98 protein-coding genes and 1 tRNA gene (2 of these 99 cut by a window edge) are annotated in these 88,176 nt (G+C 68.5%); 64 read left to right on the top strand and 35 right to left on the bottom strand.

Going from position 1 to position 88,176, the window contains the following annotated elements:
* Positions 1-60, top strand: partial view of a M23 family metallopeptidase gene (locus ABNQ38_RS23895; RefSeq protein WP_377808349.1) — the 3' end only. 1,323 nt of this gene lie to the left of the window's left edge; 60 of the gene's 1,383 nt are visible here — the last part of the coding sequence; its start codon lies beyond the left edge, outside the window; its stop codon occupies positions 58-60.
* 44 nt (positions 61-104) lie between these two features.
* Here the strand turns inward: ABNQ38_RS23895 and ABNQ38_RS23890 are convergent, their stop codons facing one another.
* The 4 genes from ABNQ38_RS23890 to ABNQ38_RS23875 form a co-directional block, all read right to left on the bottom strand.
* Entirely contained in the window at positions 105-278 is a 174-nt protein-coding gene (locus ABNQ38_RS23890) for a hypothetical protein (RefSeq protein ID WP_377808348.1), read from the bottom strand.
* Positions 279-400: 122 nt separating this feature from the next.
* On the bottom strand, positions 401-1,360 hold the full coding sequence (locus ABNQ38_RS23885) for a lipid II:glycine glycyltransferase FemX (RefSeq protein WP_377808347.1): 960 nt from the start codon (positions 1,358-1,360) through the stop codon (positions 401-403).
* Between the two features lie 17 nt (positions 1,361-1,377).
* On the bottom strand, positions 1,378-2,238 hold the full coding sequence (motA, locus tag ABNQ38_RS23880) for a flagellar motor stator protein MotA (protein WP_098740974.1): 861 nt from the start codon (positions 2,236-2,238) through the stop codon (positions 1,378-1,380).
* Positions 2,239-2,602: 364 nt separating this feature from the next.
* The gene (locus ABNQ38_RS23875) at positions 2,603-2,974 is read right to left on the bottom strand and encodes a hypothetical protein (RefSeq protein ID WP_377808346.1); all 372 of its coding nucleotides are present in this window, start codon (positions 2,972-2,974) and stop codon (positions 2,603-2,605) included.
* 372 nt (positions 2,975-3,346) lie between these two features.
* Between ABNQ38_RS23875 and ABNQ38_RS23870 the strand changes: the two genes are divergently transcribed.
* Positions 3,347-3,922 carry a glutathione peroxidase gene (locus tag ABNQ38_RS23870; RefSeq protein WP_377808345.1) on the top strand — a complete coding sequence of 192 codons (576 nt, stop codon included), beginning with the start codon at positions 3,347-3,349 and terminating at the stop codon, positions 3,920-3,922.
* A 19-nt stretch (positions 3,923-3,941) separates the two neighbouring features.
* Here the strand turns inward: ABNQ38_RS23870 and ccmB are convergent, their stop codons facing one another.
* Together ccmB and ccmA are read right to left on the bottom strand one after the other, a co-directional pair.
* On the bottom strand, positions 3,942-4,607 hold the full coding sequence (ccmB, locus tag ABNQ38_RS23865) for a heme exporter protein CcmB (RefSeq protein ID WP_098740972.1): 666 nt from the start codon (positions 4,605-4,607) through the stop codon (positions 3,942-3,944).
* Positions 4,604-5,296, bottom strand: a complete 693-nt coding sequence (gene ccmA, locus ABNQ38_RS23860) for a heme ABC exporter ATP-binding protein CcmA (RefSeq protein ID WP_377808344.1) — start codon at positions 5,294-5,296, stop codon at positions 4,604-4,606. The genes ccmB and ccmA overlap by 4 nt, the downstream gene beginning before the upstream one ends.
* A gap of 585 nt (positions 5,297-5,881) precedes the next feature.
* Between ccmA and ABNQ38_RS23855 the strand changes: the two genes are divergently transcribed.
* The 5 genes from ABNQ38_RS23855 (at position 5,882) to ABNQ38_RS23835 (ending at position 11,006) form a co-directional block, all read left to right on the top strand.
* Complete coding sequence (locus tag ABNQ38_RS23855) at positions 5,882-7,561, top strand: putative transporter (protein WP_377808343.1); 1,680 nt, start codon at positions 5,882-5,884, stop codon at positions 7,559-7,561.
* Between the two features lie 137 nt (positions 7,562-7,698).
* Entirely contained in the window at positions 7,699-8,505 is an 807-nt protein-coding gene (locus ABNQ38_RS23850; RefSeq protein ID WP_377808342.1) for an ABC transporter ATP-binding protein, read from the top strand.
* Positions 8,506-8,591: 86 nt separating this feature from the next.
* Complete coding sequence (locus tag ABNQ38_RS23845) at positions 8,592-9,446, top strand: lysine/arginine/ornithine ABC transporter substrate-binding protein (protein WP_255636334.1); 855 nt, start codon at positions 8,592-8,594, stop codon at positions 9,444-9,446.
* 161 nt (positions 9,447-9,607) lie between these two features.
* Positions 9,608-10,312, top strand: a complete 705-nt coding sequence (locus ABNQ38_RS23840) for an ABC transporter permease (protein WP_109051188.1) — start codon at positions 9,608-9,610, stop codon at positions 10,310-10,312.
* 4 nt (positions 10,313-10,316) lie between these two features.
* Positions 10,317-11,006: an ABC transporter permease gene (locus ABNQ38_RS23835; RefSeq protein WP_098740967.1), complete on the top strand. Its 690-nt coding sequence runs from the start codon at positions 10,317-10,319 to the stop codon at positions 11,004-11,006.
* Between the two features lie 212 nt (positions 11,007-11,218).
* Here ABNQ38_RS23835 and ABNQ38_RS23830 read toward each other — a convergent pair whose 3' ends face one another.
* Positions 11,219-12,376, bottom strand: a complete 1,158-nt coding sequence (locus tag ABNQ38_RS23830) for a penicillin-binding protein activator (RefSeq protein ID WP_377808341.1) — start codon at positions 12,374-12,376, stop codon at positions 11,219-11,221.
* Between the two features lie 104 nt (positions 12,377-12,480).
* On the opposite strand from ABNQ38_RS23830, the gene rsmI reads away from it, so the two are divergent.
* The 4 genes from rsmI to gshB are packed head-to-tail and all read left to right on the top strand — an operon-like array spanning position 12,481 to position 15,609.
* Positions 12,481-13,401: a 16S rRNA (cytidine(1402)-2'-O)-methyltransferase gene (gene rsmI, locus ABNQ38_RS23825; protein WP_377808340.1), complete on the top strand. Its 921-nt coding sequence runs from the start codon at positions 12,481-12,483 to the stop codon at positions 13,399-13,401.
* The gene (locus tag ABNQ38_RS23820; RefSeq protein ID WP_098740964.1) at positions 13,398-13,766 is read left to right on the top strand and encodes a YraN family protein; all 369 of its coding nucleotides are present in this window, start codon (positions 13,398-13,400) and stop codon (positions 13,764-13,766) included. The genes rsmI and ABNQ38_RS23820 overlap by 4 nt, the downstream gene beginning before the upstream one ends.
* A 27-nt stretch (positions 13,767-13,793) precedes the next feature.
* The gene (locus ABNQ38_RS23815; protein ID WP_377808339.1) at positions 13,794-14,639 is read left to right on the top strand and encodes a SirB1 family protein; all 846 of its coding nucleotides are present in this window, start codon (positions 13,794-13,796) and stop codon (positions 14,637-14,639) included.
* A gap of 22 nt (positions 14,640-14,661) precedes the next feature.
* Positions 14,662-15,609, top strand: coding sequence for a glutathione synthase (gshB, locus tag ABNQ38_RS23810; RefSeq protein ID WP_377808338.1), 948 nt, complete (start codon positions 14,662-14,664; stop codon positions 15,607-15,609).
* Between the two features lie 72 nt (positions 15,610-15,681).
* Here the strand turns inward: gshB and ABNQ38_RS23805 are convergent, their stop codons facing one another.
* Positions 15,682-16,551, bottom strand: coding sequence for a LysR family transcriptional regulator (locus ABNQ38_RS23805; RefSeq protein WP_377808337.1), 870 nt, complete (start codon positions 16,549-16,551; stop codon positions 15,682-15,684).
* A 107-nt stretch (positions 16,552-16,658) separates the two neighbouring features.
* On the opposite strand from ABNQ38_RS23805, the gene ABNQ38_RS23800 reads away from it, so the two are divergent.
* The 3 genes from ABNQ38_RS23800 (at position 16,659) to ABNQ38_RS23790 (ending at position 18,811) form a co-directional block, all read left to right on the top strand.
* Positions 16,659-17,027 (top strand): cupin domain-containing protein, encoded by a 369-nt coding sequence (locus tag ABNQ38_RS23800; RefSeq protein WP_377808336.1) that lies wholly within the window; start codon positions 16,659-16,661, stop codon positions 17,025-17,027.
* A 94-nt stretch (positions 17,028-17,121) separates the two neighbouring features.
* Positions 17,122-18,120, top strand: coding sequence for a tryptophan--tRNA ligase (gene trpS, locus ABNQ38_RS23795; RefSeq protein WP_098740959.1), 999 nt, complete (start codon positions 17,122-17,124; stop codon positions 18,118-18,120).
* 13 nt (positions 18,121-18,133) lie between these two features.
* A complete protein-coding gene (locus ABNQ38_RS23790; RefSeq protein ID WP_377808335.1) occupies positions 18,134-18,811 on the top strand; it encodes a pyrrolidone-carboxylate peptidase in 678 nt (225 codons plus the stop codon).
* A 3-nt stretch (positions 18,812-18,814) separates the two neighbouring features.
* Here the strand turns inward: ABNQ38_RS23790 and ABNQ38_RS23785 are convergent, their stop codons facing one another.
* Positions 18,815-19,189, bottom strand: a complete 375-nt coding sequence (locus ABNQ38_RS23785) for a MarR family winged helix-turn-helix transcriptional regulator (protein ID WP_014249257.1) — start codon at positions 19,187-19,189, stop codon at positions 18,815-18,817.
* A 986-nt stretch (positions 19,190-20,175) separates the two neighbouring features.
* Between ABNQ38_RS23785 and ABNQ38_RS23780 the strand changes: the two genes are divergently transcribed.
* Both ABNQ38_RS23780 and ABNQ38_RS23775 read left to right on the top strand, forming a co-directional pair.
* A complete protein-coding gene (locus tag ABNQ38_RS23780) occupies positions 20,176-21,669 on the top strand; it encodes an alpha/beta fold hydrolase (protein ID WP_377808334.1) in 1,494 nt (497 codons plus the stop codon).
* A 22-nt stretch (positions 21,670-21,691) separates the two neighbouring features.
* Positions 21,692-21,946 (top strand): helix-hairpin-helix domain-containing protein, encoded by a 255-nt coding sequence (locus ABNQ38_RS23775; protein ID WP_377808333.1) that lies wholly within the window; start codon positions 21,692-21,694, stop codon positions 21,944-21,946.
* A 27-nt stretch (positions 21,947-21,973) separates the two neighbouring features.
* Here the strand turns inward: ABNQ38_RS23775 and ABNQ38_RS23770 are convergent, their stop codons facing one another.
* The gene (locus ABNQ38_RS23770; RefSeq protein ID WP_098741200.1) at positions 21,974-23,506 is read right to left on the bottom strand and encodes a YifB family Mg chelatase-like AAA ATPase; all 1,533 of its coding nucleotides are present in this window, start codon (positions 23,504-23,506) and stop codon (positions 21,974-21,976) included.
* 221 nt (positions 23,507-23,727) lie between these two features.
* Between ABNQ38_RS23770 and ABNQ38_RS23765 the strand changes: the two genes are divergently transcribed.
* The 4 genes from ABNQ38_RS23765 to ABNQ38_RS23750 all read left to right on the top strand — a co-directional run bounded on the left by ABNQ38_RS23765 (position 23,728) and on the right by ABNQ38_RS23750 (position 26,858).
* Positions 23,728-24,474: a creatininase family protein gene (locus tag ABNQ38_RS23765; protein WP_377808332.1), complete on the top strand. Its 747-nt coding sequence runs from the start codon at positions 23,728-23,730 to the stop codon at positions 24,472-24,474.
* A gap of 168 nt (positions 24,475-24,642) precedes the next feature.
* Positions 24,643-25,683 (top strand): heat-inducible transcriptional repressor HrcA, encoded by a 1,041-nt coding sequence (gene hrcA, locus ABNQ38_RS23760; protein ID WP_085090505.1) that lies wholly within the window; start codon positions 24,643-24,645, stop codon positions 25,681-25,683.
* 51 nt (positions 25,684-25,734) lie between these two features.
* The gene (gene grpE / locus ABNQ38_RS23755) at positions 25,735-26,334 is read left to right on the top strand and encodes a nucleotide exchange factor GrpE (protein ID WP_098740954.1); all 600 of its coding nucleotides are present in this window, start codon (positions 25,735-25,737) and stop codon (positions 26,332-26,334) included.
* Positions 26,335-26,492: 158 nt separating this feature from the next.
* Positions 26,493-26,858 (top strand): response regulator, encoded by a 366-nt coding sequence (locus ABNQ38_RS23750; protein ID WP_109048338.1) that lies wholly within the window; start codon positions 26,493-26,495, stop codon positions 26,856-26,858.
* 15 nt (positions 26,859-26,873) lie between these two features.
* Here ABNQ38_RS23750 and ABNQ38_RS23745 read toward each other — a convergent pair whose 3' ends face one another.
* The 7 genes from ABNQ38_RS23745 to ABNQ38_RS23715 all read right to left on the bottom strand — a co-directional run bounded on the left by ABNQ38_RS23745 (position 26,874) and on the right by ABNQ38_RS23715 (position 32,311).
* Positions 26,874-27,743 carry a DUF1848 domain-containing protein gene (locus ABNQ38_RS23745; RefSeq protein ID WP_377808331.1) on the bottom strand — a complete coding sequence of 290 codons (870 nt, stop codon included), beginning with the start codon at positions 27,741-27,743 and terminating at the stop codon, positions 26,874-26,876.
* Between the two features lie 66 nt (positions 27,744-27,809).
* Positions 27,810-28,367, bottom strand: a complete 558-nt coding sequence (locus ABNQ38_RS23740; protein WP_174471445.1) for a NifU family protein — start codon at positions 28,365-28,367, stop codon at positions 27,810-27,812.
* Positions 28,368-28,536: 169 nt separating this feature from the next.
* Positions 28,537-29,058, bottom strand: coding sequence for a universal stress protein (locus ABNQ38_RS23735; RefSeq protein WP_377808330.1), 522 nt, complete (start codon positions 29,056-29,058; stop codon positions 28,537-28,539).
* Between the two features lie 18 nt (positions 29,059-29,076).
* Positions 29,077-29,859, bottom strand: a complete 783-nt coding sequence (locus ABNQ38_RS23730; RefSeq protein ID WP_377808328.1) for a TIGR02186 family protein — start codon at positions 29,857-29,859, stop codon at positions 29,077-29,079.
* A complete protein-coding gene (locus ABNQ38_RS23725; RefSeq protein WP_109048334.1) occupies positions 29,859-30,776 on the bottom strand; it encodes a sulfite exporter TauE/SafE family protein in 918 nt (305 codons plus the stop codon). The genes ABNQ38_RS23730 and ABNQ38_RS23725 overlap by 1 nt, the downstream gene beginning before the upstream one ends.
* Before the next feature lie 180 nt (positions 30,777-30,956).
* Complete coding sequence (locus ABNQ38_RS23720) at positions 30,957-31,691, bottom strand: hypothetical protein (protein WP_377808327.1); 735 nt, start codon at positions 31,689-31,691, stop codon at positions 30,957-30,959.
* A gap of 89 nt (positions 31,692-31,780) precedes the next feature.
* Complete coding sequence (locus ABNQ38_RS23715; RefSeq protein WP_377808326.1) at positions 31,781-32,311, bottom strand: hypothetical protein; 531 nt, start codon at positions 32,309-32,311, stop codon at positions 31,781-31,783.
* A gap of 123 nt (positions 32,312-32,434) precedes the next feature.
* Here ABNQ38_RS23715 and ABNQ38_RS23710 point away from each other — a divergent pair, with 123 nt between their 5' ends.
* A complete protein-coding gene (locus ABNQ38_RS23710; protein WP_377808325.1) occupies positions 32,435-32,908 on the top strand; it encodes a hypothetical protein in 474 nt (157 codons plus the stop codon).
* A 117-nt stretch (positions 32,909-33,025) separates the two neighbouring features.
* On the opposite strand, the gene ABNQ38_RS23705 is transcribed toward ABNQ38_RS23710, so the two are convergent.
* A complete protein-coding gene (locus ABNQ38_RS23705; protein ID WP_377808324.1) occupies positions 33,026-34,033 on the bottom strand; it encodes an adenosine kinase in 1,008 nt (335 codons plus the stop codon).
* A gap of 166 nt (positions 34,034-34,199) precedes the next feature.
* Between ABNQ38_RS23705 and ABNQ38_RS23700 the strand changes: the two genes are divergently transcribed.
* The 4 genes from ABNQ38_RS23700 to ABNQ38_RS23685 all read left to right on the top strand — a co-directional run bounded on the left by ABNQ38_RS23700 (position 34,200) and on the right by ABNQ38_RS23685 (position 37,756).
* Positions 34,200-34,673 carry a helix-turn-helix domain-containing protein gene (locus ABNQ38_RS23700; RefSeq protein ID WP_109052205.1) on the top strand — a complete coding sequence of 158 codons (474 nt, stop codon included), beginning with the start codon at positions 34,200-34,202 and terminating at the stop codon, positions 34,671-34,673.
* Entirely contained in the window at positions 34,670-35,941 is a 1,272-nt protein-coding gene (gene fabF, locus ABNQ38_RS23695; RefSeq protein WP_377808323.1) for a beta-ketoacyl-ACP synthase II, read from the top strand. The genes ABNQ38_RS23700 and fabF overlap by 4 nt, the downstream gene beginning before the upstream one ends.
* Positions 35,942-36,060: 119 nt before the next feature.
* The gene (locus tag ABNQ38_RS23690) at positions 36,061-36,756 is read left to right on the top strand and encodes an EI24 domain-containing protein (protein ID WP_377808322.1); all 696 of its coding nucleotides are present in this window, start codon (positions 36,061-36,063) and stop codon (positions 36,754-36,756) included.
* A 151-nt stretch (positions 36,757-36,907) separates the two neighbouring features.
* Positions 36,908-37,756: a polymer-forming cytoskeletal protein gene (locus ABNQ38_RS23685; protein WP_377808321.1), complete on the top strand. Its 849-nt coding sequence runs from the start codon at positions 36,908-36,910 to the stop codon at positions 37,754-37,756.
* A 118-nt stretch (positions 37,757-37,874) separates the two neighbouring features.
* Here the strand turns inward: ABNQ38_RS23685 and nth are convergent, their stop codons facing one another.
* Positions 37,875-38,510, bottom strand: coding sequence for an endonuclease III (gene nth / locus ABNQ38_RS23680; protein ID WP_109491206.1), 636 nt, complete (start codon positions 38,508-38,510; stop codon positions 37,875-37,877).
* 333 nt (positions 38,511-38,843) lie between these two features.
* Here nth and ABNQ38_RS23675 point away from each other — a divergent pair, with 333 nt between their 5' ends.
* Both ABNQ38_RS23675 and ABNQ38_RS23670 read left to right on the top strand, forming a co-directional pair.
* A complete protein-coding gene (locus ABNQ38_RS23675; protein WP_377808320.1) occupies positions 38,844-39,320 on the top strand; it encodes a hypothetical protein in 477 nt (158 codons plus the stop codon).
* Positions 39,321-39,387: 67 nt separating this feature from the next.
* Positions 39,388-39,978 (top strand): DUF2244 domain-containing protein, encoded by a 591-nt coding sequence (locus ABNQ38_RS23670; RefSeq protein ID WP_377808319.1) that lies wholly within the window; start codon positions 39,388-39,390, stop codon positions 39,976-39,978.
* 7 nt (positions 39,979-39,985) lie between these two features.
* On the opposite strand, the gene ABNQ38_RS23665 is transcribed toward ABNQ38_RS23670, so the two are convergent.
* Positions 39,986-40,462 carry a low affinity iron permease family protein gene (locus ABNQ38_RS23665; RefSeq protein WP_377808318.1) on the bottom strand — a complete coding sequence of 159 codons (477 nt, stop codon included), beginning with the start codon at positions 40,460-40,462 and terminating at the stop codon, positions 39,986-39,988.
* A 121-nt stretch (positions 40,463-40,583) separates the two neighbouring features.
* Positions 40,584-42,902 (bottom strand): mechanosensitive ion channel domain-containing protein, encoded by a 2,319-nt coding sequence (locus tag ABNQ38_RS23660; protein ID WP_377808317.1) that lies wholly within the window; start codon positions 42,900-42,902, stop codon positions 40,584-40,586.
* A gap of 271 nt (positions 42,903-43,173) precedes the next feature.
* On the opposite strand from ABNQ38_RS23660, the gene ABNQ38_RS23655 reads away from it, so the two are divergent.
* Together ABNQ38_RS23655 and ABNQ38_RS23650 are read left to right on the top strand one after the other, a co-directional pair.
* The gene (locus tag ABNQ38_RS23655; RefSeq protein WP_377808316.1) at positions 43,174-43,899 is read left to right on the top strand and encodes a sulfite oxidase-like oxidoreductase; all 726 of its coding nucleotides are present in this window, start codon (positions 43,174-43,176) and stop codon (positions 43,897-43,899) included.
* Positions 43,900-43,971: 72 nt separating this feature from the next.
* A tRNA-Arg gene (locus tag ABNQ38_RS23650) sits at positions 43,972-44,048 on the top strand.
* Between the two features lie 18 nt (positions 44,049-44,066).
* On the opposite strand, the gene ybaK is transcribed toward ABNQ38_RS23650, so the two are convergent.
* From ybaK to apaG, 3 genes are all read right to left on the bottom strand, one after another.
* On the bottom strand, positions 44,067-44,549 hold the full coding sequence (ybaK, locus tag ABNQ38_RS23645) for a Cys-tRNA(Pro) deacylase (RefSeq protein WP_377808315.1): 483 nt from the start codon (positions 44,547-44,549) through the stop codon (positions 44,067-44,069).
* Between the two features lie 75 nt (positions 44,550-44,624).
* Positions 44,625-45,299 carry a GTP cyclohydrolase I FolE gene (folE, locus tag ABNQ38_RS23640; RefSeq protein WP_377808314.1) on the bottom strand — a complete coding sequence of 225 codons (675 nt, stop codon included), beginning with the start codon at positions 45,297-45,299 and terminating at the stop codon, positions 44,625-44,627.
* Between the two features lie 435 nt (positions 45,300-45,734).
* A complete protein-coding gene (gene apaG, locus ABNQ38_RS23635) occupies positions 45,735-46,127 on the bottom strand; it encodes a Co2+/Mg2+ efflux protein ApaG (protein ID WP_098740939.1) in 393 nt (130 codons plus the stop codon).
* A 413-nt stretch (positions 46,128-46,540) separates the two neighbouring features.
* On the opposite strand from apaG, the gene ABNQ38_RS23630 reads away from it, so the two are divergent.
* From ABNQ38_RS23630 to pnp, 19 genes are all read left to right on the top strand, one after another.
* Positions 46,541-47,245 carry a GNAT family N-acetyltransferase gene (locus ABNQ38_RS23630; RefSeq protein WP_377808313.1) on the top strand — a complete coding sequence of 235 codons (705 nt, stop codon included), beginning with the start codon at positions 46,541-46,543 and terminating at the stop codon, positions 47,243-47,245.
* A 180-nt stretch (positions 47,246-47,425) separates the two neighbouring features.
* The gene (miaB, locus tag ABNQ38_RS23625) at positions 47,426-48,835 is read left to right on the top strand and encodes a tRNA (N6-isopentenyl adenosine(37)-C2)-methylthiotransferase MiaB (protein ID WP_377808312.1); all 1,410 of its coding nucleotides are present in this window, start codon (positions 47,426-47,428) and stop codon (positions 48,833-48,835) included.
* Positions 48,832-49,941, top strand: coding sequence for a PhoH family protein (locus ABNQ38_RS23620; protein WP_377808310.1), 1,110 nt, complete (start codon positions 48,832-48,834; stop codon positions 49,939-49,941). The genes miaB and ABNQ38_RS23620 overlap by 4 nt, the downstream gene beginning before the upstream one ends.
* Positions 49,938-50,444: an rRNA maturation RNase YbeY gene (gene ybeY, locus ABNQ38_RS23615; protein WP_377808309.1), complete on the top strand. Its 507-nt coding sequence runs from the start codon at positions 49,938-49,940 to the stop codon at positions 50,442-50,444. The genes ABNQ38_RS23620 and ybeY overlap by 4 nt, the downstream gene beginning before the upstream one ends.
* Entirely contained in the window at positions 50,441-51,397 is a 957-nt protein-coding gene (locus tag ABNQ38_RS23610; protein ID WP_376957847.1) for a hemolysin family protein, read from the top strand. Before ybeY ends, ABNQ38_RS23610 begins: the two co-directional genes overlap by 4 nt.
* Positions 51,398-51,519: 122 nt before the next feature.
* Positions 51,520-53,133 carry an apolipoprotein N-acyltransferase gene (gene lnt / locus ABNQ38_RS23605; protein WP_377808308.1) on the top strand — a complete coding sequence of 538 codons (1,614 nt, stop codon included), beginning with the start codon at positions 51,520-51,522 and terminating at the stop codon, positions 53,131-53,133.
* 130 nt (positions 53,134-53,263) lie between these two features.
* The gene (locus ABNQ38_RS23600) at positions 53,264-53,758 is read left to right on the top strand and encodes a helix-turn-helix domain-containing protein (protein WP_377808307.1); all 495 of its coding nucleotides are present in this window, start codon (positions 53,264-53,266) and stop codon (positions 53,756-53,758) included.
* Positions 53,759-54,034: 276 nt separating this feature from the next.
* Positions 54,035-55,216: a methionine adenosyltransferase gene (gene metK, locus ABNQ38_RS23595; protein WP_377808306.1), complete on the top strand. Its 1,182-nt coding sequence runs from the start codon at positions 54,035-54,037 to the stop codon at positions 55,214-55,216.
* 135 nt (positions 55,217-55,351) lie between these two features.
* Complete coding sequence (locus tag ABNQ38_RS23590) at positions 55,352-56,089, top strand: tRNA (guanine(46)-N(7))-methyltransferase TrmB (protein ID WP_377808305.1); 738 nt, start codon at positions 55,352-55,354, stop codon at positions 56,087-56,089.
* Between the two features lie 264 nt (positions 56,090-56,353).
* Positions 56,354-56,854 carry a ribosome maturation factor RimP gene (rimP, locus tag ABNQ38_RS23585; protein WP_109052223.1) on the top strand — a complete coding sequence of 167 codons (501 nt, stop codon included), beginning with the start codon at positions 56,354-56,356 and terminating at the stop codon, positions 56,852-56,854.
* Between the two features lie 118 nt (positions 56,855-56,972).
* The gene (nusA, locus tag ABNQ38_RS23580) at positions 56,973-58,544 is read left to right on the top strand and encodes a transcription termination factor NusA (RefSeq protein ID WP_377808304.1); all 1,572 of its coding nucleotides are present in this window, start codon (positions 56,973-56,975) and stop codon (positions 58,542-58,544) included.
* Positions 58,545-58,618: 74 nt separating this feature from the next.
* Complete coding sequence (locus ABNQ38_RS23575; RefSeq protein WP_377808303.1) at positions 58,619-59,419, top strand: RNA-binding protein; 801 nt, start codon at positions 58,619-58,621, stop codon at positions 59,417-59,419.
* Positions 59,420-59,440: 21 nt separating this feature from the next.
* Positions 59,441-62,323 (top strand): translation initiation factor IF-2, encoded by a 2,883-nt coding sequence (gene infB / locus ABNQ38_RS23570; protein WP_377808302.1) that lies wholly within the window; start codon positions 59,441-59,443, stop codon positions 62,321-62,323.
* Positions 62,324-62,433: 110 nt separating this feature from the next.
* A complete protein-coding gene (locus ABNQ38_RS23565; RefSeq protein WP_377808301.1) occupies positions 62,434-62,763 on the top strand; it encodes a type II toxin-antitoxin system Phd/YefM family antitoxin in 330 nt (109 codons plus the stop codon).
* Complete coding sequence (locus tag ABNQ38_RS23560; protein WP_377808300.1) at positions 62,760-63,137, top strand: type II toxin-antitoxin system VapC family toxin; 378 nt, start codon at positions 62,760-62,762, stop codon at positions 63,135-63,137. Before ABNQ38_RS23565 ends, ABNQ38_RS23560 begins: the two co-directional genes overlap by 4 nt.
* A 49-nt stretch (positions 63,138-63,186) precedes the next feature.
* Positions 63,187-63,789, top strand: coding sequence for a 30S ribosome-binding factor RbfA (gene rbfA, locus ABNQ38_RS23555; protein WP_377808298.1), 603 nt, complete (start codon positions 63,187-63,189; stop codon positions 63,787-63,789).
* Positions 63,779-64,720, top strand: coding sequence for a tRNA pseudouridine(55) synthase TruB (truB, locus tag ABNQ38_RS23550; protein WP_377808297.1), 942 nt, complete (start codon positions 63,779-63,781; stop codon positions 64,718-64,720). Before rbfA ends, truB begins: the two co-directional genes overlap by 11 nt.
* Positions 64,721-64,734: 14 nt before the next feature.
* The gene (gene rpsO / locus ABNQ38_RS23545) at positions 64,735-65,004 is read left to right on the top strand and encodes a 30S ribosomal protein S15 (RefSeq protein ID WP_063635662.1); all 270 of its coding nucleotides are present in this window, start codon (positions 64,735-64,737) and stop codon (positions 65,002-65,004) included.
* A 347-nt stretch (positions 65,005-65,351) separates the two neighbouring features.
* Entirely contained in the window at positions 65,352-67,463 is a 2,112-nt protein-coding gene (pnp, locus tag ABNQ38_RS23540) for a polyribonucleotide nucleotidyltransferase (protein WP_098740921.1), read from the top strand.
* Positions 67,464-67,570: 107 nt separating this feature from the next.
* Here pnp and ABNQ38_RS23535 read toward each other — a convergent pair whose 3' ends face one another.
* Together ABNQ38_RS23535 and ABNQ38_RS23530 are read right to left on the bottom strand one after the other, a co-directional pair.
* Positions 67,571-68,104 (bottom strand): PIN domain-containing protein, encoded by a 534-nt coding sequence (locus ABNQ38_RS23535; RefSeq protein ID WP_377808296.1) that lies wholly within the window; start codon positions 68,102-68,104, stop codon positions 67,571-67,573.
* A gap of 13 nt (positions 68,105-68,117) precedes the next feature.
* Positions 68,118-68,468, bottom strand: coding sequence for a hypothetical protein (locus ABNQ38_RS23530; protein ID WP_377808295.1), 351 nt, complete (start codon positions 68,466-68,468; stop codon positions 68,118-68,120).
* A 123-nt stretch (positions 68,469-68,591) separates the two neighbouring features.
* On the opposite strand from ABNQ38_RS23530, the gene ABNQ38_RS23525 reads away from it, so the two are divergent.
* From ABNQ38_RS23525 to ABNQ38_RS23465, 13 genes are all read left to right on the top strand, one after another.
* On the top strand, positions 68,592-69,284 hold the full coding sequence (locus tag ABNQ38_RS23525; protein WP_377808294.1) for a helix-turn-helix transcriptional regulator: 693 nt from the start codon (positions 68,592-68,594) through the stop codon (positions 69,282-69,284).
* Positions 69,285-69,400: 116 nt separating this feature from the next.
* Positions 69,401-69,835, top strand: a complete 435-nt coding sequence (locus tag ABNQ38_RS23520) for a VOC family protein (RefSeq protein ID WP_377808293.1) — start codon at positions 69,401-69,403, stop codon at positions 69,833-69,835.
* Complete coding sequence (locus ABNQ38_RS23515) at positions 69,832-70,302, top strand: EVE domain-containing protein (protein WP_377808292.1); 471 nt, start codon at positions 69,832-69,834, stop codon at positions 70,300-70,302. The genes ABNQ38_RS23520 and ABNQ38_RS23515 overlap by 4 nt, the downstream gene beginning before the upstream one ends.
* 235 nt (positions 70,303-70,537) lie before the next feature.
* Positions 70,538-71,296, top strand: a complete 759-nt coding sequence (locus tag ABNQ38_RS23510; protein ID WP_098740918.1) for a heme ABC transporter permease — start codon at positions 70,538-70,540, stop codon at positions 71,294-71,296.
* Positions 71,297-71,301: 5 nt separating this feature from the next.
* Entirely contained in the window at positions 71,302-71,547 is a 246-nt protein-coding gene (gene ccmD, locus ABNQ38_RS23505; RefSeq protein WP_377808290.1) for a heme exporter protein CcmD, read from the top strand.
* Positions 71,544-72,008, top strand: a complete 465-nt coding sequence (gene ccmE, locus ABNQ38_RS23500) for a cytochrome c maturation protein CcmE (protein WP_098740916.1) — start codon at positions 71,544-71,546, stop codon at positions 72,006-72,008. Before ccmD ends, ccmE begins: the two co-directional genes overlap by 4 nt.
* Before the next feature lie 7 nt (positions 72,009-72,015).
* A complete protein-coding gene (locus ABNQ38_RS23495; RefSeq protein WP_377808289.1) occupies positions 72,016-74,022 on the top strand; it encodes a heme lyase CcmF/NrfE family subunit in 2,007 nt (668 codons plus the stop codon).
* Between the two features lie 13 nt (positions 74,023-74,035).
* Complete coding sequence (locus tag ABNQ38_RS23490) at positions 74,036-74,605, top strand: DsbE family thiol:disulfide interchange protein (RefSeq protein ID WP_377808288.1); 570 nt, start codon at positions 74,036-74,038, stop codon at positions 74,603-74,605.
* The gene (locus ABNQ38_RS23485) at positions 74,605-75,087 is read left to right on the top strand and encodes a cytochrome c-type biogenesis protein (protein WP_377808287.1); all 483 of its coding nucleotides are present in this window, start codon (positions 74,605-74,607) and stop codon (positions 75,085-75,087) included. The genes ABNQ38_RS23490 and ABNQ38_RS23485 overlap by 1 nt, the downstream gene beginning before the upstream one ends.
* On the top strand, positions 75,087-76,523 hold the full coding sequence (ccmI, locus tag ABNQ38_RS23480) for a c-type cytochrome biogenesis protein CcmI (RefSeq protein ID WP_377808286.1): 1,437 nt from the start codon (positions 75,087-75,089) through the stop codon (positions 76,521-76,523). Before ABNQ38_RS23485 ends, ccmI begins: the two co-directional genes overlap by 1 nt.
* A 51-nt stretch (positions 76,524-76,574) precedes the next feature.
* Positions 76,575-77,411 (top strand): shikimate 5-dehydrogenase, encoded by an 837-nt coding sequence (locus ABNQ38_RS23475; RefSeq protein WP_377808285.1) that lies wholly within the window; start codon positions 76,575-76,577, stop codon positions 77,409-77,411.
* Between the two features lie 151 nt (positions 77,412-77,562).
* Positions 77,563-78,138, top strand: coding sequence for a Smr/MutS family protein (locus tag ABNQ38_RS23470; RefSeq protein WP_377808283.1), 576 nt, complete (start codon positions 77,563-77,565; stop codon positions 78,136-78,138).
* A gap of 24 nt (positions 78,139-78,162) precedes the next feature.
* Positions 78,163-78,561 (top strand): helix-turn-helix transcriptional regulator, encoded by a 399-nt coding sequence (locus tag ABNQ38_RS23465; protein ID WP_109052241.1) that lies wholly within the window; start codon positions 78,163-78,165, stop codon positions 78,559-78,561.
* Between the two features lie 21 nt (positions 78,562-78,582).
* Here ABNQ38_RS23465 and ABNQ38_RS23460 read toward each other — a convergent pair whose 3' ends face one another.
* From ABNQ38_RS23460 to hisB, 7 genes are all read right to left on the bottom strand, one after another.
* Entirely contained in the window at positions 78,583-78,951 is a 369-nt protein-coding gene (locus ABNQ38_RS23460) for a histidine triad nucleotide-binding protein (RefSeq protein WP_377808282.1), read from the bottom strand.
* A gap of 30 nt (positions 78,952-78,981) precedes the next feature.
* Complete coding sequence (locus ABNQ38_RS23455) at positions 78,982-79,389, bottom strand: phosphoribosyl-ATP diphosphatase (protein WP_377808281.1); 408 nt, start codon at positions 79,387-79,389, stop codon at positions 78,982-78,984.
* On the bottom strand, positions 79,382-80,167 hold the full coding sequence (gene hisF, locus ABNQ38_RS23450; protein ID WP_109096043.1) for an imidazole glycerol phosphate synthase subunit HisF: 786 nt from the start codon (positions 80,165-80,167) through the stop codon (positions 79,382-79,384). The genes ABNQ38_RS23455 and hisF overlap by 8 nt, the downstream gene beginning before the upstream one ends.
* Entirely contained in the window at positions 80,167-80,913 is a 747-nt protein-coding gene (gene hisA / locus ABNQ38_RS23445) for a 1-(5-phosphoribosyl)-5-[(5-phosphoribosylamino)methylideneamino]imidazole-4-carboxamide isomerase (RefSeq protein WP_109052244.1), read from the bottom strand. Before hisA ends, hisF begins: the two co-directional genes overlap by 1 nt.
* Before the next feature lie 63 nt (positions 80,914-80,976).
* Entirely contained in the window at positions 80,977-81,516 is a 540-nt protein-coding gene (locus ABNQ38_RS23440; RefSeq protein WP_377808280.1) for a GNAT family N-acetyltransferase, read from the bottom strand.
* 4 nt (positions 81,517-81,520) lie between these two features.
* Complete coding sequence (hisH, locus tag ABNQ38_RS23435; RefSeq protein WP_377808279.1) at positions 81,521-82,165, bottom strand: imidazole glycerol phosphate synthase subunit HisH; 645 nt, start codon at positions 82,163-82,165, stop codon at positions 81,521-81,523.
* Between the two features lie 61 nt (positions 82,166-82,226).
* Complete coding sequence (gene hisB, locus ABNQ38_RS23430) at positions 82,227-82,850, bottom strand: imidazoleglycerol-phosphate dehydratase HisB (protein WP_044550958.1); 624 nt, start codon at positions 82,848-82,850, stop codon at positions 82,227-82,229.
* A gap of 135 nt (positions 82,851-82,985) precedes the next feature.
* Between hisB and ABNQ38_RS23425 the strand changes: the two genes are divergently transcribed.
* The 3 genes from ABNQ38_RS23425 (at position 82,986) to hslU (ending at position 86,525) form a co-directional block, all read left to right on the top strand.
* The gene (locus ABNQ38_RS23425; protein WP_377808278.1) at positions 82,986-84,509 is read left to right on the top strand and encodes a serine protease; all 1,524 of its coding nucleotides are present in this window, start codon (positions 82,986-82,988) and stop codon (positions 84,507-84,509) included.
* Positions 84,510-84,612: 103 nt separating this feature from the next.
* Positions 84,613-85,176, top strand: a complete 564-nt coding sequence (gene hslV / locus ABNQ38_RS23420; protein ID WP_098740902.1) for an ATP-dependent protease subunit HslV — start codon at positions 84,613-84,615, stop codon at positions 85,174-85,176.
* A gap of 5 nt (positions 85,177-85,181) precedes the next feature.
* Positions 85,182-86,525: an ATP-dependent protease ATPase subunit HslU gene (gene hslU / locus ABNQ38_RS23415; RefSeq protein WP_377808277.1), complete on the top strand. Its 1,344-nt coding sequence runs from the start codon at positions 85,182-85,184 to the stop codon at positions 86,523-86,525.
* 78 nt (positions 86,526-86,603) lie between these two features.
* On the opposite strand, the gene ABNQ38_RS23410 is transcribed toward hslU, so the two are convergent.
* On the bottom strand, positions 86,604-87,806 hold the full coding sequence (locus tag ABNQ38_RS23410; RefSeq protein WP_377808276.1) for a murein transglycosylase A: 1,203 nt from the start codon (positions 87,804-87,806) through the stop codon (positions 86,604-86,606).
* A 16-nt stretch (positions 87,807-87,822) separates the two neighbouring features.
* On the bottom strand, positions 87,823-88,176 hold the 3' portion of the coding sequence (locus ABNQ38_RS23405; RefSeq protein WP_377810114.1) for a Tim44/TimA family putative adaptor protein. 342 nt of this gene lie beyond the right edge of the window; only the last 354 of its 696 coding nucleotides appear in the window; its start codon lies beyond the right edge, outside the window; its stop codon occupies positions 87,823-87,825.

Raw genomic sequence — 88,176 nt, 5'->3', positions numbered from 1 at the left:
CGGACCCCGGCCCCGGCATCGGCCGAAGAGAAGGGCTGCAACAAGGCCAGCAGCTGCTGACCTGCCGATGAACCGCGCACCGGCGGCGAGGATCGCCGGTGCGCCTATTCCTTGTTCATCATGTTGCGGATGGCGCCGACGAACTGGCGGGCGGTGTCCTCGTTCTCCAGCATCCTCTGCAACCTGTCGCGGATGATCATCGCCTTCGGCCGCTGCTGCATGGCGCGTTCGATGGCGACGTCGGCCTCGCCGGGCTTCAGGGGTTCAAGGTCTGACATGGCGGATATCCCGTGCGGAAGAAATGGCCCGTGCGGAAGAGCTGTTGTGTCGGCACGCAGGTAAGGATAGCCGGAACCGCTGCGGTCATCATCAGGCAAAGCACATCAGCGATAAACCAATATCAGCGATACTGGCCGACGGTCTCCGCCGCCTCGCCGCCGGTGCCGAGCTTGAACTCCGTGACGCCGGGGGCGATGTCCGGGTTGATGCCGCCGAGGTCGAGAGCGCGGACGCCGCGCTGCTTGAGTTCCTGCATCGCCTTCCACAACACCAGCCGCGTGGCGCCGTTCTTGCGCCCCGCCTCGCTGGCCCAGCTGATCTGACTGGTGGCGCAGACGCCATGACGGAAGAACAGCCAACAGGCGACCGGTGTGCTGCCGTCCAGCGCCGTGATCATCAACGCCCCGTCGTTGCGGCCGCCGCCTTTGACCATGGCGTTGCGCAGACGGACCGCCAGCGGCCCGGTCATGGCGCGGAACCCCTTCTCGCGCGCCTGGTCATGCTCCCGCTTCATCAGCCAGGGCAGATTGTCGGCCTTCCAGTCGATGTCGAGGACGAGGCCGGCCTTCTCGGCCCCGCGCAGACGCTTGCGCCAGTCACGGGCAAGGCCGGCATGCATCGCCTCCTCGCTCCGCGTCAGGTCCAGCCAGACGGTCCGATAGCCGGGGCCGACCTTGCGGAAGCCACAGCGGGCGAGCAGCGCCTCGTTCTCCGGTCCGGCCGGGAGTTCGGGCAGCAGGTTGGCGCGGCTGAGCGGATTGCCTGGGCAGGCGCGGCGCAACAGGCGGAACACCGCCTCCAGCGTGTCGGCATCGGGAAGCGTGCCGTCCAGCCACAACGGTCCGCGGTAGCATTGCCGGTCGTGGAACAGCTTCAGCATGCGGCGGTCGAGCGTCTGGACGAGGCCGATCGGCTCGCCATCACGGCCGATCACGCCCAGGCGTGGCACATGGCCATAGCTGCGACCCATGGCACGGCCATAGGCGAAGCTCTGCAGCAGGGTGGAACGGGGAACGCGGGCGAACAGCGCATCCCAATCGCCGACGGTGCCCTCGTTCCAGGCGATGTCGATGTGCGGCATCGGCGTATTCCAAAGGATCAGGCCGGCGGCAGGGCAGAGGTCGCCTCTTCCACCTGGGCGAAGGTCGGGCGGTATTCCGGTTCCAGCACGTTACGGGCGTATTCCACAGAAATGGCGGGCGCGTAGCCGGACAAATGCGCGATCAGGCCGGTCTTCATCGCCTGATAGTACTTGCCCTCGGCGTGATAGACGTTCTTGAGACCGCTGGCGATGGGCGCGAGGAAGCCGTAGGCGACCAGAATGCCGGTGAAGGTGCCGACCAGCGCGCCGCCGATCAGCTTGCCCAGCACTTCCGGCGGCTCGGTGATCGAGCCCATGGTGTGAATCACGCCCAGCACCGCCGCCACGATGCCCAGTGCCGGGACGGCATCGGCCACCGCCTGGATGGCATCGGCGATGCGCTGGTGTTCGTGGTGCATCGTCTCGATGTCCTCGTCCATCAGGTCGACCAGCTCATGCGGATTGTCCGCGCCCAGCGACATCAGACGGAGATAGGTACAGAGGAAGGCGATGGCGTGATGGTCGCCGTAGAATTTCGGGAACTGCTGGAAGAGCGGCGAGTCCTCTGGCTTTTCGATGTGCTGTTCAAGCGCCAGCAGGCCCTTGGTCTTCGCGATCTTGAAGACCTGATACATCATGGTGAGGACCTCCAGGAAGTCCTCCTTCTTGTATTTCGGGCCTTTGAACAGGTGGCCCAGCTCCTTGCCGGTGTGGGTGACGACCGATTTCGGATTGGCGATGAAGAAGGCGCCGGCACCGGAACCAAGGATGATCATGAACTCGAACGGCATCCACAGCACGCCCATGTGGCCACCGCCTAGGATGTAGCCACCGAACACACTGAAGATCACGATGCCGAAGCCGATCATCACGAACATTCGGTCTCTCCCCTCCCCATACCGACCACGGGCCGCAAGATGCTCCCGGCGGACAGATGGCCGGACATCGGTTGAGTTTCCGTGAATCACCCGAACGGCCTACCGCCTTCGCGACAGGCCGCGCGATCCTACCGATGCAGGAGTGCCCTGTCACGAAAGGACTGAGGAGTAAGGGTTTTCAACGGGTGCAGGGAGGAGGGACGGTGAACGGGTCGCTGGGCTCCGCACCCAGGAGGGCAAATGCACAGCCGGAGCGCGACGGAAAAGCACAGGATGGTCACAGCCCAAGCGGGGCGGACCGACAGCGCAACGCCCTAGCGACCGGGTGGACCGGTCAGCAAGGGCGCTCGAAAAGCATAGAACGTTATCGAAGCGGAATGTTCATCTGTACGCTGACACCCGGCTGTGGAGGCGGCGGGGCGTAGATAACCGGGGGCGGTGCGTAGGACGGCGCGTAAATGACGCGCGGTGGAGGCGGCGGGGCCGGCACCACGACCACCGGCGGCGGCGCGCCATAGATGACGACCGGGCGGTCGTCATGGTGATGCTTCTTGTGGTGGCCCCAGCCATGGCCGCGACCATGCTCGCCCGGGTCGGCAAGCGACGGCGCAGACAGCGCGGCACCGAGCAGCAACATCGTTCCGGCAACACCGGCGGCCTTCGCCGCGGCACGGGCAGCCCGGCGCATCGCCGTCCGCGGCATCTGGAGATCCTGCATGGCGGCTCCGGCGTTCATCGACCTGTTCTCCTGGAATGGGTTTGCATCGGCAACGGGAAGCGCAGACGCCGGGCGGACGGCCAAATACCCATTTCGATGGGATAAACGCTTATGCTCAGGCTGAGGCTCGACCGGGTGGGACATTTTTGGGCGCTGCGCGGTGGACGGGCTTAGGTGAAGGGACGGCGGCGGGAGGTTGCCGTGCATCCTTACTCATGAAGCTGTTGATCGACGGCGGCCGCCGCTACCCGTCCGAAGGGGCTAGACCGGATGAAGCGCGCAGTCGGATGGTGCCGTCATGATCCGATGAGCACCGGGGCTCGTATCGGGCATCGTATTGAGTAAGGATGATCTCATCCCAACCGCCATCCCACCCACCGAGCCGCACCGATGACCGTCCGAGCCAGACTTCGCACCGTCGCCATGGCGGCAGCCCTTTCCATAATGGGAGGCGCCAGCGCCATGGCCGCAAGCAGCGCTTACGACTTCACCTTCCAGAGCATCGACGGCAAGCCGCTGCCGCTGTCGCAGTTCAAGGGCAAGACGATCCTGGTGGTCAACACCGCCTCGCAATGCGGCTTCACCCCGCAATACAAGGGGCTGGAGGCGCTGTGGCAGCGTTACCGCGACCGCGGTCTGGTGGTGGTCGGCGTGCCGTCCGATGACTTCGGCGGACAGGAACCGGGGAATGCCAACCAGATCAAGGATTTCTGCGAGGTCAACTACAGCATCGACTTCCCGATGGCGGACAAGACGGTGGTGTCGGGCGACAGCGCCCACCCCTTCTACCGCTGGGCGGCGGACGAGTTGGGCTTCCTCGCCAAGCCGCGCTGGAATTTCCACAAATATCTGGTGGGGCCGGACGGCAAGCTGGTGTCCTGGTTCTCCACCATGACCGACCCCGAGTCGGACAAGGTGCGTGAGGCAATCGAGACGCTGCTGCCGGAAAAGGCGCCGAAGTCGTAGCGGCGCCGTTGCCCCTGCCCTACTCCACCGCCTGCCGCAGCGCCGCAGCTCCCGCCCAGGGGGCGAGCGGCAGGGCGGCGGCGAGGATGCCGGCAAGCAGCAGCAGGTGCGGACGCGGGGTCAGCCCGTTGATCGCCGCGTCGATGGCGCCGGCGCCGAAGATCAGCACGGGAATGTAGAGCGGCAGGATCAGCAGCGACAGCAGCACGCCGCCCCGTCGCGCCCCCAGCGTCAGCGCCGCCCCGATGGCGCCGATCAGGCTGAGGATCGGCGTGCCCAGCGTCAGGGTCAGCACCAGCACGCCGAACCCCTGCGCATCCATGTTCAGCAGGACGGCCAGCAGCGGAGCGGCGACGATCAGCGGCACGCCGGTGACCAGCCAATGGGCCAGGGTCTTCGCCAGCACCGCAGCCTCCAGCGGCAGGGGGGACAGCGACAGAAGTTCCAGCGAGCCGTCCTCGTAATCGGTCTGGAACAGACGCTCCAGCGACAGCAGCGAGGCGAGCAGCGCCGCCACCCAGATCACGCCGGCGGCGATGCGGGCTAGGATGTTCGGCTCCGGACCGACGCCGAAGGGGAACAGCACCACGCACAGCACAAAGAACATGACGGCGATGGTGGCGTCCGAGCCCTGGCGCAACGCCAGCCGCAGGTCACGCGCGACAAGGCGCAGGAAACGGCTCATGGCCCGGCCCCTTCTTCCTCATACTCGTCGCCCACATCCTCATCGCCGGCCTCTTCGTCGGCGTAGGGGGCAAACTCGTCCAGATGCAGGTCCTCGCCGCCGGGGGTGGCGATGTCGGTGTGGGTGGACAGCACCACCATGCCGCCCTGCGCCCGATGTTCGGCGATCAGCCCCTCGAACAGGGCGATGGCGGCGCGGTCGAGCGCCACGGTCGGTTCGTCCAGCAGCCACAGGGTCGCCGGTGCGGCCAGAAGCCGCGCCAGGTTCAGCCGGCGCTTCTGACCGGCCGACAGGTAGCGGCCCGGCACTCCGGCGATGTGCGGCACCCCAAGCCGGTCGAGTGCGGCCCGCGCGTTGGCGGCAGGATCGGCGGCTCCGGCCAGCGCCGCCCAGAAGGCGAGGTTCTCCGCCGCCGTCAGCACCGGCTTCACCGCGTCGAGATGGCCGACATACTGCACCTGCGCCCGGTGGGCGTCGGGGTCGTCGGCGACCGAAACCCCGTCCCAACCCAGCGTGCCGCGCAGCGGCTTCAGCAGTCCGGCCATCACCCGCAGCAGGCTGGACTTGCCGCTGCCGTTGGGACCGAGCAGAACCAGCGCGCCGCCGGGGGCGATGCGGAACTCCAACCCGGTGAAGACCAGCCGGTCGCCACGCAGGCAGGTCAGTTCTGATCCGGCAAAGACGGGCATGGTGATGGGTCGCGCTTCCGGTTGAGGGAGGCGCTGCTATAGCACAAGGCGGCGGGAAAGCCGGAGCGAGAATGCGGTCGCCCCAGCGGTCAACCGACGCAGCGGTTAATGGGCACAGCGGTTCAGTGGACGCGGGACAAAAGAAAAGGCCACCGCGAGGGGGTTCTCGCGATGGCCTTGCGTCCGGCCGGGTCCGGCCGGTCGATACCTTGTGGAACGGCTTCGTTCGTCGCAGCGATGGCGCTAGGGGGAACGCCGATGCGCGCGACCTTTGGGGCCGGTTGCTTGGGTTATCGTGTAAGGGAAGAAAATGGCAAAATTTGGATGGAGTTCGAGGAAACGGATGCTACCCGATGACGCACCACGGCCTCCGCAGCGCTGCGCTCCCATGCATGTGCCGCAGCGCCGGGTGCCGGGATTGTCACGGCTAAAGGCCGGACGCTTGTTCTGAATCAACGCCTTGACCGCTGTCCTGACGCATCGTGGTGCCGTCATGCCCCCGCTCGAACGGGGACCGCCGCGCCCCTCCGGGTTTCCCCATGATTGCGGCGTTTGCCCAAATGTGTTCAGGAAGCGAGTTGTCCCATGTCGGCCTTCGCAGACATTCTCCAGGCCATGCCGCCGATCGCGCGGGTGGTGTTCATGCTCGGTCTAGTGTCGGCGGCGGGCGTGGCGCTCGGCCATATCAAGATTCGCGGGGTCGGGCTCGGCATCGGCGGCGTGCTGTTCTCCGGGATCGCCGGCGGCCACATCGCCAAGCAGGCGGGCATCGCCTTCAATCCGGAGATGATGGACTTCATCCGCGACTTCGGGCTGATACTGTTCGTCTACACCATCGGCATCCAGGTCGGTCCCGGCTTCTTCGCCGCGCTGCGCCGGACCGGGCTGGCGCTGAACGGGCTGGCCCTGCTGATGGTGGGATCGAGCATCCTGCTGACCGCGGTGCTGGTGTCGTCGGGGGCGCTGTCGCTGGGCTCCTCGCTGGGCGTGTTCGCCGGTGCCGTGACCAACGCCCCGGCGCTCGCCGCCACCCAGCAGGTGCTGACTGAAGTCGGGGCCGGGGCGGGGGTGATGGCCCTGCCCGGCCTTGCCTTCGCCGTCACCTACCCGTTCGGCATCGCCGGCAACCTGCTGTCGATGGCCGCCGTCCGCATTCTGTTCCGCATCGACCCGGAGGCGGAGGCCGCCCGCTTCGAGGAGTGCCGCCGGGCCGAGGTGTCGACGCTGGAGACCATGGATCTGGCGGTCCGCAATCCGGAGCTTGCCGGCCGGCCGCTCGGCTCCATCGATCTGCTGTGCGGCCAGGGGGTGGTCGCGTCGCGCCTGCTGTGCGACGGCAAGCTCTGCGTCCCGCATGACGGAACCTGCCTGAAGCTGGGCGACGTGCTGCATGTGGTCGGGCCGCGGCCGAAGCTGGAGCAGGTGCGCGCCCTGCTGGGGCAGGAATTCGACCGGCCGCTGACCACCAAGGGCACCGACCTGAAATGGGAGCGCATCGTCGTCACCAACAACGCGGTTCTGGGCAAGTCGATCGCCACGCTGAACCTCCAGGACGCCCATGACGTGGTGGTCAGCCGGGTCAACCGGTCGGGCGTAGAACTGGTGCCGACCCCGGCGCTGAAGCTCCAGTTCGGCGACATCCTGACGGTGATCGGCCGGCCGGACAGCCTCGCCGCCGTCGGGCAGATCTTCGGCAACTCCACCCGCAAGCTGCAGCAGGTGGAGATGATCCCGATGTTCCTGGGCATCGCGCTGGGTGCGGCGCTGGGTGCCATCCCGATCTTCCTGCCGGGGATGCCGGCGCCGCTGCGCCTGGGCCTTGCCGGCGGACCGCTGATCGTCGCCTTGATCCTGGGCCGCATCGGCCATGTCGGGCCGCTGGTCTGGTTCATGCCGCCGGCCGCCAACCTGGCGCTGCGCGAGATCGGCATCATCCTGTTCCTGGCCGTGCTGGGCATCGCGTCCGGCGACCGCTTCGTCGCCACGCTGGCCAGCGGCGCCGGCTGGCCCTGGATGATGTGGGGCGTGCTGGTGACGCTGGTCCCGCTTCTGCTGACCGGGCTGGTCGCGCGCGGGCTGATGAAGCTGAACTTCCTGACCATCTGCGGCGTCCTGGCCGGCGCCCAGACCAACCCGCCGGGGCTGGCTTATGCCAACGCTCTGGTGGCGTCGGAAGCTCCGGCGCTGGCCTATGCCACCGTCTACCCGCTGGCGATGTGCCTGCGTATCCTGGGGCCGCAAATTCTGGTACTATTGTTGTGGTAACGCACCATTTTCCGACACAAGCGGCACAACGCGCGCGACGTGTGAAATCCGCGTTGCGGAACCCCTGCGCCCCGGTCTAGCCTGTGCCGTAATGGTCAGACCATAACCAGCCTCCACAACACAGCCGGTTCTCCCGCATGCATCGCCATCCGCCCGTCAGCGATTCCGCTCCCGCCGCCGTCGCCGTGGAGGATTTGCACAAGCGGTTCGGCGAGCTGGAGGTGCTGAAGGGCGTGTCGCTGACCGCGCGCGAAGGCGACGTGATCACGCTGATCGGCTCGTCCGGCTCGGGCAAGAGCACGCTGCTGCGCTGCATCAACATGCTGGAGATCCCGGACGACGGCCGCGTGGTGATCGGCGGCGAGTCCATCGCGCTGAAGAAGACGCGCCGCGGCGCCAGCGTCCCCGCCGACTCCCGGCAGGTGGAGCGCATCCGCACCCGGCTCGGCATGGTGTTCCAGAGCTTCAATCTCTGGACCCACATGACCATCCTGCAGAACGTGATCGAGGCGCCGGTCCATGTGCTGGGCGTGCCGAAGGCCGAAGCCGTCGACCGCGCCCGCATGCTGCTGGACAAGGTCGGCATCCTGGCGAAGGCCGACAGCTATCCGGTCCAGCTTTCGGGCGGGCAGCAGCAGCGCGCGGCCATCGCGCGCGCGCTCGCCATGCAGCCCAAGGTGATGCTGTTCGACGAGCCGACCTCGGCGCTCGACCCCGAACTGGTCGGCGAGGTTCTGCGGGTCATCCGCCAGCTGGCGGACGAAGGCAACACGATGATCCTGGTGACGCACGAGATGGGCTTCGCCCGCGAAGTGGCGTCCAAGGTGGTTTTCCTGCACCAGGGGCGGATCGAGGAGGAGGGGTCACCCGACAAGGTGCTGACCAACCCCGACTCGGACCGGGTGCGGCAGTTCCTCTCGCGCCATCTGTCCGGCGCGGCGTGAGGGGACGAGGCAGAGGGCAGGACCGGACCGTCAGAAACAGCCCGGCTCCCAACAGGGGCCAAAGAACGGGCGAACCGAACAGAGGAGTGTGTTCCTTGAAGAAGATCGTTTCGGCCCTGGCGCTCGGCGCCATGATGGCCGTCGCCGCTGCCGGCGCCGCCGGTGCGAAGGAATGGAAGACGGTCCGCATCGCCAGCGAGGGTGCCTATCCTCCGTGGAACGCCACCGACACCTCGGGCAAGCTGACCGGCTTCGAGGTCGACCTCGGCAACGACCTGTGCAAGCGCATGAAGGTCACCTGCGAGTTCGTCGCCCAGGATTGGGACGGCATCATCCCGGCCCTGCAGCAGGGCAAGTATGACGCCATCATGTCGGCGATGACCATCACCGACGAGCGCAAGAAGGTCATCGACTTCTCGGTCCCCTACGGCACCGAGCCGTCGGTCTTCGCCGTCGTGACCGGTTCGCCGCTGGCCAAGGCGCTGAACCTCGGCGCCGACCGCGTCGACCTGAACGACCAGGGCAAGGCCAAGCCGGTCCTGGACAAGCTGGCCGAAGCGCTGAAGGGCAAGTCCGTCGGCGTCCAGGTGTCGACCATCCAGGCCGACTTCATGGACAAGCATCTGCCGAAGGTGACCATGCGCACCTACGACAAGATCGACAATGCCGGCATCGACCTGGGCTCGGGCCGCGTCGACGCCATGCTGGGCGACCGCTCGGTCGTCGAGGCGGTGGTGAAGGCCACGCCGGACAAGATGGTCATCGTCGGCCCGAACTTCATCGGCGGCGTGATCGGCGAAGGCATGGGCGTCGGCCTGCGCAAGGACACCGCCGACCTGAAGGCGATGTTCGACAAGGCCATCGGCGAAGCGCTGAAGGACGGCACCGTCAAGAAGCTGAGCACCCAGCATTTCGGCTACGACATCTCGCCCACCAAGTAAGGGGGCGAAGCAAGGCGGACCCCAGGTCCGTCCGTCTGATCGGTACGGCGCCCGGCGGCCTTCATGGCGACCGGGCGCCAGTCGTTCAGTAACCTCCGTTCGCTGACCCCCGTCCGGCCGGCGCTCCGCGCCGCGCCCGGCGGGCCTTACCGGGCGTGCCAATGCTGGAACTCCTTTCCTTCGGTCCCAACGGCTGGGGCGGACAGCTGCTGATGGGCACCGCGATGACGGTCGCGGTCGCCGTGTCGGCCTTCGCCTTCGGCATCCTCGTCGGGTCGCTCGGTGCCTCGGCCAAGCTCAGCCACTCCCTGGCGCTGAACGTCGTGGCCGATGTCTACACCACCATCGTGCGCGGCATCCCTGAACTGCTGGTGATCTACCTGCTGTTCTTCGGCGGCAGCGGCGTTGCCACCTCAATCGCCTCCGCCTTCGGCTATGACGGGCGGGTCGATCTGAACGCCTTCACCATCGGCGTGCTGGCGGTCGGGCTGATTTCCGGCGCCTACTCGACCGAGGTGATCCGCGGCGCCGTGCAGTCGGTCCCCTTCGGCCAGATCGAGGCGGCGCGCGCCTGCGGGATGAGCCGCTGGCTGATCCTGCGCCGGGTGCTGGTGCCGCAGACGCTGCGCTTCGCCCTGCCCGGCCTCGGCAATGTCTGGCAGCTGACGCTGAAGGACACCGCGCTGGTGTCGGTGACGGCGCTGGCCGAACTGATGCGCATCACCCATCTGGCGGCCGGCGCCACGCGCCAGCCCTTCCTGTTCTACAGCACCGCCGCCGTGCTGTACCTGATGCTGACCACCATTTCGACGGCGCTGTTCAACCGCGCCGAAATCTCCGCCAATCGCGGCGTCCGGAGGGCCTGAGGCCATGAACTGGCAATTGATGTGGGACAGCCTGCCCCGCATGCTCGGTGGGCTGACGCTGACTCTGCAGCTGATCGTCGGATCGCTGGCGTTGGGCGCGCTGGTCGCCTTCGGTGTGGCGTTGCTGCGTCTGTCGGGCAACCGCGTGGTGGAGACGCTGGCGGCGGCCTATGTCTTCGTCTTCCGCGGCACGCCGCTGCTGGTGCAGATCTTCCTGGTCTATTACGGGCTCGGCCAGTTCGAGTTCATCCGCGACAGCATCCTCTGGCCTTTCCTGCGCGAGCCCTACTGGTGCGCCATCCTGGCGCTGACGCTGAACACCGGCGCCTACACCAGCGAGGTCCTGCGCGGCGCCATCCTGTCGGTGCCGCAGGGACAGGTGGAGGCGGCGCGGGCCTGCGGCATGTCGCGGGCGCTCGCCTTCCGCCGCATCGTGCTGCCAGTGGCGATCCGCCAGATGCTGCCGGCTTACGGCAACGAAGTGATCCTGATGGTGAAGGCGACCTCGCTCGCCAGCACCATCACGCTGATGGAGGTCACCGGCATCGCCCGCCGGATGATCGCCCAGACCTTCGCGGTCTTCGAGCTGTTCATCGTCGCCGGCGTGATCTATCTGGTGCTGAACTTCATCGCCACCCGCCTGATCAAGTTCGCTGAATGGCGCCTGACCCCCTACCTGCGGGCACGGGCGTAAGCCGCGTAAGTAAGGATAGCGTCGAACAGGCCCTCTCCCACCCGGAGGTTTTCCCCTCTCTCTCTTGGAAAGCAAGCTCAGGGTGAGAGAGACGCACGGCGACGATCCCCGAGTATCCTTACCTGGGAAACAAAAACGCCGCGGCCCGTCCCGATGACGGCCGCGGCGTTTTCATTTTCAACCTCTCTTCCCTGAGGAGAGAGCGTGTGTCCTTACTGCCCGAGCATCTCGAAGGACGGCGGGGCCGGGTCGACCACACGCGATCCGGTCGGGGTGATCTCCATCACTGCCAGCCCGCGTTCGACCAAGCCGTCGGCGCGCAGGCGGAACAGGCCGTCCAGCCCCTCGAAGCCGTTCGGGTTGGTCATCGCCATGCGGTCGAAGGGCACCGGACCGCCGGTGCGAGTGAGCACCGCGGCGATGGAGGTGGCGTCGTAGGCCAGCGTGGCGATGCGCGGCGGCTTGCGGCCATAGACCTGCTCGAACTGCGACTCGAAGCGGGCGCGGGTCTGCGGCGCCGGTGCGGCATAGAGCGCACCGACCAGCGCCGGTTCCTGCCCCAGCGCGCCTTGCGAGGTGTCGTCCCACAGGCCGGTTCCCAGCAGCTTGACCTGCTGCGGCTGCACGCCGTTGGCGGCCAGCACCTGGGCGATGCCCTGGGCGCGCTGCCCGCCTTCGGCCAGCATCACCGCCTGCGGCTGCGGGGTTTCCTGGGCCACCTGCTTGGCCGGGATCGACAGGTCGGTGACCGCCGGATCGTAGCGCTCGACCTGCGTGGTCATGGTGCCCAGCCTCGGTGCGATCTGCTGCATGGCGTTCACCACAGCGTCGCCATAGGGCGAGCGCGGCGCCAGCACGGTGAAGCGCGTCGCCCCGCGCGAGCGGGCATAGCCGGCGACGCGGTTGACCTGATCGGCCGGGACGAAGCCAAGCACATAGGTGCCGTTGCCGGCCTGGGTGGCGTCGTTGGTGAAGGCCAGCACGTCGACGCCGGCATTCTGGGCGATCGGCCGCACTGCGGCAACGTCGGCGGCGAACAGCGGGCCGATGATCAGGCGGGCGCCCTCGGCCAGCGCCTGGCGCGCGGCGTCGGCCGCCCCACCCGGCGTGCCCTTGGTGTCGCGCGGCAGAAGCTGCAGCTGGTCGCCGGCCATGTCGAACAGCGCCATCTGGGCGGAGTCCAGCATGGCTTGGCCGATGGCGGCGCTCTGCCCGCTGAGCGGCACCAGGACGGCCACCTTGATCGGGCCCTGCGCTTCCGGCAGGGGAGCCACCGGAGCCGGGACCGGTTGCGGCGCTTGTGCCACCCGCGGCGGCGCGCTTACAGTCGAACAGGCCGACAACAGGCCGGCGACCAGCAAGGCTGCCACGCCGTGACGTTTCAGACCCTGTGAGAAAGCTGTTGCCAAGCGTGCCACCAATCGTCTCCACATCTGCTGAAATGGCCGCCGATACCGAAGGCGAAACCCAAGGCATGGACCCCAACGGCCCGGACCCCAACGGCCCAGACCAAAGTGGCGCTCAAGGTAGCCCCCTCGCCGCCCCAAGTAAACTCGCGGGCGGACTGTATGTCGTCGCTACCCCCATCGGAAACGCCGCGGACATCACGCTACGCGCGCTCGACACGCTGAAGCGGGCCGACGCCATCGCCTGCGAGGACACGCGCGTCACCGCCAAGCTGATGGGCATCCACGGCATCCACACACCATTCGTCTCCTACCACGAGCACAACGCCGCAAAGATGCGTCCGATCCTGATCGGCCGCATGAAAAAGGGCGAGGCCATCGCGCTGGTCACCGACGCCGGCACGCCGCTGGTCTCCGACCCCGGCTACAAGCTGGTGCGAGAGTGCGTGGCGGAGGGGGTGGCGGTGACCACCCTGCCCGGCGCCTCGGCCCCGCTGGTGGCGCTGGTGCTGTCCGGCCTGCCGACCGACCGCTTCCTGTTCGCCGGCTTCCTGCCCAACAAGAGCAGCGCCCGGCGCGCCACCGCCGGCGAGCTGAAGGGGGTGCCGGCCACCCTGGTCTTCTTCGAATCGCCGCAGCGCCTGCCGGAGTCGCTGGCCGACCTCGCCGACATCCTCGGCCCGCGCGAGGCCGCCGTCGCCCGCGAGCTGACCAAGCTGTACGAGGAGGTGCGGCGCGGCACCCTGCCCGAGCTGGCCGCGCATTATGCCGAGGCCGGGTCGCCGCGCGGCGAGGTCGTGCTGGTGATCGGTCCGCCGGGAGAGGAGGCGACGCCGGGCGGAGCCGACGTCGACGCCCTGCTGCGCGAGGCGCTGACCCGCCTTTCGGTGCGAGACGCCGCCGCCGATGTCGCCGCCCGCACCGGCCAGCACAAGCGCACCGTCTATGCCCGCGCGCTGGAACTGCAGCGGGAGGAACGGACGAAATGACCGACCTGGATGCGCGTCGCCTGCGGGCCGAAAGTCTTGGCCGCCGGGCGGAGGCGCTGTGCCGCCTGTCGCTGCGCCTGCGCGGCTACCGCATCCTGGCCAGCCGCCTGCGCACGCCGATGGGCGAAATCGACATCGTCGCCAGACGCGGCCAAACCATCGCCATCGTCGAAGTGAAGGCACGTGGCGACTGGGACACCGCCAACGAGGCGCTGAACGCCCGGCAGCGCGGCCGGCTCGCCCGCGCCGCCCATGCCTTCCTCGGCGCCAACCCGCGCTATGCCGGCTATGTCTTGCGCTTCGACGTGATGCTGGTTACCCCTTGGGCCTGGCCCCGTCATCTGGTCGATGCCTGGAGACTGTGAGGGGATGAATTTGAGGGGGCGACAGTCTTGAGCAACCGCGCGGAAGCCCGCGAAATCCTGCGCCGCATCGGCGACCAGCCGGACGACGAGATCGATCTGGCCGAAGCCGCCCTGGCTCTGGGCGCGCTGGAGTTGCCGAGCGCCGACCTCGCCCCCTACCGCGCCCATATCCGCGCCATCGTCGAGGATCTGGCCGCCCGCGTCGCGGCGCAGGATCAGGCCGCGGGCGACAGCCTGGAAGCACGCATCGCGCACCTGCACGCCGTGATCGGCGAGCGCCACGGCTATTCCGGCGACCACGACACCTACGATGACCTGCAGAACGCCAACCTGCTGCGGGTGGTCGATCGCCGCCGCGGCCTGCCGGTGACGCTCGGCATTCTCTACATGCATGCCGCCCGCTCGCAGGGCTGGCCGATGGTAGGCCTCAATTTCCCTGGTCATTTCCTGGTCCGCATCGAGAAGGACGGCGCCCGCGCCATTATCGACCCCTTCAACGAGGGGCAGACCCGCAGCGTCGTCGACCTGCGTGACCTGCTGAAGGCTACGGCCGGAAGCGCCGCCGAGCTGGAGCCCGGCCATTACCAGCCGGTGTCGAACCGCGACGTGCTGCTGCGCCTGCAGAACAACATCAAGTTGCGCCACCTGTCGGCGCACGATGTGCCGAAGGCGCTGGAGGTGCTGGAGGCGATGCGCCTGTTCGCCCCACACGAGCCGGCGCTGTGGCGCGAGACCGGCCTTCTGGAAGCCCATGCCGGCAATCTGAAGGACGCCATCACCGCGTTGGAAACCTTCATGGCGCTGACCGGCGACGACCATCACCGGCACCAGACCGCCTCGTTGATCCAGCAATTGAAGAACCGCCTGAACTGACCCCGTTCCAGAGGGACCCGTCATGAGCCTCGCCGTCGCCTTCCAGATGGACCCCATCGAGTCGATTAACATCGACACCGATTCCAGCTTCATGATGGCGCTGGAGGCGCAGAAGCGCGGCCATCGCCTGTATCACTACCACCCGCGCGACCTGATCCTGACCGGCAACCGCCTGACCGCCCGTGTGCGCGAGATGACAGTGGTGCGCCAGCGTGGCGCCCACTACACGCTGGGCGAGCCGGTTATGACCGACCTGTCGACGATGGACGTCATCCTGCTGCGGCAGGACCCGCCCTTCGATATGGCTTACATCACCTCCACCCACCTGCTGGAGCATGTGCAGCCCAAGGTTCTGGTCGTCAACGACCCGGCCGAGGTGCGCAATGCGCCGGAAAAGCTGTTCATCACCAAGTTCCCCGACCTGATGCCGCCGACGCTGATCACCAGCGACAAGCAGGCCATCCTGGACTTCCGGGCCGAGCACAAGGACATCATCGTCAAGCCGCTGTTCGGCAACGGCGGCGCCGGCGTCTTCCACCTGAAGCCCGACGACGAGAATTTGGGCTCCCTGCTGGAGATGTTCACCCAGCTCTACCGCGAGCCGGTGATCGTGCAGAAGTACCTGCCGGAGATCCGCCAGGGCGACAAGCGCATCATCCTGGTCGACGGCGAGCCGGTGGGCGCGGTCAGCCGCATGCCGCTGGAGGGCGAGGCCCGCGCCAACTTCCACGCAGGCGGCAGCGCCAGGAAGACCGAGCTGACCGCGCGCGAGCGCGCGATGTGCGCCGCCATCGGCCCGGTGCTGCGGGAGAAGGGTCTGGTCTTCGTCGGCATCGACGTGATCGGCGACTACATGACCGAGATCAACGTCACCTCCCCCACCGGCATCCAGGAGATCAACCGCCTGAACGGCGTTCAGCTGGAAGCCCTGCTGTGGGATGCCATCGAGCGCCGCCGCGCGGCGAAATAAGAACTGCGGCGCGTGCGGAAGTAAGGATAGGGCGCCACCGGGTCAAACGGGCGGGCTGGACCGTGGGACCGGTCAGCCCATCCGCTTGAACCGGGCGAAGGCGTCGCGGATTTGCCGGGCCAGTTCCGCTGCTGCCAGCGAGGGCGTGCGGACCGGCCGATGCAGCGTGACGGCGAAGGACGGCAGGTCGGGAAGACCGCTGTCCGCCGGCAGGATTTCCAGATCGGGCGGCACGGTGAAGGCCAGCCAAGCCGAGACCGCGAGATCCATCCGCACGGTGGCGAAGGTGGCGTCAAGGCCGCCATTCTCGAACATACTGCGCCAGTCCCGCCCCTGCCGGCGCAGCGCCGCCATCACCGCCGGCCGGAAGACGCAGGTTTCCACCACCAGCGACAATGGCAGCGGGGTCGCGGCATAAGCAGTGCCACCGCGCGCACCGACCCAGACCAGACGGTCGATCAGCAGATGTTCGCCCTGCGCCGCCTCCACCGGTTCCTCGACCAGCGCAAGGTCGAGATCCCCATCGCCAATGCGGCCCGCCAGTTCGGGAGACGATCCGCAGATCAGCGTCAGTTCGACCTTCGGGAAGGCGGTGGTGAAACTCCGCAGCATCGGGGCGATGCAGGGAGCGACAAGGTCGTAGGGAACGCCGATCCGCACCGGCCCGTCGATGGCGCCGCCGGTGATGTCTGCCCAAATCTCGTCGTTCAGCGCCAGCAACCGCCGGGATTTCCCCAGCAACCGCTCCCCCAACGCGGTCGGGCGCAATCCGCTGCGGTCACGAATGAACAGGGGGCCGCCGGCCAACGCTTCCAGCCGGGCAATCTGCTGGCTGACGGCTCCCTGCGTCAGGTTCAGGTTCTGGGCCGCCGCCGTCATGCTGGCGTGGTCGGCGACCACGGCGAAGCTGCGCAGCAGGGTCGTGTCGAGATTTCTGGGCATGGCGGCATTATGGATATTAATGACCTCTATCTCCATTATTAGTTATCCAAGAGTCCGGTTGAGCTGTATCCGGTTCCATCCGCACCATGACCGGAGAAGCCGTTCCGATGATCCCTGCCCTCAACATCGACGCCGCACTCGACACCCTGACCGATCACTGGTCGCCCAAGGTGATCGCGCGGGTGAACGACCAGTATGTGAAGGTTGCCAAGCTGAAGGGCGAGTTCGTCTGGCATCGCCACGATGATGAGGACGAACTCTTCCAGGTCATCCGCGGCCGGCTGCGCATCCAGTTCGAGGATGGCCGCGAGACGCTGCTGTCACCGGGCGAACTGTGCGTGATCCCACGTGGAGTGATGCACAATCCGGTCGCCGACGAGGAATGCTGTATTCTGCTGATCGAAACGGTGACGACGAAGCACACCGGCGATGTCGAGACGCCGAGAACGCGCTCCATCGCCCAACAACTGGCCTAGGAAAGCGGGCCCGGCTGCGGCGCGCCGCGCCTTGACCGACGGACTTCGGGGGGCGATAACTGCCGCCTCCCAGAGTTTTCGAGCGAGACCACCCGTGAACCGCATTTTCTCCGGCATGCAGCCGACCCGGCAGCTTCACCTCGGCAACTATCTGGGGGCGCTGCGCAACTGGGTGGATCTGCAGAACAGCTACGAGTGCATCTTCTGCGTCGTCGACCTGCACGCGCTGACCATCGACCAGGACCCGGAGGTTCTGCGCAACAACATCCGCGAGGTCACCGCGGCCTACATCGCCGCCGGCATCGACCCGGACAAGAACATCCTGTTCAATCAGTCGGTGGTTTCCGGCCATGCCGAACTGGGCTGGATCCTATCCTGCCACACGCCGCTGGGCTGGCTGAACCGCATGACGCAGTTCAAGGAAAAGGCCGGCAAGCAGAAGGACATGGCCAACCTCGGCCTCTATGCCTACCCGACGCTGATGGCCGCCGACATCCTGCTGTACAAGGCCACCCATGTGCCGGTCGGCGAGGACCAGAAGCAGCATCTGGAGTTGGCGCGCGATATCGCCGGCGCCTTCAACCGCCGCTATGAGACCGAATACTTCCCGCTGCCCGAGCCGCAGATCCTGGGCGAGGCGACGCGGGTGATGAGCCTGCGCGACGGCAAGAAGAAAATGTCGAAGTCGGACGAGTCCGAATATTCGCGCATCAACATGACCGACGATGCCGACACCATCGCGCAGAAGATCCGCAAGGCGAAGACCGATCCGGAACCGCTGCCGGAAACCGTGACCGAGCTGGAGGCCCGTCCGGAGGCCGACAACCTCGTCACCATCTATGGTGCGCTGGCCGGCCAGTCGCGCGAGCAGGTGCTGGCGCAGTTCGCCGGGTCCCAGTTCTCCGACTTCAAGAAGTCGCTGGTCGACCTGTCGGTGGACAAGCTGGCGCCGATCACCACCCGCATGAAGGAACTGCTGGCCGACAAGGCTGAAATCGACCGGCTGCTGAAGAAGGGCGGCGAGCGCGCCGCCGCCATCGCGGAAAAGAACCTGAACGACGTGAAGGACATCATCGGCCTGCTGCGGCCGTAAGGATAGCTTGCCCGTGACGGCCCCCATCCTGATCACCGGCTTCGCGCCGTTCGGGACACCCCCGGACGGCGAAGCGGATCCGTCCGCCGCCGACCATCCCCCCACCGATCATCCCTGGACGGCCGATCCGACCGCCCTGCTGATGGAGCGGCTGGCGGGAGAGCCGGGGGTCGTCACCGCCACCCTGCCCCCCCTGTATGACACCTGCGGCGAGGCCTTCGCCGCGCTGCTGGCGGAACACCGGCCGCTGGCTGCGCTCGGCTTCGCCTATCTGGACTCCAGCGATTACATCCGGCTGGAACGGCTGGCCTGGAACCGCGACGAAAGCCCATTGCCGGATGCGGCCGGCACGGTGCGGGACCATGCCGATATCGTGCCCGACGGACCGACCGCCTATGGCAGCACCCTGCCGGTGCCGCGGGTGATGCGCGAATTGTCGATGGCCGGACTGCCGGTGACCTTCGGCGATTTCTCCGGCGGCTTCCTCGGCAATCATCTGTTCTACCGGGCGCGCCATATCATCGAGAGCGCCGGCCTGGACGTGCCCTACGGCTTCTTCCACATGCCGCCGCTGCCCGAACGGGCGGCAACGCTGCGCCGCTTCGGCGGTCTGGGTCTGGAGCGGCAGGAACTGGCGGTGCGCACGCTGGTGGGCATGCTGCGCCGGGCGCTGGACGGGATCGCTAGATAAGGTTCAGGCCGTCCTGGCGGGACGGCGCTGGTCGGGCGGGTTCACGATGGCGCGCAACGCGTCCAGGAACTCACGGCCCTTGTCGGTCAGGGTGACGATCTTGCGGCGGCGTTCGCGCGGATCTTCCTGCGCCTGCACCAGATCGAGGCCGGCCTTGCCGAAGCTGTGCCAGCGGCTGAGCGCCGCGACGTTGCGTGACGCGGAGGATTGGGCGATGCCCAGGCGTTCCGCCAGTTCGCCGATGGAGATGCCTTCGCTCTGCGCGATGGTCATGAAACTCAGCGCATACTGGATGGGCAGATCGGGGTCGAGCTTGCGGAACGCCTCAAGCACCTGGACGACGGTAAGGACCTCGTCATGACGAACGCGGGCCGGCATTCAGCAGGTCTCCGCGGCGCCGCGCGCTATGCAGCGCGGGAGGGTGGTCCCCAGCGGGCCGGTGTGTAGATGATGTTCAGGCGTCCAAGCCATAGGATGACTTCCCCGTTTTCACGCCTCAGGTCGAAGGACCCGGCCGGCGATGCCCAGCGGGCGTGTTCAACGAAGAGACGGTGACCGCAAAAACCCAGAAAGACACACATGGGATCCTCTCGATATCCGGAATTCACGTTCGAAGGCTGCGGGAAGAAGGCGGGCCGGCTGGGCTTGATTGGCGGCCATATGGGCGGCCCAATTGGCGGCGGTGATGGCCGGATCGCCCGATCGGCGAGTCCAGGCAGTGGCTACGATGGCTTTCATCGAAACTCTCCACGGGTTGAGTGAGGCCGGCGTGAGAGGCCGGCGGATCCGGTATCGCCGGTCAGCGATACGGTTGCAAGGTCAAAAATGTCCGCGCGTCCGATAGGTTCCGATCGCGGATGTGAAAAGGCGGAAGGCGGCAGGCGAGTGGAGGCTCTTCGCCGTCCCCGACGTCTCCGTCCGTCAATCCGATGTCGCGCCGCAAATGGTCGCACAGTCGGCCCGGTCCCGAGGATAGCCCGGAATCGAGCCAACGGCTCCGCAACGCCGTCCACAAGGTCGGCATGATCTGCTCCTGTAACCGAGAGGCACCGACGGCCGGGCCTCTGTTGCGAAATAATTCCGCGTGCGGATGTATTCCGTCAACCGGTTCCTCCCGAGATGACCGTTCGTTTGCAAATGGCGTGACCTTCGCCGCACGTCTGTTGCAAATCGGCACCGCTTTTCCGCCGTTTCGCCATCCGCGGGGATGAGGTCGGGCATCTCTGGACAAGCGGAGGTCGGTCGGTCAAACACAAAGCCGGCGGCAAAAGCCGTCTGCGGTACTCCTCTCATCGGTCTCCTATCCATCAGTTCCGGGTCGTCCGTCCGTGTCCATCCTCCCCTCTTCCGCATGGCCGACAGCGGTGCGTTCCGCCCGCAAGCTGCTGGCGGTTGCAGCCGTGGCGGCGGGCACGCTGTGGAGCCTGCCCGCGGCGGCGGAGGCGCGCTTCACCCCTGGCCCCTGCTGGTTCACAGTGCCGGACGGCGAAGCGGCCCTGTGCGGAACGGTCGCGGTGCCGGAGCGGCGGGACCGTCCCAACAGCCGCAGCCTGCGCTTGCCGGTCGCCGTCCTGCTCAGCACCGCCCGCCAGCCGGCCCCCGATCCCGTGATGTTCCTAGAGGGCGGCCCCGGCGCCTCCCCCTTCGGCAGCGGCGAGGCGACGGAGGAGCGGATGGAGGTGTGGTGGGAGCTGTCGGCCCCGTTCCGCCGCACCCGCAACCTGATCCTGTTCGATCCGCGCGGCGTCGGCCGGGCGGAACCCGACACCGATTGCCCGGAGCTGGACGCCGTCGGCACCACGCGCGGCACCCGGCCGCTGACGCGCGAGCAGCGGGCGGCGGCGGAACGCTCGGCGGTCAGCGCCTGTTCCGCGCGGCTGCAGGCGGCCGGGCTGGACGCCACCCAATTCTCCACCCCCGTCGCGGCGGAGGATGCACTGGACATCGTCACCGCGCTGGGGGCCCAGCGCGTGAACCTGTTCGCGGTGTCCTACGGCACGCGGGTCGGGCTGGAGATCCTGCGGCGGCAGGGCGCCCGTGTCCGCACCGCCGTCTTCGACAGCGTCTATCCGCCCGACGTCAATGCGCAGGAGGAAATGGCCTGGCTGGCGCAACGCGCCTATCGCCGGCTGTTCGACGACTGCGCCGCCAACCGGGCCTGCCGATCCGCCTTTCCCGATCTGGAAAAGCGCTTCCTCGGCCTGATCGAGCGGCTTGACCACAACCCGGTCGAGATCGTCGTCGGCGACCATGAGACGCGCCGCGCCCTGCGGCTGACCGGCGGGGCGGCCATCGCCGCCGGGCTGGAGGCGATGGCGGTCAGCGAGGCTGTGCCGGCTCTGCCGATCATGCTCGACCGCGCCATCCGCGGCCAATACGCCACGCTGGCTGAATGGGCGCCGACCAACTGGCTGGGTGACCCGGAGGTCGCCGACGGGCTGGCCTTCTCGGTCGAATGCCGTGAGTCGGTGACCACCGCCGATCCGCTGAAGCGCGCCGACAATGCCCGCCGCTATGCCCCCTACGGACTGGTCGCCGCCGACGACCCCGGCCAGCGCGTCTGCCGCCTGTGGCCGGCCGGCCATCAGGAGTTGACCGAGCGCCTGCCGGTCGCCAGCCCGGTGCCGGTGCTGCTGTTGTCCGGCGCCTACGACCCCGTCACCCCGCCGGAATGGGGCGACCGCGCCGCCGCCACCCTGCCGAAGAGCCGCCATCTGGTCTTCCGCGCCGCCAGCCACATCGTGACTTCCAGCGAGGACTGCGCCATGGCTGCCGCCGTGACCTTCGTCGAGCAGGAGTCGGTTCAGGCGACCGCCTGTCCAGGCGCGGCCAAGCCGCCGGTGTTCGAAGGGCCGTGACCCGCAGGAAGAGAGTTTCCCGATGCCCTTTCCATCCCATGAGCGCGCCGTGCTGCTGGCGGTCAAAGGCGTCGGGCCGACCGTGATCGGCCGGCTCGAACAGGTCGGCATCCATGATCTGGCGGCGCTGGCCGGTGCGGACGCTGACGCTCTGTGCACGGCAATCGCCGGAGAGCTGGGCGCGAGCTGCTGGAAGAACAGCCCACAGGCGCGCGGCGCCATCGCGGCAGCGATCCGTACCGCGCAACAGCATGAGGCGGCGACCGCCGCAGACTGATGCCGGCGGTCGTCCTGCGCACCCCGTTCACCGCCCCGGCGCGATCCGCCGGTAGCTCAGCGCCTCCGCGATGTGGCGGCGCCTGACCCCCTCGACCCCGTCCAGGTCAGCCAGCGTCCGCCCAACCCGCATCACCCGGTGGTAACCGCGGGCGGACAGCTTCAGCCGCTCCGCCGCCTCGGTCAGCAGGGCGCGGCCGGGGGCGTCGGGGGAGGCCACCTTTTCCAGCAGTTCGCCGTCCGCCTCGGCGTTGGTCCGCACCGCCCGGCCGGCCGGGTAAGGACCGAAACCGCCGTAGCGCTCCGCCTGGATGGCACGGGCGACGGCGACACGGGCGGCGATGGCGGCGCTGCCTTCCGCCGGGGGCGGCAGGCTGAGGTCGGCGGGGCTGACCGCTGGCACGTCGATGTGCAGGTCGATGCGGTCAAACAGCGGGCCGCTGATCTTCGACTGATAGTCGGCGGCACATTTCGGCGCGCGGGCACAGGCGAGCGAGGCGTCATCGAGATGGCCGCAGCGGCAGGGGTTCATCGCCGCCACCAGTTGGACGCGCGCCGGGTAAGTCACATGGTGGTTGGCACGGCTGACCACCGCCTTGCCGGTCTCCAGCGGTTGACGCAACGCCTCCAGCAGCGCGCGGGGAAACTCGGGCAACTCGTCGAGGAACAGAACACCCTGGTGCGCCAGGGAGATCTCGCCCGGTTTCGCCCGCGTACCACCGCCGACCAGCGCCGGCAGGCTGGCCGACTGGTGCGGGGCGCGGTAGGGGCGCTGGCGCAGCAGACGACCGTCCTCCAGCAGACCGCCGACGCTGTGGATCATCGACACCTCCAGCGCCTCCGCCGGGTCGAGCGGCGGCAGCAGGCCGGGCAGCCGGGCGGCCAGCATCGACTTGCCGGAACCGGGCGGGCCGATCATCAGCAGGTTGTGCGAGCCGGCGGCGGCGACCTCCAGCGCGCGCTTGGCCGTTTCGTTGCCCTTCACGTCGCGCAGGTCGGGCGGCGGCGCGTCCTGTTCCTGCATCCGCGGCTTGGGCGGCGTCAGCACCTGGGTGCCCTTGAAATGGTTGATGAGCGCCAGCAGGTTGGCCGGCGCCAGCACGTCGAGGTCGGGACCGGCCCAGGCCGCCTCCCCGCCGCAAGCCGCCGGACAGATCAGGCCGCGATCGTTGGCCAGCGCGTCGATGGCGGCGGGCAGCACGCCGGCCACCGGCGTCAGGGCACCGTCCAACGCCAGCTCGCCCAGCGCCACGTAGCGGGCGATCTCCGCATCCGGCAGCACCCCCATCACCGTCAGCAGGCCGAGCGCGATGGGGAGGTCGAAATGGCTTCCCTCCTTCAGCACGTCGGCAGGGGCGAGGTTGACGGTGATGCGCTTGGCCGGCAGCGCCAGTCCCAGCGCGTGCAGCGCGGCGCGCACCCGCTCCCGGCTTTCGCCCACCGCCTTGTCGGGAAGGCCGACGACGGTGAAGGCGACGATTCCGCCGGACATCTGGACCTGGACGTCGATCCCCAGCACCTCGATGCCCTGGAACGCCACCGTGTTGACGCGCGCAACCACAACCGCACCCCGAAACAGACGCCCGACAGGGCATGGTACACGCGATTGTAGTGACCATGAGGCCAATGCGCCAGCACGGGATGAACAAAGCCCAACCGCCGGCCCCGTCATGCCCGCCCGGCGCAGGGAGCGGTTGTCCCGGCCCGCCGGCCGCCTAACATGAAGGCAAACGCATTCCCGGCCGCATTTCCGGCACGCATCGTCGAAAAGGATCAGCCACCGTGCAGCTTCACCTGAGCACCTGGGCCGAGGTCGAAAGCTATCTGAAGACCTCCAAAGGCATCATCATGCCGATCGGCTCGACCGAGCAGCACGGACCGAACGGGCTGGTCGGCACCGACGCCATCTGTGCCGAGGTCATCGCGAAAGGCGTCGGCGACGCCACCGGCGCGCTGGTCGGTCCGACCATCCCGGTCGGCATGGCCGTCCACCACATGGAATTCCCCGGTTCGATGACGCTGAAGCCATCCACCCTGATCGCGCTGCTGCGCGACTATGTCGGCTCGCTGGCCGAACACGGGTTCGAGCGCTTCTTCTTCGTCAACGGCCATGGCGGCAACATCGCCACGCTGCGCGCCGCCTTCTACGAGATCTATGCGGAGAACCGGGCGCTGCGCGGCCGTGACGCCCCGGACCTGCGTTGCACCCTGGTGAACTGGTGGGAGAATGGCGAGGTCGGCCGCCTGTCGCGCGAGCTGTACCAGGGCAAGGAGGGCTCGCACGCCACCCCCAGCGAGGTGTCGCTGACCCAGTACGCCTATCCCGACTCGATCAAGACCGCGGCGATGGAACCGGAACAGGCGCCAGCCGGCGGCTTCCACGATGCCCGCGACTTCCGCCGCCGCTATCCCGACGGCCGCATCGGCTCCGCCCCCAGCCTTGCCCGTCCCGAACATGGCCAGCGCCTGTACGAGGCGGCGGTCGGCGCCATCGCCACCCAGTACCGCGCCTTCCTGGCGGAGCAGTAAGGGCGGTCACACGCCTGCATACCGCTTGCAGGCCAATGGGGGCATGCCGGTGGGGCATCTTCGCCCCGCACGTTGATTCGGCGGTCGGACCTGCCTAAATTCGGACCGGTTGACGGAACCCGCGTTCCGCAACCGACCGGCCCGAACAGAGCACGACCGCCCCAGTCCATGATCAACGAGCTGAACCAGCGATCGCGCGAGATTTTCCGGCTGATCGTCGACGCCTATGTGGCGTCGGGGGAGCCGGTCGGCTCCCGCACGATCTCGCGGCGGCTTGGCATGGCCTTGTCGCCCGCGACCATCCGCAACGTGATGGCCGACCTGGAGGAGCAGGGGCTGCTCTATGCCCCGCACACCTCCGCCGGCCGCATCCCGACCGATGCCGGCCTTCGCATGTTCGTCGACGGCCTGCTGGAGATCGGGTCGCTGACCGAGGACGAGCGCGCCTCGATCGAAGCGAAATGCTCCGCCTCCGGCCGCGCCTTCGCCGACGTGCTGGGCGAGGCGTCGACCATGCTGTCCGGCCTGTCGCACTGTGCCGGGCTGGTGGTGGCGCCTAAGACCGACCGTCCGCTGAAGCACATCGAGTTCGTGTCGCTCGGCCCCGGCCGTGCCCTGGTCGTGCTGGTGAACGAGGACGGGCTGGTCGAGAACCGGGTGATCGAGGTGCCGATGGGGGTTCCCACCTCCACCCTGCAGACGGTGTCGAACTTCCTCAGTGCCAAGCTCGCCGGCCGCACGCTGGACGAGGCCCGGCAGGAGGTCCTGCAGGAGATCGAGCAGCAGAAGACCCAGCTGGACGAGCTGTCGCGCAAGGTGGTCGCCGCCGGTCTGGCCACCTGGGCCGGCAGTGGCGGGTCGAACGCCGGCCAGCTGATCGTCCGCGGCCAGTCCCGCCTGCTGGAGGACGTCACCGCGCTGTCCGACCTGGAGCGTGTGCGTGGCCTGTTCGAGGCGCTGGAGACCAAGGAGACGATGCTGCGCATGCTGGACGCTACCGGTCGCGGCGACGGCGTGCAGATCTTCATCGGCGCCGAGAACGTCCTGTTCAGCCATTCCGGCTGCTCGATGATCATCTCCCCCTTCCAGAACAGCCGGGAACAGGTGATCGGCGCCATCGGCGTCATCGGCCCGACCCGCATCAATTATGCCCGCATCATTCCGCTGGTCGATTACACCGCCAAGGTGGTCAGCCGGCTGATCGGCTGAACACCACCCTCACCAACTCCGCCTTTTGACGAAGCAAGAATTGAGAAAACCATGAGCGAAGAGCAGAACAAGCCCGCCGACGCCACGGTGGAGCCGACCGAGGCCACCGCCGACACCGCCGCCAACCAGACGGATGCCGGTTCGCCCGAGGACCGTGTCGCCAAGCTGGAGGCCGAGGTCGCCAGCCTGAAGGACCAGCTTCTGCGCGCCATGGCGGAGACGGAGAACACCCGCCGCCGTGCCCAGCGCGACCGCGAGGACGCCAGCAAGTTCGCCGTGTCGAGCTTCGCCAAGGAGCTGGTGTCGGTCGCCGACAATTTGCGCCGCGCGCTCGACGCCGTGCCGGCCGAGGGCCGCGAGCAGGACGATGTGCTGAAGGGCCTCGCCGTCGGCGTCGAGGCGACCGAGCGCCAGCTGTTCGCCGCCTTCGACCGTGCCGGCATCAAGAAGCTGGACCCGGCCGGCGAGCCGTTCGACCCGAACTTCCATCAGGTGATGTTCGAGATCGAGAACACCGGCAAGGCCGCCGGCACCGTCGTGCAGGTTCTCCAGCCCGGCTACACCATCCACGGACGCCTGCTGCGCGAGGCGATGGTCGGTGTCGCCAAGGGCGGTGACGCCGGTGGCCAGCACGTCGATACGAAGGCGTAACCATACGACTTCTGCAAAGCCCCCGGTTCAGCGGCATCGCCGACGGGCCGGGGGCTTCGTGTTATGCGGAATAGGGTACGCCAGCGGTTGACGGTCGGCGGGAAATTGCCTAGGCCTTTCCCTTATTCCTTTCGGCCGAGCAACCGGAGCCGCGTTCCATGCCCAAGAGCGTCCTGACCGTCGACGATTCCAAGACCATCCGCGACATGGTCGGGTTCACGCTGAAAGGCGCCGGCTATGAGGTGGCGGAGGCGTCGGACGGCAATGCCGGCCTCGCCCTGGTCAACCAGCGCAAGTTCGACTGCATCATCACCGATTTGAACATGCCGGGCCTGGACGGGCTGGCGCTGACCCGCGCCATCCGCGCCTCGGCCACCAACCGCGCCACCCCGGTCCTGCTGCTGACCACCGAGGCCGATCCGGCCAAGAAGTCCGCCGGCCGCGAAGCCGGTGCCACCGGCTGGCTGGTGAAGCCGTTCAACCCGGAAAAGCTGGTGGAGACGGTGCGGAAGGTCTGTCCGTAAGGACCGGTCTTCCCGTCAACGGGCAATCAGAAACTCCCCCTCCGGATCGTGAGCGGCGAAGCGTTGCTGGGCCTTGCCGCGGTCGGCAACGGCATAGCAGTAGACGCAGCCGTGCGGACAGCTGTCATAGTCGCCGATGTCGCGGCTTTCGGCGCACAGGCAGCCGGGGCGGTTGCCCTTCTCCCGCGCGGCGATCGCATGGCCCGCGACATCGGACAGGCGCAGCGCATCGACGCAGCGGGCCGGCGCCGTGCCGGGCGTACCGGCCAGCTCCGGCTGGGTGCAGAGCGTCAGCGCCATCCCCTCCCCCGCCGCGATCCCGGCCAGATCCGCCAGCAGCGCGCGCTTCTCCTCCGCCTCCGGATCGCGCCAGCCGATGCCGGCGGCGGCGAGGTTGCGGGCGGTCTTGCGGTAGGGCTGGAGGAAGGAGACCACCACCTCGTCGGTCACCCCGCGCAGCGAGCGGGCGATGGCGGCGAAGGTCTCGCGGTGCCAAGCGGGCGGCGTGGCGTCGGTCAGGGCGATGGGGTCGTAACGCCAGACCGCTGCCCGCGCTCCCCAGCGCCCACGCACCTGTGCCATATGGCCGACCGCCGTCTCCCAGGCGGGGACCGAGCGTTCCAGCGCGGTGGGCAGGCCGGTGACGCTGTATTGCACGACGAAGGGAAAGCCCCGCTCCGCCACGCTGTCGAGCGCGCCGAGGAACGGTCCCAGATTCTTGGTCCAGAAGATGAAGCCGTCGACCGCCGGCCGGGTCAGGTCGATGCGGTAGGTCTGGCCGCCATAGGGGTTGACCATCCGGCAGTAACCGGCGTCGAGGCGGTTCAGGAACCAGCGCCCGTAGAAGGCGGGAATGTCGGTCTTGTAGCTGGCGGAGATGATCATGCAACCAGCATGGGAATACCGGCCCGCCGCATCAAGGGCAAGCCGGCATAACCATAAGGGCGGACCTTACTGGACCGAGCGGACCTCGACCACTTCCGGGATGTAGTGGCGCAGCATGTTCTCGATGCCGTGCTTCAGCGTGGCGGTGGAGCTGGGGCAGCCGGAGCAGGCCCCCTTCATCGCCAGATAGACGACGCCGCGCTCGAAGCCCTGGAAGGTGATGTCGCCGCCGTCCTGGGCGACCGACGGACGGACGCGGGTGTCCAGCAGCTCCTTGATCTGCTCGACGATCTCCTCGTCGTCGGCGTTCGCCGCCGCGGCATGGCCGTCGCCGCCGTCCTCCAGCAGGACCGGGCGGTCGGCGGTGAAATGCTCCATGATCACGCCGAGGATCGACGGCTTCAGCAGGAACCAGTCGCGGGCATCGGTCTTGGTGATGGTGATGAAGTCGGCACCCAGGAAGACGCCGACGACGCCCTCGATCTCGAACAGGCGCTGGGCGAGCGGCGAACGGGCGGCATCCTCGCGGCCGGTGAAGTCGGCGGTGCCGCGTCCGAGCACGTCACGCCCCGGCAGGAACTTGAGAGTCGCCGGGTTGGGCGTCTGCTCGGTCTGAATGAACATGGTCTGGTCCTCCATCGGCGGCGGAATGGAACCGCCGGCGCGCCCGGGATCGGGACGCGGTACGATTGGGGGAAATCTGGGCCGAAACGCCGGGCGGATCAAGGACCCCGGTTGTGTGGGTATTCGGCATCCGGCATGCGCGGACCGTCCCCGCAGCACCTATCCTTACTTACGTGATCGCGTCCAGTTCCTCGTTGCTGAGCCCGCCGGGGACGATGGTCAGCGGGATGTGCAGCCGCCCCAGACCGCGGCCGGTGTAGTAGGAGATCAGCGGTCCGGGGCCTTCCGGGTCGGTGCCGGCGGCCAGCACGAGGATGGAGATGCTCGGCTCCTCGCCGATCAGGGCCAGCACCTCCTCGGTGCGGTTGCCCTCGCGGACATAGAGCGCCGGCAGGGTGCCGGTCAGCTGGTTGACCTCGCGCGCCAGCTTCTGGAGCATCTGCTCCGCCTCGGCGCGCTGTTCCTCGCGGATCAGGTTCTCCACCGCCAGCCAGTGCTGCATCTCGCCCTTTTCCAGAACGGTCAGCAGCGCCACCTTGCCGCCCGACTTGCGGGCGCGCAGGCAGGCATAGCGGAGCGCCACCTTCAGCTCCGGGCTGTCGTCGACCACCACCAGGAAGATGCGCACCGGCTTGGCGGCGGGGGGCTGGGCGGGGGGTTCCGGCGTGGCGGACTGCGTCGTGTCGGTCATCTCTGTAACCCTCTCGGCTTAGACCCGGCGGAATGCGGCGCCGGCCGCCCAGCCGGCCGCGATGGCGCCGAGGACGGCGGCCACCCCGTAGATGACCGGGCGGTTGCGCGCGAAGTCCGACACTTCGGCGCTGAACCCGATCTTGGACACCACCAGCGGCGTGGTCTGGGCGCTGACCACCTCGCCGTCGCGAATCAGCAGGGCTTCGACATTGTACAGCCCGGTCGGGACATTGGCCGGGAAATAGATGTTGGTGCGGAACAGCCGCTCGCCCAGGAAGGCGACCTGCCCCATCGAGATGGCGTAAAGCCCCTGGCGCTGCTTGTTGCGGATCAGCGCGCTGCGGTAGGCGGCAAGCTCCTCCGGCGGCAGGGTCGGGTCGGCCGGCAGCTGGAGCTGCGGCAGGCCCAGCTGGTGGCGCTCCAGAACCGGGCGGCCGACCAGCTGGTCGAGCGGCCGGCTGACCGCCACCGTGTAGAAGCTGGGCACCTGGTCGAAGCGCAGGCTGTCGGTGTTCATCCACATGCCGGCCACCCGCTGCTTGCGGCGGACGGTGGCGGGGGAGCGCGGGCCGGTGACGACGATGGCGACGTCGCCCGCCCCGTCGGTGGTGCCGAACAGCACGACCTCCGTGCCGGTGAAGCCGGTGGTGATGGCGATCAGGTGGCTCGACAGGTCGGCGACCAGCTGCTGCGCCCACACCGTCGCCGTCACCGTGCCGCCCAGCAGCAGCCCGGCCAGCGCCGCGGCGGCCTGGACCAGCCTGCGCTTGATCGGCCTGCGCTTGATAACCGCCGCCATCAGCGCAGCCCCATGGTCAGGGTGTAGAGGTCGTCGGGACGGGAGAACAGGTCCCAGGCCAGCTTCAGCGCCACCGCCACCACGATCAGCGACAGCGCCATCCGGGCGGTCTCGCCGCGCAGCCGGGTGCCGGCCCTGGTGCCGAACTGCGCGCCGATCACGCCACCGATCAGCAGCAGAAGCGCCAGCATGGCGTCCACCGTCTGGTTGGTGGCGGCCTGGAGCAGGGTCGCCGCCGCGGTGGTGAAGATGATCTGGAACAGCGAAGTGCCGGCGACCAGACCGGCCGGCATGTTCAGCAGATAGATCATCGCCGGCACCAGCAGGAAGCCGCCGCCGATGCCCATGATCGCCACCAGCATGCCGCCGACCGCCCCGATCCCCGCCGGCAGCAGGGCGGAGATGTAGAGCTTGGAACGCTGGAACCGCATCTTGAAAGGCAGGCCGTGCAGCCAGATGTGGCGGTGCAGCTTGCCGCGCTTGGCCGTCGGCGCCCGGCGGCGCAGGATGGCGCGGCTGCTTTCCACCAGCATCATGCCGCCGATGGTGCCGAGGAAGAAGACGTAGGACAGGGTGATGGCGATGTCGATCTGGCCCAGCCGCTGGAGGATGCCGAAGATCCACACCCCCACCGCGGTGCCGACCACGCCGCCGCCCAGCATCACCACGCCCAGCTTCACGTCGACATTGCCGCGCCGCCAGTGGGCGAGCACGCCCGACACGCTGGCGGCGACCAGCTGGTTGGCCTGGGTGCCGACGGCGATTGCCGGGGGAACGCCGATGAAGATCAGCAGCGGCGTCATCAGGAAGCCGCCGCCGACGCCGAACATCCCCGACAGGAAGCCGACCAGCCAGCCCATGCCGAGCACCAGCAGCGCGTTGACCGACATCTCGGCAATCGGCAGGTAGACTTGCATGGAGGGGCAATCTGTCAGGATGGGCGGCGGGATCGGCAGCTTACCCGAGCCGGTGCCGTGGCGGAAGACCGCAGCGCCGGCCTTTTGGGGGGATCGCCTCCGGTGAAGAGGCCGGTAAGAGCGGTGGAACGGCGTGGAACGCTGTCCGGCCGATGTTCCATGTTCATCGGCCTGTCCGCCTCACCGGCGGCCGAAGGCGGCCTTGCCCCGGCGTTCCAGCGCCGAGCCGAGGGTAGGATAGGGATCGTCGGGGTTGAAGGTGTAGGGATAGACGCCCTTCGGCCCCGCCGCCTCCGGGCGGGCGAGGATGGCGGCGACGGCGCGCGGATCGGGCGGGGTGCGTTCGCGGAAGGCGCCGGGGATGCTGTCGTCGTCGAGGTCGGGGACGACGATGCCGGAGAGGCCGGCGAAGGGATCGGCAACGGGATCGGGGGCAGTATCAGGGGCAGCCTCTGCGGACAGGTCTTGCGACGGTTGCCGGGTCTGTAGCTGTTGCGCCGGTTGCTGAGCCGGGTGAGCTGCGAGCCCGTCGAGGATGCCGAGCCGGTCGGCCAGCCAGCGCACGGTGGAGGGATCGCCGGAGGAGACCAGCCGCTCGATCTGCTCGACGACCAGACTGCGCAGCGACGAGAGGCGCAGGTCGGCCTCGCGGTTCAGCGTCTGCCGCTCCCACCACACCCTGTGACGGAAATCCTTGGAGCCGTAATAGGCCCGCCACAGGGTGGTGCGGCTGCATCCCATGGCGCGGGCGACATAGAGGAAGCTGCTGCCGCGGGCCAGCATGCCGGCGGCCATGATCCACTGCTCCTCGTGGAACTGAGAACCGGGAACCAACGAGCCGTCCGACGGCACCGGCGGCTCCTCCGCCCACAGCGGGAAATGGTCGTTTGCAAGGGTACGGCTGTCGAGGGGCATGGCGTGGCTCCGCGAATGAGTCGGCATTGCGGAGAGGATATAGGAATTATTTCTCCAACCGGTGGTCTTTCGCGAAAAACGGCAACCGCTCAGGGCACCGCCGCGTGGAAGAAGACCCGATAGCCGCCCTTCTGCGGGAAGAGATGGTCCGCCTCGCGCCGGGCGGACGCCATGTCCAGCGCATGCACCACGACCCGGTTGCCGTAGCGCCAGGCCGGGTTCACCGGCTTGCCGGCGGCGCGGGCGGCGGCGGCGACAACGGTGTCGAACTTCGCCTCCGCCTTGAAGGCGCGCCGGTTGCCACCGGGGGTGCCGAGGACATGCAGGAAGACCGGCGGTTCCTTGTCCAGCGTCTCGATCTGGCGCTGGAGATGGCTGACCCGCAGTTCGGCGGCGGTCAGCCGGCCCCTCGCCTCCTCCAGCCGGCAGGCCATGTCGGCCAGCGCCTCCGTCTCGGCGCGCTGGCGTTCCTTCAGCGGCAGCACCGACCGGCGCAGCCGGTCGAGCCCGGCCACCCGTTCCCAGCTGCGCCGGATGCCGACCCAGCACAGATGGCACAGCACGGCCAGCGCCGCCACCAGCGGCACCGCCGAGTTGAGGATCGTCCCCACCATTTCCATCGAACGCCGCCCCCCTCGAATGCCGCCATGACTGCCAGCGCCTGCCCTGGCACGCCGGTTGCTGCATTTCCGGCAGGCGGGCACGCAGCAAGGAGCGTGCCGAAGAAGCGGAGGACGATGGGCATGCAGACGCCGCTGCTGCTGGTGCTGGAAATGGTCATCATGATGGCCTGCCTCAGCTGGGGCACCGTGTCGATCCTGCGGATCGGCTACCGGATCGCGTCCGTGCAGCGCCGCCGGTCGCAGCTGCATCATGGACGGACGGAGCTGACCCAGACCACCGACTCCCTGCGGCGCGACCTGCGCCGGCAGGAAACCGAACTGCACCAGCTGGAGGATGCGATATCCGTACGCAACGCCCAGGCGGTGGAATTGCAGAGCCAATTGAACGATCTGCGCCGCCAGGGGCCGCGGGAATACACGCTGATGAACGAGCGTTTCGGGGAGAAGGACCGGCTGTGGCTGCTGACCGTCCCGCGGCCCGACCGGCCGGAGCGCTGGGCGGTGGCCGCCCCCGACAGCGGGACGGCGCTGGCGCTGCTGTGCGCCAGGGTCACCGTGCCGGAGCGGCCGGTGGTGGACGACCAGTTGAACTGAGCCGGCTGAACTGAGCCGGCCGAAGCGAAGAAAACCGGACCGGAATGAGAACCGGCCGCAGTTGCAAAATGCACTGCGGCCGGCAACGTGGTTGCGATCTGAGGCGCAAATCGCAGGTTACAGAATGCCCTTGGCGGCGACCAGCTCGCGCAGGTTCACCTCCGGCCGGGCGCCGACATGGCCGATGATCTCCGCCGCGGCGACGGCGCCCAGACGGCCGCAGACCGCCGGGGACAGGCCGCGGGTGTGGCCGAACAGGAAGCCGGCGGCGTAGAGGTCGCCGGCGCCGGTGGTGTCGACCACCCGCTCCACCGGCTCGGCCGCCACCTCGACCACCTCGCCGGCCGAGACGATGACCGCGCCCTTCTCGCTGCGGGTCAGCGCCGCCGTCTTGCCCAGCCGCTTCACCGCCGCCAGCGCGTCCTCGAAGCTGTCGGTGCCGTAGAGGGCGCCGATCTCATGTTCGTTGGCGAACAGGATGTCGACGTGGCGTTCCACCAGATCGACGAACTCGGCATGGTGGCGGTGGACGCAGAAGCTGTCGGACAGCGACAGCGACACCTTGCGGCCGGCGGCGTGCGCGATCTCCGCCGCCTTGCGGAAGGCCTCCTTGGCGCGGGGCGGATCCCAGAGGTAGCCTTCCAGGTAGGTGACCTGCGAGGCGGCGATCAGCGTCTCGTCGATGTCCTCCGGCCCCAGCTCGACGCAGGCGCCGAGATAGGTGTTCATCGAGCGCTGGGCGTCCGGCGTGACCAGGATCAGGCAGCGGGCGGTCGGCGCCCCGCCCAGCAGCGGCGCGCTGTCGAAGGCGACGCCGGCCGCGCGGATGTCGTGGCGGAACACGTCGCCCAGCTGGTCCCTGGCGACCTTGCCGATATAGGCGCCGCGCCCGCCCAACATGGCGATGCCCGCCATGGTGTTGCCGGCCGAGCCGCCGGAGACCTCCACGCCCGGCCCCATGCGGCCATACAGCTCCTCGGCGCGGGCGGCGTCGATCAGCGTCATCGCCCCCTTCTCGATGGTGTTGGAGGCGAGGAAGGCGTCGTCGGCGTGGGCGATCACGTCCACGATGGCGTTGCCGATGCCGGTGACGTCGTAGGCGGCATCCTGGACGGACGTGGTCATGGGCTCTCCTGGGAGATCTTGCGGTCGGTGCGAAGTTGCGGCGCGAGTATAGCCGCCGCCGCCCGCATCACAAGTGCGGCTCAGGCGAGCACGTCCGATGCCCCGCGGACGAGCCGCCATCCCCCATCACTTGCATGATGAAAGTGACCGTGCGACAGTCGCCGCCATGCGACGCACCCGCCTGAGCGACGTTCCCTGCCCCATCGCCCGCGGCCTTGACGAGGTCGGGGAATGGTGGTCCCTGCTGATCCTGCGCGACGCGATGCTGGGCCTGACCCGCTTCGACGAGTTCCAGCGCAGCATCGGGCTCGCCACCAACATGCTGACCCGCCGCCTCCAGGCTCTGGTGGAGGCCGGGCTGCTGGAGAAGCGGCCCTACCAGGACCGCCCGCTGCGCCACAGCTATCATCTGACCGGCAAGGGGCGGGATTTCCTGCCGGTGCTGATCGCCATGGCCGACTGGGGCAGCCGCTGGCTGCCGCCCGGCGGGGCGTTCCGGATCGTCGACAGGGACACCGGACGGCCGGTCGAGCCGGTGCTGATCGACAGGACGACAGGCGAAGCGCTCCGGCCGGAGCGGCTGCGCCCGGAATTCACCATCCCTGCAAAGACGACATGGGCAAAGGACGAAACCGAATGAGACGAGTCGTGGTCACCGGATTGGGCGCGGTCACGCCGCTTGGGGCCGGGGTGAATCCTAGCTGGCGCGCCATGCTGGACGGCCGCAGCGGCATCCGCGCGATACACGGGGTCGATACCGGCGGGATCGATGTCGCCGACCTGCCCTGCCGCATCGCCGGACAGGTGCCGGACAGCGGGGAGGCCGCCTTCGACGCCGATGCGGTGGTGCCGCCCAAGGACCAGCGCAAGATGGACCGCTTCATCCTGCTGGCGCTGGCCGCCGCGGAAGAGGCGGTGGCCGATGCCGGCTGGCGCCCGGCGGACGCGGAGGCGCAGGAGCGCACCGGCGTGATGATCGGCTCCGGCATCGGCGGCCTGCCGGCTCTGGCCGACGCGGCGCTGACCCTGCACGCGAAGGGGCCGCGCCGCATCTCGCCCTTCTTCGTGCCGTCGACCCTCATCAACCTCGCGTCGGGCCATGTCTCGATCCGCTACGGCTTCCGCGGACCGAACCATGCCGCCGTGACCGCCTGCGCGACCGGAGCCCATGCCATCGGCGACGCCGCCCGGCTGATCGCCATGGACGATGCCGACGTCATGCTGGCCGGCGGCAGCGAGGCGACGATCTGCCGTCTCGCCATCGCCGGCTTCTGCGCCGCCCGCGCCATGTCCAGCGGCTTCAACGACGACCCGGCCCGCGCGTCGCGCCCCTGGGACCGCGAGCGCGACGGCTTCGTCATGGGTGAAGGCGCCGGCGTGCTGGTGCTGGAAGAGCTGGAGCATGCCAGGCGGCGCGGGGCGACGATCTATGCCGAGGTCACCGGCTATGGGCTGTCGGGCGACGCCTACCACATCACCTCCCCGGCGGAGGACGGCAACGGCGCCTTCCGCGCCATGCGCGCCGCGCTGAAGCGGGCCGGCCTGGCGCCGGACGCCATCGACTACGTCAACGCCCATGCCACCTCCACCCCGGCCGGCGACCCGGTGGAGATCGCGGCGGTCAAGCGCCTGTTCGGCCCGGCGGCGGCGGACCTCTCGATGTCCTCGACCAAATCGGCGACCGGCCATCTGCTGGGCGCGGCGGGTGCGGTGGAGGCGATCTTCGCCATCCTGGCCCTGCGCGATCAGGTCGCCCCACCCACCCTGAACCTGGAAGCGCCGTCGGAGGGCTGCGACCTCGACCTCGTGCCGCTGCGGCCGAAGGAACGGCGCATCCGCCATGTCCTGTCGAACAGCTTCGGCTTCGGCGGGACCAACGCCGCGCTGGTGTTCAGCCCCGCACCGTAACGGGAGAGCGGAAGGGCGGCACGGGGGGGACTGGAACCCGGCGGCCGGCCACCGTAGATATGCGGGCGGCGGCGCCAGCCATGCCCCGCCGCCCTTCCTTGCCGCCTTACGGACCGCCGATGATCCGCGCCCTCGTGCTTGCCTTCGCCCAGCTGTCCGACCCGCGCGTGCGCCGGGTGGTGTGGACCGGGGTGTTCGTCTCGCTGCTCGCCTATGCCCTGCTGGCGGTCGGCGCCTCGTGGGCGCTGTCGGCGACGCCGCTGACCGGCTATGGCTGGATCGACGCCACCATCGACGTCATGGGCGGGCTGGGGGTGCTGGTGCTGGCGTGGCTGCTGTTCCCGGCCACCGTCGGCACGGTGTCGAGCTTCTTCCTCGACGAGGTGGTGGAGCGGGTCGAGGCGCGGCACTACCCCGGCCTGCCCGCCCCGCGCCGGGCCGGCTGGCTGGAGGAGCTGGCGACGGCGCTGCGCTTCCTGCTGCTGGTGCTGGCGATCAACCTGCTGGCCCTGCCGATCTACATCTTCGCGCCCGGCCTGAACCTGATCGTCTTCTACACCATCAACGGCTATCTGCTGGGCCGGGAGTATTTCGAGATGGTCGCACACCGGCGGATGGACCGCGCCGCCGCGCGGGCGATGCGCCGTACCAGACCGCTGAAACCTTTTTTGGCCGGGGTCGTCATTGCCTTCCTTTCGACAATCCCCTTCGCCAATTTGCTGGTCCCGGTCGTCGCGAGCGCCTTCATGGTTCATGTCCTACAGTCCATGTCGGCGCCCCTTGCGGCAGGCCGGACGACCGTGATACGCCGCTAGGCGGCACGGCCGCACACCGTCGCCTGCCCGGAAACCGGCCGCCCGGACACCGATTGCGGCGACCGCCTTTCCGGCGGGGCGCCTCCGGCACCGGGCCACACGATTTCCAGGCCATCCCGCCACCCGAATGTCCAGACTGGGGGAACCGCTCATGCTGTTCGGACGAAAGACACCGCCCGCCGCTCCCAAGGCCGACAGCCCCGTCCCGCCGCAGCCGGGTGTCCGTCCGTACACCCCGGGCGAGCCCGGCGCCGTCTCGTCGCCGCTCGCCTCGCTGAATAATCCGGCACATGCCCCGGCGTCCGCTCTCGCGGCCGGAGCAGCCGCCCCCAGCATGGCTCACGCCCTGGCCGACACGCAGCACGCCGCCCCGGCCTATCCCGACATGCCTTCCGCCTCGAAGGGACCCGACATGAACAGCATTCCCAAGCCCCCGTCCGCGCCGTCCGTGCCGGGTGCCGGCTTCAAGACCGACGTGCCGCGCCGGGTCGTCGACATGCCCGGCTCCGCCCCGCGCCAGCCGTCGATCCCCATCGCCAACCCGGGCGCCGCCCCCGTCGCCCAGGCCCCGGTCGCCCCGGCCCCCGTCGCGCCGGCCATGCCCGAGCAGCGCCGCCTGACCGTCGGCCGCGACATCTCGCTGACCGGCGAGATCGGCTCCTGCGACGTGCTGGTGGTCGAAGGCACGGTCGAGGCCAAGCTGCGCGAAGGCCGGCTGGTCGAGATCGCCGAGACCGGCCTGTTCAAGGGCTCGGTCGACATCGAGGAGGCCGACATCGCCGGCCGCTTCGAAGGCGACATCGCCGTCCGCGGCCGCCTGACCGTGCGCTCCACCGGCAAGATCACCGGCTCGATCCGCTTCGGCGAACTGGCGGTCGATGCCGGCGGCCAGCTGGTCGGCGACATCCAGATCTACAGCACCGGGTCCAAGCCCGCCGCCGTGGTTCAGCCGGTGGCCCAGCCGGCGATCGAGCAGATCCCGGCGGCCGAGACCGTCTGACCGCTGCCTGCGACCGGCCCCTGCGACCGGTAGAAACCGCAAAACGCCCGGCTGGCTCCCGCCATGCCGGGCGTTTTGCGTTTCCGGTCAGGCGCAATCAGGCCCAATTCCGGCGCAATCACGCGATGATCTTGTCCTTGAAGGCGCAGAGGTCGGCAACCGGGCAGACCGGGCAATCGGGCTTGCGCGCCTTGCAGACGTAGCGGCCGTGCAGGATCAGCCAGTGGTGGGCATGGCGGCGGTACAGCTTCGGCACCGCCTTCAGCAGCTTCGCCTCCACCGCGTCCGGCGTCTTGCCGGGGGCGAGCCCGGTGCGGTTGCCGACGCGGAAGATGTGGGTGTCGACCGCGATGGTCTCCTCGCCGAAAGCGACGTTCAGGACGACGTTGGCGGTCTTGCGGCCGACGCCGGGAAGCTGTTCCAGCGCGTCGCGGTCGCGCGGCACCTCGCCGCCATGGCGCTCGATCAGCAGCTCCGACAGGCGGATGACGTTCTTGGCCTTGGTGTTGAACAGGCCGATGGTTTTGATATAGCCGCGCAGCCCCTCCTCGCCCAGCGCCACCATCTGCTGCGGCGTGGTGACGAGCTGGAACAGCGGTCCGGTCGCCCGGTTCACGCCGACGTCGGTGGCCTGGGCCGACAGCACCACGGCGACCAGCAGCGTGTAAGGATTGACGTATTCCAGCTCGCTCCGGGGTTCCGGATTGGCGGCGGACAGGCGGCGGAAGAATTCCTGGACGGCGGCTGGCTTCATGGCCGCCACCATAGCCGCAACGGCCCCGCCTGCGCCAGAGGCGGAGCGGGCCGCGCAGAAGGACTGTGACGGGGCCATGTGGTGGGGAACGATGACAGCCGCGAAACGATCCAGCGCAGAACGCAGACCAAACTGCGGCCTTGCGTCGCAATTTGCGACAAACACTCGAACAAGTGACGACGAATCAACAGAATTGGACGCAGAATACCGGCTTTCCGGTCCCTTTCACGATGGCGTATGATTTGCTGACTGCCGGGACACCGTTTGAACGCCTGCAAAAGATCCATGGATCATCCTGGTTGTGGCGTTCCGATCGGATAAGGGTATTTTGATATGACCGCGTCTTCTCTTGTGGAACTGAAGGATTGGGGACTGCATGTCCGGTTGCAGGGCGCCCTGTCGCTGGAGCAGCGCGACAGTGTCGCCCGGCAGGTGGAGATGCTGTGCGCCACCCTGGGCGCCCGCGGCACGTCCTGGAGCAGCCTTGTCGAGTTCGACCGCTTCGAGGCCGAGGGGTTCCGGCCGGAAATCCTCGTCGCCCTGATGAAGCTGGCCCGGCGCTGCGGACAGCTGCGCTGCGGCGTGGTGATGACCGACTGGCACTGGGCCTCGGCGATGGCGGAGGTGATGATCGCCGCCGGCATCGACGATCAGGCACGGATCTTCGTCCTGGCCAAGGGTCTGACCGTCGAGGGCAGCCTGGCCGGAGAGATCGAGGGCCGGCCGGCCGCGGACTATCCTGGCATGGACAGCGCCATGGCCTGGGTGCTGAACGGCGGCGTGGTGGCGATGGTGTCGAAGGCGGCATAACGAGGGCGGCATAACCCCGCTTTCCTCGCGGTTTTCTGCCGGGCGGCGCTGGGGTAGGATGGCCGCCATGCCAATCGACATCAGCGGCCCGCAACCCGGTGGCCGGCAGCCCGGCGACGGTCCCTCCCCTGCGGAAAGCGGCGGCGGCAGCGGGTCGGTGCGCGTGCTGTTCGACGCCATCCTCCACCCGCACCGCAGCCTGGGCCGCAGCGGCTTCCGGGTCCTGATGGCGGTGGTGGTGGCGATGAACCTGATCGTCGCCGGCATCTTCGTCGCCCATGGCGCCTGGCCGGTCGTGCCCTTCTGCGGGCTGGACGTGCTGGCGCTGTGGCTGGCCTTTCGGGTCAGCTACCGCTCCGCCCGCCAGTATGAGCGGGTGCGGCTGACCGAGACCGCGCTGACGGTGCAACGGGTGCATTGGAAGGCGCCGGAGCGGCGCTGGTCCTTCCATCCCTACTGGCTGCGGATCACCCACACCGAGCCGGCCGACCATGAGCGCCGCGGCGCCGCCGGGCAGGTCACGCTGAGTTCCCATGGCCAGTCCGTGGGGGTCGGGTCCTTCCTTTCGCCGGACGAACGGTCCAGCTTCGCCCGCGCGCTGGGCGATGCGCTGCGCGCCTGGCGCCGTCCCCCATGCCCACCGGCGCCCGCCGGATAAGTCCTGCCTAACGCTTGTCCGCCGGGTCGGGCAGGCCGCGTTCGTCCAGTTCCTCGTCGACCTCGCGCTCCACTTCGCGTTCGACAGCGCGCTCCACCTTCTCGTCGATGCGGTGGTCCAGGCACTCGGCGGTCTTGGCGAGCTTTTCGAAGCTGCGCTTCACCTTCGCCAGCTCGGTTTCCGACATCTCCTCCAGGTCGATCATGCCGTTGCGGGCGGAGTGGGTGGCACGGATCAGCTCGTCCAGCTTCAGGTGGATGGCCTGGGTGTCACGGTTCTGGGCGTTCTGGATGATGAACACCATCAGGAAGGTGACGATGGTGGTGCCGGTGTTGATCACCAGCTGCCAAGTGTCGGAAAAATGGAACAGCGGCCCGGTCAGCCCCCAGACCAGCACGACGGCGAAGGCGGTGACGAAGGCGCCCGGACGGCCGGACTGGCGCTCCATCCAGCGGGCGAAACGGGAAAAGGCATCGCTGACCATTTTTGCGGCTGGCTCCCGCTGATCGGACGTACAGGACGTACATAAGGAAAACGCCCGGCAAAGCCGGGCGTTCCCTGTCCGTAAAGTCGGAGCCTATGCTTACGGGCAGTACCCCCGACGGTCAGGAGCCCTGGCTGAGCGCTTCCGCCAGCGCGCGGTCCTGCGGGTTCTGGCCGACGACCAGCTGCATCGACTGGGTCGGCATGGAGATGCCCAGCTCGTCGAACTTCTTCTTCAGCAGGCGGTTGAACTCGCGGGTGACGCCCCACTGGCGGGTCGGGCGGGTCTTGAACTGGGCCAGGATGTTGATGCCGGTGTCGGACAGCTTGTCGACGCCCAGCACCTCCAGCGGGTTCAGGATGTCGGCGGCGAACTGCGGCTGGGCCTGCACCTCAGCCCCCGTCTCCTTCAGCGCGGCGATGATGCGGTCGGGGTCCTCGCGGTTGGACACCGTGATGTTGAACAGGGTGACCGAGAAGTCCTTGCTCATGTTCTTCACGGTGGTGACGGCGCTGAAGGGCACGGAATGGACGGCACCGGCCCCGTCGCGCAGGCGGATGGAGCGGATGGAGATCGCCTCCACCGTGCCGGAATGGCCGCCGCCGACATCCACCACGTCACCGACCGACACCGTGTCCTCGAACAGGATGAACAGGCCGGTGATGATGTCCTTGACCAGCGTCTGCGATCCGAAACCGATGGCCAGACCGACGACGCCGGCACCGGCCAGCAGCGGCGCGATGTTGACCCCCAGCTCCGACAGGGTGATCAGCGACACCATCGTCACCAGCAGGATCAGGAAGGCGTTGCGCAGCAGCGGCAGCAGCGTGCGCATACGGGCGCTGCGTTCGATGCGGGTGCCGTTGCGGTCGGTGGTGCGCAGGAAATGCTCGATCAGCGCGCTCACCACCTCCCAGGCGACGATGGCGCCGGCCAGCAGCAGGCCGATGGAGATGGCGCTGCCGACGATGCGGCGGCCGGCGTTCGTTTCGACCATCCCCAACGTGTCGATGCCCCAGCCGTTCAGCGCCACCCCCAGCGCCACCAGCCAGATGATGGCCTTGCCGATGCGCTGGACGATGGGGAGATAGTGGAAGGCACGGGTGTGGAGCTGCGGCAGGTTGCCGGCCAGCTCGCGGTTCATGGTCAGGCCGCGGCGCAGTGTCCGGTTCAGCCCGGTCACCAGCAGCCGGGCCACCACCACCGCCACCATGGTCACCGCGGTGCCGCGGGCCAGGAATTCGAAGCCGCCATAGACGTTCAGCACCCAGACGCCCAGCGTCACCACGACATAGAGGATGGCCAGCACGTGCCAGATCTCGGCGAAGCGGCGGCGCGCGGTGCGCAGGACCGCCCCCTGCCCTTCCGCCTCGCGCCGGGCGGTCGCCAGCGGGTCGCCGTCGCCCGACAGCGGATTGCCGCGCATCCAGTCGGCGACGCCGGCGCGGTTCTGCAGGATCAGCGCGATCAGCATGGCGGCGATGACCACGCCCAGCAGCTTCAGCAGCGCGCCGTAGGCGCCCAGCGGCAGGCCCAGCACATACGCGCCCTCCGCCAGGAAATAGCCGTAGACCGCCACCGCGATCAGCCGGCGCGACCAGATGTAGCAGCGCTTCGCCCCGGCCTCGCTGGTCTGGACCAGCCGCAGGTTGGGCGCGTCGGGCGCGAACAGCATCCGCACTAGGATCAGCAGCGCCTGGGTGATGACGGTGGCGTTCACCACCGCCAGCGCCACCAGCCGCACGCGCGGCGCCGGTTCGGTCACCGACAGGATGGTGTAGGCGACGACGATGAAGCCGAGGATCGGCGCCAGCTCCAGCACCGCCCGGCCGAGCAGCATCGGGATGCGCAGCAGGGTGGAGCCGACATGGCGGGCCGCCATGGCATGCCGCGGCCGGCTGAGCAGCCAGGCGATGCCGCGCGCGGCCACCGCGCCGATGCCGAGGATCATCGCCAGCTGGATGGCGATCTGTACCCAGCGTTCGCGGGCGGTGTCGTCCTGCGCCTGCCGCTGGACCCAGGACAGCGCCCCCGGCAGGTCGGAGAAGACGTTGGCGACCTGCACCAGCTGGCGGCTGACCACGTCCATCCGCGCCGCCAGGAAGGCCAGCGCGCGGGCGCCGAGGGTCTGCGGCAGCGCCGACTCGCCTTCCGCCTCCTTGGCCTGGGCGAGGCCGCGCTGGGCGGTGATCAGGTTGCGCAGCTGGGTGACCAGCTGGGTGCGCGCATCCTGGTTCTCCAGCGTGCCGACCAGCGCCTCCAGCTGCTGCACGGTCGCCTCGTCCACCACCACCGGCGCGGCGGCGGCGGGAGCGGCGGCACCGGCGGCGGGTGCCGGGGCAGCGGCGGCAGGTGCCGGCGAAGCTGCCAGCGCGGCGGGTCCCGGCCCGGCGAGCAGAACCGCAAGGAGCAGGACGGCGAGGCCGCCGGACAGGAACAAACGCCAAGCGCGTGCCCTAGCGCATGCGAGGGGGTTTGCGGTGGGCGCTGCGGACCGGATCATCGGCAAATCACTCGGGTGGTCTCGAAAATGTCGGCGAAAGGGGTCGGCGGAGAACAGCCGGCCGGCACCCTGGCGTGGAACTGTGGCTCCACTAAGCCGGGTTCCGGGAAGTTAGTTCTCCCGCTTCCGCTTGCCAACCCGGCTGTCTGTTCCTTTTTTAAGCGGGACCCATGCCGGCGGAGCCGGAAGCGCTGAGTAAGGATGAGCCATGAGCGACACACCTCCCAAACCGGATCCCAAGCCGGACGGGCGTACCGGACTGGAACCGGACCGGCAGATCGGACAGGACGGCGCCGTCCGCGACAAGCTGGTCGCCACCAAGGAGCAATGGGCGCGCGACGGCCGCGCGCTGACGGGACATGCCGCCGACCCAGGGCGCGACCGGCTGCCGCCCGGCCAGCGTCTGGTGACCGACTGGCCGGTGCTGGACCTCGGCATCACGCCGAAAGTGACGACGGCCAACTGGACGCTCGCGGTGGACGGGCTGGTGGAGACCCCGCTGTCGTGGAACTGGGGGGATTTCCAGGCCCAGCCGCAGGAGAGCTTCGTCTCCGACATCCACTGCGTCACCACCTGGTCGCGCTACGACAACCGCTGGGAGGGCGTCAGCGCCCGCCGCCTGCTGGAGCTGGCCCGGCCGAAGCCGGAGGCGCGCTTCGTCGTCTTCCATTCCTTCGACGGCTACACCACCAACGTCGCCCTGTCGGACTTCGACGACGACGGCGTGCTGCTCGCCACGAGCTGGGAAGGCCAGCCGATCAGCCGCGAGCATGGCGGTCCGGTGCGGATCATCCTGCCCAAGCTGTATCTGTGGAAAAGCGCCAAGTGGGTGAAGCGGATCGAGCTTCTGGCCAGCGACCGCAAGGGCTATTGGGAGGTCCGCGGCTACAACAACCACGCCGACCCGTGGCTGGAGGAGCGCTATTCGGACTGATACGGCGGCGCCGCACTTTCACCAAAAGCCGCTTTCCCCTTGCCGGCGAAACCGTTAAGGTGCGGCGCAAGTGGCCCCGTAGCTCATCAGGATAGAGCGCGAGTTTCCTAAACTTGAGGCAGCAGGTTCGAGTCCTGCCGGGGTCACCACCACCGCAAAATGATGACTCAGTGCGCGACGATGGCGCAGACCGCCGCCTTCGTCGCCTTGGCCAGATCGGCGGGCGCCAGCACGATCTGCAGGCCGCGCCGGCCGCCATTCACCACCATTTCCGGCAACGCTTCGGCGCTCGCGTCGATGAAGGTCGGCAGCGCCTTCTTCTGACCGAGCGGGCTGATGCCGCCGACGAGGAAGCCGGTGGTCTTTTCCGCCAGCGCCGGGTCGGCCAGATCGGCCTTCTTCGCCTTGGCCGCCGCGGCGATGGCCTTCAAATCCAGCTTGGCCGCGACCGGGATGACGGCGCAGGCCAGCGCCTTGGGCTCCAGCTGGACGATCAGGGTCTTGTAGACGATGGCCGGGTCGAGGCCGAGCGATTCGGCCGCGTGCAGGCCGATGGCGCCGGCCGACGGGTCGTATTCGTATTCCATCAGCCGGAAGGCGACGCCCGCCGCCTTCGCCGCATTGACCGCCGGGGTCACCTTCGCCGCCATGCTCCACACCGCGTCACTGGGAAATAGCGGCGGGAGCTTGGCAGGCAGCGGTTTGAGTGTAAAGCCCTGCGGACCTCACTCCATCCCGCGCGACGACGGGTTGCCGATCATCGTCAGGAATTCGCGGCGGGTCGACGGGTCGGTGCGGAAGGCGCCCAGCATGCGGCTGGTCACCATGGTCACGCCGGTCTTGTGGATGCCGCGGGTCGTCATGCACTGGTGCTGCGCCTCGACCACCACGGCGACACCCTCGGGCTGGAGGACCTCGTCGATGGTGTTGGCGATCTGCGCCGTCATCTTCTCCTGGATTTGCAGGCGCTTGCCATAGGCCTCGACCAGCCGCGCCAGCTTGGAGATGCCGACGACGCGGCGGCGCGGCAGGTAGGCGACATGGGCCTTGCCGATGATCGGTACCATGTGGTGCTCGCAATAGGACTCGACCCGGATGTCGCGCAGCACGACCATCTCGTCGTAGCCGTCGGTCTCCTCGAAGGTGCGCGACAGGATCTCGACCGGGTCGATGCCGTAGCCGGCGAAGAATTCCTCATAGGAGCGGACGACGCGGTCCGGCGTGCCGACCAGCCCTTCACGCGCCGGGTCGTCGCCGGCCCAGCGGATCAGGGTGCGCACGGCCTCCTCCGCCTCGGCGCGGGACGGGCGGGCAAGGGCGTCCGGCCGGGACAGGCCGGGGCCGCGGAGCACGTTGTCGGCCGCCGGAGGCTTGGCGTGCGGGGTCTTGGTAGCCGTCACGGGAACATCCTTTCCATAACTGATAACACGCCTTGCGTGGACCATCGGCCGTGAGCCGACGGCTGTCGCGCAACACGCCCGCCGTATCTGGCCATCGTGTCCGGCGTCGCTCGGGTTTGCCGTCAGTACGGAGCCGATGCCTCGGCGGATCAACGGAACGGCCCGCAAGACGAAAAGGAGATATCTAGAACGGAGTGGCGGCGCCCGCCTTCCCGTTTCCGCCCGGTTTCTGTCGCCGGACGCCATTCGGAAGATCCTAGATGGGATCCGGCCTATGACCTTCAAGCGATGGACAAAGTACGGGCAGCCATGCGGCTTGTCAAAGCCGCGTGTTGAATTCTTCCAATAACCACACACATTCTATTGTATTATTCGCCTGCGTCTGGATCTTTGGGGTCCGTTTTTTGAGCCCGCTTTTTGCAGCCGGTTCACGGATCAGTTCAGCTGCATCGGCTGGTGCGGGCTGTCCAGCGAGAAGGCCGGGATCGTCACGTCGAAGGCGCGGCCGTCCTCGCCCTCCATCCCGTAGGTTCCGGCCATGATGCCGGACGGCGTGCCGAGCGGGGTGCCGCTGGTGTATTCGAAATGGTCGCCCGGCTCCAGCACCGGCTGTTCGCCGACGACGCCGGGGCCCCGCACCTCCTGCACGCGGCCCATGGCGTCGGTGATGCGCCAGTGGCGGGTGCGCAGTTGCACCGTCTCCTCGCCCTCATTCTCGATGCGGACATGATAGGCCCAGACGAAGCGTCCCTCCGCCGGGGACGACTGGTCCTCCAGGAACACGGGCTGGACGGTGACGCGGATGTCGTGGGTGACGGCGGTGTACATGGTCGAGGATCCTGGCGGGCGTCCGGGGCGCCGGGCGGCTGTCGGTCACACAATAAAGTCCCCTTTCCGCACTGTCCAGACGCGGTCCGGACAATCCTTGGACATGCCCGCATTCAGATGGATACAGTCATGCATCGCATTGGGGTCTCCACGGTCTTGCGACGGGGGGGCGACGATGATATATGCGCAAGTCCCAGCAACGGCCGAAGAGCCTTGTCCATGTCTCGTTCGCACGCCCTTCGCATCCGACGACGGAGCCTCGCACCGCGCATTGCGGTTGCGGCCGTCCTTGGGTCGCGTGCGAACGCCAAAGGCACATCGGGGACCTGACACCCCCGGCCTTCCGGCGGCGGCGCGATCCGCCCTTCAGAAGCCTTCTGAGAAGACCTTCTTCCCGCCGGGAGCCCCACCTGATGATCATCACCGTCGAAGAGCCGAAGCACGCCGCCGCCATCGAAGCCCTGCTGGACGCCTCCTTCGGTCCGGACCGCTTCAACAAGACCGCCTACCGGCTGCGCGACGGCGTCGACTCCATCCCCGCCCTGAACCTCGTCGCCATCGAGCATGACGAGCATGGCCGCGAGGTGGTGGTGGGCACCATCCGCTACTGGCCGATCCTGGTCGGCGGCGCCACCCCGTCCATCCTGCTCGGCCCCATCGCGGTCGCCGCCCACCTCCAGGGCAGCGGGCTGGGCAGCAAGATGATCCGGATGAGCCTGAACAAGGCGGTGGCGCTGGGCCACAAGTCGGTGATCCTGGTCGGCGACGCCCCCTATTACGAGCGGTTCGGCTTCACCCGCGCCCTGACGCTGGGCATGGAGATGCCGGGTCCGGTCGACATGAGCCGGCTCCTGGGACTGGAACTGGTCGAAGGCTCGCTGGCCGGCGCCGCCGGCATGATCGGCAAGCCCGAGCAGGCCGACGCGCAGGATGTCGCCATCGGCGCCACGCCGGTCCTCGGCCCGGTGCTGGCAACCTCCATCGACCTGCCGGCGGGAGACACCCCCGTCCCTTTCAGCGCCCTGTTCAGCCGGACGGCGGCGGAGCGACTTTGGACTGACCGGGTGCGCCGGACCGACTGGTTCTGGCGCGACGGCCTCCAGGCCGGGGCGGCGTGACGGTTCCGGATCGCGGAAAGCAAAGGCTTGCAAACATGGGTGGGGCGAAGCGGGATTGACTCGATTCGCCCCGCACGCGATACCATCTTGTCAGGAGCGACGCCGGACCGACGGCGTGCCGCGCGCCACGCAGACCCGTGAGCGCGCTATTCGTTTTTGTTCCAAGCGGAAGGGTGCGGGTTGACCAAGAAGCTGTTCATCAAGACCTGGGGCTGCCAGATGAACGTGTACGACTCCACCCGCATGGTGGACGTCCTGGCACCGCTGGGCTACCGACCGGTCGATGAGCCGGACGGCGCCGACATGGTGATCCTGAACACCTGCCACATCCGCGAGAAGGCCGCCGAGAAGGTCTTCTCCGAGCTGGGCCGGCTGCGCCAGATGAAGGACCGCAAGGCGGAGGCCGAGGACGGCCGGATGATCCTGGCGGTCGCCGGCTGCGTCGCCCAGGCCGAGGGCGAGGAGATCGTCGCCCGCGCCCCCTTCGTCGACATGGTCTTCGGCCCGCAGACCTACCACACCCTGCCGGAGATGGTGGCGAAGGCCAGCCGTGCCGCTGGCAGCGTGCTGAACACCGATTTTCCGGCCGAATCCAAGTTCGACCTGCTGCCGGAGGAATCCGGCGCCCAGGGCGTCGCCGCCTTCCTGGCGGTGCAGGAGGGCTGCGACAAGTTCTGCACCTTCTGCGTGGTGCCCTACACCCGCGGCGCCGAATTCTCCCGCCCCGCCGGGCAGATCCTGGCCGAGGCGAAGCGGCTGGTCGCCGGCGGCACGCGCGAGATCACCCTGCTGGGCCAGAACGTCAACGCCTGGCACGGCGACGGGCCGGACGGCGCGACCTGGGGGCTCGGCCGGCTGATCCGCGAGCTGGCGGAGATCGACGGGCTGGCGCGCATCCGTTACACCACCTCGCACCCGCGCGACATGGCCGACGACCTGATCCGCGCCCATGCCGAGGTGCCGCAGCTGATGCCCTACCTGCATCTGCCGGTGCAGGCGGGGTCGGACCGCGTCCTGGCGGCGATGAACCGCAAGCACAGCGCCGACGACTACCGCCGGTTGGTCGACCGGCTGCGCGACGCCAAGCCCGATCTGGCGATGTCCGGCGACTTCATCGTCGGCTTCCCCGGCGAGACCGACGCCGATTTCGCCCAGACGCTGAAGCTGGTCACCGAGATTGGCTACGCCCAGGCCTACTCCTTCAAATACAGCGTGCGTCCCGGCACCCCGGCCTCGGCCGAGGGCGCCCAACTGCCGGAAGAGGTGAAGGAGGCGCGGCTGGAAGCGCTGCGCCAGCTGCTGGACGCCCAGCAGGTCGCCTTCAACCACGGCTTCGTCGGCCGCAGCGTGCCGGTCCTGTTCGACCGCGTCGGCCGCCGCGACGGCCAGCTGCTGGGCCGCAGCCCGTGGATGCAGTCGGTCCATGCCGAGGCGGACGAACGGCTGCTCGGCCGCATCGTCGAGGTGCGGGTCGACGCCGCGCGGGCCAACAGCCTCGCCGGCACCGTGGTGACCACCGAAACAACGACCGGCGAATACGTCACCGCCTCTCCCTTCCAGCCTGCCGTAACCTTGGAGGCCAGCGCTTGAACGGTCTGCCCGAACGGCGCATCGACGTTCAATTCGATGACAACCGTCTTCTGCCGATGCTGTACGGGGAGCATGACCGCCACCTCGCCCGCATCGAATCGCTTCTCGGCGTGTCGCTGATCTCCCGCGGCAACACCCTGACCATCTCCGGCCCGTCCGAGGCCGCCGAGACGGCGCGGACGGCGCTGAACGGCCTGTATGGCCGGCTGACCCGCGGCCAGACCATCGACGGCGGCGAGGTCGACGGCGCCGTCCGCATGGCGACCGCCGAGGCCGGTTTCGCCGGCGTCACTACTGGCGAGGAGCCGCGCGCCCCCGGCCCGCAGGCGACGATCACCCGTGCCGAGATCGCGCTGCGCACCCGCCGCCGCGGCCCGATCACGCCCCGCACCCCGACCCAGGCCGCCTATCTCCAGGCCCTGGCGGAGAGCGAGCTGGTCTTCGGGCTCGGCCCGGCCGGCACCGGCAAGACCTATCTGGCGGTGGCGCAGGCGGTGGCGCTGCTGACCACCGGTCAGGTCGACCGCATCGTGCTGTCGCGCCCGGCGGTCGAGGCCGGCGAGCGGCTGGGCTTCCTGCCCGGCGACCTGAAGGAAAAGGTCGATCCTTACCTGCGCCCGCTCTACGACGCGCTGCACGACATGCTGCCGGCCGAGCAGGTCAAGAAGCGGCTGGAATCCGGCGAGATCGAGATCGCGCCGCTGGCCTTCATGCGCGGCCGGACGCTGGGCAACGCCTTCGTCATCCTGGACGAGGCGCAGAACACCACGCCGATGCAGATGAAGATGTTCCTGACCCGACTGGGCGAGGGCGGGCGGATGGTGGTGACCGGCGACATCTCGCAGATCGATTTGCCGACCGGCACCCGGTCGGGCCTGCGCGACGCGCTGGACATCCTGGGCGGGGTGGAGGGCGTGCGCTTCGTCCGCTTCACCGACGCCGACGTGGTCCGCCACCCGATGGTGGCCCGCATCATCCGCGCCTACGATCACGCCGATGCCCGCGAGGCGGAGCGCAGGCAGGCCCGCCGCACCAACGCCGCGCCGGCCGGTTCCGCATCCGAAACGACCAGCAGAGATGCTGGGATCGTTGGAGAACCGGAATGACCACTGCGGTCGATATCGCTGTTTCACGTGAAGCCGGCGACTGGGCCGAGGATGCCGAGTGGCTGGCCGAGCGCGCGGCGCTCGCGGCGCTTGGCGCTGCCTATGACGACGAGGAAGGGCCGGCCGAGCTGTCGGTCGTGCTGGCCGACGACGAGCTGGTCCACCGGCTGAACCGCGAGTATCGCGGCAAGGACAAGCCAACCAACGTCCTGTCCTTCGCCCTGACCGAGGCGGAGGAGCCCGACGCGCAGGAGGGCGTGCCGGTGATGCTGGGCGACGTCATCCTCGCCTATGAAACGGTTGCACGCGAAGCCGCCGAACAGCGGAAAAGCTTGCAGGACCACATGACTCACCTTGTGATGCATGGTGTTCTGCATCTGCTGGGGTATGATCACGAGACGGACGACGAGGCCGAGGAGATGGAGGCGCTGGAAACCCGGTTGCTCGCCACGCTCGGGATCGCCGATCCTTACGCCGCCAACCACCAACCGCCGGACCGATGAGCGATATATCCGACAGTCGCACGCCCCGTGATGACAACGGGGCCGAAGACCATTCCCTGGGCCACCTGTTCAAGGGGTGGCTCCGCACCGTCTGGGGCGGCCGCGAGGACACATCCCTGCGCGGCACCATCGAAGAGCTGATCTCCGGCCTGGACGATGCGGCCAGCGAGGACGGCGAGGATTCGCTGGGCACCGGCGAGCGGGCGCTGCTGACCAACATCCTGAAGCTGCGCGACCGCACCGTCGCCGACGTCATGGTGCCGCGCGCCGACATCATCGCCGTCGACATCGACACCCCCTTCCCAGCATTGGTCCAGCGCGTCGCCGAGGAAGGTCATTCCCGCCTGCCGGTGTTCCGCGAGACCCTGGACGACGTGGTCGGCATCATCCACATCAAGGATGTGATGACCCTGATGGCCAAACAGGCCATCTCCGCCGAGGGCCTGCGCCAGAAGCCGGACCTGAGCGGCATCATCCGCGAGGCGAAGATCGTCGCCCCCTCCATGCATGTGCTCGACCTGCTGGTGCAGATGCGCCAGACCCGCCAGCACATGGCCCTGGTGGTGGACGAGTTCGGCGGCATCGACGGCCTCGTCACCATCGAGGATCTGGTCGAGGAGATCGTCGGCGAAATCGAGGACGAGCATGACGAGGCCGCGGCCCCGCGGCTGGTCGAACGTCCCGACGGCAGCCTGATCGCCGACGCCCGCCTGCCCATCGAGGATTTCGAGGTCCGGGTCGGCCCGGTGCTGACCGAGGAGGAGCGCGAGGACATCGACACGCTCGGCGGTCTGGTCGTCTCCATCGCCGGCCGCGTGCCGGGGCTGGGCGAGCGGCTGGTCCATCCGTCGGGCCTGGAGTTCGAGATCGTCGACGCCGATTCCCGCCGCCTGAAGCGCCTGCGCGTCCACAATGTCCCGGCCAACAGCGTGGAGCTGGCGGAGACCGCCTGAAGACTGGGTGGGGCCGGCCTCCCCACCCCCACAACACAGCCCCGCCCACAAGAACCTTGGCACCCCTGCCCGGCCGCATTACCTATGGCGCCGCCCGCCTTGCCGCTGCCGGAGTTTTGCCTTTGACCGCCACCGACACCCTGCCCGTCCCGGCCAAGCTGGGCCGCGTTTCCGCGCGGCTGGCCGCCCTGACCGGCTGGCGCCGGCTGGCCGCCGCGATGCTGCTGGGCGGGTTCGCCACGCTGGCGCTGCCGCCGGCCGACCTGATGCCGGTCGTGCTGGTGGCCTTTCCCGGCCTGATCTGGCTGCTGGACGGGGCGGAGACCAAAAAGGGCGCCTTCGCCGTCGGCTGGTTCTTCGGTTTCGGCCACCACCTGCTCGGGCTCTACTGGATCAGCGCCGCGCTGTTCACCGACATCGAACGCTTCTGGTGGGCGCTGCCGCTGTCGGCGGTCGGCCTGCCGGTGGTGCTGGCGATGTTCAGCGGCGGCGCCACCCTGACCTTCCAGCTGCTGCGCCGGCGCGGCTTCGGTGCCGGGCTCGGGCGCCCGCTGCTGTTCGCCGCCTGCTGGTGCCTGTGGGAATGGCTGCGCGGCCATGTCTTCACCGGCTTTCCCTGGAACCTGATCGGCTATGGCTGGGTCGGGGTGCTGCCGGTCCTGCAGGCCGCCTCGCTGGTCGGCATCTATGGCCTGACACTGGTGACGGTGCTGGTGGCGTCGCTGCCGGCCGCCCTGCCCGACCGCGACACCACGCCCGGCCGGGCCGGCGCCGCCGTCGCCGCCGGTCTGGCGCTGCTGGCGGTCCTCGGCGGCTGGGGCGCATGGCGGCTGGCCGGCGCGGTCGACGAGCCGGTGCCGGGGGTGCGGCTGCGGCTGGTCCAGGCGGCAATCGACCAGCGGCTGAAATGGGCGCCCGGCGAACGGGCGCAGAATTTCCAGAGCCATCTCGCCTTGTCCGCCGCGCCTCCCGCCGATCCCTCCACCCCCCCGCCCAACGTCATCATCTGGCCGGAAACCGCCGTGCCCTTCTTCATCGAGGACGATGCGCGGGTGCGGCAGGCCCTGGCCTCGGTCACGCCGTCCGGCGGGCTGCTGATCACCGGAGCCCCGCGCACGACGGTGGATGCCGACGGCGAGCGCCGTTATTTCAACGGCATGGTGGCGGTGGACGGCAGCGGTGCCGCGGTCGCCGACTACGACAAGTTCCATCTCGTCCCCTTCGGCGAATATATGCCGCTGCGGCAATGGCTGCCGGTCGGCGCCATCGCCGGCAACGGGGCGGAGTTCTCCGCCGGTCCCGGCCCGCGCACCCTGCATCTGGGCGACCGCGTGGCGGGCCTGCCGCCTTTCAGCCCGCTGATCTGCTACGAGAGCATCTTTCCCGGCGCGGTGGTCGATACCGCCGACCGGCCGCAATGGCTGCTGAACCTGACCAATGACGCCTGGTACGGCCGCACCGCCGGTCCGCACCAGCATTTCGCCATCAATCAGGTGCGTGCCGTCGAGGAGGGGCTGCCCCTCGTGCGAGTGGCGAATACGGGAATATCCGGGGTGGTGGATTCCTACGGTCGTGTGCGACAATTGCTCGGTCTGGGTGAGCGAGGCTTCATCGATACTACGTTACCGAAAGCTCCCTCTGGCGTTACAGCCTATGCCCGCATGGGTGACTGGATTTTCGGCATAGTGCTTCTGGGCTGTTTCATGGTGGCCCTGGCCTCGCGATATCACCGGTGACGCTGCAATACGGGCATTCAGCCCGCCACAGGCAGAACAATTTCGTGTAACCGGCATGACCGGAGCGGGCTTGACTGCATACGTGGATATGTCGTAACTAGGTTGCACAACCGTTACAGGGATAAACGAGATGCAGACTGAAACTGGAGCGCCGCGCGGGCGCCGTGCGGGTGCGGGCCGTCCGAAGACCGGAAAGCCGAATCCCATCGACGTCCATGTCGGATCCCGCGTCCGTCTCCGCCGCACCCTTCTCGGCATGAGCCAGGAAAAGTTGGGCGAGGCCATCGGTCTGACCTTCCAGCAGGTGCAGAAGTACGAGCGTGGCGCCAACCGCATCGGCGCATCGCGTCTGTTCGATCTCAGCCGCGTGCTGGATGTGCCGGTTTCCTTCTTCTTCGACGACATGCCGGTCGAAGCGGCCTCGGCCCGCGTCGACGACGACGACGAGGCGGGTGGCTCGGAAGAGCGGTCGGCCAGCACCTACGAGCCCGATCCGATGGCCAAGCGCGAGACGCTGGAACTGGTCCGCGCCTATTACAAGATCAGCGATCCGTCGGTGCGCAAGCGCCTGTTCGAGCTGACCAAGGCGGTGGCCAGCGCCGCCGTGGCGGAAGCCGCGGAGTGATTTGCGGCAATACCTTACTGCGGCAATTCGGAGCGTTGAGCTTCCGGCAGTAACTCCTGCCGGTTGTCTGCGGCCTGTGATACCCACCGAACGGGGAAGATGCGGCGCGACCGTATCCACCCCCTTCGTGTGGTGCCTGCGATGATAGGACCAAGGCCTTACCGCCGGTAGGCTTCTTGACCCCGGCCTGAAACCTTGTCAAAACCGGATTTGGATCGGTGTCTGCGGCCGCTGTACCGGTCTGCCGTCTCGGCTTATGAAATAGCGTGCCGCCGAATGCCGAGGTTTCCCGTGGCAAAGTTGAACTACGTCTTCACCAGCGAGTCCGTGTCGGAGGGTCATCCCGACAAGGTCTGCGACCGCATTTCCGACGCCATCGTCGATCTCTACCTCTCGCACGACCCGCAGGCCCGCGTGGCCGTGGAGACGCTGGCGACCACCAACCAGGTGGTGCTGGCCGGCGAGGTTCGCGGCCCCGCCAGCATCGAGGCCGACCAGCTGGTCGCAGCCGCCCGTGCCGCGGTGAAGGACATCGGCTACGAGCAGGACGGCTTCCACTGGGAGAAGATGGACGTCAAGTGCTTCGTCCATTCCCAGTCCGCCGACATCGCGGTCGGCGTCGACGCCGCGGGCAACAAGGACGAGGGTGCCGGCGACCAGGGCATCATGTTCGGCTATGCCTGCCGCGAGACCCCGGCCCTGATGCCGGCGCCGATCTACTACAGCCACGCCATCCTGAAGTCGCTGGCCGAGGCGCGCCATTCCGGCGCCGCCCCGCAGCTGGGCCCGGACGCCAAGAGCCAGGTCACCCTGCAGTACATCGACGGCCGCCCGACCCGCGCCACCGCCATCGTGCTGTCGACCCAGCATGCCGAGGGGCTGGACCAGGACGCGGTGCGCGAGATCGTCCTGCCGCACATCGTCAACTGCCTGCCGGAAGGCTGGATGTGCGAGGCGAAGAACCTGTACGTCAACCCGACCGGCCGCTTCGTCATCGGCGGCCCGGACGGTGACGCCGGCCTGACCGGCCGCAAGATCATCGTCGACACCTACGGCGGTGCCGCCCCGCACGGCGGCGGCGCCTTCTCCGGCAAGGACCCGACCAAGGTCGACCGTTCTGCCGCCTACGCCGCCCGCTACCTCGCCAAGAACGTCGTCGCGGCGGAGCTGGCGGACAAGTGCACGATCCAAGTCTCCTACGCCATCGGCGTGTCGAAGCCGCTGTCGGTCTATGTCGACACCCACGGCACCGGCAACGTCGACGAGGACCGGCTGTCCGACATCCTCCAGCAGCTGGTCGACCTGTCGCCGCGCGGCATCCGCACGCATCTGGGCCTGAACAAGCCGATCTACGCCCGCACCGCCGCCTACGGCCATTTCGGCCGCGAGCCCGAGGTGGACGGCGGCTTCTCGTGGGAGAAGACCGATCTGGTCGAGGCCCTGCGCGGCGCCTTCTGACCGCCCCGACCGGCGGATCACCAGATCGGAAAAAGGCGGCGGAGGCTGGAAACGGCCTCCGCCGCCCTTTTTTGTAAGCCCTTTTCCTGCCGATGCCGCTCTTCGAACCGCATCGGCCGCCATGACCGACAGCCCATGACCGACAGCAAAACCGACCGACCGACCGACGACGCTCCGCAGACCGAAACCGGAAACCGGCTGTTCGGCCGGCGCAAGGGCCGTCCCCTGCGCAAGCGCCGGACCAGCCTGATCGAGGATCTGCTGCCGCGGCTCCAGATCCCGACGCCGACATCCGGCGGCAGCCTGGACCCCGCCGGCCTGTTCGACACGCCGAAACGCGAGGTCTGGCTGGAGGTCGGCTTCGGCATGGGACATCACCTCGCCTGGCAGGCCAGGCACAACCCGGATGTCGGCATCGTCGGCGCCGAGCCCTTCCTCAACGGCATCGCCGGCCTCCTGGGGATGATCGACGACGACGATCTCAGCAACGTGCGAATCCATCCCGACGATGCGCGGCCGCTGCTGGACGCCCTGCCCGACGCCTCGGTCGGCCGCGCCTTCGTGCTGTTCGCCGACCCCTGGCCGAAGAAGCGCCATGCCGACCGCCGCTTCATCGGGCCGGAGAACCTGCCGCGGCTGGCCCGCGTGCTGAAGGACGGCGCCGAGCTGCGTCTGGCCAGCGACGACATGGGTCTGGTGCGCTGGATGCTCGAACATACCGTCAAGCATCCCGACTTCGAATGGACGGCACGCCGCCCGTCCGACTGGCGCATCCGCCCCGACGACTGGCCGGCGACGCGCTATGAGGAGAAGGCGATTGTTGCCGGGCGCAAGCCGGTCTTCCTGCGCTTCGTCCGCCGCCCGCGGGGATGACGCATACCCGTTCCGCTTGAGATTCCGGGCCGCAACGACGATCGATCCCGAAAAGGCTTGCGGCCTCGGCCGGAATGACTATATTCAGCCTCTGAGAACCCATACGGATCGGCGGCCCGGGCAACCGGGCCGGCGAGACGCTTTGCGGGTGGGCTTTTGCCCACTTATTTTTTTATGAGCGTGTGGCAGCACGCGCTTGTTAAACCTTCTGTTGTGGAAACCTCGTCCGGTTCGATCCCGGCCGCAGGCTTTGGGTTAGGTGGAATGGACGCTACAGGTCGCATCGAACAGATCATCACGCCGTCGGTCGAAGCCATGGGCTATGAGGTCGTGCGCGTTCAGATCTCCGGCGGCCAGCGGGCAATTCTCCAGATCATGGCGGAGCGCGCCGACGGCGCGCCCATGACTGTCGAGGACTGCGCCGACATCAGCCGCTCCGTTTCGGCCCTGCTGGACGTGGAAGACCCGATCCGCGAGGCCTACACGCTGGAAGTCAGCTCGCCCGGCATCGACCGGCCGCTGACCCGGCTCAAGGATTTCGAGCGCTTCGCCGGCTTCGAAGCCCGGCTGGAAAGCCGCATGGCCATCGACGGCCGCAAGCGTTTCAAGGGCATGCTGAAGGGCGTCGAGGACGGCCTCGTGTGCGTCGACACCGAACAGGGACCCGCCCGGCTGGAGTTCGACAACATCCTGCGCGCCAAGCTGGTGCTGACGGACGAGCTGATCCGCGCCAGCCAGGAACAGCAGGAGGGCCTGGAGCACTGACGGCCCGGTCCGCCAGGACGATAGCCGCCAGGACCCCCGCCCCAGGTTGCCCCCGCCGACCCGACCGGACATCACGCAAGACCGGCACCACACAAGACCGATTCAGGAAGTGTAACGGATGGAACTGCTGCAAGTCGCTGACGCGGTCGCCCGCGAAAAGAACATCGACCGGGACGAAGTCCTGGAGGCGATGGAGCAGGCGATTCAGAAGGCCGGCCGCTCCAAGTACGGCCATGAGCACGACATCCGCGCCCGCATCGACCGCAAGACCGGCGACATCCATCTGACCCGCCACCTCGAAGTGGTCGAGACAGTGGAGAACGAGGCGACGCAGGTCACCCTGCCCTACGCCCAGAAGCGCAAGGCCGGCGCCAAGCTCGGCGATTTCCTGGTCGACCCGCTGCCGCCGATCGATTTCGGCCGCATCGCCGCCCAGACCGCCAAGCAGGTGATCGTGCAGAAGGTGCGCGACGCCGAGCGCAAGCGCCAGTTCAACGAGTACAAGGACCGCAACGGCGAGATCGTCAACGGTCTGGTCAAGCGCGTCGAATACGGCAACGTCACCGTCGACCTGGGCCGCGCCGAAGCGATCCTGCGCCGCGACGAGCTGCTGCCGCGCGAGCATTTCAAGAACGGCGACCGCGTGCGCGCCTACATCTTCGACGTCCGCGAGGAACCGCGCGGGCCGCAGATCTTCCTGTCGCGCACGCATCCGATGTTCATGGCGAAGCTGTTCGCCCAGGAAGTGCCGGAAATCTACGACGGCATCATCGAGATCAAGGCGGTCGCCCGTGACCCGGGTTCGCGCGCCAAGATCGCGGTGCTGAGCCACGACAGCTCCATCGACCCGGTCGGCGCCTGCGTCGGCATGCGCGGCAGCCGCGTCCAGGCGGTCGTCGGCGAGCTGCAGGGCGAGAAGATCGACATCATCCCGTGGAACGGCGAGGCGCCGACCTTCGTCGTCAACGCGCTCGCCCCGGCCGAGGTCGCCAAGGTCGTGCTCGACGACGACAACCACCGCATCGAGGTGGTGGTGCCCGACGACCAGCTGTCGCTGGCCATCGGCCGCCGCGGCCAGAACGTGCGCCTCGCCTCGATGCTGACCGGCTGGGACATCGACATCCTGACCGAACAGGAAGAGTCGGAGCGCCGGTCGGAGGAAATCCACAACCGTTCCGCCCTGTTCATGCAGGCGCTGGACGTCGACGACGTGATCGCCCACCTGCTGGTCGCCGAAGGCTTCACCTCGGTCGAGGAGATCGCCTATGTCGAGACCGAGGAGCTGGCCGAGATCGAAGGGTTCGACGAGTCGGTCGCCGACGAGCTGAAGCAGCGCGCCCTGGCCTTCCTGGAAGTCCGGGACGAGCAGGCCAACGAGCGCCGGCTGGAGCTGGGCGTCGAGGACATCATCGCCGAGCTGACCGGCTTCAGCGCCACGCAGCTGGTGAAGCTGGGCGAGAACGGCGTCAAGACGCTGGACGATCTGGCCGATCTGGCCGGCGACGAGCTGGTCGAGATCCTGGGCAAGGATGGCGTTAAGGACGCCCCTTCGGAAGAGGAGGCGAACGCGATCATCATGGCCGCGCGCGCCCACTGGTTCGAGGGTGAGGGCGAGGACGGCGCCGCTGCGGCTCCCGCCGCCGACGGCGCTGCCGGGGGTTCGGCCGACGGCCAGGGCGCGCAGGCCTGACCGGCAGCAATGCCGGTTGGAACTGCGCCCGAGAGGAACCATTATTCGGGACCGCGCGAGCAGATGACGATCGGATGACCGAACGGAACGACGAACGGACACCGACCGCCACCGCGGATGCGGTGCCGGAACAGGATTTGGCACAGGACGAAGGTGCCGGTACGGACCGCCTGCCGGCCGACGACGAGAAGGGGCCTCTGCGCCGCTGCATCGCGTCGGGCACGGTGGGACCGAAGGAGAGCATGATCCGCTTCGTGATCGGCCCCGACGGCGAGGTGGTTCCGGACCTGGAGGAACGTCTGCCCGGCCGCGGCCTTTGGGTCACGGCCGACCGGGATGCCCTGGCGAAAGCCACGGGTAAATCCGTTTTCGCCAAAGCGGCCCGCCGGGCGGTGAAAGTACCGCCCGATCTGGCCGAGAGGCTGGAACGGCTGCTGGAGCGGCGTTGTCTGCACGCGTTGGGCCTTGCCCGCCGTGCCGGCCACGTTCTGGCGGGATACGAGAAGGTGCGCGAGGCGTTGAGGGCCAACCAGGTCGGCCGTGCGGGTCCCCCGCCGGCCCTGCTGGTCGAAGCTGCGGACGGCTCGCTGGACCAGCGCGGCAAGGTGACGGCGCTCGCGCCGTCGCTGCCGGTGATCGACCTCTTCCAGTCCCCGGCCTTGGCCGCGGCGCTGGGACGCGATCACGCGGTGCACGCCGTGGTGGCGCGGGGCAGGCTGGCCGCAGGGTTGGCCCGCGATGCGGCACGCCTGAGGGGGCTGAAAGGTCCCCAGGGGCAGCTGGGCTCGACAGGTCCCGAAGGGGACCGGGACGCGCACCGGGAATCTGATAAGGGCTTGGGAGTCGGCGATACGGCCGGCCGGCCTGCGATGTAACGTCTGACCATTCGGGAACCGATGACCGACAGCAACGACCAGGACCAGAAAAAAGTCTTGCACCTAACCGGCGCCAGCAAAGGAAAGCTGGAGTCGAAGAAGCCGGTCGAGACCCAGGTCCGGCAGAGCTTCTCCCATGGCCGGTCAAAAGCGGTGACCGTAGAGGTCAAGCGCAAGCGTCATGTTGAAAAGGGCGCCGTGCCCGGCGTTGCCGACGGCGGCGCCGCTGCGCGTCAAGCTGCCCAAGGCCTGCCGATGCGCGGCGCACAGGGCCAGCGCCCCCGTGGCGGCGGTGCCCCTGCCGGGCGCCAGCTGACCCGCGAGGAGCTGGAATCCCGCCTGCGCGCACTCCGTGGCGCCGCCGCGTTCGAAGAGCAGCGCCGGATCGACGCCGAAGAGGAAGTGGCCCGGGCCGAAGCCCGCGCCGCCGAGGCCGAAGCCCGCGCCGCCCAGGCCGCCGAGGATGAGGCCGCCGCTCCGACCGCCCCCTCCGAAGCCGCTGCTCCGGCCGCCGCCGCCCCGTCCGACGCTTCCGCGCCGGCCGCGCCGGAAATGCCGCCGATCATCCTGGATGCCGAGACCTTGCGCCAGCGCGAGCTGGACGAGATGCGCGCCATCCAGGAAGAGGATCGCAAGATCGCCGCCGAGGCCGAACGCCGCCGCAAGGAGGAAGAGGCCAAGCGCAAGGAAGCTGAGGACGCCAAGCGTCGCGACGCCGAGCCGGCCCCGCGCCGCGACGGTGCCCGCGATGGCGCCCGCGACGGTGCGGGCCGTGACGGCGCGCGTCCGGCCGGTGCCCGTCCGGCCGGCGACCAGCGCCCCGGCGGCGCGACCGCCCGTCCCGCCGCCGACACCGCCCCCGGCCGCACCCCGCCGGGCGTCGGCGCCCCGCCGGCCCGCGCCGAGGAAGAGGACGACAACCGCCGCAAGGGTGGTCGTGGCGGCGCCCCGGCCAAGGCCGCGCCGGCCCGTCCGGCCGCCAAGGCTCCCGTCGGCGCCGACCGCCGCAAGGGCACCAAGCTGACCGTCTCGCAGGCGCTCAGCGACGACGGCAGCGACCGCACCCGGTCGCTGGCCGCGGTGCGCCGTGCCCGCGAGCGTGAACGCCTGCGCCAGATGAGCCGTCAGGAGACCGCCAAGGTCACCCGCGACGTCGTCCTGCCGGAGGTCATCACCGTCCAGGAGCTGGCCAACCGCATGGCCGAGCGTGGCGCCGACGTCATCAAGGCGCTGATGCGCATGGGCGTGATGGCGACCATCAACCAGACCATCGACGCCGACACTGCCGAGCTGCTGATCACCGAGTTCGGCCACCGCGTCCGCCGCGTGTCGGAGTCCGACGTCGAGATCGGCCTGCGTGCCACCGAGGAAGAGGGCGCCGTCCTGGTGCCGCGTCCGCCGGTCGTCACCATCATGGGCCACGTCGACCACGGCAAGACCTCGCTGCTCGACGCGCTGCGCCAGACCGACGTGGTGTCGGGCGAGGCCGGCGGCATCACCCAGCACATCGGCGCCTATCAGGTGCAGCTGGAGTCGGGTGCGAAGATCACCTTCATCGACACGCCGGGTCACGCCGCCTTCACCGAGATGCGTGCCCGCGGCGCCAACGTCACCGACGTGGTCGTGCTGGTGGTCGCCGCCAACGACGGCGTCATGCCGCAGACGATCGAGGCCATCCGCCACGCCAAGGCGGCCAAGGTTCCGATCATCGTCGCCATCAACAAGTGCGACCTGCCCGATGCCAAGCCGGAGCGCGTCCGCCAGGAACTGCTCCAGCACGAGCTGGTGGTCGAGGAGATGGGCGGCGACGTGCTCGACGTCGAAGTGTCGGCCAAGGCCAAGCGCAACCTGAGCAAGCTGGAAGAGGCCATCCTCCTCCAGGCCGAAATCCTGGAGCTGCGGGCCAACCCCGAGCGTGCCGCCGAAGGCGTCGTCATCGAGGCGAAGCTGGAGCGTGGCCGCGGTTCGGTCGCCACCGTGCTGGTCCAGCGCGGCACGCTGAAGGTCGGCGACGTGTTCGTCACCGGTGCCGAGTGGGGCCGCGTCCGCGCCCTGATCAACGACCGCGGCCAGAACGTCAACGAGGCGGCCCCGGCCGTCCCGGTCGAGGTTCTGGGCCTGAACGGCACGCCGATGGCCGGCGACGACTTCTCCGTCGTCGAGTCCGAGGCCCGTGCCCGCGAGATCGCCGAGTTCCGCCAGCGCAAGAAGCGCGAAGCGGCGGTGGCGGCCTCGGCCCGCGGTTCGCTGCAGGACATGTTCAGCCGCATCCAGGCCGGCGAGGCCAAGGAACTGCCGGTCGTCATCAAGGGTGACGTGCAGGGCTCGATCGAAGCCATCGCCAGCTCGCTGGAGAAGCTCACGGCCGAGAACACCGAGGTCAAGGTCCGCGTCCTGCACAACTCGGTCGGTGCGATCAACGAGTCCGACATCACGCTGGCCAATGCGTCCAACGCGATGATCATCGGCTTCAACGTCCGCGCCAACCCGCAGGCCCGCGACCTCGCCAAGCGCGACGGCGTCGAAATCCGCTACTACTCGATCATCTACAACGTGATCGACGACGTGAAGGCGGCGCTGACCGGTCTGTTGTCTCCGACGCTGCGGGAACGCTTCATCGGCTACGCGACCATCCGCGAGGTGTTCAACATCACGAAGGTCGGCAAGGTCGCCGGTTGTATGGTCACGCAGGGCACCGTCAAGCGTGGCGCCGGCGTCCGCCTGCTGCGCGACAACGTCGTCATTCACGAAGGCACGCTCAAGACGCTCAAGCGCTTCAAGGACGAGGTCAAGGACGTCCGCGAGGGTTACGAGTGCGGCATGGCCTTCGAGAACTACGACAACATCCAGGCCGGCGATCAGATCGAAGCCTTCGAGATCGACGAAATCGCTCGCGAGCTTTGAGACCGACGGTCCGCCCGGCCCCTTCCGGTGTTTTACCGGACGGGGCCGGGCGGTTCGTTTTTCCGGATGTTTTCCGGACGAGGGAGTAAAGCCTACCTGGAGGTGACGCTATGGACCGTATTCCACTGTCCGAAGCCGATGGGCACATGGCTGAACTGATCGACCGCGTGGTGAATGGCGAGGAAATCGTCATCATTCGCAACGGGAAACCGGCGGTGAAGCTGGTGCCCATTGCAGAGACGACCGGCGTCTCCAGTGCGGCTCGTCCGCGACTGCTCGGCATTGCCAGGGGAAAAATCCAGGTTGCCGAGGATTTCGATGAAACGCCGGATTGGCTGATCGATGCCTTCCATGGCATCGATGCGGACAAGCCGCTGCCGGACACGGTGCTGCGTGACATCGACTCTGCAAAGGCTCGACGTGCGAAATCAGGCCAATGAAGCTGCTGCTCGACTCTCTTGTCCTGCTGTGGGTTCTGGACACGCCCGAACGATTGCCTCCACTCGTGCATGACATGGTTTCCGATCCGACCATCACAGTCCTGGTCAGCATTGCGTCGCTTTGGGAACTGCGCATCAAAGCGTTGAACGGAAAGTTGGAGGCGCCGGACGATTTGTCCGAATTGGCTTTGGCAAGCGGCTTTTCGCTGCTGCCTATCGAAGTTCGTCACATCGGCCAATTGGAAAAGCTTCCGAACCACCACCGTGACCCTTTCGACCGGATGCTGATCGCCCAGACCCAGGCCGATGGCCTGACGCTGGTGAGCGCCGACCGAACCATCAGACTTTACGACGTGCCCGTTCTCTGGTCCTGACACCGGTCAGGCCGCCGCGGGCGCCAGACATCGACGAAAGACACGTACCATGGCCAGCAAGAAGCGCGGCGCGTTCATCGCCGGCAAGCCCCCGTCCCAACGGCAACTGCGCGTCGGCGAGGAGGTGCGTCACGCCCTTGCCGACCTGTTCCGCCGCGGGGACTTCCACGATCCGGAACTGGCCTCGCTGAACGTCACGGTCACCGAGGTGCGGATCAGCCCCGACCTGTCCAACGCCACCGTCTTCTATGCGACGCTGGGCGGCGAGCGGATGGAGGAGGCCCAGGTCGCGCTGAAACGGGCCGCCGCCTTCCTGCGCGGGCAGGTCGCGCGCATGGTCAACCTGCGCCACGCCCCGACGCTGAGCTTCGAGGGCGACACCTCCTTCGACTACGCCCACCGCATCGACAGCATCCTGCACAGCCCGGAGGTCGCCCGCGACCTGAGCGGCCATCCGCTGGGCCGCGTCAATGGCGACGACGACCATGACGAGGATGAGGACGATTCCTGGGACGAGGATGAGGACGGCGAGGACGAGGACCCCGACGCGGCGGACGGCGAACTGGACGGGGACGACGACCTCGACGAGGACCGCGCCATGCTCGACGACGAGGACAAGAGCGGGGAAAAGGGCGGCCGTCGTGGCTCGTAAGCGCAAGGGCACGCCGATCCATGGCTGGGTGGTGCTGGACAAGCCGGAAGGCATGACCTCCACCCAGGCGCTGTCGAAGGTGCGCCGCCTGCTGAACGCCGAGAAGGCCGGGCATGGCGGCACGCTCGACCCGCTGGCGACCGGCATCCTGCCGATCGCGCTGGGCGAGGCGACCAAGACCGTGTCCTATGCCATGGACGGTGCCAAGACCTATCGCTTCTCCATCCGCTGGGGCGAGCGCACCAGCACCGACGACCGCGAGGGCGAGGTGATCGCCCGCTCGGACCACCGTCCGTCGACCGACGAAATCCGCGCCGCCCTGCCCGCCTTCCTGGGCGAGATCCAGCAGGTCCCGCCGCAGTTCTGCGCCATCAAGATAGACGGCGAGCGCGCCTATGACATCGCGCGCGAAGGCGATGCAGTCGATCTGGCCGCCCGCACCGTGCGCATCGACCGCTTCGAGCTGGTCGAGGAACCCGACGCCGACCATGCGGTGTTCGAGGTCGATTGCGGCAAGGGCACCTATGTCCGCTCGCTGGCCCGCGACCTGTCGGAGGCGCTCGGCACGGTCGGCCATGTCGGGCTTCTGCGCCGCCTGCGCGTCGGCTCCTTCACGCTGGACCGGGCGATTTCCCTGGACGAACTGGCCGCCATGGAGCAAGGTGCGGCCGTCGAACGACTTCTGTTGCCGATCGAGACCGCGCTGGACGACATCCCGGCGCTGGCCCTGACGGAAGCGGAAGCGCACCGACTGAGGCACGGCCAGACGGTCGCTCTCCTCACCCGGCAGGATCGTGAACGGCTGATGGCGGTTCAGGGTGCTGACGGTGGGGACGGCACCGTTATTGCGCTTTTCGGCGGAACGCCGGTGGCGTTGGCCCGTGTCGAGGGGGCGGAGGTCCGTCCGGTGCGCGTGCTCAACCTCACGTGATTTAGGAGACCCCGATGTCGATTACGCCCGAGCGCAAGCAAGAGCTGATCAAGGAATTTTCCCGCGGCACCAACGACACCGGTTCGCCCGAGGTCCAGGTGTCGATCCTGACGGAGCGCATCAGCAACCTGACGGATCACCTGAAGGGCCACAAGAAGGACTTCCACTCCCGTCGTGGTCTGCTGGTGATGGTCGGTCAGCGCCGCCGTCTGCTCGACTACCTGAAGAAGAAGGATCAGTCGCGCTACGCCGCTCTGATCGAGCGTCTGGGCCTGCGCCGCTAAGCTGCGCCGTCCCGCTGACGGGTTCGGGTTCCCCTGGCCGGCCACCGGCCGGGGGTTTCCCACCGGAACAGCGGAACATGGCAAGTCTTCGTTCACCTGTACCGTTTCGGAACACCTCATTGGTTATTGGCAATAGAAACTCGATCTTGAGCGTTTCGTGATGGACAGGCCGGCCCGTTTATTCGGGGACCGGCCTTTTTTGCATCCGCAGCGCCTCTACCTCGATTGATTTGGTCCTGTTGTCGAACACCGTATCTCCAGTTTTCTCGCGGGGTCCTACGACCGATGGCCCCGGCCTTGGGCGGCAATCCGGCCGTTCCAGGGTGTCGGATGGAAGGAAAGAATCCATGTTTACTGTTCATCGCAAGGAAATCGAGTGGGGCGGCCGCAAGCTGGTCCTGGAAACGGGCAAGATCGCCCGTCAGGCCAACGGCGCGGTTCTGGTCACCTATGGTGACACCACCGTCCTGTGCACCGCCGTCGCCGCCAAGGCGCCGAAGCCGGGCATCGATTTCTTCCCGCTGACCGTCAATTACCAGGAAAAGGCGTTCGCGGCCGGCAAGATCCCCGGCGGCTTCTTCAAGCGCGAAGGCCGTCCGACCGAGAAGGAAACGCTGGTCAGCCGCCTGATCGACCGTCCGATCCGTCCGCTGTTCGCCGATGGCTTCCGCAACGAGACGCAGGTCGTCTGCACCGTGCTGAGCCACGATCTGGAGAACGATCCGGACATCGTCGCGATGGTCGGCGCCTCGGCCGCGCTGACGATCTCCGGCATCCCGTTCCTGGGTCCGATCGCCGCCGCCCGCGTCGGCTACAAGAACGGCCAGTACATCCTGAACCCGACCCGGGACGAGGTCGGCGACAGCGACCTGGATCTGGTCGTCGCCGGCACCGTCGAAGGCGTGCTGATGGTCGAATCGGAAGCCAAGGAGCTGACCGAAGAGGTCATGCTGGGCGCCGTCATGTTCGGCCACACCAACTTCCAGCCGGTGATCAACCTGATCATCGACCTGGCCGAGGAAGCCGCCAAGGAGCCGTGGGACCTGCCGGAGCCGGCCTATGACCGCAAGGCCCTGAAGGCCCGCCTGCGCGAGACCGTCGGCGCCGCCGTCGAGGCCGCCTATACCGAGACGGTCAAGCAGTCGCGTTACGAGAAAGTCGGCGCCGCCAAGGCGAAGGCGCTCGAGACGCTGGCCGAGGAATTCGACGCCCAGTCGATCGGGTTCGAGTTCAAGGAGCTGGAAGCCGACATCCTGCGCGGCGCCGTCCTGAAGACCGGCCGCCGCATCGACGGCCGCGACACCAAGACCGTGCGCCCGATCGTGTCGGAAGTCGGCATCCTGCCGCGCGCCCACGGCTCGGCCCTGTTCACCCGCGGCGAGACCCAGGCGCTGGTCGTCACCACGCTGGGCACCAGCCAGGACGAGCAGATCATCGACGCGCTCGAGGGCGAGTACCGCGAGCACTTCATGCTGCACTACAACTTCCCCCCGTACTCGGTGGGTGAAGCCGGCCGCATGGGCAGCCCGGGCCGCCGCGAGATCGGCCACGGCAAGCTGGCGTGGCGCGCCATCCACCCGCTGCTGCCGAAGAAGGAAGACTTCCCCTACACGCTGCGCGTCGTGTCGGAAGTCACCGAGTCCAACGGCTCCTCCTCGATGGCCACCGTCTGCGGCACCTCGCTGTCGCTGATGGACGCCGGCGCGCCGCTGATCCGTCCGGTCGCCGGCATCGCGATGGGCCTGATCAAGGAAGACCACGGCTTCGCTGTCCTGTCGGACATCCTGGGTGACGAAGATCACCTGGGCGACATGGACTTCAAGGTCGCCGGCACCGAGGTCGGCGTCACCGCGCTGCAGATGGACATCAAGATCACCTCGATCACCGAGGAGATCATGAAGATCGCGCTGGGCCAGGCCAAGGACGGCCGCCTGCACATCCTGGGCGAGATGTCGAAGGCCCTGACCGGCGCCCGCGAAGGCGTCAACGAGAACGCCCCGCGCATCACCGTGATCAACATCCCGAAGGAGAAGATCCGCGACGTGATCGGCTCCGGCGGCAAGGTGATCCGCGAGATCGTCGAGCAGACCGGCGCCAAGATCGACATCGACGACGACGGCACCGTCAAGGTCTCGGCCGTCGACCAGAAGAAGTCGGACGCCGCCATCGAGTGGATCAAGGGCATCGTCGCCGAGCCGGAGATGAATGTCGTCTACACCGGCAAGGTGGTGAAGGTCGTCGATTTCGGCGCCTTCGTGAACTTCCTGGGTTCGCGTGACGGCCTCGTGCACATCTCCGAACTGGCGCAGCAGCGCGTCGGCAAGGTGTCGGACGTCGTGTCGCAGGGTGACTCGGTGAAGGTCAAGGTCATCGGCTTCGACGACCGCGGCAAGGTTAAGCTGTCGATGAAGCAGGTCGACCAGGCCACCGGCGAGGACCTGACCAAGAAGGCGGAGTGATCCGTCGGACTTGACGGCGGGACGGGATGAAACCCGCTCCCGCCGGGTCCATGAAAAAGGCGCCTTCCTGTGGGAGGGCGCCTTTTTTCTTGCGAGGTGGTTGGTCGCTATAGGACGGGCACCCGGCCGGAGCGCAGCCATTCGACGGCCCGGAACGGATGGGCGACGATCAGGCGAGCCTTCGCGGTCTCGACCAGCGCCACCCGCCCCTCCTCCAGAACCCGACCTTTCACACCGAGAAAATCGTCGAAGTTGGCGGTGACCAGCAGATGCGCTCCACCCGCGACGGCGGTGTCGACGACATGGGCATCCTCCTCATCCCGCATCGGCATCAAGCCCGTGCCGCCGAGTGTGAGATGCGGTGCCGTTCCGGCCGGACCCAGCCGGGCGTAACCGGCAATCGATTCGACCAGCAGGTCCACCGTTGGACGCGGAACGCCCCAATCCACTTCGAAGACCTTGCGCAACCGGGCCAGCATCCCCCAGGACACGACCAGTTGCAGCGGAAGATCGGCAGCCTGCCCTGCCCGAACCATGCCGACCAAAGTTTGTGAGGCCGTGGTCCTGGCACCCTTGCGGTCGGCCAGGAAAGCGGCGCACCAGATGTTCAAATCCAGGCAGATGTTCAGGACAGGCGGCATCGTTCGGATGCCGTCACTGCGTCAGACGCACGGCTTCCGCCAGCAGGTCATTTTCGTCCACGCCCTCGTCGGCGGATGGAGCCGGGACACCGGTCATCCCGCCGATGAAGCGGCGGTGCGCCACCTCCCAGTCCGCATCCAGCGTCTTCCGCGTGATGGCGCGGGTCAGGGAGTCGAGATCCTCATCCGTCCCGAGCTTTTCTATCCGGCGAAAGGCCGCCCGTGCTTCGGAGGGCAGCCGGGCGTAAAAGCGCAGCGCTGCTGCGGCGATCTGGGCGGGAGAACGGTCTTCCAGTTCGGCGATCTGTTCCACGACCCGCGCGGTTTCTTCGTCCGCATAGGCCGAGATGGTGCGGGCAGGCATGGCTTTCTCCAGAAACTGGGGTTTCTCCAGATATGATCCAACTGCAATGGACCGACAAGCGGCATTCGCGGCAACCGGGCGTCATGCTATGCAGGCCTCTCCAAACCCTACCCTTCCCCGCCGATGTCCCGCGCCGAACGTCTTCTCGATCTGATGCAGGTTCTGCGGCGGCATCGCCAGCCGGTCAGCGGCAAGTCGCTTGCCGGCGAGCTGGGGGTCAGCCTGCGCACGCTCTACCGCGACATCGCCACGCTCCAGGCGCAGGGCGCGATGATCGAGGGCGAGCCGGGGGTCGGCTATCTGCTGCGCGCCGGCTTCCTGCTGCCGCCGCTGATGTTCACCGAGGAAGAGGTCGAGGCGCTGGTGCTGGGGTCGCGCTGGGTGGTGGAGCGCGGCGACAGCCGGCTGGGCGGGGCGGCGCGCAACGCGCTCGCCAAGATCGCGGCGGTGCTGCCGCCCGACAAGCGCGAGGGGCTGGACGGCTCCACCCTGCTGGTCGGGCCGGGGGAGCCCATTCCTGCGGGAGACGCCGAACTGGCGACCATCCGCGGCGCGATCCGCGGGGAGCGCAAGCTGGAGATCGCCTATCGCGACCGCGACGGGTCGGAAAGCCGGCGCACCGTCTGGCCCTTCGCGTTGGGCTTCTTCGACCGGGTGCGGGTGATGGTGGCGTGGTGCGAGCTGCGCCAGTCCTTCCGCCATTTCCGCACCGACCGCATCCTGGCGCTGACCGCCAGCGAGACCCGGTATCCCCGCCGCCGGCAGGCGATGCTGAAGGAATGGCGCACGGCGGAGGGGATCCCGCAAAAGGGATGACTGGGGCTGACACCATGCTGACGGAAACTGTCAGCATACCCGCCTAGTCTTGGCTTTGCCGGTGAGGGCGCCGAACGGAACCGCCCCACCCCAACCGCTCAAGACCGGAGCCGACCATGACCGCGACCCAGACCGCTGCCGCCAACTCTGCCGCCGCCCTCGCCCTCGATTTCGTCCTGCTTTATGTCGACAGTCCGGCCGCCAGCGCCGCCTTCTATGCCGACCTGCTGGGTCGGCCGCCGGTGGAGGCCTCGCCCACCTTCGCCATGTTCAAGGCGGGGAACGGGCTGATGCTGGGCCTGTGGTCGCGCCACACGGTGGAGCCGGCGGCGACCGCGCCCGGCGGCGGCGAGATCGCCTTCACCGTCGCCGACGAGGCCGCGGTGCGCGACCTGCACGCCAACTGGAGCGGCCGCGGCCTGACCATCCTGCAACCGCCGACCGCGATGGATTTCGGTCATACCTTCGTTGCACAGGACCCGGACGGCCATCGCCTGCGCGTGTTCGCACCCAACCGGGAGGAAGCTCAGACGGAACAGGTGCGGTCATGAGCGGCGACGGCACGAGCACCGGCGCCCCGGTCGCAGCCTGGATCGCCGTGGCCTGCGCCGAGCATGTCCGGCGCGGACGGGCCGGCGGCTTCATGCAGGTCTGCCACGGCAAGGCGGCCCCGCTGCGGCGGATTCGGCCGGGCGACCGGGTGGTGTATTATTCCCCCACCGACAGGTTCGGGGCGGCGGACGGGCTGAAGTCCTTCACCGCCATCGGCACGATCCTGCCGGGCGAGCCCTACCGGTTCGACATGGGCGGCGGCTTCATTCCCTTCCGCCGCGACGTGTCCTGGTGGCCGGCGGAGGAGACGCCGATCCAGCCGCTGCTGGACCGGCTGGAGTTGACCGCCGGGGTGCGGAACTGGGGCTATCCCTTCCGCTTCGGCCTGCTGCCGGTCAGCCTGCGCGACTTCGACCTGATCACGGAGGCGATGCGGGTGGCGGCGCAGAAGGCGATGGCGGCCTGATCGGGGAAAGATCACCGGCGCGCGGGGGATGAAATGCCCCGCCTCCGGCGTCCCACACCAGGGAACAGGGGCGCCGCCGGAGGTCCGGGGCGCCTGATACCTTGGTGTCAGAGTACGAACGAATGGCGGATTGGCCTGACCGAGATCAAGGCGAAACCCCTCGCAGTCCGCCATACATGCGCTTATATCGTCCGCAAGCCTGACCAAGGTCATCCCGTACCGGGGCCATCGTTCCATGCATCGCTTCGCCAACCCCGCCCGCTTCCTGCGCCTGTCGGCCCTGCTGTTGCCGTGGTGCGCCGGGGCGACCGTGATCCTGACGATCCTCGGTCTGTGGTTCAGCCTGTTCAGCTCGCCGCCCGACTATCAGCAGGGCGAGACGGTGCGGATCATGTACATCCATGTTCCCGCCGCCTGGATGAGCCTGTTCGTCTACACCAACATGGCCATCGCCGCGGCGTGCGGCCTGGTGTGGAAGCACCCGCTGGCCGACCTGTTCGCCAAGGCCGCCGCCCCCATCGGCGCCGGCTTCACCTTCGTCTGCCTGGTGACCGGGTCGCTGTGGGGCGCGCCGATGTGGGGGACCTGGTGGGTGTGGGACGCCCGGCTGACCAGCGTGCTGATCCTGTTCTTCCTCTATCTCGGCTACATGGCCCTGGTGAATGCCTTCGACGATCCGCAGCGCGGCATGAAGGCGGGCAACGTCCTGCTGCTGGTCGGCATCGTCAATGTGCCGATCATCAAGTTCTCGGTCGACTGGTGGAACACGCTGCACCAGCCGGCCAGCGTCGTGCGCATGGGCGGCCCCAGCATCGACCCCAGCATGCTGACGCCGCTGCTGGTAATGGCCGGCGCCTTCACCGCCTATTTCCTGTCGGTCGTCCTGCTGCGCGTGCGCACCGAGATCGCCCAGCGCAAGATCCAGACGCTGCGCCTCTCGGTGGCAAGTGGGGTTGCCGGTGACGGTACCGTGACGGACGGGATGCGGGGGTAAGGACGATGACCGAATTTCTCCATATGGGCGGGTATGCCGCCTATGTCTGGCCGGCCTACGGCATCGCCACCATCGTCCTGCTGGGGCTGCTGGTCGCCACCTGGAAGGGGCTGCGCAACGCCGAGGCGACGCTGAAGGCGCTGGAAAGCGCGCGGCCCACCCGCCGCCGCACCCGCAACGGCTCCAACAGCACTGGCCGTAAAGCGGCCGAACAGAGCGCCGGAACGCCGGCGGAAGCGAGCGAAGGATGACCCGCAAGAAACGCCGCCTCTACATGCTGGGCCTCGCCCTTCTCGGGCTGGGTTCGGCGACCGCCCTGGCGCTGACCGCCTTCCAGGACAACATCGTCTTCTTCTACAGCCCGAGCCAGCTGCAGACGCAGCAGGTCGGCGACCGCAATTTCCGCCTGGGCGGACTGGTCGAGGAAGGCAGCGTCCAGAAGCAGCCGGACGGCGTCACCACCGCCTTCCGCGTCACCGACACCGCCCACACGGTGGACGTCCGCTACCGCGGCCAGCTGCCCGACCTGTTCCGCGAGGGCCAGGGGGTGGTGGCGGAGGGCCGGATGACCGGCGGCGTCTTCGTCGCGCGCGAGGTGCTGGCCAAGCATGACGAGAACTACATGCCGCCCGAGGTGTCGGAGGCGTTGAAGCAGGCCGGCGTCTACAAGAACCCGGCGGAGTCCGCGACGAAGACGGCGAAGAAGGAGTAGCGGACCCGTGATCCCCGAACTCGGCCATTACGCGCTGGTGCTGGCGCTGTTCGTGGCGCTGGTGCAGTCGGTGCCGCCGCTGGTCGGCGCCGCCACCCGCAACGGCGCCTGGATGAACGTCGCGGTGCCCGCGGCAATCGCCCAGATGCTGCTGGTGCTGCTGGCCTACGCGGCGCTGACCTGGGCGCATGTGGTGTCCGATTTCAGCGTGCTGAACGTGGTGCAGAACAGCCACTCGGCCAAGCCGATGCTCTACAAGGTGTCGGGCGTCTGGGGCAACCACGAGGGCTCGATGATGCTGTGGATCGTCATGCTGACGATCTTCGGCGCCGCCGTCGCCGTGTTCGGGCGCAACCTGCCGCCAACGCTGAAGGCCCGCGTGCTGGCGGTCCAGGGGCTGATCGGGGTCGGCTTCCTGCTGTTCATCCTGATCACCTCCAACCCCTTCATCCGCGTGATTCCGGCGCCCATCGACGGCAATGACCTGAACCCGCTGTTGCAGGACCCCGGCCTCGCCTTCCACCCGCCCTTCCTCTATGCCGGCTATGTCGGCTTCTCGATGGCCTTCTCCTTTGCCGTCGCCGCCTTGATCGAGGGGCGGGTCGATCCGGCCTGGGCGCGCTGGGTACGGCCCTGGACGCTGGCGGCGTGGTCGACCCTGACCATGGGCATCGCCATGGGCTCCTGGTGGGCCTATTACGAGCTGGGCTGGGGCGGCTGGTGGTACTGGGACCCGGTGGAGAACGCCTCCTTCATGCCCTGGCTGGCCGGCACCGCCCTGCTGCACTCCGCCATCGTGGTGGAGAAGCGCGACGCGCTGAAGAGCTGGACCATCCTGCTCGCCATCGTCACCTTCTCGCTGTCGCTGATGGGCACCTTCCTGGTGCGCTCCGGCATCCTGACCTCGGTCCATGCCTTCGCCGTCGATCCCAAGCGCGGCATCTTCATCCTGGTGCTGCTGGCGATCGCCACCGGCGGCTCGCTGCTGCTCTACAGCCTGCGGGCGCCGACGCTGAAGGCGGGCGGGCTGTTCGCGCCGATCAGCCGCGAAGGGGCGCTGGTGCTGAACAACCTGCTGCTGTCGACCGCGACGGCGACGGTGTTCATCGGCACGCTCTATCCGCTGTTCCTCGACATCCTGAAGCTGGGCAAGGTGTCGGTCGGCGCCCCCTTCTTCAACGCCACCTTCCTGCCGGTCGCCATCCCGATGGTGGCCGCCATGGTCGTCGGCCCCTATCTGTCCTGGAAGCGGGCGGATCTGGGGTCGGCCCTGACCCGGTTGTGGGTGGCCGGCCTCGCCGTGGTGGCCGCCGTCGCCGTCACCGCCTATGTCAAGGCGGGCAGCGGTCCGCTGCTGGCGCTGGTCGGCATCGGCCTTGCCGCCTGGGCCTTCGTCGGCTCGCTGGTGGAGTTTGCCGACCGCATCGCCCTGTTCCGCACCCCGTTCCGCAACAGCTGGAACCGCGCCGTGCACCTGCCGCGCAGCGCCTGGGGCATGACCATCGCCCATGCCTGCGTCGGCCTGTCGATCCTCGGCATGACCGGCACCTCGGCGTGGCAGACGGAATCGATCACGGCGATGAAGCCGGGCGACCGGGCCAGCGTCGCCGGCTACGAGTTCCAGTTCGACAGCGTCGGGCTGGTCGACGGCCCGAACTTCAAGGCGGAGCGCGGCGTCTTCACGGTGACGAAGGACGGCCAGCGCGTCGCCACGCTGGAGCCGGAACGCCGCAGCTACAGCACCACCCGCATGACCACCACGGAATCGGCCATCCACACCACGGTCTTCTCCGACCTGTATGTGGCGCTGGGCGACCCGACGCAGAACGGCACCGCCTGGATCGTCCGCATCTACCACCACCCGCTGGTGCCGTGGATCTGGATCGGCGGCGTCGGGATGATGCTGGGCGGGCTGGTGAGCCTGACCGACCGCCGCTTCCGCATCGGCGCGCCGGAACGCCGCCGCACGGCCGGGAAAACTGGCGGCAAGTCAGCTCCGCTGCCGGCCGAATGAGGACAAAGACACGATGCGCCGCCTTCTGTACCTGCTGCCCTTCCTGCTGTTCATCGGGGTGGGCGTCGCCTTCTTCCTGGGGTTCGAGCGCGACCCGCGCGACATCCCGTCGGCCCTGATCGACAAGCCGGCCCCGACCTTCGAGCTGCCCGCCATTCCGGGCCAGATGGTGCAGGGCCAGCCGGTCCAGGGGCAGCCAGGGGCCGGCGGCCTGTCCTCCGCCAGGCTGGCCGGCGACGTGACGCTGGTGAACGTCTTCGCCTCCTGGTGCATCCCCTGCAAGGCGGAGCATCCCGTCATCACCCGCCTGTCGCGCGAGCAGGGGGTGACGGTCTACGGCATCAACTACAAGGACAAGCCGGAGGACGCGCTGACCTGGCTGTCGCGCAACGGCAACCCCTATGCCGCCATCGGCGCCGACCAGGATGGCCGGGTATCGATCGACTGGGGCGTCTATGGCGTGCCGGAGAGCTACCTGATCGACCGCAAGGGCCGCATCCGCTTCAAGCATGTCGGCCCGCTGACCCCGCAGGTGGTGGAGGAGCAGATCCTCCCGATGGTCAAGCATCTGAGGCAGGGCTGATGAAGCGCATCCTCCTCGCCGCCCTGCTGGCGCTGTCGACGCTCTCGCCTGCCGCCCGCCCTGCCCTGGCGGTCCAACCCGACGAGGTGCTGCCGGATCCGGCGCTGGAAAACCGCGCCCGCACCATCAGCCAGGAGCTGCGCTGCCTCGTCTGCCAGAACCAGTCCATCGACGACAGCAACGCGCCGCTGGCCCGCGACCTGCGCCTTCTGGTGCGCGACCGGCTGAAGGCCGGCGACAGCGACGACAAGGTGATGGAGTACGTCACCGACCGCTACGGCGACTATGTGCTGCTGCGGCCGCCCTTCAAGGCGACCACGCTGGTGCTGTGGATCGGCCCCTTCGCCGTGCTGCTGCTGGGTGCGGCCGGCACCTTCCTGTTCCTGCGCGGGCGGCGCGGCGTTGCCGCCGGCGCCGACACCGCGCCCCTGAGCGCGGATGAGCGGCGGCGGCTGGACGCCCTGCTGCGGAAAGACGACTGATGCTGTTCTGGATTTTCGCCGCCGTCCTGACCGCGGCCGTGCTGCTGCTGATCGTGCCGCCGCTTCTGCGCACGGCCGGATCCGGCCCCGACCGGGAGGAGTTCGACCGCGAGGTCTATCGCGACCAGCTGGACGAGCTGGAGCGCGACCGCGCGCGCGGCCTGATCAACGACGCCCAGGCCGAGGCGGCCAGGGCGGAGATCGCCCGACGCATGCTGGCGACCGCCGAGAAGAGCGCCGCGACCGGCGGCGGTGTCACCCCGCGCAGCGCCCGCATTCTGGCCGTGCTGCTGGCGCTGGTGCTGCCGGTCGGCGCGCTTGCCGTCTATGGATCGGTCGGCCGCCCGGATCTGCCGGCCCAGCCGTTGGCCTCGCGCAACATCGAGCAGGAGCGCGGCGGTCCGCCGAAGAGCGTTCTGGCCGCGATGGACAAGCTGAAGGCCCAGCTGGCCGAGAATCCCAGCGACGTTCAGGGCTGGCTGATCCTGGGGCAGGCCTATGCCAAGATGGGCCGCAACGGCGATGCCGCCGATGCGCTGCGCCATGCCGTCGCCCTGAACAGGGACGATGTCGAGGTGCAGGGGCTGTTCGCCGAGACGCTGGTGTCCGCCAACGACGGCATGGTGCCGGAGGAGGCGGTGGCCGCCTTCGACGCCGTGCTGGCGAAGGAACCGAAGGACCCGCGCGCCCGCTTCTTCGCCGCGCTTGCCCGCTTCCAGGCCGGCGACCAGCAGGGGGCGCTGGACCGCTGGAGCGCGCTGATGGCGGAATCCCCCGCCGATGCGCCGTGGGTGCCGGTGGTGCGCGACCAGATCCGCGAGGCCGCGGTGGCGCTGAACCTCGACCCCGCCAAGGTCACGCCGCAGCCTCTGCCGCCGGAGCAGAAGGAACAGCAGACGGCGCAAGGCCAGCAGGGCGGGCAGCAGGCGGCGCCGAATGCACAGGGCAATGGTGCGGCCAGCGCCCAAGGGAATGGGGCGGGCCAGGACGAGATGATCCGCGGCATGGTCGCCAACCTCGCCACCCGGTTGGAGGCCGATCCGTCGGACGTCGACGGCTGGCTGAAGCTCGCCCGCTCCTACGGCGTGCTGGGCGACACCGCCAAGGCGCTGGAGGCCGCCCGCAAGGCGCGCGAACGGGCGCCGGACCGCGCCGACGTGCAGGTCGCCTACGCCAACGCCGTCTTGCAGACCCAGCCGCGCAACGAGACGCCGAAGCCCCTGCCGGAAGAGGCGACCTCCGCCCTGCGGCTGGCGCTGAAGGCGGAGCCGGACAACAAGGACGCGCTGTGGCTGCTCGGCCTCGACGCCATGATGTCGGGCCACAAGGACGAAGCCGCCGCCCATTGGGGTAAGCTGATCGCCCAGTTCAAGCCGAGCGATCCGGAATACACTCTGCTGAAAGGACGTTTGGACGCGTTGAAAGCCGGCGGCTGACCCGCCGGGCGGACAACGTCCAGAACCGGACTGCGGCAAGGAGAGGCTTGGTTGCCCCACAAGATCGACAGAGACACGCGGCTGTGCATTTCGCTCTCGGGCCGCCCGAGCAACATCGGCACGCGCTTCCATAATCACCTCTACGAAGCCCTCTCGTTGAATTACGTCTACAAGGCGTTCACCACCACGGATCTGCCGGGGGCCATCACCGGCATACGGGCGCTGAACATCCGCGGCTGCGGCGTGTCGATGCCCTTCAAGGAAGCCTGCATCCCCTTCCTCGACGAGTTGGACCCGTCGGCCGATGGCTTGCAGTCGGTCAACACCATCGTCAACGACACCGCCGAGGATGGCAGCAGCCGGCTGCGCGGCTACAACACAGACTATCTCGCGGTCCGCACGCTGCTCGACCGTCACGACGTCTCGCCCGCCCTGCCCTTCGCGCTGCGCGGCAGCGGCGGCATGGCCCGTGCGGTCGTGTGTGCGTTGCGCGATTCCGGCTTCACCAACGGCATGCTGATCGCCCGCAACGAGGCGACCGGCCGCCGGCTCGCCGACGAGTACAGCCTGCCCTGGCAGCCTGACAGCACGGGCATCGCCGAGGGATCGCTGCTGGTCAACGTGACGCCGCTCGGCATGGCCGGCGGGCCGGAGGCCGACACCCTCGCCTTCGAGCCGGCACTGATCGCATCGGCGGCGCAGGTGTTCGACGTCGTCGCCATGCCGGCCGAAACCCCGCTGATCCGCGCCGCACGGGAGGCCGGCAAGCCGGTGATCACCGGCGCCGAAGTGATCGCCCTCCAGGCACTCGAACAGTTCGTGCTCTACACCGGCGTGCGTCCGACCGACGAGCAGATCGCGGCCGCCGCCGCCTGGTCGCAGGGCTGAGCGCAGGCTTCGGCAAAGTGCCGCCTCATGGGCGGCCTTTTCGCCTGCGCCCTTTTTCTTTGCGGCGCGGCAACACACATTGACAGGGGCGGGCCGACGGGCTTTATCCGTTGGCACCGCCCTTTTCTTTGCCGCAGAAGGTTCCGCGCCGATGACCCGCAGACGACTGCCCACGCCCGACGAGCGGCGCCTGTGGCGGATCGCCATGCGCGACGCCGAACCGATGCCGGGCCGCGCGATAGAGGTGGAGCCGGAACCGCTGGCGACCATGGCGGAATTGGTGGAGGAGCCGGTGGCGACCAGCCTCGCCCCGCCGCCGACCGCAAAGCAATTCCCCGGCCCGGCCCGGCCGTCGCAGGCGGCCCATCCGCCGCTGACGCCCGGTTCGACCGCCAACATCGACCGCCGCACCGGCGACCGCTTCCGCCGTGGCGAGCTGGAGATCGACGGCCGCATCGACCTGCACGGCATGACCCAGGCGCAGGCCCACCACGCGCTCGCCGGCTTCGTCCACCGCGCCTGGAACGAGGGGCGGCGCTGCGTGCTGGTCATCACCGGCAAGGGCAGTTTCGGCAGCCTGGGCGTGCTGCGGCAGGCGACCCCCCGCTGGCTGGCGGATCCGGGCCTGCGGCCGATGGTGCTGGCGATCCAGCCGGCCCAGCCCAAGCATGGCGGCGACGGCGCACTGTATGTCTTGATCAAACGGCGGCGCGACCGTAAGGACTAGGTCCCAAACAGTCAGGGACTCCACATGACCCCGTTCGGCGAACGGGTCCGGTCGCTGCGCGACGCCAGGGGCGTGACGCTGAAGCAGATGGCGACCGACCTGTCCATCTCGTCCGCCTATCTGTCGGCGCTGGAGCATGGCAAGCGCGGCCAGCCCTCCCCCCAGCTGGTGCGGCAGATCTGCGCCTATTTCGGCATCATCTGGGACGAGGCGGAGGAGCTGGAACGGCTGGCGGATCTGTCCCACCCGCGGGTGACGGTGGACACCTCGGGCCTGAGCGCGCGGGCGACGGAACTCGCCAACCTTCTGTCGGAACGGATCGGCGATCTGGACGAGGACGGGATCGCGGCGATCCTGGCGATCCTCGATGCCGTGCCGCCGAAGAAGGGGGCACGGCGCCGGGTGGGGATGCGCCGGCGGTAGAGGCTACCGGCGCCGGGCGGCTCAGGCCTTGCCGATCATCCGCCCGAGGTCGCGGCCGGCGAACAGGTGGATGTGCAGGTGGGGCACTTCCTGATGCGCGGCCTCGCCGCAGTTGGACAGGATGCGGTAGCCGGGGCCGTCGGCGCCGACCATGCGGGCAACCTCGCCCACCGCGCGGAACAGGCCGGCGATCTCCGCCTCCGACGCCTTGGCGGTGAAGTCGTCCATGTCGATGTAGGCGCCCTTCGGGATCACCAGCACATGGGTCGGCGTCTGCGGCTCGATGTCGTGGAATGCCAGCGCATGTTCGGTTTCATGGATCTTCTTGCACGGGATTTCGCCACGCAGGATGCGGGCGAACACGTTGTTGGCGTCATAGCTCTTGGCCATCGCATGCGTCCTCTTGCTGGGGAATCCCGCTCAAGTCTTGCGGGACTTCTTCTCATCGATGCCGCTGGTGCCCTCGCGCTGAGCGAGCTTGCTCCAGACCTCCGCCGGGTCCAGCCCGGTGTCGGCCCACAGCACCAGCAGGTGATAGAGCAGGTCGGCGGATTCCGCGGCCAGCGCCGCCTTGTCGCCGCGCACGGCCTCCAGGATCGCCTCCACCGCCTCCTCGCCCACCTTCTGGGCGATCTTGGCGGTGCCGCGGCTGTAGAGCTTCGCGGTGTAGGAGCTTTCCGGATCCGCGCCCTTGCGGGCCTGCACGGTGACGAACAGGCGGTCGAGCACCTCCGCCGACGGGGTGGCCGACGGCAGGGCCTGGAGCTTCTCGGCAGCCTTCTCGGCGGCTTTTTCCGCAGCTTTCTCGGTGGCCTTCTTGTCACCCATTCGTCGTCTCCAGCGCCTTGGCCGGGCGCACCGGGATGCCGGCGGTGGCGAGCGCGGCCTTGGCCTGACCGATGGTGTAGGTGCCGAAATGGAAGATCGAGGCGGCGAGCACCGCGGTGGCGTGCCCCTCGCGGATGCCCTCCACCAGATGGTCGAGCGTGCCGACGCCGCCCGACGCGATCACCGGGACGCGGATGCTGTCCGCCACCGTGCGCGTCAGTTCCAGGTCGAAGCCGCTCTTGGTGCCGTCACGGTCCATCGAGGTCAGCAGGATTTCGCCCGCCCCCAGCGATTCCATCCGCTTGGCCCACTCCACCGCGTCGATGCCGGTGGCGTTGCGGCCGCCATGGGTGAAGACCTCCCACTTGGCCGGCCCGACCTTCTTGGCGTCGATGGCGACGACGATGCACTGGGCGCCGAACTTCTCGGCGCCTTCGCGCACGAATTCCGGACGGTGGATCGCCGCGGTGTTGATCGACACCTTGTCGGCGCCGGCCAGCAGCAGCTTGCGGATGTCGTCCACCGTGCGCACGCCACCGCCGACGGTCAGCGGCATGAAGACCTGCTCCGCCGTTCGCCGCACCACGTCGAAGATGGTGTCGCGGTTCTCGTGGCTGGCGGTGATGTCGAGGAAGGTCAGCTCGTCGGCCCCCTCGCGGTCATAAACGCGGGCCTGCTCCACCGGGTCGCCGGCATCGACCAGATCGACGAAATTGACCCCCTTCACCACCCGGCCGTCCTTGACGTCCAGGCAGGGGATGACACGCATCTTCAGCATCAGTCGGCGTCCTCGACGGCGGGGGCGGACAGCAGGGCCAGTGCCTCCTTGGGATCGATCCGGCCATCGTACAGCGCCCGGCCGCAGATCACGCCCTCGATCCCGGTGTCCTCCTCGACCTTCAGCGCCTTCAAATCCTCGATGGACGAGACACCGCCGGACGCGATGACCGGCGTGGTCAGGTGGAAGGCGAGGTCGGAGGTGGATTCGACGTTGACACCGCCCATGGCGCCGTCGCGGTTGATGTCGGTGTAGATGATGGCGGCGACGCCGCAATCCTCGAACTTCAACGCCAGATCCAGCGCCTTGATGTCGGAGGTCTCGGCCCAGCCGGCCACCGCGACATAGCCTTCGCGCGCGTCGATGCCGACGGCGATCTTGCCTGGGAACTCGCGGCAGGCCGCCTTCACCAGCTCCGGATCGCGCAGCGCCACCGTGCCCAGGATGACGCGGCTGATGCCCTTCTCCAGCCACATGCCGATGGTGTTCAGGTCGCGGATGCCGCCGCCGAGCTGCACCGGGATGGTGACCGACTTCAGGATGCTCTCGACCGCCGCGCCGTTCACCGGCTTGCCTTCGAAGGCGCCGTTGAGATCGACCAGATGCAGCCATTCGAAGCCCTGGCTCTGGAACAGGCGGGCCTGTTCGCCGGGATCGGTGTTGAAGACCGTGGCCTGGCTCATCTCGCCGCGCAGCAGGCGGACGCAGGCACCGTCCTTGAGGTCGATGGCGGGGTAGATGATCATCGCGGGCGTCTTCCTATGGCGTGGCTGGCGGTTGTCGGGCGGGCGGTGTCAGGCAGGCGATCATCAGGCCGGCGGCGGTTCGGCAGGCTCCAGATCCTTGCAGTAGTAATGTCCGGCGAGCGGCTTGCCCTGCACCAGCGCGTAGAAGGGATGGGTGCCCCAGCGCTTGAAGCCGAGCGATTCATAGAGCGCGATGGCCGCATCCTGCGTCACGCGGACGTCGAGGTTCAGCACCTTGAAGCCGACGGCGCGCGCCTCCTCCAGCACCGCCACGGTCAGGCGGCGGGCAAGGCCGTGGCCGCGCGCCCAGGGGGCGACGAAGCTGGTGGTCAGCTGGGCGGCGTGGGCCTGCGCCTCGTTGTTGCGCGGCGGCTTGACCAGCTGGGCGGATCCGGCCACCACCCCGTCCAGGCGGGCGACGAACATCACCCGTTCCGGCACCACCAGAACGCCCTTCCAATAGCGTTCCATCACATCGCGCGGCGGCGGCTCGACCCAGCCGAAGCCGCCGCCGGCGCGGATGGCGTCGTCGGCCGCGTCGCACAGGTCGTGCAGGTCGGCGGTCTTCAGCGCATCGACCTTGTCGATGGCGATCTCGGCCATCTCGTCAGACCTTCCAGCGCAGGAAATTGGCGATCAGCGCCAGGCCGGTCGCCTGGCTCTTCTCCGGATGGAACTGGGTGCCGACCAGATTGTCGCGCCCGACCACCGCGGCGAAGGGCCCGCCATAGTCCGCGGACGCGATCAGCGTGTCGGGATCGGCGAGCTTGAACTGGTAGGAATGGACGAAGTAGGCGTGGCTGCCCTCGGGCAGGCCGGCCAGCACCGGGTGCGGGTGGCGGATGTTCAGCTCGTTCCAGCCCATGTGCGGGATCTTCAGGGCCGGATCGGACGGCTCCAGCTTCACCACCTCGCCCGGGATCCAGCCCAGCCCCTCGGTCACGCCATATTCGCGGCCGCGCTCCGCCATCAGCTGCATGCCGACGCAGATGCCGAGGAAGGGCCGGCCGCGGCGGTGCACCACCTCTTCCAACGCCTCCAGCATGCCCGGCACTTCCGACAGGCCGCGCTTGCAGTCGGCGAAGGCGCCGACGCCGGGCAGCACCACGCGGTCGGCCTGGCGGACCGCATCGGCGTCGGAGGTGACGAGGACAGTGTAGGACGCTTCGGCTTCGCCAGCCGCGCGCTCGATCGCCTTGGCGGCGGAGCGCAGGTTGCCGGAGCCGTAATCGATCAGCGCGACCGTTTCCATGAACGTGACAAACCTTCCGATAGGACGGCGGAGGGGGATGGCTGGACCGCGGTCCCCGCCGTCAGAGCGATCCGCCGAGCGTGCCCTTGGTGGAGGGCACCGCATCGCGCTTGCGCGGGTCGATCTCCACCCCGGCGCGCAGCGCGCGGGCAAGCGCCTTGTAGCAGCTTTCCACGATGTGGTGGTTGTTCTCGCCATACAGGTTCTCGACGTGCAGGGTCACGCCGGCGGCCATGGCGAAGGCCTGGAACCACTCGCGGAACAGTTCGGTGTCGAAATCGCCGATCTTGTCGCGGGTGAAATTCACCTTCCAGATCAGGTAGGGCCGGTTGGAGAAGTCCAGCGCCACCCGCGTCAGCGTCTCGTCCATCGGGACATAGGAATGGCCGTAGCGCTGGATGCCCTTGCGGTCGCCCAGCGCCTTCGCCACCGCCATGCCGATGGCGATGCCGGTGTCCTCGGTGGTGTGATGATAGTCGATGTGCAGGTCGCCGTCGGCCAGCACCGTCAGGTCCATCAGGCTGTGGCGCGACAGCTGTTCCAGCATATGGTCGAGGAAGCCGACCCCCGTCTTGACGTCGTAGACGCCGGTGCCGTCAAGGTTCAGCGCGACCCGGATCCGGGTCTCCGTGGTGTTCCGCTCGATCGAGGCGCGGCGGCCGCCATTGATGGGGGTCTGGTCCATGGCGGTTTTGTAGCAGGAAGCATCCCTGCGCGCCAGCATCCGGCACGATTGATGCGCGGCCTGTCCATTCCGACGATTGTCCTACGGACGTGTGCAGGATAGAGTTGTTTACACTTCCTGCGTGCATATCCGCTTATGACCGACCATCCGCGCTTTTTCGCCGCAGTCCTGACCGTGCTTCTCGGCCTGCTGCCGGCCGGATGCGCCAGCCTGTCCCCGCCGCCGCCGGTCGGCAGGACGGCGCCGCCGGTGGCCGCCGGGACCACGGCGCCGTTCCGCTTCGGCGAGCTGACCATCGGGTCGATGCGGCGCGGGATGCAGATCGGCCGCTATGTCTGGGGTATCGACTGCGCCCCGCCCTATGACGACGTCTATTGGACCAGCGGCGTCAACATGCGGCGCGGCTCCACCTTCGACGAGCGCTTCGCCGAGGCGATGACCACCGCCGGTTTCGACGTGGTCGGCCGGCCCGGCGGTCCCGACAACCCCGACGGCAACCGCAGCCGCGCCCGCTTCACCGTGCAGGGCGATTTGCGCGACGTGCAGCTGGAGCTGTGCCACCGCACCAACTGGCTGACCGGCAGCAGCAAGGGCAGTTCGGGCACCGGCAGCGTCAAGGTGGAATGGACGGTCTACGACGCGCGCGGCGGCGGGCTGGTGCACCGTGTGGTCACCACCGGCGCCATCGCGCAGGAGAGCGGCGTGCCGCAAGGCGACACCCTGCTGGTCGAGGAAGCCTTCGCCGCGGCGGTCGAGGCGCTCGCCGCCGACAGCGGCTTCCGCGCCCTGCTGTCGGGTGGTGTCCTGCCCCAGTCTCAGTCTCCGTCGGCGGCTCCGCCGGCGATGTTTCCCGTGGCGGCGCCGGCCGGATCCGGCCCCACTCCGCTGACGCCAACCGCCGCGCCACCTGCCCCGGCTGCGGGGTCCGCGGCGTATCGTCCAGGCCGCCTGCTGCTGCGGACCGGGGCCGGATCCGGCCGGCCCGCGGCGGCGAGAGTGCCGGTCGGTGCGTCGCATGGGCTGGTGATCGGCGAGACCGACGCGGCGGGCGAGGTGCAGGCGGTGCTGCTGGCCCCGCTGCCCGGATCCGACCCCACCGTCACCGTCCGGCCCGCCCGCGGGGTGGAGCTGACCGGCTGGGTGGTCGGGCGCGACCCGGTCAGCGGCTTCGCTCTGGTGCGGGTGCCGGCCCGGCTGCCCGCCCTGCCCGTGCGCACCGCGGTCCTGCATGTCAGCGAGCCGGTGCGGGCGATCCCCGGCGGACGGGGACGCGAGGTCGCCGGCATCGTCGGCGGGCTGCCCGCCGAGGACGGGGATGGCGCCACGCTGATCCAGGCGGATCTGGGCTCGGCCGCCCTGCTCACCGCAGTAACCGAAGCCGGCGACCCGCTGCTGGACGGCAGCGGTGCGCTGGTCGGCATCGCGCCCTCCGCCGGCCGCTCCATCGCCACTCCGGCCGCCACTCCGGCCGGTCTGGTGGAGTTCCTGGCGCTCGGTCCGCTGCTCGACCGGCTGGGGGCGGATCCGGCCGGTCCCCCGCCGCTCGCCGCTCCGCCCAAGCCGGGTAAAACGCGCCGAAACGCCGCGGTAGAGTCCCTGTGGGATGAAGACGAGCCAAAGGCCGACATGCTTGACGGCGACATCGCCCCTCCCACATAGACCGGATGCCCTGCCGCCACGACTTGCAAGGTCCATGCGCCTGCGACGGCGCCCCGGATCCTGGGCGGCGGGGCCGTTCCCCATTCTTCAGCGTGGTTCCCGCATGACCTATCCAGCGTCCAATCCTCACGATCCCATCCAGTGGCACGGCACGACGATCCTGTCGGTGCGCAAGAACGGTCAGGTGGTGATCGCCGGCGACGGGCAGGTCTCGGTCGGCCCCACGGTGATGAAGGCCAACGCGCGCAAGGTCCGCTGGCTGGCCGGCGGCACGGTGATGGCGGGCTTCGCCGGCGCCACCGCCGACGCGATGACCCTGTTCGAACGGCTGGAAGGCAAGCTGGAGCAGTATCCCGGCCAGCTGACCCGCGCCTGCGTCGAGATGGCCAAGGACTGGCGCACCGACCGCTATCTGCGCCGCCTGGAAGCGATGATGGCGGTGGCCGACAAGAGCGTCAGCCTCGTGCTGACCGGCAACGGCGACGTGCTGGAGCCGGAGGACGGGCTGATCGGCATCGGCTCCGGCGGCTCCTACGCCCTGTCGGCGGCGCGTGCGCTGATCGACATCGACGGGATGGATGCGGAAGCCGTGGCGCGCAAAGCGATGAAGATCGCCGCCGGCATCTGCGTCTACACCAACGAAAACGTCACCCTGGAAAAGCTGTGAGCGCCATGAGCCAGACCGCATCCGTCTCCGCCGACACCGCCGCCTTCAGCCCGCGCGAGATCGTCTCCGAACTCGACCGCTACATCGTCGGCCAGAACGAGGCCAAGCGCGCGGTCGCCATCGCGCTGCGCAACCGCTGGCGCCGGCAGCAGCTGCCCGAGGGTTTGCGGGAAGAGGTGTTGCCGAAGAACATCCTGATGATCGGCCCGACCGGTGTCGGCAAGACCGAGATCGCCCGCCGCCTCGCCCGGCTGGCCCAGGCTCCCTTCCTCAAGGTCGAAGCGACCAAGTTCACCGAGGTCGGCTATGTCGGCCGCGACGTCGAGCAGATCGTCCGCGATCTGGTGGAGGCTGCCATCGGCCTGACCCGCGAGCGGCTGCGCAAGGAAGTCGCCGCCAAGGCCGAACTGCGGGCGGAGGAGCGCGTGCTCGACGCGCTGTGCGGCGACAGCGCCAGTGCCGAGACGCGCGCCAAGTTCCGCAAGATGCTGCGCGAGGGCACGCTGAACGACAAGGAGATCGAAATCCAGGTTGCCGACACCGGTGCCCCGGCCGGCATGCCGACCTTCGACATCCCCGGCATGCCGGGCTCTCAGATGGGCATGCTGAATCTGAACGACATGTTCGGCAAGATGATGGGCGGCCGCACCAAGACCCGCCGCATGTCGGTGGCCGAGAGCCACACCGTGCTGATGGCCGAGGAGTCGGACAAGCTGCTGGACCAGGAAAAGGTGGTGGCGGAGGCGATCCGCGCGGTCGAACAGAACGGCATCGTCTTCCTCGACGAGATCGACAAGATCTCCGCCCGCTCCGACGCCCGCGGCGCCGACGTCAGCCGCGAAGGCGTCCAGCGCGACCTGCTGCCGCTGATCGAAGGCACCACGGTGTCGACCAAGCATGGCCCGGTGAAGACCGACCATGTCCTGTTCATCGCGTCCGGCGCCTTCCATGTCGCCAAGCCGTCGGACCTGCTGCCGGAGCTGCAAGGCCGCCTGCCGATCCGCGTCGAGCTGAAGGCGCTGAGCCAGGACGACTTCAAGCGCATCCTGACCGAGCCGGAAGCCAGCCTGATCCGCCAGTACAAGGCGCTGATGAAGACGGAGGAGGTCGATCTGGTCTTCACCGACGACAGCATCGACGAGTTGGCCCGGCTGGCGGCGGAGATCAACGGCTCCGTCGAGAATATCGGCGCGCGCCGCCTGCACACGGTGCTGGAGCGGCTGCTGGAAGAGATCAGCTTCGCCGCCAGCGACCGGGCCGGCGAAACGGTCACCATCGACGCCGCCCTGGTGCGCGAGCGGGTAGGCGGGCTGGCGAAGAACGCGGACCTGTCGAAGTTCATCCTGTAAAAGCGTGAGGGGCGCCCGAGCGGGCGCCCCTTTTGCTTCACGTGAAACATTGCCCGGCGATCACCCCTGCCCGCCCACTTATCCTCCTGCCGCCACCTTCACGCTTTTCGGCAGCAGCAGCACATAGCTCCCACGGCTCTTCATCAGTCCGGCCCTGTGCTCCGCCTCCGGACCATGGCCCCAGAAGACGTCGCCGCGCACCGGTCCGCGGATCGCTCCGCCGGTGTCCTGGGCCACCAGCAGCCGTTGCAGACGCTGTCCGGCATCGACCGGGTCCTCGGCATCCAGCCACACCGGAACGCCATAGGGCATGAACTTGGAGTCGACCGCCAGACTGCGGCCGGGCGTCAGCGCCACGCCCTGGGCGCCGTTCGGGCCGTCGCCGGTGAGCGTCTGGAAGAAGACGTAGGACGGGTTAACGTTCATCACCGCCGCCGCCTGATCGGGATGCGCCAGCAGCCAGTCGCGGATGGTCTGGAGCGAGACCTCCTCGCGCTTGAGCGTGCCGCGGTCGATCAGCTCCTTGCCGATGGCGACGTATTTGTGGCCGTTCTGGGCGGCGTAGCCGATGCGCGTCTCGCTTCCATCAGCCATCCGGATTCGGCCCGAACCCTGGATTTGCAGGAAGAAGGCGCCAATCGGGTCCTTCACCCACACCAGTTCCAGCCCCTTGCCCTTCAGCGATCCGGCAACGATGGCGGCGCGGTCCTCGTAGGGCTTCAGCTTGCCGTCGACCACGCGGCCGGCGGTGCGCTCCCCCCTCCAGCGGTCGGAGAAGTCGCCGAGATCGACCATCACCAGATCGGGCGGCCGGCGGTAGAGCGGCACCGGATAGGCCGGATCCGGGCGCAGGCTGCCCTCCAGTTCGGCTTCGTAATAGCCGGTGAACAGGCCCTCGCGGCTGCCGTTGTTGCCGGCGGCGTAGGGGGTGAACGTCTGCTCGAAGAAGGCGCGGGCGGCGGCATCGTCGCCGGGCGGCAGATCCGCCAGACGGGCGCACGGACCCTGCCAGTCGGCGATGGTCCCGGCCACCCCGTTCGGCCCGACGATCCGGTCGGCCGGCAGGCTTTTGAAGCGGGCGCAGGACCGGGCGAGCGCCGGCACCGCCTGCGCCACCGGATCGCTGCGCCAGCCCGGCAGATCGGCGAAGGACAGCGGCGCCAGGGTCAGGGCGTCGGGCGGCGGCTTGACCTCCTCCTTGGGAGCGCAGGCCGAAAACAGCAACGCCACCGCCCCGAAGAGGGCGATGGCGCTGAAACCGGTACGGTAACGATGTGTCATTGCTGGCGGTCGTTCCTCACTGGACCGGACGCACCTCGACCAGCGCCCAGTTCGGATCGCGGGAGCGGAGGTTGCGGGCGAAGGTCCAGACGTCGGTGTTCTCCACCAGCGCCTTGGGATCGCCATCGACGATGGCGCCGTTGCGGTCGCGCACCACATTCACCTGATCGGAGACCAGACGCACGGTGACGCGGGCGGTGCGGCCGGCATCCAGCTTCGCCTCCACCACCTCGGCCTCGCGGACCTGCTCGATGCGGGCCTCGTGCTGCTCACCGGCGGCCTGACGGTCGCGGATGACCTGGGCGAAGCTGTCATAGACATCGTCGGCCAGCAGCGGGCGCAGCGTCGCGGTGTCGCCGCGGGCGAAGGC

The organism is Azospirillum sp. A29 (assembly GCF_042604625.1).
Taxonomy (GTDB): Bacteria; Pseudomonadota; Alphaproteobacteria; order Azospirillales; family Azospirillaceae; genus Azospirillum; species Azospirillum palustre.
The sequence above is the reverse complement of the archived record's forward strand: the minus strand, read 5'-3'. Positions and strand labels throughout refer to the sequence as shown.

Excerpts from the sequence above, each read along its gene's own strand:
- ABNQ38_RS23520 (WP_377808293.1), top strand. The coding sequence starts at position 69,401 with ATGACCGCGACCCAGACCGCTGCCGCCAACTCTGCCGCCGCCCTCGCC.
- ABNQ38_RS23740 (WP_174471445.1), bottom strand. The coding sequence starts at position 28,367 with ATGTTCATTCAGACCGAGCAGACGCCCAACCCGGCGACTCTCAAGTTC.
- ABNQ38_RS23525 (WP_377808294.1), top strand. The coding sequence starts at position 68,592 with ATGTCCCGCGCCGAACGTCTTCTCGATCTGATGCAGGTTCTGCGGCGG.
- ABNQ38_RS23485 (WP_377808287.1), top strand. The coding sequence starts at position 74,605 with ATGAAGCGCATCCTCCTCGCCGCCCTGCTGGCGCTGTCGACGCTCTCG.
- ABNQ38_RS23455 (WP_377808281.1), bottom strand. The coding sequence starts at position 79,389 with ATGGGTGACAAGAAGGCCACCGAGAAAGCTGCGGAAAAAGCCGCCGAG.
- hrcA (WP_085090505.1), top strand. The coding sequence starts at position 24,643 with ATGATCAACGAGCTGAACCAGCGATCGCGCGAGATTTTCCGGCTGATC.
- grpE (WP_098740954.1), top strand. The coding sequence starts at position 25,735 with ATGAGCGAAGAGCAGAACAAGCCCGCCGACGCCACGGTGGAGCCGACC.
- ABNQ38_RS23490 (WP_377808288.1), top strand. The coding sequence starts at position 74,036 with ATGCGCCGCCTTCTGTACCTGCTGCCCTTCCTGCTGTTCATCGGGGTG.
- ABNQ38_RS23850 (WP_377808342.1), top strand. The coding sequence starts at position 7,699 with ATGCATCGCCATCCGCCCGTCAGCGATTCCGCTCCCGCCGCCGTCGCC.
- ABNQ38_RS23725 (WP_109048334.1), bottom strand. The coding sequence starts at position 30,776 with ATGCAAGTCTACCTGCCGATTGCCGAGATGTCGGTCAACGCGCTGCTG.
- ABNQ38_RS23590 (WP_377808305.1), top strand. The coding sequence starts at position 55,352 with ATGACCGACAGCAAAACCGACCGACCGACCGACGACGCTCCGCAGACC.
- ABNQ38_RS23705 (WP_377808324.1), bottom strand. The coding sequence starts at position 34,033 with ATGACCACGTCCGTCCAGGATGCCGCCTACGACGTCACCGGCATCGGC.
- ABNQ38_RS23530 (WP_377808295.1), bottom strand. The coding sequence starts at position 68,468 with ATGCCTGCCCGCACCATCTCGGCCTATGCGGACGAAGAAACCGCGCGG.
- ABNQ38_RS23730 (WP_377808328.1), bottom strand. The coding sequence starts at position 29,859 with ATGGCGGCGGTTATCAAGCGCAGGCCGATCAAGCGCAGGCTGGTCCAG.
- infB (WP_377808302.1), top strand. The coding sequence starts at position 59,441 with ATGACCGACAGCAACGACCAGGACCAGAAAAAAGTCTTGCACCTAACC.
- ABNQ38_RS23855 (WP_377808343.1), top strand. The coding sequence starts at position 5,882 with ATGTCGGCCTTCGCAGACATTCTCCAGGCCATGCCGCCGATCGCGCGG.
- gshB (WP_377808338.1), top strand. The coding sequence starts at position 14,662 with ATGAGCCTCGCCGTCGCCTTCCAGATGGACCCCATCGAGTCGATTAAC.
- hisF (WP_109096043.1), bottom strand. The coding sequence starts at position 80,167 with ATGCTGAAGATGCGTGTCATCCCCTGCCTGGACGTCAAGGACGGCCGG.
- hslV (WP_098740902.1), top strand. The coding sequence starts at position 84,613 with ATGACCTATCCAGCGTCCAATCCTCACGATCCCATCCAGTGGCACGGC.
- ccmB (WP_098740972.1), bottom strand. The coding sequence starts at position 4,607 with ATGAGCCGTTTCCTGCGCCTTGTCGCGCGTGACCTGCGGCTGGCGTTG.
- rimP (WP_109052223.1), top strand. The coding sequence starts at position 56,354 with ATGGACGCTACAGGTCGCATCGAACAGATCATCACGCCGTCGGTCGAA.
- ABNQ38_RS23510 (WP_098740918.1), top strand. The coding sequence starts at position 70,538 with ATGCATCGCTTCGCCAACCCCGCCCGCTTCCTGCGCCTGTCGGCCCTG.
- ABNQ38_RS23800 (WP_377808336.1), top strand. The coding sequence starts at position 16,659 with ATGATCCCTGCCCTCAACATCGACGCCGCACTCGACACCCTGACCGAT.
- ABNQ38_RS23440 (WP_377808280.1), bottom strand. The coding sequence starts at position 81,516 with ATGGCCGAGATCGCCATCGACAAGGTCGATGCGCTGAAGACCGCCGAC.
- ABNQ38_RS23560 (WP_377808300.1), top strand. The coding sequence starts at position 62,760 with ATGAAGCTGCTGCTCGACTCTCTTGTCCTGCTGTGGGTTCTGGACACG.
- rsmI (WP_377808340.1), top strand. The coding sequence starts at position 12,481 with ATGGACCCCAACGGCCCGGACCCCAACGGCCCAGACCAAAGTGGCGCT.
- ABNQ38_RS23700 (WP_109052205.1), top strand. The coding sequence starts at position 34,200 with ATGCGACGCACCCGCCTGAGCGACGTTCCCTGCCCCATCGCCCGCGGC.
- ABNQ38_RS23685 (WP_377808321.1), top strand. The coding sequence starts at position 36,908 with ATGCTGTTCGGACGAAAGACACCGCCCGCCGCTCCCAAGGCCGACAGC.
- ABNQ38_RS23870 (WP_377808345.1), top strand. The coding sequence starts at position 3,347 with ATGACCGTCCGAGCCAGACTTCGCACCGTCGCCATGGCGGCAGCCCTT.
- ABNQ38_RS23720 (WP_377808327.1), bottom strand. The coding sequence starts at position 31,691 with ATGCCCCTCGACAGCCGTACCCTTGCAAACGACCATTTCCCGCTGTGG.
- ABNQ38_RS23600 (WP_377808307.1), top strand. The coding sequence starts at position 53,264 with ATGCAGACTGAAACTGGAGCGCCGCGCGGGCGCCGTGCGGGTGCGGGC.
- ccmA (WP_377808344.1), bottom strand. The coding sequence starts at position 5,296 with ATGCCCGTCTTTGCCGGATCAGAACTGACCTGCCTGCGTGGCGACCGG.
- ABNQ38_RS23835 (WP_098740967.1), top strand. The coding sequence starts at position 10,317 with ATGAACTGGCAATTGATGTGGGACAGCCTGCCCCGCATGCTCGGTGGG.
- hisH (WP_377808279.1), bottom strand. The coding sequence starts at position 82,165 with ATGGAAACGGTCGCGCTGATCGATTACGGCTCCGGCAACCTGCGCTCC.
- ABNQ38_RS23565 (WP_377808301.1), top strand. The coding sequence starts at position 62,434 with ATGGACCGTATTCCACTGTCCGAAGCCGATGGGCACATGGCTGAACTG.
- ABNQ38_RS23805 (WP_377808337.1), bottom strand. The coding sequence starts at position 16,551 with ATGCCCAGAAATCTCGACACGACCCTGCTGCGCAGCTTCGCCGTGGTC.
- ABNQ38_RS23470 (WP_377808283.1), top strand. The coding sequence starts at position 77,563 with ATGACCCGCAGACGACTGCCCACGCCCGACGAGCGGCGCCTGTGGCGG.
- nth (WP_109491206.1), bottom strand. The coding sequence starts at position 38,510 with ATGAAGCCAGCCGCCGTCCAGGAATTCTTCCGCCGCCTGTCCGCCGCC.
- ABNQ38_RS23410 (WP_377808276.1), bottom strand. The coding sequence starts at position 87,806 with ATGACACATCGTTACCGTACCGGTTTCAGCGCCATCGCCCTCTTCGGG.
- ABNQ38_RS23465 (WP_109052241.1), top strand. The coding sequence starts at position 78,163 with ATGACCCCGTTCGGCGAACGGGTCCGGTCGCTGCGCGACGCCAGGGGC.
- ABNQ38_RS23735 (WP_377808330.1), bottom strand. The coding sequence starts at position 29,058 with ATGACCGACACGACGCAGTCCGCCACGCCGGAACCCCCCGCCCAGCCC.
- ABNQ38_RS23425 (WP_377808278.1), top strand. The coding sequence starts at position 82,986 with ATGACCGACCATCCGCGCTTTTTCGCCGCAGTCCTGACCGTGCTTCTC.
- nusA (WP_377808304.1), top strand. The coding sequence starts at position 56,973 with ATGGAACTGCTGCAAGTCGCTGACGCGGTCGCCCGCGAAAAGAACATC.
- motA (WP_098740974.1), bottom strand. The coding sequence starts at position 2,238 with ATGTTCGTGATGATCGGCTTCGGCATCGTGATCTTCAGTGTGTTCGGT.
- metK (WP_377808306.1), top strand. The coding sequence starts at position 54,035 with ATGCCGAGGTTTCCCGTGGCAAAGTTGAACTACGTCTTCACCAGCGAG.
- ABNQ38_RS23535 (WP_377808296.1), bottom strand. The coding sequence starts at position 68,104 with ATGCCGCCTGTCCTGAACATCTGCCTGGATTTGAACATCTGGTGCGCC.
- apaG (WP_098740939.1), bottom strand. The coding sequence starts at position 46,127 with ATGTACACCGCCGTCACCCACGACATCCGCGTCACCGTCCAGCCCGTG.
- ABNQ38_RS23875 (WP_377808346.1), bottom strand. The coding sequence starts at position 2,974 with ATGAACGCCGGAGCCGCCATGCAGGATCTCCAGATGCCGCGGACGGCG.
- ABNQ38_RS23775 (WP_377808333.1), top strand. The coding sequence starts at position 21,692 with ATGCCCTTTCCATCCCATGAGCGCGCCGTGCTGCTGGCGGTCAAAGGC.
- ABNQ38_RS23675 (WP_377808320.1), top strand. The coding sequence starts at position 38,844 with ATGACCGCGTCTTCTCTTGTGGAACTGAAGGATTGGGGACTGCATGTC.
- hisB (WP_044550958.1), bottom strand. The coding sequence starts at position 82,850 with ATGGACCAGACCCCCATCAATGGCGGCCGCCGCGCCTCGATCGAGCGG.
- ABNQ38_RS23515 (WP_377808292.1), top strand. The coding sequence starts at position 69,832 with ATGAGCGGCGACGGCACGAGCACCGGCGCCCCGGTCGCAGCCTGGATC.
- pnp (WP_098740921.1), top strand. The coding sequence starts at position 65,352 with ATGTTTACTGTTCATCGCAAGGAAATCGAGTGGGGCGGCCGCAAGCTG.
- rpsO (WP_063635662.1), top strand. The coding sequence starts at position 64,735 with ATGTCGATTACGCCCGAGCGCAAGCAAGAGCTGATCAAGGAATTTTCC.
- ABNQ38_RS23745 (WP_377808331.1), bottom strand. The coding sequence starts at position 27,743 with ATGATCATCTCCGCCAGCTACAAGACCGACATTCCCGCCTTCTACGGG.
- ABNQ38_RS23710 (WP_377808325.1), top strand. The coding sequence starts at position 32,435 with ATGCAGACGCCGCTGCTGCTGGTGCTGGAAATGGTCATCATGATGGCC.
- ccmD (WP_377808290.1), top strand. The coding sequence starts at position 71,302 with ATGACCGAATTTCTCCATATGGGCGGGTATGCCGCCTATGTCTGGCCG.
- ABNQ38_RS23670 (WP_377808319.1), top strand. The coding sequence starts at position 39,388 with ATGCCAATCGACATCAGCGGCCCGCAACCCGGTGGCCGGCAGCCCGGC.
- ABNQ38_RS23885 (WP_377808347.1), bottom strand. The coding sequence starts at position 1,360 with ATGCCGCACATCGACATCGCCTGGAACGAGGGCACCGTCGGCGATTGG.
- ABNQ38_RS23840 (WP_109051188.1), top strand. The coding sequence starts at position 9,608 with ATGCTGGAACTCCTTTCCTTCGGTCCCAACGGCTGGGGCGGACAGCTG.
- ccmI (WP_377808286.1), top strand. The coding sequence starts at position 75,087 with ATGCTGTTCTGGATTTTCGCCGCCGTCCTGACCGCGGCCGTGCTGCTG.
- ABNQ38_RS23750 (WP_109048338.1), top strand. The coding sequence starts at position 26,493 with ATGCCCAAGAGCGTCCTGACCGTCGACGATTCCAAGACCATCCGCGAC.
- ABNQ38_RS23715 (WP_377808326.1), bottom strand. The coding sequence starts at position 32,311 with ATGGAAATGGTGGGGACGATCCTCAACTCGGCGGTGCCGCTGGTGGCG.
- ABNQ38_RS23630 (WP_377808313.1), top strand. The coding sequence starts at position 46,541 with ATGATCATCACCGTCGAAGAGCCGAAGCACGCCGCCGCCATCGAAGCC.
- ybaK (WP_377808315.1), bottom strand. The coding sequence starts at position 44,549 with ATGGCGGCGAAGGTGACCCCGGCGGTCAATGCGGCGAAGGCGGCGGGC.
- fabF (WP_377808323.1), top strand. The coding sequence starts at position 34,670 with ATGAGACGAGTCGTGGTCACCGGATTGGGCGCGGTCACGCCGCTTGGG.
- ccmE (WP_098740916.1), top strand. The coding sequence starts at position 71,544 with ATGACCCGCAAGAAACGCCGCCTCTACATGCTGGGCCTCGCCCTTCTC.
- ABNQ38_RS23785 (WP_014249257.1), bottom strand. The coding sequence starts at position 19,189 with ATGCCGGCCCGCGTTCGTCATGACGAGGTCCTTACCGTCGTCCAGGTG.
- hslU (WP_377808277.1), top strand. The coding sequence starts at position 85,182 with ATGAGCCAGACCGCATCCGTCTCCGCCGACACCGCCGCCTTCAGCCCG.
- ABNQ38_RS23665 (WP_377808318.1), bottom strand. The coding sequence starts at position 40,462 with ATGGTCAGCGATGCCTTTTCCCGTTTCGCCCGCTGGATGGAGCGCCAG.
- ABNQ38_RS23890 (WP_377808348.1), bottom strand. The coding sequence starts at position 278 with ATGTCAGACCTTGAACCCCTGAAGCCCGGCGAGGCCGACGTCGCCATC.
- rbfA (WP_377808298.1), top strand. The coding sequence starts at position 63,187 with ATGGCCAGCAAGAAGCGCGGCGCGTTCATCGCCGGCAAGCCCCCGTCC.
- ABNQ38_RS23655 (WP_377808316.1), top strand. The coding sequence starts at position 43,174 with ATGAGCGACACACCTCCCAAACCGGATCCCAAGCCGGACGGGCGTACC.
- hisA (WP_109052244.1), bottom strand. The coding sequence starts at position 80,913 with ATGATCATCTACCCCGCCATCGACCTCAAGGACGGTGCCTGCGTCCGC.
- ABNQ38_RS23575 (WP_377808303.1), top strand. The coding sequence starts at position 58,619 with ATGACCGAACGGAACGACGAACGGACACCGACCGCCACCGCGGATGCG.
- ybeY (WP_377808309.1), top strand. The coding sequence starts at position 49,938 with ATGACCACTGCGGTCGATATCGCTGTTTCACGTGAAGCCGGCGACTGG.
- ABNQ38_RS23690 (WP_377808322.1), top strand. The coding sequence starts at position 36,061 with ATGATCCGCGCCCTCGTGCTTGCCTTCGCCCAGCTGTCCGACCCGCGC.
- ABNQ38_RS23610 (WP_376957847.1), top strand. The coding sequence starts at position 50,441 with ATGAGCGATATATCCGACAGTCGCACGCCCCGTGATGACAACGGGGCC.
- ABNQ38_RS23820 (WP_098740964.1), top strand. The coding sequence starts at position 13,398 with ATGACCGACCTGGATGCGCGTCGCCTGCGGGCCGAAAGTCTTGGCCGC.
- ABNQ38_RS23460 (WP_377808282.1), bottom strand. The coding sequence starts at position 78,951 with ATGGCCAAGAGCTATGACGCCAACAACGTGTTCGCCCGCATCCTGCGT.